Source organism: Polynucleobacter sp. AP-Titi-500A-B4 (assembly GCF_018688095.1).
GTDB lineage: Bacteria > Pseudomonadota > Gammaproteobacteria > Burkholderiales > Burkholderiaceae > Polynucleobacter.
Genome location: NZ_CP061311.1, coordinates 1,067,246 through 1,182,588, shown reverse-complemented (window position 1 = coordinate 1,182,588; position 115,343 = coordinate 1,067,246). Strand labels below are relative to the sequence as shown.

General features: G+C 45.9%; 111 protein-coding genes and 5 tRNA genes (2 of these 116 running past the window's edge). 84 read left to right on the top strand and 32 right to left on the bottom strand.

What is annotated here, in order from left to right; translation table 11 throughout:
* Positions 1–520: the start of a gamma-glutamyltransferase family protein gene (locus tag FD968_RS06100; protein ID WP_215364656.1), read on the bottom strand. Its footprint begins 1,070 nt before the window's first position; the window shows 520 of its 1,590 coding nt (coding positions 1–520); it begins with the start codon at positions 518–520; its stop codon lies beyond the left edge, outside the window.
* A gap of 27 nt (positions 521–547) precedes the next feature.
* A complete protein-coding gene (locus FD968_RS06095; protein WP_215364654.1) occupies positions 548–1,528 on the bottom strand; it encodes a tripartite tricarboxylate transporter substrate binding protein in 981 nt (326 codons plus the stop codon).
* 87 nt (positions 1,529–1,615) lie between these two features.
* On the opposite strand from FD968_RS06095, the gene FD968_RS06090 reads away from it, so the two are divergent.
* The 4 genes from FD968_RS06090 (at position 1,616) to FD968_RS06075 (ending at position 5,271) form a co-directional block, all read left to right on the top strand.
* A complete protein-coding gene (locus FD968_RS06090; RefSeq protein ID WP_215364652.1) occupies positions 1,616–2,968 on the top strand; it encodes an aminotransferase class III-fold pyridoxal phosphate-dependent enzyme in 1,353 nt (450 codons plus the stop codon).
* A 71-nt stretch (positions 2,969–3,039) separates the two neighbouring features.
* Complete coding sequence (locus FD968_RS06085) at positions 3,040–3,915, top strand: oxaloacetate decarboxylase (RefSeq protein ID WP_215364650.1); 876 nt, start codon at positions 3,040–3,042, stop codon at positions 3,913–3,915.
* 19 nt (positions 3,916–3,934) lie between these two features.
* The gene (locus FD968_RS06080; protein ID WP_215364648.1) at positions 3,935–4,912 is read left to right on the top strand and encodes a tripartite tricarboxylate transporter substrate binding protein; all 978 of its coding nucleotides are present in this window, start codon (positions 3,935–3,937) and stop codon (positions 4,910–4,912) included.
* A gap of 44 nt (positions 4,913–4,956) precedes the next feature.
* Positions 4,957–5,271: a HigA family addiction module antitoxin gene (locus FD968_RS06075; RefSeq protein WP_215364647.1), complete on the top strand. Its 315-nt coding sequence runs from the start codon at positions 4,957–4,959 to the stop codon at positions 5,269–5,271.
* A 2-nt stretch (positions 5,272–5,273) separates the two neighbouring features.
* On the opposite strand, the gene FD968_RS06070 is transcribed toward FD968_RS06075, so the two are convergent.
* Positions 5,274–6,002, bottom strand: coding sequence for an LrgB family protein (locus FD968_RS06070; protein WP_215364644.1), 729 nt, complete (start codon positions 6,000–6,002; stop codon positions 5,274–5,276).
* Complete coding sequence (locus FD968_RS06065) at positions 5,995–6,300, bottom strand: CidA/LrgA family protein (protein WP_251367514.1); 306 nt, start codon at positions 6,298–6,300, stop codon at positions 5,995–5,997. The genes FD968_RS06070 and FD968_RS06065 overlap by 8 nt, the downstream gene beginning before the upstream one ends.
* 202 nt (positions 6,301–6,502) lie before the next feature.
* On the opposite strand from FD968_RS06065, the gene FD968_RS06060 reads away from it, so the two are divergent.
* From FD968_RS06060 to soxA, 6 genes are all read left to right on the top strand, one after another.
* A complete protein-coding gene (locus FD968_RS06060) occupies positions 6,503–6,952 on the top strand; it encodes a (2Fe-2S)-binding protein (RefSeq protein WP_215364639.1) in 450 nt (149 codons plus the stop codon).
* 9 nt (positions 6,953–6,961) lie between these two features.
* Positions 6,962–9,178 carry a xanthine dehydrogenase family protein molybdopterin-binding subunit gene (locus FD968_RS06055; protein WP_215364637.1) on the top strand — a complete coding sequence of 739 codons (2,217 nt, stop codon included), beginning with the start codon at positions 6,962–6,964 and terminating at the stop codon, positions 9,176–9,178.
* A 25-nt stretch (positions 9,179–9,203) separates the two neighbouring features.
* Entirely contained in the window at positions 9,204–9,647 is a 444-nt protein-coding gene (gene soxX, locus FD968_RS06050; RefSeq protein WP_215364635.1) for a sulfur oxidation c-type cytochrome SoxX, read from the top strand.
* Entirely contained in the window at positions 9,644–10,129 is a 486-nt protein-coding gene (locus tag FD968_RS06045; RefSeq protein ID WP_215364633.1) for a SoxY-related AACIE arm protein, read from the top strand. Before soxX ends, FD968_RS06045 begins: the two co-directional genes overlap by 4 nt.
* A gap of 9 nt (positions 10,130–10,138) precedes the next feature.
* Positions 10,139–10,468 carry a thiosulfate oxidation carrier complex protein SoxZ gene (locus FD968_RS06040; protein WP_215364632.1) on the top strand — a complete coding sequence of 110 codons (330 nt, stop codon included), beginning with the start codon at positions 10,139–10,141 and terminating at the stop codon, positions 10,466–10,468.
* A gap of 71 nt (positions 10,469–10,539) precedes the next feature.
* A complete protein-coding gene (gene soxA, locus FD968_RS06035) occupies positions 10,540–11,241 on the top strand; it encodes a sulfur oxidation c-type cytochrome SoxA (protein ID WP_251367513.1) in 702 nt (233 codons plus the stop codon).
* A 24-nt stretch (positions 11,242–11,265) separates the two neighbouring features.
* Here the strand turns inward: soxA and purU are convergent, their stop codons facing one another.
* The 4 genes from purU to FD968_RS06015 all read right to left on the bottom strand — a co-directional run bounded on the left by purU (position 11,266) and on the right by FD968_RS06015 (position 15,504).
* Complete coding sequence (gene purU / locus FD968_RS06030; RefSeq protein ID WP_215364627.1) at positions 11,266–12,120, bottom strand: formyltetrahydrofolate deformylase; 855 nt, start codon at positions 12,118–12,120, stop codon at positions 11,266–11,268.
* A 75-nt stretch (positions 12,121–12,195) separates the two neighbouring features.
* The gene (locus FD968_RS06025; protein ID WP_215364625.1) at positions 12,196–12,558 is read right to left on the bottom strand and encodes a hypothetical protein; all 363 of its coding nucleotides are present in this window, start codon (positions 12,556–12,558) and stop codon (positions 12,196–12,198) included.
* A 10-nt stretch (positions 12,559–12,568) separates the two neighbouring features.
* Complete coding sequence (locus tag FD968_RS06020; RefSeq protein WP_215364623.1) at positions 12,569–12,976, bottom strand: surface-adhesin E family protein; 408 nt, start codon at positions 12,974–12,976, stop codon at positions 12,569–12,571.
* Between the two features lie 68 nt (positions 12,977–13,044).
* Positions 13,045–15,504, bottom strand: a complete 2,460-nt coding sequence (locus FD968_RS06015; protein WP_215364622.1) for a penicillin acylase family protein — start codon at positions 15,502–15,504, stop codon at positions 13,045–13,047.
* A 143-nt stretch (positions 15,505–15,647) separates the two neighbouring features.
* Here FD968_RS06015 and FD968_RS06010 point away from each other — a divergent pair.
* The 7 genes from FD968_RS06010 (at position 15,648) to FD968_RS05980 (ending at position 23,648) form a co-directional block, all read left to right on the top strand.
* Positions 15,648–15,736: transfer RNA gene (locus tag FD968_RS06010), tRNA-Leu, on the top strand.
* A 239-nt stretch (positions 15,737–15,975) separates the two neighbouring features.
* Positions 15,976–19,497, top strand: coding sequence for a filamentous hemagglutinin N-terminal domain-containing protein (locus tag FD968_RS06005; protein WP_215364620.1), 3,522 nt, complete (start codon positions 15,976–15,978; stop codon positions 19,495–19,497).
* 22 nt (positions 19,498–19,519) lie between these two features.
* Entirely contained in the window at positions 19,520–20,293 is a 774-nt protein-coding gene (locus FD968_RS06000) for a DUF4239 domain-containing protein (protein ID WP_215364618.1), read from the top strand.
* Between the two features lie 2 nt (positions 20,294–20,295).
* Positions 20,296–21,084, top strand: a complete 789-nt coding sequence (locus FD968_RS05995; protein ID WP_215364616.1) for a phosphate ABC transporter substrate-binding protein — start codon at positions 20,296–20,298, stop codon at positions 21,082–21,084.
* A complete protein-coding gene (locus FD968_RS05990; RefSeq protein ID WP_215364613.1) occupies positions 21,081–21,920 on the top strand; it encodes a phosphate ABC transporter substrate-binding protein in 840 nt (279 codons plus the stop codon). The genes FD968_RS05995 and FD968_RS05990 overlap by 4 nt, the downstream gene beginning before the upstream one ends.
* Positions 21,921–21,930: 10 nt before the next feature.
* Entirely contained in the window at positions 21,931–23,127 is a 1,197-nt protein-coding gene (locus tag FD968_RS05985) for a TAXI family TRAP transporter solute-binding subunit (RefSeq protein WP_215364611.1), read from the top strand.
* A gap of 53 nt (positions 23,128–23,180) precedes the next feature.
* A complete protein-coding gene (locus FD968_RS05980; RefSeq protein ID WP_251367510.1) occupies positions 23,181–23,648 on the top strand; it encodes a hypothetical protein in 468 nt (155 codons plus the stop codon).
* A gap of 33 nt (positions 23,649–23,681) precedes the next feature.
* Here FD968_RS05980 and FD968_RS05975 read toward each other — a convergent pair whose 3' ends face one another.
* From FD968_RS05975 to FD968_RS05955, 5 genes are read right to left on the bottom strand one after another with little or no spacing between them, the layout of a single operon-like run.
* The gene (locus tag FD968_RS05975; RefSeq protein WP_215364609.1) at positions 23,682–24,095 is read right to left on the bottom strand and encodes a biopolymer transporter ExbD; all 414 of its coding nucleotides are present in this window, start codon (positions 24,093–24,095) and stop codon (positions 23,682–23,684) included.
* A gap of 2 nt (positions 24,096–24,097) precedes the next feature.
* The gene (locus FD968_RS05970) at positions 24,098–24,790 is read right to left on the bottom strand and encodes a MotA/TolQ/ExbB proton channel family protein (RefSeq protein WP_215364607.1); all 693 of its coding nucleotides are present in this window, start codon (positions 24,788–24,790) and stop codon (positions 24,098–24,100) included.
* Positions 24,791–24,795: 5 nt separating this feature from the next.
* Positions 24,796–25,482 carry an energy transducer TonB gene (locus tag FD968_RS05965; RefSeq protein WP_215364605.1) on the bottom strand — a complete coding sequence of 229 codons (687 nt, stop codon included), beginning with the start codon at positions 25,480–25,482 and terminating at the stop codon, positions 24,796–24,798.
* The gene (gene murI, locus FD968_RS05960; RefSeq protein WP_215364603.1) at positions 25,479–26,297 is read right to left on the bottom strand and encodes a glutamate racemase; all 819 of its coding nucleotides are present in this window, start codon (positions 26,295–26,297) and stop codon (positions 25,479–25,481) included. The genes FD968_RS05965 and murI overlap by 4 nt, the downstream gene beginning before the upstream one ends.
* Before the next feature lie 38 nt (positions 26,298–26,335).
* Positions 26,336–27,859, bottom strand: coding sequence for a fumarate hydratase (locus FD968_RS05955; RefSeq protein ID WP_215364601.1), 1,524 nt, complete (start codon positions 27,857–27,859; stop codon positions 26,336–26,338).
* A 185-nt stretch (positions 27,860–28,044) separates the two neighbouring features.
* Between FD968_RS05955 and acs the strand changes: the two genes are divergently transcribed.
* From acs to FD968_RS05930, 5 genes are all read left to right on the top strand, one after another.
* On the top strand, positions 28,045–30,018 hold the full coding sequence (gene acs / locus FD968_RS05950; RefSeq protein WP_215364599.1) for an acetate--CoA ligase: 1,974 nt from the start codon (positions 28,045–28,047) through the stop codon (positions 30,016–30,018).
* Between the two features lie 59 nt (positions 30,019–30,077).
* Positions 30,078–30,168: transfer RNA gene (locus FD968_RS05945), tRNA-Ser, on the top strand.
* 103 nt (positions 30,169–30,271) lie between these two features.
* The gene (locus FD968_RS05940) at positions 30,272–30,574 is read left to right on the top strand and encodes a YciI family protein (RefSeq protein ID WP_215364596.1); all 303 of its coding nucleotides are present in this window, start codon (positions 30,272–30,274) and stop codon (positions 30,572–30,574) included.
* A gap of 67 nt (positions 30,575–30,641) precedes the next feature.
* The gene (locus tag FD968_RS05935; protein ID WP_251367508.1) at positions 30,642–30,998 is read left to right on the top strand and encodes a DUF6516 family protein; all 357 of its coding nucleotides are present in this window, start codon (positions 30,642–30,644) and stop codon (positions 30,996–30,998) included.
* On the top strand, positions 30,995–31,342 hold the full coding sequence (locus tag FD968_RS05930) for a winged helix DNA-binding protein (protein WP_215364592.1): 348 nt from the start codon (positions 30,995–30,997) through the stop codon (positions 31,340–31,342). Before FD968_RS05935 ends, FD968_RS05930 begins: the two co-directional genes overlap by 4 nt.
* 3 nt (positions 31,343–31,345) lie before the next feature.
* Here FD968_RS05930 and FD968_RS05925 read toward each other — a convergent pair whose 3' ends face one another.
* Positions 31,346–31,939 carry a DUF1080 domain-containing protein gene (locus FD968_RS05925; protein WP_215364590.1) on the bottom strand — a complete coding sequence of 198 codons (594 nt, stop codon included), beginning with the start codon at positions 31,937–31,939 and terminating at the stop codon, positions 31,346–31,348.
* A gap of 78 nt (positions 31,940–32,017) precedes the next feature.
* On the opposite strand from FD968_RS05925, the gene FD968_RS05920 reads away from it, so the two are divergent.
* The 7 genes from FD968_RS05920 to nadB all read left to right on the top strand — a co-directional run bounded on the left by FD968_RS05920 (position 32,018) and on the right by nadB (position 42,090).
* Positions 32,018–34,447 carry a DUF748 domain-containing protein gene (locus FD968_RS05920; RefSeq protein WP_215364588.1) on the top strand — a complete coding sequence of 810 codons (2,430 nt, stop codon included), beginning with the start codon at positions 32,018–32,020 and terminating at the stop codon, positions 34,445–34,447.
* A gap of 9 nt (positions 34,448–34,456) precedes the next feature.
* Positions 34,457–34,681 carry a hypothetical protein gene (locus FD968_RS05915; RefSeq protein WP_215364586.1) on the top strand — a complete coding sequence of 75 codons (225 nt, stop codon included), beginning with the start codon at positions 34,457–34,459 and terminating at the stop codon, positions 34,679–34,681.
* A 170-nt stretch (positions 34,682–34,851) separates the two neighbouring features.
* A complete protein-coding gene (locus tag FD968_RS05910; protein ID WP_215364584.1) occupies positions 34,852–36,654 on the top strand; it encodes an NAD(P)H-dependent oxidoreductase subunit E in 1,803 nt (600 codons plus the stop codon).
* A gap of 40 nt (positions 36,655–36,694) precedes the next feature.
* On the top strand, positions 36,695–39,589 hold the full coding sequence (fdhF, locus tag FD968_RS05905; RefSeq protein WP_215364582.1) for a formate dehydrogenase subunit alpha: 2,895 nt from the start codon (positions 36,695–36,697) through the stop codon (positions 39,587–39,589).
* 255 nt (positions 39,590–39,844) lie between these two features.
* Complete coding sequence (locus tag FD968_RS05900) at positions 39,845–40,102, top strand: AbrB/MazE/SpoVT family DNA-binding domain-containing protein (RefSeq protein WP_215364580.1); 258 nt, start codon at positions 39,845–39,847, stop codon at positions 40,100–40,102.
* Positions 40,102–40,428 (top strand): type II toxin-antitoxin system PemK/MazF family toxin, encoded by a 327-nt coding sequence (locus FD968_RS05895; protein WP_215364578.1) that lies wholly within the window; start codon positions 40,102–40,104, stop codon positions 40,426–40,428. The genes FD968_RS05900 and FD968_RS05895 overlap by 1 nt, the downstream gene beginning before the upstream one ends.
* Before the next feature lie 6 nt (positions 40,429–40,434).
* A complete protein-coding gene (nadB, locus tag FD968_RS05890) occupies positions 40,435–42,090 on the top strand; it encodes an L-aspartate oxidase (protein ID WP_215364576.1) in 1,656 nt (551 codons plus the stop codon).
* 3 nt (positions 42,091–42,093) lie between these two features.
* Here nadB and nadC read toward each other — a convergent pair whose 3' ends face one another.
* Both nadC and nadA read right to left on the bottom strand, forming a co-directional pair.
* Positions 42,094–42,951 (bottom strand): carboxylating nicotinate-nucleotide diphosphorylase, encoded by an 858-nt coding sequence (nadC, locus tag FD968_RS05885; RefSeq protein ID WP_215364574.1) that lies wholly within the window; start codon positions 42,949–42,951, stop codon positions 42,094–42,096.
* 36 nt (positions 42,952–42,987) lie between these two features.
* A complete protein-coding gene (nadA, locus tag FD968_RS05880) occupies positions 42,988–44,115 on the bottom strand; it encodes a quinolinate synthase NadA (protein ID WP_215364572.1) in 1,128 nt (375 codons plus the stop codon).
* 148 nt (positions 44,116–44,263) lie between these two features.
* On the opposite strand from nadA, the gene FD968_RS05875 reads away from it, so the two are divergent.
* Complete coding sequence (locus tag FD968_RS05875) at positions 44,264–46,027, top strand: ShlB/FhaC/HecB family hemolysin secretion/activation protein (protein ID WP_215364570.1); 1,764 nt, start codon at positions 44,264–44,266, stop codon at positions 46,025–46,027.
* A gap of 14 nt (positions 46,028–46,041) precedes the next feature.
* Here the strand turns inward: FD968_RS05875 and FD968_RS05870 are convergent, their stop codons facing one another.
* Both FD968_RS05870 and pgi read right to left on the bottom strand, forming a co-directional pair.
* Positions 46,042–47,427 (bottom strand): phosphomannomutase/phosphoglucomutase, encoded by a 1,386-nt coding sequence (locus FD968_RS05870; protein ID WP_215364568.1) that lies wholly within the window; start codon positions 47,425–47,427, stop codon positions 46,042–46,044.
* Between the two features lie 42 nt (positions 47,428–47,469).
* Entirely contained in the window at positions 47,470–48,996 is a 1,527-nt protein-coding gene (gene pgi, locus FD968_RS05865; protein ID WP_215364566.1) for a glucose-6-phosphate isomerase, read from the bottom strand.
* 120 nt (positions 48,997–49,116) lie between these two features.
* Here pgi and FD968_RS05860 point away from each other — a divergent pair, with 120 nt between their 5' ends.
* Together FD968_RS05860 and FD968_RS05855 are read left to right on the top strand one after the other, a co-directional pair.
* Complete coding sequence (locus FD968_RS05860) at positions 49,117–50,253, top strand: NAD(P)/FAD-dependent oxidoreductase (protein WP_215364564.1); 1,137 nt, start codon at positions 49,117–49,119, stop codon at positions 50,251–50,253.
* 20 nt (positions 50,254–50,273) lie between these two features.
* Positions 50,274–50,363: transfer RNA gene (locus FD968_RS05855), tRNA-Ser, on the top strand.
* A 32-nt stretch (positions 50,364–50,395) separates the two neighbouring features.
* On the opposite strand, the gene FD968_RS05850 is transcribed toward FD968_RS05855, so the two are convergent.
* Positions 50,396–51,355: a hypothetical protein gene (locus FD968_RS05850; protein WP_251367506.1), complete on the bottom strand. Its 960-nt coding sequence runs from the start codon at positions 51,353–51,355 to the stop codon at positions 50,396–50,398.
* A 41-nt stretch (positions 51,356–51,396) separates the two neighbouring features.
* Between FD968_RS05850 and FD968_RS05845 the strand changes: the two genes are divergently transcribed.
* The 5 genes from FD968_RS05845 (at position 51,397) to FD968_RS05825 (ending at position 57,992) form a co-directional block, all read left to right on the top strand.
* A complete protein-coding gene (locus FD968_RS05845; protein WP_215364562.1) occupies positions 51,397–52,842 on the top strand; it encodes a sensor histidine kinase in 1,446 nt (481 codons plus the stop codon).
* Between the two features lie 105 nt (positions 52,843–52,947).
* Positions 52,948–55,053, top strand: coding sequence for an alkyl/aryl-sulfatase (locus tag FD968_RS05840; RefSeq protein ID WP_215364560.1), 2,106 nt, complete (start codon positions 52,948–52,950; stop codon positions 55,051–55,053).
* Positions 55,054–55,249: 196 nt separating this feature from the next.
* Entirely contained in the window at positions 55,250–56,728 is a 1,479-nt protein-coding gene (locus FD968_RS05835; RefSeq protein WP_215364558.1) for an anthranilate synthase component I family protein, read from the top strand.
* Positions 56,713–57,297 (top strand): aminodeoxychorismate/anthranilate synthase component II, encoded by a 585-nt coding sequence (locus FD968_RS05830; protein ID WP_215364555.1) that lies wholly within the window; start codon positions 56,713–56,715, stop codon positions 57,295–57,297. The genes FD968_RS05835 and FD968_RS05830 overlap by 16 nt, the downstream gene beginning before the upstream one ends.
* A 101-nt stretch (positions 57,298–57,398) precedes the next feature.
* Positions 57,399–57,992: a flavodoxin family protein gene (locus FD968_RS05825; RefSeq protein WP_215364554.1), complete on the top strand. Its 594-nt coding sequence runs from the start codon at positions 57,399–57,401 to the stop codon at positions 57,990–57,992.
* Here the strand turns inward: FD968_RS05825 and FD968_RS10620 are convergent.
* Both FD968_RS10620 and FD968_RS05815 read right to left on the bottom strand, forming a co-directional pair.
* Positions 57,972–58,187: a Trp family transcriptional regulator gene (locus tag FD968_RS10620; RefSeq protein ID WP_371817758.1), complete on the bottom strand. Its 216-nt coding sequence runs from the start codon at positions 58,185–58,187 to the stop codon at positions 57,972–57,974. The genes FD968_RS05825 and FD968_RS10620 overlap by 21 nt on opposite strands.
* A 137-nt stretch (positions 58,188–58,324) precedes the next feature.
* Positions 58,325–59,551, bottom strand: a complete 1,227-nt coding sequence (locus FD968_RS05815) for a CaiB/BaiF CoA-transferase family protein (protein WP_215364550.1) — start codon at positions 59,549–59,551, stop codon at positions 58,325–58,327.
* A 76-nt stretch (positions 59,552–59,627) separates the two neighbouring features.
* On the opposite strand from FD968_RS05815, the gene FD968_RS05810 reads away from it, so the two are divergent.
* Together FD968_RS05810 and FD968_RS05805 are read left to right on the top strand one after the other, a co-directional pair.
* On the top strand, positions 59,628–60,611 hold the full coding sequence (locus FD968_RS05810) for a tripartite tricarboxylate transporter substrate binding protein (protein WP_215364549.1): 984 nt from the start codon (positions 59,628–59,630) through the stop codon (positions 60,609–60,611).
* A 9-nt stretch (positions 60,612–60,620) separates the two neighbouring features.
* On the top strand, positions 60,621–61,418 hold the full coding sequence (locus tag FD968_RS05805) for an enoyl-CoA hydratase/isomerase family protein (RefSeq protein ID WP_215364547.1): 798 nt from the start codon (positions 60,621–60,623) through the stop codon (positions 61,416–61,418).
* 2 nt (positions 61,419–61,420) lie between these two features.
* Here the strand turns inward: FD968_RS05805 and hemW are convergent, their stop codons facing one another.
* The 3 genes from hemW to rph are packed head-to-tail and all read right to left on the bottom strand — an operon-like array spanning position 61,421 to position 63,960.
* Entirely contained in the window at positions 61,421–62,674 is a 1,254-nt protein-coding gene (gene hemW / locus FD968_RS05800; protein ID WP_215364546.1) for a radical SAM family heme chaperone HemW, read from the bottom strand.
* Positions 62,610–63,200, bottom strand: a complete 591-nt coding sequence (rdgB, locus tag FD968_RS05795) for an RdgB/HAM1 family non-canonical purine NTP pyrophosphatase (protein ID WP_215364544.1) — start codon at positions 63,198–63,200, stop codon at positions 62,610–62,612. The genes hemW and rdgB overlap by 65 nt, the downstream gene beginning before the upstream one ends.
* A 19-nt stretch (positions 63,201–63,219) precedes the next feature.
* On the bottom strand, positions 63,220–63,960 hold the full coding sequence (rph, locus tag FD968_RS05790; protein WP_215364542.1) for a ribonuclease PH: 741 nt from the start codon (positions 63,958–63,960) through the stop codon (positions 63,220–63,222).
* A 42-nt stretch (positions 63,961–64,002) separates the two neighbouring features.
* On the opposite strand from rph, the gene FD968_RS05785 reads away from it, so the two are divergent.
* The 4 genes from FD968_RS05785 to FD968_RS05770 are packed head-to-tail and all read left to right on the top strand — an operon-like array spanning position 64,003 to position 68,275.
* On the top strand, positions 64,003–64,932 hold the full coding sequence (locus tag FD968_RS05785) for a YicC/YloC family endoribonuclease (protein ID WP_215364541.1): 930 nt from the start codon (positions 64,003–64,005) through the stop codon (positions 64,930–64,932).
* 44 nt (positions 64,933–64,976) lie between these two features.
* Positions 64,977–65,615 carry a guanylate kinase gene (gene gmk / locus FD968_RS05780; protein WP_215364539.1) on the top strand — a complete coding sequence of 213 codons (639 nt, stop codon included), beginning with the start codon at positions 64,977–64,979 and terminating at the stop codon, positions 65,613–65,615.
* 44 nt (positions 65,616–65,659) lie between these two features.
* The gene (rpoZ, locus tag FD968_RS05775) at positions 65,660–65,863 is read left to right on the top strand and encodes a DNA-directed RNA polymerase subunit omega (protein ID WP_011902918.1); all 204 of its coding nucleotides are present in this window, start codon (positions 65,660–65,662) and stop codon (positions 65,861–65,863) included.
* Positions 65,864–65,878: 15 nt separating this feature from the next.
* Entirely contained in the window at positions 65,879–68,275 is a 2,397-nt protein-coding gene (locus tag FD968_RS05770) for a bifunctional (p)ppGpp synthetase/guanosine-3',5'-bis(diphosphate) 3'-pyrophosphohydrolase (RefSeq protein WP_215364538.1), read from the top strand.
* Positions 68,276–68,292: 17 nt separating this feature from the next.
* On the opposite strand, the gene greB is transcribed toward FD968_RS05770, so the two are convergent.
* Positions 68,293–68,793, bottom strand: a complete 501-nt coding sequence (greB, locus tag FD968_RS05765) for a transcription elongation factor GreB (protein ID WP_215364536.1) — start codon at positions 68,791–68,793, stop codon at positions 68,293–68,295.
* Between the two features lie 18 nt (positions 68,794–68,811).
* On the opposite strand from greB, the gene FD968_RS05760 reads away from it, so the two are divergent.
* From FD968_RS05760 to FD968_RS05725, 8 genes are all read left to right on the top strand, one after another.
* Positions 68,812–68,888, top strand: a tRNA-Arg gene (locus tag FD968_RS05760).
* Positions 68,889–68,977: 89 nt separating this feature from the next.
* A complete protein-coding gene (locus FD968_RS05755) occupies positions 68,978–70,168 on the top strand; it encodes an ABC transporter permease (RefSeq protein WP_215364534.1) in 1,191 nt (396 codons plus the stop codon).
* Positions 70,168–70,953, top strand: a complete 786-nt coding sequence (locus FD968_RS05750) for an ABC transporter ATP-binding protein (protein WP_215364532.1) — start codon at positions 70,168–70,170, stop codon at positions 70,951–70,953. The genes FD968_RS05755 and FD968_RS05750 overlap by 1 nt, the downstream gene beginning before the upstream one ends.
* Positions 70,950–71,882, top strand: a complete 933-nt coding sequence (locus tag FD968_RS05745) for an MlaD family protein (RefSeq protein ID WP_215364530.1) — start codon at positions 70,950–70,952, stop codon at positions 71,880–71,882. The genes FD968_RS05750 and FD968_RS05745 overlap by 4 nt, the downstream gene beginning before the upstream one ends.
* Entirely contained in the window at positions 71,879–72,505 is a 627-nt protein-coding gene (locus FD968_RS05740; RefSeq protein ID WP_215364527.1) for a membrane integrity-associated transporter subunit PqiC, read from the top strand. The genes FD968_RS05745 and FD968_RS05740 overlap by 4 nt, the downstream gene beginning before the upstream one ends.
* Before the next feature lie 4 nt (positions 72,506–72,509).
* Positions 72,510–73,499 (top strand): tripartite tricarboxylate transporter substrate binding protein BugE, encoded by a 990-nt coding sequence (locus tag FD968_RS05735; protein ID WP_251367504.1) that lies wholly within the window; start codon positions 72,510–72,512, stop codon positions 73,497–73,499.
* 39 nt (positions 73,500–73,538) lie between these two features.
* Complete coding sequence (locus FD968_RS05730; protein ID WP_215364525.1) at positions 73,539–74,324, top strand: SDR family oxidoreductase; 786 nt, start codon at positions 73,539–73,541, stop codon at positions 74,322–74,324.
* Between the two features lie 20 nt (positions 74,325–74,344).
* Complete coding sequence (locus tag FD968_RS05725; RefSeq protein ID WP_251367502.1) at positions 74,345–76,804, top strand: ABC transporter permease; 2,460 nt, start codon at positions 74,345–74,347, stop codon at positions 76,802–76,804.
* Positions 76,805–76,813: 9 nt separating this feature from the next.
* On the opposite strand, the gene FD968_RS05720 is transcribed toward FD968_RS05725, so the two are convergent.
* Genes FD968_RS05720 through FD968_RS05705 form a run of 4 tightly spaced genes read right to left on the bottom strand, consistent with a single transcriptional unit; the run spans position 76,814 to position 79,017 of the window.
* Entirely contained in the window at positions 76,814–77,350 is a 537-nt protein-coding gene (locus FD968_RS05720; RefSeq protein ID WP_215364519.1) for an RDD family protein, read from the bottom strand.
* A gap of 14 nt (positions 77,351–77,364) precedes the next feature.
* On the bottom strand, positions 77,365–77,976 hold the full coding sequence (locus FD968_RS05715) for a DUF3106 domain-containing protein (RefSeq protein WP_215364516.1): 612 nt from the start codon (positions 77,974–77,976) through the stop codon (positions 77,365–77,367).
* A 13-nt stretch (positions 77,977–77,989) separates the two neighbouring features.
* Entirely contained in the window at positions 77,990–78,451 is a 462-nt protein-coding gene (locus tag FD968_RS05710) for a DUF3619 family protein (protein ID WP_215364514.1), read from the bottom strand.
* A complete protein-coding gene (locus FD968_RS05705; RefSeq protein WP_215364512.1) occupies positions 78,448–79,017 on the bottom strand; it encodes an RNA polymerase sigma factor in 570 nt (189 codons plus the stop codon). Before FD968_RS05705 ends, FD968_RS05710 begins: the two co-directional genes overlap by 4 nt.
* A 192-nt stretch (positions 79,018–79,209) precedes the next feature.
* Between FD968_RS05705 and FD968_RS05700 the strand changes: the two genes are divergently transcribed.
* The 6 genes from FD968_RS05700 to FD968_RS05675 all read left to right on the top strand — a co-directional run bounded on the left by FD968_RS05700 (position 79,210) and on the right by FD968_RS05675 (position 85,931).
* Positions 79,210–80,997, top strand: coding sequence for an acetolactate synthase 3 catalytic subunit (locus FD968_RS05700; RefSeq protein ID WP_215364510.1), 1,788 nt, complete (start codon positions 79,210–79,212; stop codon positions 80,995–80,997).
* Positions 80,997–81,488 carry an acetolactate synthase small subunit gene (ilvN, locus tag FD968_RS05695; RefSeq protein WP_011902903.1) on the top strand — a complete coding sequence of 164 codons (492 nt, stop codon included), beginning with the start codon at positions 80,997–80,999 and terminating at the stop codon, positions 81,486–81,488. Before FD968_RS05700 ends, ilvN begins: the two co-directional genes overlap by 1 nt.
* A gap of 53 nt (positions 81,489–81,541) precedes the next feature.
* Positions 81,542–82,558 (top strand): ketol-acid reductoisomerase, encoded by a 1,017-nt coding sequence (gene ilvC, locus FD968_RS05690; protein ID WP_215364508.1) that lies wholly within the window; start codon positions 81,542–81,544, stop codon positions 82,556–82,558.
* Positions 82,559–82,600: 42 nt separating this feature from the next.
* Positions 82,601–83,248, top strand: a complete 648-nt coding sequence (locus FD968_RS05685) for a phosphatidylserine decarboxylase (RefSeq protein WP_215364507.1) — start codon at positions 82,601–82,603, stop codon at positions 83,246–83,248.
* A gap of 25 nt (positions 83,249–83,273) precedes the next feature.
* Positions 83,274–84,137 (top strand): CDP-diacylglycerol--serine O-phosphatidyltransferase, encoded by an 864-nt coding sequence (pssA, locus tag FD968_RS05680; protein ID WP_215364503.1) that lies wholly within the window; start codon positions 83,274–83,276, stop codon positions 84,135–84,137.
* A gap of 246 nt (positions 84,138–84,383) precedes the next feature.
* Entirely contained in the window at positions 84,384–85,931 is a 1,548-nt protein-coding gene (locus FD968_RS05675) for a 2-isopropylmalate synthase (RefSeq protein ID WP_215364500.1), read from the top strand.
* Between the two features lie 15 nt (positions 85,932–85,946).
* Here the strand turns inward: FD968_RS05675 and FD968_RS05670 are convergent, their stop codons facing one another.
* Entirely contained in the window at positions 85,947–86,543 is a 597-nt protein-coding gene (locus tag FD968_RS05670) for a YSC84-related protein (RefSeq protein WP_215364497.1), read from the bottom strand.
* 217 nt (positions 86,544–86,760) lie between these two features.
* On the opposite strand from FD968_RS05670, the gene rpsO reads away from it, so the two are divergent.
* The 22 genes from rpsO (at position 86,761) to FD968_RS05560 (ending at position 107,688) form a co-directional block, all read left to right on the top strand.
* Positions 86,761–87,030, top strand: coding sequence for a 30S ribosomal protein S15 (gene rpsO, locus FD968_RS05665; protein WP_068948469.1), 270 nt, complete (start codon positions 86,761–86,763; stop codon positions 87,028–87,030).
* Positions 87,031–87,297: 267 nt separating this feature from the next.
* Positions 87,298–89,454 carry a polyribonucleotide nucleotidyltransferase gene (pnp, locus tag FD968_RS05660; RefSeq protein ID WP_215364494.1) on the top strand — a complete coding sequence of 719 codons (2,157 nt, stop codon included), beginning with the start codon at positions 87,298–87,300 and terminating at the stop codon, positions 89,452–89,454.
* Positions 89,455–89,485: 31 nt separating this feature from the next.
* The gene (locus FD968_RS05655) at positions 89,486–90,484 is read left to right on the top strand and encodes an NAD(P)H-quinone oxidoreductase (RefSeq protein WP_215364492.1); all 999 of its coding nucleotides are present in this window, start codon (positions 89,486–89,488) and stop codon (positions 90,482–90,484) included.
* A gap of 14 nt (positions 90,485–90,498) precedes the next feature.
* The gene (gene tpiA / locus FD968_RS05650; RefSeq protein WP_215364489.1) at positions 90,499–91,257 is read left to right on the top strand and encodes a triose-phosphate isomerase; all 759 of its coding nucleotides are present in this window, start codon (positions 90,499–90,501) and stop codon (positions 91,255–91,257) included.
* Positions 91,258–91,279: 22 nt separating this feature from the next.
* Positions 91,280–91,624: a preprotein translocase subunit SecG gene (gene secG / locus FD968_RS05645; protein WP_215364486.1), complete on the top strand. Its 345-nt coding sequence runs from the start codon at positions 91,280–91,282 to the stop codon at positions 91,622–91,624.
* 86 nt (positions 91,625–91,710) lie between these two features.
* Positions 91,711–91,795 (top strand) — tRNA-Leu (locus FD968_RS05640).
* A 110-nt stretch (positions 91,796–91,905) separates the two neighbouring features.
* Positions 91,906–92,265, top strand: coding sequence for an NADH-quinone oxidoreductase subunit A (locus FD968_RS05635; RefSeq protein ID WP_068948474.1), 360 nt, complete (start codon positions 91,906–91,908; stop codon positions 92,263–92,265).
* A gap of 5 nt (positions 92,266–92,270) precedes the next feature.
* The gene (locus FD968_RS05630; protein ID WP_011902891.1) at positions 92,271–92,753 is read left to right on the top strand and encodes an NADH-quinone oxidoreductase subunit B family protein; all 483 of its coding nucleotides are present in this window, start codon (positions 92,271–92,273) and stop codon (positions 92,751–92,753) included.
* Positions 92,754–92,756: 3 nt separating this feature from the next.
* Complete coding sequence (locus tag FD968_RS05625) at positions 92,757–93,356, top strand: NADH-quinone oxidoreductase subunit C (protein ID WP_215364483.1); 600 nt, start codon at positions 92,757–92,759, stop codon at positions 93,354–93,356.
* Positions 93,357–93,359: 3 nt separating this feature from the next.
* The gene (locus FD968_RS05620; RefSeq protein ID WP_215364480.1) at positions 93,360–94,613 is read left to right on the top strand and encodes an NADH-quinone oxidoreductase subunit D; all 1,254 of its coding nucleotides are present in this window, start codon (positions 93,360–93,362) and stop codon (positions 94,611–94,613) included.
* A gap of 23 nt (positions 94,614–94,636) precedes the next feature.
* A complete protein-coding gene (gene nuoE, locus FD968_RS05615; RefSeq protein ID WP_215364477.1) occupies positions 94,637–95,143 on the top strand; it encodes an NADH-quinone oxidoreductase subunit NuoE in 507 nt (168 codons plus the stop codon).
* Entirely contained in the window at positions 95,140–96,438 is a 1,299-nt protein-coding gene (gene nuoF / locus FD968_RS05610; RefSeq protein WP_215364474.1) for an NADH-quinone oxidoreductase subunit NuoF, read from the top strand. Before nuoE ends, nuoF begins: the two co-directional genes overlap by 4 nt.
* A 31-nt stretch (positions 96,439–96,469) precedes the next feature.
* The gene (gene nuoG, locus FD968_RS05605) at positions 96,470–98,785 is read left to right on the top strand and encodes an NADH-quinone oxidoreductase subunit NuoG (protein ID WP_215364472.1); all 2,316 of its coding nucleotides are present in this window, start codon (positions 96,470–96,472) and stop codon (positions 98,783–98,785) included.
* Positions 98,786–98,793: 8 nt separating this feature from the next.
* The gene (nuoH, locus tag FD968_RS05600; RefSeq protein ID WP_215364469.1) at positions 98,794–99,867 is read left to right on the top strand and encodes an NADH-quinone oxidoreductase subunit NuoH; all 1,074 of its coding nucleotides are present in this window, start codon (positions 98,794–98,796) and stop codon (positions 99,865–99,867) included.
* Between the two features lie 11 nt (positions 99,868–99,878).
* Positions 99,879–100,370 carry an NADH-quinone oxidoreductase subunit NuoI gene (gene nuoI / locus FD968_RS05595; RefSeq protein WP_215364467.1) on the top strand — a complete coding sequence of 164 codons (492 nt, stop codon included), beginning with the start codon at positions 99,879–99,881 and terminating at the stop codon, positions 100,368–100,370.
* Between the two features lie 21 nt (positions 100,371–100,391).
* Positions 100,392–101,039 carry an NADH-quinone oxidoreductase subunit J gene (locus tag FD968_RS05590; RefSeq protein WP_215364465.1) on the top strand — a complete coding sequence of 216 codons (648 nt, stop codon included), beginning with the start codon at positions 100,392–100,394 and terminating at the stop codon, positions 101,037–101,039.
* Positions 101,036–101,344, top strand: a complete 309-nt coding sequence (nuoK, locus tag FD968_RS05585) for an NADH-quinone oxidoreductase subunit NuoK (protein WP_215364463.1) — start codon at positions 101,036–101,038, stop codon at positions 101,342–101,344. Before FD968_RS05590 ends, nuoK begins: the two co-directional genes overlap by 4 nt.
* 2 nt (positions 101,345–101,346) lie before the next feature.
* Entirely contained in the window at positions 101,347–103,401 is a 2,055-nt protein-coding gene (gene nuoL, locus FD968_RS05580; RefSeq protein WP_215364461.1) for an NADH-quinone oxidoreductase subunit L, read from the top strand.
* A gap of 24 nt (positions 103,402–103,425) precedes the next feature.
* Positions 103,426–104,892, top strand: a complete 1,467-nt coding sequence (locus tag FD968_RS05575) for an NADH-quinone oxidoreductase subunit M (protein ID WP_215364458.1) — start codon at positions 103,426–103,428, stop codon at positions 104,890–104,892.
* A gap of 10 nt (positions 104,893–104,902) precedes the next feature.
* Positions 104,903–106,402 (top strand): NADH-quinone oxidoreductase subunit NuoN, encoded by a 1,500-nt coding sequence (gene nuoN, locus FD968_RS05570; protein ID WP_215364456.1) that lies wholly within the window; start codon positions 104,903–104,905, stop codon positions 106,400–106,402.
* A 134-nt stretch (positions 106,403–106,536) separates the two neighbouring features.
* The gene (locus tag FD968_RS05565; RefSeq protein WP_215364454.1) at positions 106,537–107,136 is read left to right on the top strand and encodes an NUDIX domain-containing protein; all 600 of its coding nucleotides are present in this window, start codon (positions 106,537–106,539) and stop codon (positions 107,134–107,136) included.
* 66 nt (positions 107,137–107,202) lie between these two features.
* Positions 107,203–107,688, top strand: a complete 486-nt coding sequence (locus FD968_RS05560; RefSeq protein WP_215364452.1) for a DUF1178 family protein — start codon at positions 107,203–107,205, stop codon at positions 107,686–107,688.
* Between the two features lie 64 nt (positions 107,689–107,752).
* On the opposite strand, the gene FD968_RS05555 is transcribed toward FD968_RS05560, so the two are convergent.
* Positions 107,753–109,273 (bottom strand): CoA-acylating methylmalonate-semialdehyde dehydrogenase, encoded by a 1,521-nt coding sequence (locus tag FD968_RS05555; protein ID WP_215364450.1) that lies wholly within the window; start codon positions 109,271–109,273, stop codon positions 107,753–107,755.
* A 162-nt stretch (positions 109,274–109,435) separates the two neighbouring features.
* Between FD968_RS05555 and FD968_RS05550 the strand changes: the two genes are divergently transcribed.
* A complete protein-coding gene (locus FD968_RS05550; protein ID WP_215364448.1) occupies positions 109,436–110,557 on the top strand; it encodes an NADH:flavin oxidoreductase/NADH oxidase in 1,122 nt (373 codons plus the stop codon).
* 29 nt (positions 110,558–110,586) lie between these two features.
* The gene (locus FD968_RS05545; RefSeq protein ID WP_215364447.1) at positions 110,587–111,564 is read left to right on the top strand and encodes a tripartite tricarboxylate transporter substrate binding protein; all 978 of its coding nucleotides are present in this window, start codon (positions 110,587–110,589) and stop codon (positions 111,562–111,564) included.
* Between the two features lie 3 nt (positions 111,565–111,567).
* On the opposite strand, the gene FD968_RS05540 is transcribed toward FD968_RS05545, so the two are convergent.
* On the bottom strand, positions 111,568–112,884 hold the full coding sequence (locus FD968_RS05540) for an amidase (protein ID WP_215364444.1): 1,317 nt from the start codon (positions 112,882–112,884) through the stop codon (positions 111,568–111,570).
* A gap of 71 nt (positions 112,885–112,955) precedes the next feature.
* On the opposite strand from FD968_RS05540, the gene FD968_RS05535 reads away from it, so the two are divergent.
* The 3 genes from FD968_RS05535 to FD968_RS05525 form a co-directional block, all read left to right on the top strand.
* A complete protein-coding gene (locus FD968_RS05535; protein ID WP_215364441.1) occupies positions 112,956–113,618 on the top strand; it encodes a SprT family zinc-dependent metalloprotease in 663 nt (220 codons plus the stop codon).
* A 78-nt stretch (positions 113,619–113,696) separates the two neighbouring features.
* Complete coding sequence (locus tag FD968_RS05530) at positions 113,697–114,788, top strand: tartrate dehydrogenase (RefSeq protein ID WP_305848940.1); 1,092 nt, start codon at positions 113,697–113,699, stop codon at positions 114,786–114,788.
* 19 nt (positions 114,789–114,807) lie between these two features.
* Positions 114,808–115,343, top strand: partial view of a tetratricopeptide repeat protein gene (locus FD968_RS05525; protein ID WP_215364440.1) — the beginning only. 1,528 nt of this gene lie beyond the right edge of the window; only the first 536 of its 2,064 coding nucleotides appear in the window; its start codon is at positions 114,808–114,810; the stop codon falls past the right edge of the window.

Genomic DNA, 115,343 nt, shown 5'->3' with positions numbered 1-115,343 from the left:
CAATCAAAAATGATTCGCTAAAGCCCGGTTGATTTTTCAGAATCGGAATGGCTTCACGCCATTGGCGTGCAATCACCGGAGAAACCGGAAAACCATTTTCTGCATAGTCAATTGCACGCTTAAAGAGTTGCGCAAAGGGCAACTTGCCAAATTTTCTAGAGAGTTCAATCCAACCAGCGACCATTCCCGGAACGGTGACAGTATTCCAGCCAATGAGATCCATTGCGGACTTGCCTGAAAAATATTCAGGAGTCCAGGCTGCAGGTGCACGACCTGAAGCATTCAGGCCATGAATTTTTTTACCGTCCCACAAAATAGCAAAGCCATCACCACCAAGCCCATTCATGGTTGGCTCAACTACGGTCAGGGTGATCGCTGTTGCGAGTGCAGCATCGACTGCATTTCCTCCTTTTTGCAAGGCCTCAATACCGGCTTGGGTTGCTAAAGGCTGTGAACTGGCAACCGTATTTCTGGCGAGTACTGGAGCGCGACCACCGCCAAATGGGGGAGAAATGAGCATGGATTTACTTATAAGGGTGAAGCATGATTAATCAACTTTGATATTCGCTGACTTTACTACTTTCGTCCATTTGTTTGCTTCTTCGGCAGTAATTTCAGCCAACTTCTCAGAATTGGCAAACTGTGGATGAATACCTTGCGCCGCCATCCGCGCTTTGAAGTCAGGATTGGTCAGAATTTTGCGAATCTCGCGCTCTAGCTTACCCACGACGGCTGGTGAAGTGCCTTTAGGAAGAAAAACAGCATAAAAATTCTCGACATCAAATTGCTTCATGCCATCTTGCCCTAGGGTTGGGACATTGGGCATCAAGGGTGAGCGTTCTGCAGCAGCAATTGCAATCGGGCGAAGCTTACCGCTTTGTATATGTGGTAATGAAGCAGTTACGCTATCAAACATCATCAAGGTATTGCCGGCAATCAGGTCTGGCAAGGCGAAACTACTACCCTTATAAGGGATATGCGTGCCAGTTGCGCCAATACGTTGCATGAATAGGGTGGACTCTAGATGCGAGAGACTGCCATTACCTTGGGATGCATAGTTGAAGTCTCCCTTTTTGGATTTGATAAAAGCAATCAGCTCAGGCAGATTTTTTGCTGGAACTGTAGGGTTCACCACAATTAAGTGGGGAATGGTTCCAATTAAAGCCACCGGCACAAAATCTTTTTGTAAATCAGCAGGGGGATTTTTAAATAATGCCGAAGAAATCGATTGGTTAGTCAGTGCGCTAATGTGAATGGTGTAGCCATCTGGCGCTGCTTTAGCAGCCGCTTGCAAACCTATCATGCCCCCAGCACCAGGTTTATTTTCTACCACGATCGACTGCCCAAGGGCTTCAGCCAAAGGAGCAGTCACGCTACGCGCAAAGATGTCTGTAGAACCGCCCGCTGGAAAGGAAACAATTGCCACCATGGGTTTTTTAGGCCAATCAGTCTCTGGTGCAGCAAATGCGGTGTTCAATAAACCCAAGAGGGTGCAAGTGCTCAAAAAGAGGGATTTAAAGATCGTCATTTCAAGGTCCGTAAGTTCAAAGGGTCAATGGGTAATATAGTATTGGATATTCATAAAACAGATTGATACAGACTACAAGAGACATTCATGACGGCAGCAAATAAAACATTAAACGGTGTAGATATGTCAGCCTATTGGCTGCCATTTACGCCGAACCGCTACTTTCATCAGCATCCGAAGATCATGCAGTCTGCTAAGGGAGCTTACTACTATGACGATCATGGTCGTAAGCTGTTTGATGGCCTTTCTGGGCTGTGGTGCTCACCATTGGGGCATGCTGATCCACGAATTGGTGCAGCCATCTCTAAGCAATATGAAACCATGGATTATTGCCCAGCCTTTCAGATGGCTAGTGAGGCCACATTTAGCTTGGCCACTCGTATTGCTAACATGGCCCCAGCAGGTTTAGACAAAGTCTTTTTTACGAACTCTGGTTCTGAGGCAGTAGATACAGCGCTAAAGATTGCGATCGGTTATCACCGCGTGATGGGTAATGCTTCGCGCATTCGGATGATTGGTCGTGATCGTGCGTATCATGGCGTTGGTATAGGTGGCATCTCTGTTGGCGGAATGGTAGCCAACCGGAAAATGTTTGCCAGCATGATGATGCCCGGAGTAGATCATCTGCCACACACGCTGAACCTATCGCAAATGGCATTTTCAAAAGGACAGCCTACCTGGGGCGCACACCTTGCCGATGAATTAGAAAAGATTGTGGCCTTGCATGATGCCAATACGATTGCCGCTGTCATTCTCGAGCCGGTACAGGGTTCAACGGGTGTGATCGTTCCGCCTGAAGGTTATCTCCAAAAGATCCGAGAGATCTGTACCAAACATGGCATCTTGTTAATTTTTGATGAAGTCATTACTGGCTTTGGTCGTTTGGGGGCAAACTTTGGCGCTGACCGATTTGGTGTCATGCCCGACATGATTACGTTTGCTAAAGCGATCACAAATGGGGTAATTCCATTGGGTGGCGTGATCGTTCGCGGCGACATCTATGACAGCATTATTGGCAATGGCGGGCAAGAGCAGGCGATTGAGTTCTTCCACGGCTATACCTATTCAGGCCATCCTATTCCAACGGCTGCGGGTCATGCAGTATTGGATATTTTTGAATCAGATGACTTAGTCAATCGCGCTAAAGCACTAGAACCCGTCTTAGAAAATGGCCTCCATGCCATGAAGGGTAAGAGCGGCGTGCTAGATATTCGGAACTTTGGTTTATCGGGCGCAGTGGAGCTTGATCCTGTCCCAGGTAAACCTGGTCTACGCGCTCTCAAGGTGCTAGAAGCCTGTATTGAAAGAGGTGCTCTGGTGCGTGTTGCAGGAGATGTCATTGCCGTTGGGCCTCCATTTATCTCAGAGCCCAAAGAAGTGGAATTCTTATGCAGCGTATTGGGTGATGCGGTGGATGCGGCAATGAAAATCAATGCATAGTAGATCATCAGAATAAGCAGAAGAATAAGCAGAAAAATCAGCAGAAAAATAATCGATAAAGCAGGGGGCATATGACTACTCAGAGAGATTTATTTAATCAGCGACTCAGCAAGCCAGGGTTGATCGTGGCGCCTGGGGTTTATGAGATGGTTTCATTGCGCCTGGCTGATCGTATGAATTTTGATGCACTCTATATGACAGGTTATGGCACTGTAGCGTCATTGCTCGGTCTGCCAGACGCTGGATTGGCTACCTATACCGAAATGGTTGGCAGGGTAACTGCTATGGCCACAATGGCTAAGACCCCATTGATTGCGGATGGCGATACGGGTTATGGCGGCTTATTAAATGTCCGTCACACCATTCGCGGTTACGAAGCCGCGGGCGCTGTTGCGATTCAACTGGAGGATCAAGAGTTCCCTAAAAAATGTGGACACACTCCAGGTCGTAGAGTGATTCCGATGGAAGATATGGTGAAAAAAATTGAAGTGGCTGTTGCATCGCGCACGGATCCCAACTTCAAAATCATTGCAAGGACTGATGCGAGAACTACGCTTGGTTTAGATGAAGCACTGCGTCGTGGCGAAGCTTATGCTCGCGCTGGTGCAGATATTTTGTTTATTGAATCACCTGAAACTCAGGAAGAAATGCAGCGCATCGGAAAGACCTTTCCAAATCACCCATTGATTGCCAATATGGTGGAAAAGGGCAGAACACCAGTTCTTTCTAAGGCGGAGTTGGAGCAGTTAGGCTACAAGATCGCTATTTTTCCAGTGACCGCATTGCTAGCTTCTGTTCAAGCAATGACCAAGGTATATGAGCACTTTAAAGACTCAGGATCATCTATTAATAACCCGGTTGATTTATATGACTTTGGAGATCTATCTAAGTTAATGGGCTTTGAGGATGTTTGGGAATTTGAAAAGCGTTTTGTTGAGACGAAGTAAAACTAGATAAAGGTTTGCCATGAAATTGCACCGTTATTTCTCGTCCGCCATTTTTCTGCTTGTAGCCATGATTCCATTGGCTAGTTTTGCGCAGTCCAATTACCCCAATCGACCGATTCGTTTAATCATCCCATTTACACCAGGGGGTGTGACCGATACTTCAGGTCGCTTTATTGCAGAACAACTGTCTTTAAAGCTGGGTCAACAAGTCATTGCGGATAACAAACCAGGCGCCTCTGGGAATATCGGTACACAGATGGTTGCATCGGCTGAGCCAGATGGCTACACCTTGTTATTGGGGTATGCAGGCACATTATCGATTAACCCTTTACTCTCTGACAAAGTGCCATTTGATAGCGTCAAAGACTTTGCACCCATCGGAAAAATAGGCGATGCCATTTTGATCTTGGTGGCAAATAATGATTTTCAGGGTAAGACTTTATCTGACGTGATTACCATCTCTAAAAAAGATTCCAATGGCCTTTCTTATGGCACATCGGGTGCTGGAGGAACGCCACACATTGCTGGTGAGTTATTTAAGCAAAAGACGGGCGCGAACTTGGTTCATGTTCCCTATAAAGGGGGAGGCCAAGCTTTACTGGATTTACTGGGCGGCAATATTCCCCTGGTTTACACGGCAGTTGCCGGCGCAAATCAATACGTAGCAACAGGCAGGATTAAAGCGATTGCTGTATCGAGTGCAAAACGTAGTCCGAGCATGCCCGATGTACCAACTTTTATTGAAAGTGGCGTGAAGGATTTTGTAATTGATGATTGGGTTGGTTTATTGGCCCCAGCAAAAACACCTAAGCCGATTATTGCTAAATTGAATCAAGCCTTAAATGAGATCTTGAATTCTCCTGAAGGTAAGGCGAAGCTTTTATCGATGGGCATCTTCCCATCACCTGGAACCCCTGAAAAATTCGGTGAGCAAATTAAAGGTGACTTAGTACGATTTGCACCGATTGTGAAGGCTGCTCAAATTAAGTCAGAGTAATTAACCTCCACTTTTATGTGTGCTTTTGATGCTTACAATGCGTAATGAGAAAAATGCACAATCCACCTCATCCAGGACTCACATTGCGTGATGATGTCTTACCCGCCCTTGAGCTAACTGTAACAGCGGCTGCTGAACAGCTCGGAGTAACGCGTCCTGCGTTGTCACGTGTTTTAAATGGTAAAGCTGCGATATCGCCTGAGATGGCTCTACGCATTGAGGCATGGCTAGGCGTTGAGAATGGCGGTAGCGCTAGCATTTGGCTGGCTCAACAATCTGCTTACGATTTATGGAAGGCAAGAAAGACCATTAAGCCTAAAGTAAAGCACGCCAGGATTCCAGCATTGCATGCTGCGTAAGCTTATTTATTAAATAAGTGATAAATGATGGGTATGGCAACAGCACTAATCACGCCGTTCATACCCATTGCTAGGCTTGCATAAGTTCCTGCTTCAGGATGAATGCTAAATGCCCGTGAGGTACCAATGCCATGGGCGCCAATGCCAATTGCAAAACCTCTTTGCCACCATTCTTTCATCCCAAGTGCATTGAGGACAAAGGGCGCCAAGATTGCGCCTAATATTCCGGTGCTGACTGCAAAGATCGCAGTCAAGGTGGGCGATACCCCAATACGTTCGGCAATACCCATTGCAATGGGGGCGGTCACTGATTTTGGATACATTGCTCCGGTGATGCTGCTATCTGCACCCAAGAGGGTGGCAATTTCCACGGCACTCACGATAGAAATCAGCCCACCTGTGCAAAGCGAGGCAATCAATGGCAGTGATCGACCTTTGAGGCTGCTAAGGCCGCGATATATAGGGATAGCAAGCGATACGGTAGCAGAGCCCAGTAAGAAGTGAATAAATTGTGCGCCTTCAAAGTAAGTCGAGTAAGGCATTTCAATAAACTGAATGCTAGTCGCCACAATCACAATGGCAATTGCTACTGGGTTAGCCAAGGGATTTTGTTTGGTGTACTTATAAATACTCAGACCAATTTGATAAGCGGCCAGGGTAATAAAGAGTGCAAAGAGTGGGCTACCGGATAGATAGACCCAAATTTCTACAATGGAGTGTTTTTCACTCATTGCTAACCTTCGGTTTCTGACTTAAGAAACGTGCGACTAGGGCGCTAGACGCAATCGTCAGAATCACGCTAGCAACTAGTGCGGATATGATGGCCAGAGCATTAGCCTTGAGTTGGGGCAGAAACAAAACGACGCCAACGGCAGCGGGCACAAAAAGTAGGCCAAGATACTGGCTAAAACCGTCTGCAACCATAGCCAGCTCGGCATTAATTCCTTTTCGAATAACCAGCCAAGCTACTAGTAGAACTAGACCGATGACGGGACCAGGTAGGGTGGGGAGCAAAAACTTGGAAATCATTTCTCCAAGGCTTTGAAAAAGAAGGATCTGAACTAGTCCGGAAATCATGGATGGATCTTACAGGCTCTGATTTATGTTGCATAGCAATAAATTAATTCTTGAGTAAGATAAACACACGAAATAAATAGGGTTTTGATGTAAAACTCTATCAATAAAAAGTAGCAAAAGTAAAACAAGAACAGAGACGAATAGGAGACCACTCATGGCTGAGTTAAATGTCAATGGCAAGAAATACAAAGTAGATGTAGATCCAGATACCCCATTGCTATGGGTCATCCGTGAGCAAGTTGGACTCACTGGTACCAAATATGGTTGTGGCATCGGTGTGTGTGGTGCATGTACTGTGTTATTTGAAGGTCAAGCCATGCGCAGTTGCTCATTGCCAGTTTCTGCCGCTTATGGAAAGAAAATTGAAACCATTGAGAGCTTGGAAAAGAGCGGTCAACTTTCTAAAGTACAAAAAGCATGGGTTGATAACCAAGTGCCACAGTGTGGCTACTGCCAGTCTGGAATGGTGATGGCAACGACTGCTTTGTTGCGCAATAACCCAAAGCCAACAGACGCCCAAATCGATGAGTCGATTACCAATATCTGCCGTTGCGGCACTTTCCAACAAGTACGCGCAGCCATTCATGCTGCTAGCAAGGCTTAAGGAGGAATCATGACTACTACTATTAATACCTCCCGCCGTCATTTCGTTGTCGGCTCTAGTGCAATTGCAACTGGTCTCGCGATTGGCTTTGATTTATCTTTGATTTCCTCAGCAAATGCTGCAATGGGTACTGGTACAACTGCCATGACCCCATTGGCTAATCCAGAAATTGGCGTATGGGTAGTGGTTAAACCCAATGATGATGTGATTGTTCGCATCGTTCGCTCAGAAATGGGTCAGGGCACGATTACTGGTTTGGCGCAAATGGTTGCAGAAGAGCTGGAGTGCGATTGGAAAAAAGTTTCTTATGACTACCCATCTCCAGCAGAGAATTTAAAACGCAATAAAGTATGGGGCAGTTACTCTACTGGTGGCAGCCGCGGTATCCGTACTTCAGAACAGTATGTTCGTAAAGGAGGTGCTGCAGCGCGCATGATGTTAGTACAAGCAGCAGCTACCCAATGGAATGTTCCAGCCTCTGAGTGCGTTGCTGCTAACAGTGTTATTACGCATACGCCTTCTGGTCGCAAGACAACATTTGGTAAGGTCTCTGTTGCTGCTTCTCAACTAGAAGTACCGAAAGAGATTCCACTGAAAGATCCAAAAGCGTGGAAGCTCATTGGTAAGTCAGTCAATCGTATTGATGGCACAGCTGATAAAGTGACTGGCAAGCAAATTTATGCCATTGACTTGAAATTACCTGGCATGTTAGTTGCCAATATCAAAGAGTCTCCTGTATTTGGTGGCAAGGTCAAGAGTTATGACGCTGCCAAAGCACAGAGCATGAAGGGCGTTAAGAAAGTCGTTCAGGTAGGTGACTCAGCAGTAGCAGTAGTTGCTGATACCTTCTGGCAAGCTAAAACTGCGTTAGACCAAGTGAATATTGTTTGGGACAACGGCGCTAATGGCAACGTTTCCAGCGCTTCGATTCGTAAGATGTTGGAAGAGGGTCTGACAGCTGATGATGCATTTGCACACAATACCAATGGTGATGTGAAGGCCGCTTTATCAAGCGCTTCTAAAAAGATTGAAGCGACTTACTTTTATCCATTCTTGAACCACGCAACACTCGAGCCACAAACTGCTACGGCAAAATGGACGGCAGATTCTTGTGAAGCATGGGTGCCAACGCAAGACGGTGAAGCATCCTTAGCGGCAGTTATTGCTGCATCTGGTTTGCCTGCCGAGAAGTGCAATGTCTACAAGGTGAACTTGGGCGGTGGCTTTGGTCGCCGTGGCGCATTCCAGGACTACACCACTCAGGCGGTCAATATTGCCAAGCAAATGCCGGGTACACCGATTAAGTTGATTTGGACTCGTGATGAGGATATGACCCAAGGTCGTTACCATCCCGTGATGATGTGCAAGATGACCGCAGCTATTGATGACAAGAAAAATGTCACCGGTTTGAGTATGCGTCTATCTGGCCAGTCCATTTTGGCTGCTGTGCGTCCTGCGGTAGTGGCAGCCAATAAGGGTAAAGATCCTTTGGCATTCCAAGGTGTTGAGCCACTAGGCGAGCATGGCATCACTTATAGCTTCCCTAATCTCAATATTGACCATGCGATGCGCAACACTCACGTGCCTCCAGGTTTCTGGCGTGGCGTGAACGTTAACCAAAATGCTGTCTTTATTGAAACCTTCATGGATGAGTTGGCAGAAGCAACTGGCATGGATGCAGTTGAGTTCCGTCGCAAGCATATGAAAGAGTTTCCTCGCGCAGTGGCAGTATTGAATGCGGTTGCCGATGGCATTGGTTGGACAAAACCTGCTGCTCCAGGCGTCTATCGTGGGGTTGCGCAAATGCGCTCCTTCGGTAGTTACGTCGCTGCTGCCTGTGAACTCTCTGTAAAAAATGGCAATGAAGTGAAGATTCATCGCATTGTTGCCGCTACCGATCCAGGTTATGTTGTCAACCCAGCGCAAGTGGCACGACAGGTTTCAGGTTCATTTGTTTATGGCCTATCTGCTTTATTCGAAGAAGAAATCACGATCGAAAAAGGTGCGGTTGTCCAGAAGAATTTTGATACCTTCGGCTCCATTCGTTTGGCTCAAATGCCTCCCGTTGAAACCATCATCATCGAAGGTGGTGGCAAGGACTGGGGTGGAGTAGGTGAGCCTACAATTGCGGTAGCAGCGCCAGCAGTGCTTAATGCGTTCTACCGTGCAACTGGTAAGCGTTTGCGCGAAGTGCCATTGAAAAACAGCGGCATTAAGCTGGTATAAGCAATAGCACTGTGATTCGACGTTCATGAGAAAGAGGAGCGTACTAGCAGTACTCTTGTTAGTCGCCCTCAATCTCAACTCCGTTGCTGCGCAAACGATTGTCAATGGTGTCATTGCCGAATCACTGACTGCAACCCCAGGTGATCCGATGCGTGGGCGCGCTATTGTTGCCAGTCGTCAATCGGGACTATGTCTTTTATGTCATAGCGGACCATTTCCGGAGGAGCGCTTTCAGGGTAATTTAGCGCCTGAACTCAGTGCTAGTGTTGCTCGATATACCGCACCCCAACTCAGAGCCAGAATTGTGGATGCCAGTTACTTTAATTCTAAGACCATCATGCCAGCGTATTACCGTATCGATCATTTAAATCGCGTTGCTCCTAAATTTGCGGGGCAAACTATTCTCAATGGACAAGAAATTGAGGATGTTGTGGCGTTTTTACTTACCTTAAATACTAAGGTTCAATGATGTCTCAACATTCCATCGTGCAAAAAAGTCGTCGTGCTTGGTTTAAGCAGATCCAAAAGCTAAGTCTATTCTTGCTTGGTACCTGGTTCAGTCCTTTGACTGTATTCGCCAAAACCGAAGATGCGCAAAAAGCGATTCAAGAGATTACTGGCGGTAAGCCATTAATCAATGGCAAAGTGAATCTCGTGATTCCGCCACTTGTAGAGAACGGAAATTTGGTGGTACTTAAGGTGAGTGTTGAGAGCCCCATGACTGCCAATGATTACGTGAAGGCGATTCATGTGATTGCTGAAGGCAATCCATTGCCCAATATCTTTACTGTGTACCTAACACCTCGCTCAGGTACAGCTAACATCACTACTCGTGTCCGTTTAGCAGACAGTCAAATTGTGAGGGCTATTGCGCAGATGAATAACGGTAGTTTTTATCAAGGACAGGCAGAGACCTTGGTCACGCTTTCCGCATGTACTGAGATGGTGTAATGGAAGATTATGAGTAAAACTTCTCGCACCTCTATCACCATGCCTTCGAGCGCTAAGAAGGGCTCGATTATTGAAATTCGTGCAATTGCCCAGCACGATATGGAATCAGGCTTTCGCTATACAGAAGGGGGTAAGTTAATTCCCCGAGACATTATTCGTGTCTTTACTTGCACCTATAACAATGTTGAAGTATTTAAGGCAGATTTTTATTCCGGCATTGGTGCCAATCCACTCATCATCTTTACTACCATCGCAACCGAAACAGGTACCCTTGAATTTAGATGGACTGGTGATGATGGTTATGAAGCGGTTAATCAAGCCAACATCACTGTTTCATGAATGCGCGGCAGTTTCTAGTAGCATGCTGCATCACTAGTAGCACCCCGTTCGTCTCGGCTGCCCCTGATTCTGTGAAACAGAAGCCGCAGTCTAGTTATGAACTCATGTCTGCTGAGAATAAGGCAATGCAGGATGATTCCAGTCTTAATCCAGCGATTTTTTGGGTAGGAGATGGCGAAGTTCTCTGGAATAAGCCTTCTGATGAAAATAATCAATCCTGTGCGACTTGTCATGGCGATGCGAAGAAGTCTATGCGGGGTGTTGCGACTGTTTTTCCTAAAATCATCAAAGGAAAACTACAGACCATTGAGGGGCAAATCAATCAATGTCGAGTCAGTACACAGAGTCTTCCGGCGCTTGCTTATGAAAGTAAAGAGCTTTTGTCTTTAACAGCCTTCATTGCCTTTCAATCCAAGGGCATGCCAATCGCAGTTAAAGAAAGCCCTGCCAATAAACTAGCTCTGGAAAAAGGGCGCCAATCTTTTAATGAAAGAATGGGGCAACTCAACTTGTCTTGTGCCCAGTGTCATGAAGATAGGGCTGGCCTCAAATTGGGTGGCAGCCCTATTCCACAGGGCCATCCAAACGCTTATCCAATCTATCGTTTGGAATGGCAAACCTTAGGATCTGTGCAACGTCGCTTGCGTAACTGCATGAGCGGAGTCAGGGCGCAGCAATATGAGTACGGCTCGCCCGAGATGGCTCAGCTCGAATTATTTCTGATGTGGAGGGCTCGAGGACTGCCCCTAGAGTCTCCAGGGGTCAGACCTTAATCAAAAGCTTCTTACTGATGAGAATTAGTCAGAGAAGACGACGGATGTTGTGCCATTAATGAGGACGCGGTCATGCAAGTAGTAACGAAGAGCGCGCGAGAGCACGGTACGCTCCAAATCTCGACCTTTGCGCACTAAATCATCCGGTGTATCGCCGTGAGTAACGCGGGTGACGTCTTGCTCAATAATTGGACCTTCATCCAAATCGCTGGTCACAAAATGTGAGGTAGCGCCAATCAACTTAATGCCACGCGCATGGGCTTGGTGATAAGGCTTAGCACCCTTAAAGCTTGGTAGGAATGAGTGGTGAACGTTAATGCAGCGACCAGATAATTTGGTAGATAAATCATCTGACAGAATTTGCATATAGCGCGCCAGAATCACCATATCTACTTTAGAGTCTGCAATGATCTCTAGTAGCTTGGCTTCTTGAGCTGGCTTGGTCTCAGCAGTTACCGGTAGGTGATAAAAAGGGATATCAGCAAAATCAATGCTGTCATACACCTCTCTTGGGTGATTGGAAACAATGCCGCAGATGATCATAGGCAATTCACCAATACGCCAGCGGTACAAAAGATCTACTAGGCAGTGATCCAATTTAGATGCCATGATCAACACGCGCTTGAGATCTTTGACAGCACGCAGATTCCAAGTAAGCTCAAAACGCTTTGCAATCTCAGCAAAGCCTGAGCGCAAGGTATTGCCATCGGTAGGGCAGCTAAAACTCACGCGCATGAAAAAGCGCTTAGAAGCCTTGTCGTCAAACTGCTGGGCTTCTTCAATATCGCCCCCTGCCTGAAAGATATAAGTAGAAACGGCGGCTACGATGCCAGGTTTATTGGGACAGGTGAGAGTAAGGTAATAGTTTTCGATAGTCATTGCTTAAATAGTCAAGATTGCTGTTAATCCATGATTTTAGTCTCTGACCAACTGGTGGTCAGAGAATGCCCAGACCTATTGCCGAGCAGTCTCTTTGGCCTGATCAGTAGGGCCTGGCAAAGGGCTGCTGTTATCAATGACTCTTGGCAGCACAACCTCTTCACAGATAGGCTTAGGCCCGACAATATTGATAAAGCTACATTCTTTTTTAGTAGCGGCAGAGGCCGCATGCTCTAAAGGAGATTTGCCGGTAGTGACAGTGGAGGCAACGCTAGTTGCTGTCACTGGGTTGGCTACGGCAGCAGTTGCTGCGGTAGTGCCAGCAGAGCTAGCAGCAGCTGTGCCAGTACTTCCTAAAGCCGCTAAAGGAGCTGCGCATCCCTGCAGTAAAGCAAGATTCAGAAATAAGAGAAACCAAACCCAGAGTTTTAAGGGCATTCAGAAAAAACTATTTGGCGGTACAAACAGAATTAAATACCCCTGCTGTCCAAGAGCCGCTGACTACAGGCTCATATTTGCTATCAGGCGTATTGTTTTCTGAAACCAATGCGCCTGTACCTTTGTTACCAGAAAATTCTTTAAAGGCGATAGGGCGATAGCTCACAGTAGGGCAGTCGTATTCATTGAGGCCGATGATAGAGCTCACTGCTTTCTTATTGTTTGGGTTAACACCGGGTTTCTTGAAATCCAACATCGAGATGATTTGGGTTTTGTCACCCTGAGTTTGAACAGTGTCGAGATCGACGTACACCACCATCAGTTCGTTTGAACCTAATTCTTTCCATGCGGCATTGGCATTGCTAATAGGAAGTAATAAGGCTGAGGCAGTGAAGCTGGCGAGAAGGATTTTTTTCATTTCATGGCTTTCAAAAAGAGCTGATAGACGCTTTGGGAATATTTTATACGCCCTAGGGTGCCAATGAATCACTTATTGTTCAATTCCAGCGTCCGTTTGCTGGTTGCGGGTTTCATCTGTAAAGGCAGGTACTCATTCTTAGCCCAGAGGGGATTCATATTGCGATAAAGATTGCTTTGAACCCAGCCGGATTGACCTGCCTGGTAAATGAATTGGGATTTTTCTAGATCAGAAAAGTCATAGATGGCTCGCAGGCTTGGCGCCTGTAATGTTTCATACGGGTTGTTTGAGCGGAGTAACTCCAATCTACCTACGTTGATGGAATTACTATCACCAGGAAACGGCGTAGCTAAATTAAACATCTTGCCAAGCACTGGAACTTTACTCAAAGGACGATGCTCTGAGATGGCGATATGCGCTTTACCCCAAGTCCACTGTTTAGGATCATTGCCGTATTTATTGCTAAGGTAAGCGAGTGCTTTATTAAAGGCATCATTAGAGGCCTCTTGGCAAGTTTCGATTGCATCCGTTTTGGGATTGTCACACCATGGGCTATTGGGATTTCGTACTTGAGTAATCAATGCACCTCGATAATTGCGTTCACCATAATTTTCTGTGAACAAATAACCCAATCGTGAAAAGAGATTGCGTGTTAAGTGATCAGCCCAGGCATTAAATATCAATGCAGCCGCGCTATCCACTCGCATGTCGCCATTAAAGTCTTTTGAGGCTTCCATTCCCTGTGCTGCTAATGGATGAGTTGGGCTACTAGATTTGAATAAATCTAGTAGCGGTGTAGCGCCTAAGGAGATGGTGTCTGCCTGCATGGCTTTCATGTATTCGGCATCATGCGAGTTGCGTGATTTAATCAAATCCACAATCCGGTCATAACGCGCCGATAAGTCCCAATCTGCTGTTAGTGGGTTAGGGTCATTGTTAGCAATGATGCGTTGATTGGCAGTGGCTATCCAGCCTTGCTCAGGATTATTGCTAGCCGGTAATTGCTCAAAAGGAACATAGCCGTTCCAGTCATATTGCTTCTCCCAGCCAAGGGCTGGAGCCACACCATAGAGACCATGGTGTAGTGTGCGTTTGGGTGCAACCCCAGCAGCTTGATAGGCAATATTGCCTTCGCTATCTGCCATCACGACATTTTGCATGGGCGCATAATTTTTGCGTAGGGATTGCCTAAAGGAATCCAAATCCTTAGCGCGATTGATTTCTAGCAAGCCGGCAACAGATTGGTTTTCAATATCAAGAGCAGTCCAGCGTAATGACAGAGCAAACCGACTGGTATCAATGGCACGCTTTGCGCGTGCGTAAGAGTCTGAGATCACGGGGCCATGCCGGGTTTCTTTCACAATGAAATTAAGCGATGGAGCGCCTTTGATATCGATGATTTCTTGGCGAACTTTAAATGGCAGAAGGCCATCTGGACCGCGATACATGCCAGGATTTTTTTCATCAATGTGCTCGATGTACAAATCTTGGACATCAGGATTGGTGTTGGTAAAGCTCCAGGCAAATTTATCGGTTCTACCCAGTACTACCGCCGGAATTCCTGGGAGGGTGGCGCCAAGAACGTTGAGGCCAGGAGCATCTAGATGAGCAAAATACCAAATCGCAGGTGCTGACAGGCCTAAGTGGGGATCGTTGGCGAGCAATGGCTTGCCACTAGAGGTGAGTTTGCCACTGAGAGCCCAGTTATTTGAGCCAATACCATCCTTACCCCCAGGAAGATCAACATGACTAAGCTCCGTTGCAGGTAGTTTTTTGGATCGACTGTTGATGGGGCCAGCTTTAGGATTAAAGACATTGAGATCGCGATAGATCTTCGCGAAGTCCATATTAGTTACAGGCTCGCCAACTTCATAAGGTGGCATGACTTCCCAAATTTGCTTGGTTGTCAGAAATTGTGAGAGCTCAAGTCTTTGTAATTCTTTATGCCAGTTACCGCCCAGATCGTAAGCCATCATCAGCATCCAAGCAACGCTATCGGTTGGAGACCAATGGCCTGGTTTGGAGCCAGTTAAAAAATACTCAAGGGGTAGCGCCCAGCCGAGTTGAGTATTGCCGGCATTGACGCCATCGGCATAAGCTTGCAGTAAACGTTTTGCAGCGACTGGATATTTATCAAATTGCTGTTCAGCGGCGCGCTTGACTCCAAGCGTACGAATGAAGCGATCGATATTGACTGTCTCGCTACCCAAGATTTCAGAGAGGCGACCGCTAGCAATGCGGCGATTCATTTCCATTTGCCAGGAGCGTTCAGTCGCGTGCAAATAACCTAATGCAAAGAGAGCATCTGACTGGCTATTTGCTTTAATGTGCGGAATATCCGCCTCATCAAAAGTGACTACTACGCCATCCCCAAGGCTCTTGATGACGCGTTTACCTGATGGGCTAGACTGTGCTGAATAGAGGTAAGTTAAGGTGATGCCTAATGCCACCACTAGGGTGGTGCCAAGAGCCCAGGTGAGAGGGCGCAAGAACTGACGTAAACCTGCTAAATTACCATTGCGTTTCATTGAAGCATTTTAGTGTTTTTGGCTTTCCTTGCCCTGGATAGCCAGTCCCTTGGGCTTTGATCGCTTCCCATGATTCACTAGCCTTACATGCTAAAATTTGCCTTGTCTTGATTTATTTAGCGCGGCAGTGACTGCTAGTGCGAGCCCGAGTGGTGAAATCGGTAGACACAGCAGATTTAAAATCTGCCGACTCAAAAAAGTCGTGCCGGTTCGATTCCGGCCTCGGGCACCATCAATTAACCACTATCCCCTTTGAATCCCCTCTCTCGGATGCCTTTTTGGCAATATGGCGGGCACATTTTTGCTTAAATCCTAGTAAAATCATGGTACTAAACTACCAATTGAAAGTTATTGATTAATCCCTTGAGGATTTCATCCTCTCATTCTCTTGTTGGGCTTGACTCAACTTTTTCCTTAGGGATTAAGAGTGCATTAGCACTTTGTATTTTTCTTGTTGGTCATTCCAATGTAGTGCAAGCAGCTACACCAGCACCTCCGGTAAATGCATTACCAAGTAACGGTCAAGTGGTTGCTGGAAGTGCTGCAATTTCACAAACCCAAACTGCCAGCTCCGCAACCATGAATGTGAACCAAAGTTCGCAGCGTGCAGTGATTAATTGGGATAGTTTTAATGTTGGCAAGAATGCTACCGTTAACTTTAATCAGCCGAACGCTAATTCTGTAACACTCAATCGCGTGACTGGCGCCACTCAATCCTTGATTGATGGCGCGGTAAGAGCTAATGGCCAAATTATTTTTGTAAACCCAAATGGGGTCACGTTTGGTAAAGGCGCTGAAGTAAATGCAGCTGCGGTAGTGGCAACAACCCTGAACATGGCTAATCAAGAATTTATGGATGGCAAATCCAACTTTAAGGATGATGGCACTGGGGTTGGTAACAAAGCAGGCAAGATTATGAATCGTGGCACTATTCAAACGAATCAGATTGATCCGAATAGCGCAGAAGGTGGATTCATTGCTTTACTAGCCCCTGAGGTGCGTAACCAGGGCTACCTATTGGCCCAGAAGGGCGGGGCAGTCGCTCTTGGTTCTGGATCGCAGATTACTCTGAAGATTCAAGGTCAAAGTTTGCTAGCGATCAACGTAGATCAAGGTGTCTATAACGGCTTAATTGTTAATAAGCATGTTGTAGAGGCGCCAGGTGGTTTGGTGGTGATGGCAGCCGGCGTTGCAAATCAATTGATGTCTTCCGTTATTAAAAATACAGGGCGTATTTCAGCGAATGCTGCTATCAGCAATGGCGGTGTCATTGAGCTTGTTGCTAAAAATATTACGCAGGCAGGCCAAGTTACCGCTGATAGCCAAACATCCCAAGGCGGTCAAATCAATCTGGTTGGTAATGAGATCACGGTAGCGACTAACTCCAAGACAACGGCTACTGGTGCAATCGGTGGAGGACAAGTCAACATTGGTCTTGCAAGCACTAAAGTCAGTGGCGGATCTCAAGTGAATATCCCAATGCAGACTGCCATTAAGTTGAATGCTGATCGAGCATCAAGCAATAATCAATTGGCACAAACGGTCAATATCCAAGAGAATGCATTGATCGACACATCGGCAACACAAGCCGGTAATGGTGGTGCCATTGCAATCTGGTCGCAAGTTCAAACGACGGTAGCCGGCATTCTTAAGTCAATGGGTGGAGTCCTATCGGGTAATGGCGGTTTTATTGAGACCTCTTCCAAAGGATCGGTCAGCCTAGCCTCAACAGCAAACATCAATACCAGCGCCAATAACCAAACTGGTAAAGCAGGCACTTGGTTGCTAGATCCTATTAATTTGACGATTGATAGCACGGCAGCTGAAATCATTTCTAGTGTTTTATCGAGTAGCAATGTCACTATTGCAGTGACTAATGCAACCTCATCATGCCCTGGTGTTGGTGCTTGCACCCAAAACACCCTGACTAGTATGTCTAATTTGACAATTGCAGCTGATATTAAGAAAACGGGATCGTTGTATACCAAGTTGACTCTCTCGTCATCAGGAGACTTTAATCTGAATGCCAGTATTACTGGTCAGAATCTAGATGTCATTATTAACTCTTCGATTGCTTACTTAAATGTTGGAACGATTAGCGCAAGCAAGGTAACGATTCAGGCGCAAACAGAAATTCGCAATGCCAGTGTTATAGAAGTATCAAACTATCTGCTCGGCGGGCCTGCAGGCTCTCTTGGAAATGCAGTTGAACTATTGGCGCAAGCCATCTATGTAACTGGACGTATTGTTCTGAGCGGAAGTCTTCCTGCAGATCCGACTAATCGACTGGTAGGGGCAAATATTAATTCCATTGTAGATACGAATCTCGATAAGATTTATTCTGATAGATTAATAGTTATTCCTGCAACGCAGGCTGTAGGTAATGAGATTTACCTTACCGCAAGCCAGTCAATTTCTTTAGGGGCTGTGTCTCAAGTTGTGGCCGATGGAAATAATGGCGGCGCTATCTATCTTGCCGCTCCCACCATCAATAATTCTCTTGGAAGCTTAATTAGAGCTAATGGAGGCACTGGTGCTGGCGGCATCATTGGATTAAAAGGTAATCAAATTACCGCAAATGGAAATATTTATGCAAATGGTTCTACAGTTGGTGGCGCTATCACTTTGATCTCGAATAGCGGTTCACTAGACCTGCAGAATTCTATGATTCAGGCAATTGGTTCAACTAATGGAACCATTAATGCGCAAGTAACAGCAGTCTCTTCACTGCTTGTTACCAGTGGAACCCCTAGTGCTATCACTGGCCCAGCCCTTTATTCAAGTAATGTCCTTTTCTTGAGGGAGAATTTGCTCTCCGCTACAGTTGGCTCCGTAAATCTTGGTTATGAGATTTTGAATAGCGCCTTAACTGTTGTTCCTCTTGGATCTGGCATTTATGCAAATTTAGGAATTGCTGGAACACCAACTTACGTTAATGGTGCCGGGACTATCTCTAGTGCAGTATCTGCTGGCCCATACGCAAATCTGATTGTTCAAGGTTTGTCCTTGACTGGGGCAGATTCAGGAAAATATTTATTGGTTTTGGTTCCTGTCACACTTACAGTAGCCGCTGCGCCATCGCCGATAACAGCAGTACAAACAGCGACCTCAGTGATGGCTCCACCACCGCCTCCACCTCCGCCGGTAGTAGTGTTTGCTCCGCCATTGCCTGCACCAACCCCAGCTAAATTAGAAATTGCATCAGTGCTTGCTCCTATGGTTGCTCCTGCTCCTCCAGTCGCTGCAAACTCCCCGCCACCTGTAGCAGGTGGGGAAGCACCAATACCAATTTCAGCAAGGCCGCAGCCATTAGTCGCATTAGCCGATGGCACTATTCAGCTCACGCCAACTGCTCCATCTGCTAACCCGCCTGGATCACCACCTCCGGTTGCAGCTGCTAATCCACCCGCAAATCAGTCTGCACCTCCTGCTGCAGCTGCACCGCCGCCAGCAAGTCGTGCGTCTGCAAATAGAGAGGCAGCCAATAACAGCAACTCTGATCCAAGAAGGGTTGGAACTACTCGAGATGGTGTTGATAAAGCAGAGGTTAAAGATCGCTCTGTTAGGCCAAACAATGCTCCATCTAAATATGTGAGTAAGTATGCCAACGGCTTCCGCAATGGCGATAAGCCTGCACCGAAAGAGGGCTCAACTAAAACAGCTGCCGCAGATAAGCCAGCTTCCCCTTCAAGACAGGGTAAATACGATAACCGCATCAATGCCATGAACAATAGCTCGGCTGCCTTAATGGCGATGAGGCAGAATCCATTTGCGGGTACTATCTCTGCATTTCCGCCAGGGGTGCCACAGGCTGAGACGGCACCCATTGTTCTCAGGGGTGGGGATAGCCTAGCTCAGTCCTACGATGATGTACCATCGATACGTAATTCTGGGGTTGCAAACGTAGGTAAATCGCGCACCTCAGAAAATTTCCATGAAAGTCTTGAGTCGGTCAATCTGATGTCGACCCTGAATTTATTTATCATCCGTTAAATGGTTTGAGGATTAGCATTAAATGATTAATTACTTGCATACGCTTCCCAATGTCGTCATTGGTCTTGGCATTATGTGCATCGGTTTATTGCTATCTACTGCAATTCCTTTTTACATTCGCTGGAAATACCAACTCAACCCAGATGAGCATCTTGCTAAAGGCGCTGAAGAGGGCTTTAAATTATTTACCTCGATTACCTTATTGCTGATCGCGTTTTCATTAGTGCGTGTTCAAGGTGATCACCGTAACGTTGAAGATCTAGTTTCACGCGAAGCTGCGTTGATGTTTAAGTTGAATCGCTCTCTAGCAGCTTTTGGTGGTGCGCATGCTGTTGAGCTGCAAGGTGACTTAAAAAATTATGCAGGCGCAGTGGTCGAGGATGAGTGGCCACTCATGGCTAAAAACAAACGAAGCGAAAAAGCTTCCAATGATTTAACAGATCTCACCCAAGGAATACGTCTTTTAGATCCTAAAAATCCTGTCCAACAAATGGCTAGGGCAGAAATCGTGACCACCTTAAACCAATTATCTGATGTGCGGGAGGCACGCTTATCTGCAGCTAGGCTAAAGTTACCAACCTATTTATGGGACGCCTTAGCAATTTCTGTTGCTTTGTTGATTATTTTTGGTTGGCTACAAAATCCTTTGCCCAAAATGGTGGCTTATGTAGGAGGAGTGACTATCGGTGTCTCAGTATTGTTCACATTAGTTATTGCGCTAGAGGGATTGTTTGTCGGTGAAAGCCAGGTAACACCAGAAGCCATCGTTCACGTCTTACCATCTCTGGGTCCTTAACGATGTCTAGTAAGTCCATAGATCCAGCCCAATTGCAATTCATACAGCTGCGTGGTTCAACCACGGTGATGAAGTTAATGCAAAAGATTGGCATGCAGTTTATGGATGAGTTTCCTAATATTCATTTACCTTTGTTGGGTGGCGGAACCGCCATGGGCTACAAATCAGCCCTAGATGGCACTTCTGATATTGGAATGGCTTCAGGCCAAATACCACCGAATATAGAACTCTGGGCGCAAAAACACAAACTGAAGATAGAAGAAGTGACTATTGCTACCGATGGGATTGCAGCGATTGTTAATCTAGCTAACCCAATTAGCGGCTTAACCCTAGAACAATTGCATGATGTCTTTACGGGGAATATCACCTCTTGGAGCGCCCTGGGAAAATACTCTGGGCCGATCAATGTTGTGAGTCATGATCCACAATTGGGTACCTACGAGCCCTGGAAAAGACAAGTCGCCATTAAAGATCACATTACCTTAAAGGCAAAAGTAGTCACGACGTTTAATGGCTTAATGCAAGCGATGACATCTGATCCATTCGCAATTGGATATGTGGGAACCACCTTTCTAAATCCACAAAGAGTTAAGCCTTTGGCAGTTGATGGCGTACTACCAAGCTACACAAATATCAAAGACCGTCGCTATCCCATTCGGAATAACTTGCAGCTGCTATATAAATCGTCAGCAAGCAAAGAGGTCAAGGATTTCATTGCGTATTGCCTAGATTCTAAAAAAGGACAGGCCATCGTTAAAGAGTTGGATCTTGTTCCTGTGGCGGGCGAATGATGATCGATCGTCGTCGCTTCATCCGAGGTATTGCTATTGCCGCAGGTGTAGGAGGTGCTACGCTTGCTGGCTTGATTGCTTATCCCTATGTTGTGGCGAGGGCGCAAAAAGAGCTCATGATTTCAGGGTCGGTAGCGGTATCGCGCTTCGTTGCCCTATTAATTGCCCCGTTTATTGAGAAGCACACCCATGTCAAAGTCGCGATTGAAGGCGGGGGCTCTATTGCTGGCCTCGTGGCTTTGGATCATGGAGGTATTGACCTAGCCATGATGTCTAGAGATTTAAATTTTGAAGAGTTTAATCTCGATCTCCACAGTAATTTGATTGGAATTGAGGGTGTAGCTATCGTGGTCCATCCCAGCATGAATATCAATGGTATTTCTTTAGAGCATTTAGATGGAATTTTCGAAGGCTCAATTGTTAACTGGAATCAAATTGGTGGCCCAAATAAGAAGATTAATGTCTACAACAGGAACGAAGGCTCAACTACGAGAGCATTTGTTGAGGATGTTGTGATGAAGGGTGCTAAATTCTCGCGCGATGCAAAAGTCTTTGATAGTGCTGCTGGCATTTCTGATGCAATCGCAGAAGATTCTTATGGCATTGGGTATTTGACGAATAAAAATCTCAGCAATAAAGTCAAGGCAGTTGCCGTGAATGGCGTCGCAATAAGCGATAAGACTCTGCTGCTTAAGTTATATCCTTTGTACCGAGATATGTTTTTGGTAAGTAAGAATTCTGCTAGTTCAGCGGCTAAGGATTTTGTCCGCTATAGCTTAAGCGCCAAAGGTCAAGAGATCTTGGTAAAGCATGGCTTAACTCAAGTCTCTCGATAGGTTATAGGCCATGGCAAATCCAGCAAATGAAGTTGAGCAACTCCTCTTTAAAGGTTTAGATTGGCTTAGAAGACAGCATCATATTCGCAAAGGCCTTGCGCTAATCTTGATTGGGCTGTTACTGGGGCTTGCTGGGAAATTTGCCTACGATTTATATCCTCGCCACTATGAAATCACCATCAGTGGCGGTGGAATGCTCACGAAAAGTCATCACTTGACTAAAGTACTCCAGGAAGAAGCCACTCGTCGCAATGTCACACTAAACATTATGCCGACCGCAGGGTCTTTTCAGGCGCTAAACGAATTAAACGATGGCAACTTAGATCTTGCATTTGTGCAGGGCGGTATTGATCCAGTCGGCTACGAGAATGTAAGACAGGTTGCATCGATTGCACCCCAGTTAATTCAGTTTTTGGTGAAGAGCGACGTTAAGAATATTCATGACATTCGTGGCAAGACAGTCAATCTCGGTGAGAAAAACGGCGGACCTAGCATTGTTTCCAATCAAATCCTGCGTTTTTCAGGTTTGGTTCCTGAGGTTGATTACGTAGAAACCAACTTCAGTGACGAGCAATTGCTCGCCATGAAAGCTGATCGGCTTCCTGATGTCATCGTGCAAGTTTCTTATGCGCCATCAGCCACCGTTGATTTTCTGGTGCAAAAGCGGGGTTACCAGCTTCTAGAGATGTCTTTCCCGCCCTCATTGGCAATGCGCATGGGCTGGGTAGCTGATGCCAAGATTTTGGCTTATATGTATCAAATCTCTCCACCTGTGCCATCTAAAGATATTCAGGTGGTGGGCGTCAATCTCAATCTGCTGGCCAATAAAGATGTTGATCCACATGCGATTGCAGCTTTATTACCCGTTTTATATAGCCCTCAAGTTGCCTCACGCTTTAGCTTTCCAATTTCAGAAGACAAGATGTTGACACCATCTGGCTTTCCTATTTCCGATGGCACCGAAGTGTATATCGCTAGCAAGCAGCCATTCATCACTGCGCAAATGATTGATCAGATCAAGGGCATTTTTGGTCTAGTGATGTCATTGCTATCAGTTGCCTTGGTCGTATTTAAGTGGTTTAAGGCGCCCGAAGAGGTTGTCGCAGTAGCCGCTTTAGATGATGATGTTGATGCAGAGGATGATGATGGCCCTGCCGTTTCAGACCACTTGAATACGATTGCTAGCAATATCACTAAATTAGAATAGAGTCTTTCAATATAGGCTACGCTTGGCCTAGCCCTGTATTCTTTGCATCCATTATGAATTTACAAAAATTGCTGCTTTGCTCCTGCCTCACCTTTTCATCATTAGCTGTTTGGGGTGTTGATGTCATGGAGTTTCACTGCAAGCGCTCAGAAAAAGGGTATACCGAAGAGTATGAGATGAAGCTCACCCTTGCTTCTGGTGCTCAGAAAGCAAAAGTCTTTTTAGATGATCGTGATTTGGATCAGTCTGATGCTTATGGAAAGCAGGTGGTGAAGAGCGTCACTCTAGCGCGACCCAATATTTTGATACAGATCGATGCGAGCTTTGAGCCTGAGAATGTGATGGGTGTCATCTATCCTGCAGGAACAGTATCTACCAATATGACGCTTGACCCAGTAACAGGTAAGTTAAAGAAAGTGGAAAAAATTCAGGGTGGGATTTTGGGTGAAACGATGGGCAACGGAACTTACGTTAGTGAAGAGACCTGTTTGCCATCCAAGATGCCCTACAAAGCAAAATAAGATTGCTGTAGTGCTGCGAGGCCGGAGAAGAGTTTAATCCGGCTCGGTTACAAACCCTAATTTAGTGAGTCCGGCACGGCGAGAGGCTGCTAAGACTTGGGCCACATATTCGTATTTTACGGACTTATCCGCGCGGAGATTGATCTCTGGTTGAGGATCCTTTTGGGCGGCCTTTTCAGCGTAGCCATCAAATGTTTTTAAATCGATTGGCGTGCTATTCCAGAAAATCTGACCCTTGGCATCAATGGATAGCTGAACCGACTCTGGTTTGATCTCATTGCGAACGCTGTTTGCCTTAGGCAATTCCACTTTTACTGCTTGCTGTATAACGGGCAGGGTGATGATAAAAATAATCAGAAGAACCAACATGACATCCACCATTGGCGTCATGTTGATTTCCGCCATAATGGCGTCATCATTCTGATCGTCTTGTATATGGAAAGACATACTTATTCTCCAGACTTCACGCGAGCACCAGTCACAAAGTAGGCAAGCAAGTCATTGCCAAAACGATTGAGTTCAGCAACCAATAATTTATTGGCGCGATTGATTGCGTTAAAGCCGAGTACCGCAGGGATCGCAACCGCAAGACCTAAGGCAGTCATGATCAAAGCTTCGCCAATCGGGCCTGCAACTTGATCAATCTGAGCGCTACCAGAGCTGCTAATTGAAATTAATGCATGGTAGATCCCCCAAACGGTGCCAAATAAGCCGATAAACGGTGCAGTTGCGCCGGTAGAGCCTAAGAAGGTCAGGCCCTTTTGTAGGGTGGCAGCAATACTATCGATACCGTTCTTAATGCTTCTAGCCATCCACTCGGAATAATTCAAGGTTTGCAGAAGCTCGCGATGATTACTGGCTTGACTCTGGTGATGAACTGAAGCACTGCTAGCAGAACGAGCAATCTGGTAGTAAGGATTCATACTGTGATTGCTGAAGGATTCCAGGCCTTGCTCGTATGAAGTAGCGCGCCAGAACTGGTCGAGTTCAGGTCTAAATTTACGCAGGTTACGAAGTTCCCAAAAACGGGTAAGCAAAATAACCCAAGTCACGATAGAGCATAGTAATAAAGCAATCGCTACAAAGCGAGTAATGCCATCACCCTCGAGCCAAAGATTTGCAATTCCAAATGGTGTATTCATAGTTGTTAATTCTTGAGATTAAATTTAATTAAAAGATTGGTAGAAATTCTTTGGGGTGAACCATTCACTAAAAAGGGTTTGAAGCGATAACGTCTGCCAATATCGGTTGCTGCACGATCCAGTCGAGGGAAGGTGCTCGATTGCAATATAGCAACATCTTCCACTTCGCCTGCCTCGGAAATAATCAAACGTACAACCACAGTGCCTTGCTCTCCTGACCGTTTAGAGAACGACGGGTAATAAGCATCGGCATCGGGCTGGTATACGACAACCAGTTTACCAATGTCCGTCTGAATCGGTGAACCACTGGCGCCACCAGTCGTTGCAGGGGCAACGGCCGCATTTTGCATCTGTGATTCGCTCTTGCTTTGCTGTTGAGTCTGCTGGCTTGTATTTTGCTGCTGAGGGGGTGTTGGCTTTTGTGAAGACTTTTCCTCAACCGTTTTTTTCTTGGGCTCTTCTTTAGGCTTAGGAGGCGGAGGAGCAGGAGGTTGCTGGCTCTTATTAGATGCTGTATCAGGGCTGACTAGATTGGCCATGACACGCGCATCATCCATTTTTGGAGGACGTGAAGAAAAATGTAAAAACTCTAGAGCAGGTAAGGCATGTAATACCAATACGATGCCAATAATAATGCGCTCTGTTTTGGTAAACGGGAGCCGTGCATCCATCCTTTGGAAAAACGTACTCATCGAGTAGCTCCCAATAAACTGGAGCTGACCTCATGAGCCTCAAGATCGCTATGCATTAAATCTCGCGCCATTTTGAGTAAGGTAGCATCATCTTTGCTGCTGATAAAGCTGACGGAACCATGCTCTCTTGTGCTCTTGCCTGATGAGCCAGCAGTATCTAGTGATTCTAGTTGTCGCTTTAATTGACGCACAACTGCTTCGCTAGTATCAATCAGCGTAATGGAGTCACCTAATAATTTGCGAATGGCTTTTCTGAGAAAAGGGTAGTGGGTACAGCCTAATACTAGGGTGTCTGAACCCGCATCCTGAATTGGCACTAGATGTTTTGCAAGAAGCTCTAAGGTTTCTTCGCTATCTGCTTTGCCGGCTTCAATCAAAGGTACTAGTCCGGCACCTGCTTGCTTGATAAAAAGGCAATCACTGGGCAGGGTAGCTAATAAGGCATTGAATTTATCGCTTTTCAGGGTGGCTTCAGTTGCAAGGACTCCAACAATCCCGTTTTGGGATTGCATGGCTGCGGGCTTAATGCCTGGCTCTACACCGATGACGGGCACTTTCACCTCACTGCGAATCTGTTTGATTGCTTCAGCAGTGGCAGTATTGCATGCCACCACGATGGCATCGCAGCCTGCGTCTGCTAAATGTTTGCACAAACTTAAGCTGCGCTTGGCAATCCAATCGCTGGATTTTTCTCCATAAGGGGCGTTTGCAGAATCTGCCAGGTAAATATAGTCATGCTGTGGAAGCTGGCGCAAGGCTTCATCCAAAATGGATAAGCCACCAACGCCAGAATCAAAAACGCCTATTAGCGACAAGTGAGTGCCAATGTTAGAGTCAAAAAGACCAAACGCAATTAAGCAACGGTGACTGGAATATTACCAATCTTCGCTTGCCACTCTTTCGGGCCAGTCTCATGCATTGAGATGCCCTCAGAGTTCACGGCAACGGTGACTGGCATATCTTTGACGTCAAACTCGTAGATCGCTTCCATGCCGAGGTCAGCAAAGCCAACCACCTTAGAGTGTTGAATCGCTTTGGATACCAAATATGCGGCGCCACCAACGGCCATGAGGTAGGCAGACTTATGTTTCTTAATAGCTTCAATCGCAACTGGTCCACGCTCAGCTTTACCAATCATCGAAATCAAACCGGTTTTGGCCAACATCATCTCAGTGAACTTATCCATGCGAGTAGAGGTAGTGGGACCTGCTGGACCAACCACCTCATCGCGCACTGGATCCACTGGACCAACATAGTAGATCACGCGGTTTTTAAAGCTCACCGGTAACTCTTCACCTTTAGCGAGCATGTCTTGAATACGTTTATGTGCTGCATCACGACCTGTCAAAATTTTTCCATTGAGCAATAAAGTCTCACCAGGTTTCCAGCTTGCCACTTCTTCAGCAGTCAATGTATCTAAATTGATGCGTTTAGACTTTTGAACATCTGGAGTCCAGGTGACATCCGGCCAATCAGACAAAGAAGGAGCTTCTAGTTTTGCAGGGCCATCGCCATGCAAATGGAAATGGACGTGACGTGTTGCAGCACAGTTCGGAATCATGGCCACAGGCAATGAAGCTGCATGCGTTGGGTAATCCAGGATCTTTATATCAAGCACAGTAGATAAGCCGCCTAGACCTTGGGCACCAATACCGAGTTTGTTCACTTTCTCATAGAGCTCGAGGCGCAATTCTTCTACGCGATTCTTTGGGCCGCGCTCAATGAGTTCCTGGATATCTACGGGGCCCATCAAAGCTTCTTTAGCCATCAACATTGCTTTTTCTGGAGTGCCACCGATTCCAATGCCGAGGATTCCAGGAGGGCACCAGCCAGCACCCATAGTTGGAACCGTTTTGAGAACCCAGTCGACGATCGAGTCAGAAGGGTTAAGCATGACCATCTTGGCTTTATTTTCTGAGCCACCACCTTTAGCAGCGCAAATCACTTCAACATCATCACCCGGAACAATTTCATAGTGAATTACTGCAGGAGTGTTATCACCGGTGTTTTTGCGTTTACCTGCAGGATCAGTTAATACAGAAGCGCGTAATGTATTTTCTGGATTGAGGTAGGCGCGGCGCACACCTTCATTTACCATTTCTGTGACGCTCATCGTGGCATCAGACCACTGGACGTTCATGCCGATTTTGAGGAAAACGACGGCAATGCCGGTATCTTGGCAAAGTGGACGGTGGCCTTCAGCGCACATCCGGCTGTTGGTCAAGATTTGTGCAATCGCATCCTTGGCTGCCTCACCTTTTTCTAGGGAGTAGGCCTTGCCCATGGCATCAATGAAGTCCTTGGGGTGGTAGTAAGAAATGAACTGGAATGCGTCTGCAACGCTTTGAATCAGGTCGTTTTGTTTGATATTTGTCATGGTTTTTTGGCTTATTTCCACATTATTAGTAAGGTTTGCCCTATTTTAAGGGTTTGCCATAGAGCAAATCCCAAGTGTTTTCACTTATCTTCGAAGGTCTTGCGGGTCAAAACCCGTCATTTTGCGTCATTTTGCGCATTTTGAGATGTAAAGATTATTGATTATTAGATAGAGGGCTGTGAAGCATGGAACCATTAAAGCAAGAAAACCGCGTATTTAACCCACCTGCAGATTTTGTAAAGGGTGCGGCAATTCCAGGTATGGAGGCCTATACCAAGCTTTGTGCTGAAGCAGAAAAAGACTATGACGGTTTCTGGGGTCGTCTTGCAAAAGAGAATATCTATTGGAAGAAGCCATTTACTAAGGTTTTAGATGAATCCAAGGCGCCTTTCTATAAATGGTTTGAAGATGGCACTACTAACGCTTCCTATAACTGTTTGGATCGCCAAGTTGAAGCTGGCCTGGGCGATAAAACCGCCATCATTTTTGAGGCCGATGACGGTAGCGTAACTAAAGTCACTTATAAAGAAATGCTCGAGCGTGTTTGCAAAATGGCAAACGCACTGCGCAAATTGGGTGTTAAGTCTGGTGACAGCGTCATCATCTATATGGCGATGACTATCGAAGGTATTGTTGCAATGCAAGCTTGCGCTCGTATTGGCGCCATTCACTCTGTAGTGTTCGGCGGCTTCTCTGCTCAAGCATTGCGTGATCGAATCATGGACGTAGGCGCCGTTGCAGTGATTACTGCCGATGGACAGTTCCGCGGCGGCAAAGCATTGCCATTGAAAGCCATTTGTGACGAAGCACTGTCTACTGGCGAATGTCCTAAGGTGAAGCATGTGATCGTGAGCAAGCGCACTGGTGCTGATATTGCCATGACAGCGGGTCGTGATGTTTGGATGCAGGAAATTGTGGCAAATGAATCCAGTACTTGTGAGCCAGAGTGGGTCAGCGCTGAGCATCCATTATTTATTCTCTACACCTCAGGATCTACCGGTAAGCCAAAGGGTGTTCAGCACTCTACAGGCGGTTACCTCTTGTGGGCGATCCTCACCATGAAGTGGACTTTTGATATTAAGCCAAGCGATGTGTTCTGGTGTACTGCCGATATCGGTTGGGTTACAGGTCACTCTTACATTACTTATGGCCCACTTGCAGTAGGCGCTACTGAGATTGTGTTTGAAGGTGTCCCAACATATCCAAACGCTGGCCGTTTCTGGGACATGATCCAAAAACATAAAGCGAGTATTTTCTACACCGCACCAACGGCTATCCGTTCATTGATCAAAGCATCAAGCAATGACCAAGCAGTACATCCAAAGAGCTATGACTTATCTTCATTGCGCCTCTTGGGTTCTGTCGGCGAACCAATTAATCCTGAAGCATGGATGTGGTACTACGAGAATGTGGGAAATTCAAATTGCCCAATCGCAGATACCTTCTGGCAAACCGAAACAGGTGGCCACATGATTTCTCCATTGCCAGGCGCAACACCAATGATTCCAGGTTCATGCACATTGCCATTGCCCGGCATTCAGGCGGCGATTGTGGATGAAGCCGGTGCAGACGTTCCAAATGGTCAAGGCGGTATCTTGGTTGTGAAACGTCCATGGCCTTCTATGATTCGTACGATTTGGGGTGATCCTGATCGTTTCGTGAAGTCTTATTTCCCAGAGGAATTGGGTGGAACTTTATATCTCGCAGGTGACGGCGCGATCCGCAATAAAGATACTGGCTACTTCACCATCACTGGCCGTATCGATGACGTATTGAACGTTTCCGGTCACCGTATGGGAACCATGGAAATCGAATCTTGCTTGGTAGCCAATCCATTGGTTGCAGAAGCGGCTGTTGTTGGTCGTCCAGATGAACTGACTGGTGAAGCCATTTGCGTATTCGTGGTTCTCAAAGGGGGTCGTCCAACTGGTGATGAAGCTAAAAAGCTTGCGACTGAATTGCGTAACTGGGTTGGTAAAGAGATTGGCCCAATTGCAAAACCAAAAGATGTGCGCTTTGGTGACAACTTGCCAAAAACCCGTTCAGGCAAGATCATGCGTCGCTTGTTGCGCGTGATTGCGAAGGGCGAGGAAGTGACTCAAGATACTTCTACCTTGGAAAATCCACATATCTTGGATCAGCTCAAAGAGTCGCTGTAAGCTGTCTTTAGATGGATTTGGGGCAAAGCCCTTACGGCAATCGTATAATCAACGATTCCGGAAGGGTGGATGAGCGGTTTAAGTCACACGCCTGGAAAGCGTGCGTAGGTTAATAGCCTACCGCGGGTTCGAATCCCGCCCCTTCCGCCAAGTATCAAGAAAACCACCTTCGGGTGGTTTTTGCTTTAAGGTTTACCGTAATATCGGAGCTACCGAGATGAATAACTCATAACGAACAACTATTGGAGGCAATATGATTTATGCAATTCTATTAATGGATCGCCCTGGAACAGCTGAACTGCGCGTGCAAGTTCGCCCAGAACATCGTGCTTATTTAGCGCAACAAGCTGATCGCATGGCCTTTGCTGGTCCGCTCACTTCTGAAGATGGCAATACTGTCATTGGCAGTCTCATAGCATTGGATTTTCCTAATAGAGCAGCAGTGGATGCTTGGTTGAAAGATGAGCCCTACACCAAAGCAGGTGTCTATGAGAAACCCGTGATCAACGTGTTTAATAATATGTGGGCACAGAAGGCTGGTTTTCCGCCTGCGTAAGCAAAAATCCTTAGATTGACGGAGGGTTGTTACTTTTGGTATATCATTAGCTGATATAGTTTTGGAGATGAAAAATGTCGGCATCTCCACATTACTAGACTTACATCAGCAGGTGATCGATCAAGAGGATGGCTACTGGGTGAAAATTGAAGCTTGGCAGGTTGAGACTACAACTGCAATTCCGCATGGTGTTCGTTATTCGCTAACACTGCATAACCCCAAGGGTCTGAGGATCATGGGTTATGACAATGCGCATGCCTTAAAGACAAGATCGGGTTATGTTGGGAGAAAGTTACCTTACGATCATAAGCATCGAAGCTCTCAAGATCATGGCACACAATATTTATTTATAGATGCCTATCAGTTGCTGAGTGATTTCTTTGATGATGTTGACAAAGTTTTAAGGGCGGATAAAGAGAAATGAAAGTAATTAAAATCGGCATCGCATCGCAAGAGGATATTCGTAAGCGTATGTTTGCAATTGCAAAGGGCGATATAAAGGCTAAGGCTAGCGACCCAAAAATATGGTTTACGTCAATGCGCTCTCTGGCCCAAGTACTCAGTGATGAAAACCGTGCTTTACTAGAAGTCATTCGATCGTCAAAACCCGTATCAATCTCTGAATTGGCTGATCTGACTGGGCGCAAGCAAGGAAATCTGTCTAGAACCCTCAAAACAATGTCAAATTATGGGTTGGTCAAAATGAAAAAGCAGGATAGAGCATTGATGCCCATAGCCTGCGGTGATCGTATTGAGATTTTTGTATAAATCTCAAATCGGCTTGATTTGAACCTTCTTAAACTTGATGATGCCACCGGCAGATTGCAGGGCGATAGGACCCTCAGCGAAACGGGCATCTTTAGCATCAGCTACTGTGACCACGCCATTCATCGTAACTTTGAAGTTTGAGCCATTGGCAACGATTTCCATAGTGTTCCATCGGCCGCCTGCTTTATGAATCGGATTGACTTTTGCAACATCTACAATCGCACCGGTTGCATAAGCTTGCTCGGGGCGTGTATCCCAAATATTGATTTCATAAGAAGTGTTTGCAGCAACTTTATTGGGATCTTGGCAACGAATAAAGATGCCGCTATTGGTATTGGACTCCGCCCAAAATTCGGCTCTGATCACAAAGTTCTTATAGGACTTCGTGCTGACTAAAAATCCACTGGGTTTATTGCCTTCCACAATCCCATTACCAATTACCCAGCTAGCATTGCCGATGATGTTCCAGCCACTTAAGCTGACCCCATCGATCAAATCCTCAAAGCCGTCTTGATTTTGAGCCATGGCAAAAGAACCAAATAGCACTGCATGCAAGCTGAAAATGAGTACTGCAATCCTTTTTAGAGCTGATTTCATGAAGTCTCCCTTGGGTTTATATTATTTCTTTTGTAATGGTTTTCATTGTTACTGATATTCACCCCTAAAGACAAGTAGATGCTTTCCCTCAAAAATCCCCAGATTAAGGCATGGAGCCTGCGTATAGCCGTCTCATTGCTTACCCTAACTGCCCTATTTTGGGCTGGATGCCATCTGTTTATTCCAGGTTTGCTGAAAAAAAGCGTGGCTGAATACAGTGAAAAAATTGGATATGAGATCGTCTATCAGGACATGAATCTATCCCCATTGCGTTTGGGTATAGAACTAGATGGTCTGCAGTTATCAAAGTCAGGGTCTGGCCGACTCCTCGAATTTAAAAAATTGGCCATCGCACTGAAGTGGACCAAGTTGGCGGCAGGTGAAATCGGCTTTGACAAAATTGCCTTGGATGAGCCCAAGCTCCTCATCGAAAAAAAACCGATATCGCGAGGATCTCAAGAGGACGTCTGGAATTGGCAAGAGTTTATCCATGCTGTAGAAAAAAATCTTCCGCCTAAAGATCCCCAGCAAGCAAATAAGCCCATCAAAATTTCGGTTGATGAGTTTCTAGTCAATGGCGCCTCGCTCATTTTGGCTGATGAAGCGAATAAATTAAGAGAAGAGCTCAAACCTTTTTCTATCAAATTATTAGAAGTCGCCAATTACGATAAGAACGGAGTAGTTTCTGGGGTACGTGGTCAATATGACTTTAATCTGGGGTCACTTCAACTGCTGATTCCTGGGATCAATAAGACTCTTGCATTTAGGCATGTCAGCTTAAGTGGCGGTCTAGATAATCCAAGCCCCAATATGCTCGGGGCTCAACTAGATCTCAAGCTAGACGAAGGCAAAATAATCTCACATTGGGATTTAAATACTGCGTCGAAGGCTTTGGAGGGCAAGATTAAGATCGAGAATATTGCAGCCACCCCCTTAATTTCATTTCTGCCTGCCAATAAAGAGTTAACCGGAACCAGCGGCATACTCAATGCAGAGCTAACGGTAAAGTTAGACCATGATGCAGATCTCTTTTCTGGAAATGCGCAACTCACAAACTTAACGGTTCAGGAAAAGGGCGAAAATACTCCGCTGATTACTTGGGATAGTGCGCAGATTCGTCAATTTGAATACAAGACGAATAAAAGAAACGGCATTCAGTCTAGCGGCTTGATTATGGATGAAGTCGTGATTGAGCACCCCGTCTTACGTTTTGAAATCAATGCACAAGGCCTTTCCAATTTCCGCCGTTTATTTTCAAAGCAAGCCCTTGAGGCGCCCGCTAGGGATACCTCTTTGCCTGAGGACAAACCAAAGCCGCAAAATCCATTTGACTTGGATATTCGGTCGGTCAGCTTGAAATCTGGGGAAGTGTTCTTTACCGATATGGCGATGAAGCCAAATTTCAAAGTGGATGTCAAAAAATTCAATGCCACCTTTATTGGCGTCAGCAATATGCCTGGTCGATTTGCCTCGATTGCCATGGATGGAGTTGTCGCGAATTCAGGTAGCATGCGTGCAAAAGGACAAGCCTCGTTTGATGATCCGCGTCGTAACCACGACATCTTGATGAGCTTTAGAAATCTACCCCTTACCACTTTTAATCCTGCGGTTATGACCTATGCGGGCTATCAGATCACGGGCGGTAACTTAACTCTGAATCTGAATTACCGCGCTAAAGATGGGCAACTCGATGGCAGCAATCAAATCATGATTAAGAAGGTGCAGTTAGGCGATGAAGTTCCTGACTTTCAAGGGAAAAAATTACCATTAGGCTTGGCGATAGCGCTCTTAGAGGATTCAGATGACACCATTGATGTCACTATTCGGATAGCTGGAAATGTAGACTCCCCAGAATTTAGCGCAAGTGGCTTGGTTTGGCAGGCCATCACCAATGTACTCACCAATGTTGCTACTGCGCCATTCAGAGCCTTAGCCTCTATTTTGGGTATGGGTGGGTCAGAGGGTGTCAATGCGGTTCCGGGGGAAGCAGTTTTTTTACCCATTGATCAAGAGCGCTTAGAAAAGTTTGGCGAGTACCTGGTCAAGCGTCCGAACTCCAGTCTAGAAATTATCGGTACTTATGATCCTGTTCAGGATAGGCAAGCTTTAGCCAGAGCAAAAGCTGACATGGCCATCTTGAAGGATGCTGGATTTAAATTGCAAGAAGGTGAGCCTGTGCCGGTTCCAAGCCTCTCTGATCCGCGAGTACAAGCTGGATTGAAAGCGGCTTATGCGCAATATATTGGCCGTATTACATTGGGACAACGTTTATTGATGTTGCCAGATGGTGAGGCTCGTAATGAACAATTTCATACTGAGTTGATCGCTGGCATTGAGGTGAGTGATTCTGACCTGAAAGCCCTGGCCAAAAATAGAGCGCAAATCGCTTATGGCTTCATGATCAAAGAAAACCCAGCATTGAAACAGCGTATTGCGATGGGGCAGATAAAGACGGTGGAGTCAGGCAAAGAGGGGATTCCACTCGATGTTGAGCTCAGAATCAAGTAGACTTAGGTTATGAATTCAACAAAAATGCGCATCCTTCTCATTTCTACCGCTCTTACCGCTTTAAGCCTGACTGCCTGTGGCTCTATTGAGTCTGCCGCTCAAGATGACTGCACCTCTATTGGATGGCAAATTGGTAGCAAGGGCTATCAGGACTGCTACAAGGCGCGCCTCTATGAGCGCAAGCTGGACTACTCTCTACCGCCTGGTGACAAGCCTTCACCATCTCTTCTCTAATTTAGGGTTTACCCTTAATTTAGCTCTAAGTTAGTCCCTTTGAAGTCCCTTGAGCGAAGTCAAGGACTTGGGGTGTGAAATAACCCAAAATCAAGCGTTATTTTGCGTTTTAGCTCGTTTTGAGAAACGCAAATGAATGCTATAAAAATCAATATTAGAGACTAGAGACTATGAATCACCCAAAGCCTACCAAGGAAGTCAAAGCAGTCGCAGTGGCTACTGCTGATGATTTAAGGGAGACCATTCGTCGCAAAAGTAAATTAAAAGGTCGACAAGCAGATGATGCTTCAGTTGCAGAAGTGCGTCAGTTGATTGGTGAGGCTCCACATCGTCGTGATTTATTGATTGAAAATCTCCATAAGCTCAATGATGAATATCGCGCATTACATGACCGTCATTTAGTCGCTTTGGCAAAAGAAATGAATTTACCAATGGCGGAGGTGTATGAAGTCGCGACTTTCTATCACCACTTTGAAGTCGTACGCGGAAATGATCCGGTTGCTGATATCACTGTGCGTGTTTGTGACGGCATCGCATGTGAATTATCTGGCGCACAAAATCTTCTTTCAAAGTTGGCAGCCATCTTGGGCAACCCCAAGGTTAAAGTGATTGCTGCCCCATGTGTAGGTCGTTGCGAACAGGCCCCTGTAGCCGTGGTGCACCAGTATCCAGTCCTATTTGCGACAACCGATAAGGTCAAGGCAGCAGTCGGTAATCAGTTGACTACTCAGCCCATGGCGAAGGATGATGCGAACTTTGATCCTGCTGCATTGGCAGAGCAAGGCATATCTCCACAAGGTCAGAACCAAGCGGTCTCGCCTGACTATGTGGGGTACGAGTCCTATCGTGCTCAAGGTGGTTACAGCCTTGCCAAAGAAATTCATGAGGGCAAGAAAGACGCTGAGACTGTGATCAAAGCAATGGAGAGTTCTGGTCTCCGCGGTTTGGGTGGGGCAGGATTCCCAGCAGGTCGTAAGTGGCGGATTGTGAAAGATCAAGCCGCGCCGAAGCTCATGGCGGTGAACATAGACGAAGGTGAGCCAGGTACATTTAAAGACCGTACTTATCTCGAGCGTGATCCACATCGTTTCTTAGAAGGTTTATTGATTGCAGCTAATGTTGTCGGTATTGATGCTTGCTATATCTACTTGCGTGATGAGTATCACGGTTGCCGTGAACTACTTGAAAAAGAATTGGCTAAGCTCAAAGCCAATCCGCCATTTCCAATTCCGAATATTGAATTGCGTCGTGGCGCAGGCGCCTATATTTGCGGTGAAGAATCCGCCATGATTGAGAGTATTGAAGGTAAGCGTGGCGAGCCCCGTATGCGTCCTCCCTACATCGCCCAAGTTGGCTTATTCGGTCGACCAACCTTAGAGCACAACTTTGAAACCCTCTACTGGGTGCGAGACATTATTCAACGTGGTCCAGAATGGTTTAGTTCATTCGGTCGTCATGATCGTAAAGGCTTACGCAGCTTCAGCGTGAGCGGACGTGTGAAGATGCCTGGTGTCAAATTGGCACCTGCTGGCATCACGATTCAAGAGTTGATTGATGAGTACTGTGGCGGCATGCAAGATGGCCACAATTTCTATGGTTACTTACCAGGCGGCGCATCTGGCGGTATCTTGCCAGCAACGATGAATGACATTCCACTCGACTTTGATACCTTGCAGCCTTATGGTTGCTTTATTGGTTCTGCAGCGGTGATGGTATTCAGTGACAAAGATAAGGCACGCGATATGGCGCTCAATGTCATGCACTTCTTTGAGCATGAGAGTTGTGGTCAGTGCACGCCATGCCGTGTGGGTACTGGTAAGGCAGCTAAGTTGATGCAAGCCAAGTCTTGGGATCAAGATACTCTTGAAGATTTAGCTACCGTGATGGTTGATGCTTCGATCTGCGGTCTAGGTCAAGCGGCACCAAACCCAATTCGCTGTATTCATAAATATTTCCCAGAAGAGATTCAATAAGGAAGTACCTTAATAAAAGAATAGGGAAGAACGAGACTATATGAACGCACCAACCAATCCAAAAGAACTCGAGCTACAAACTGTTGAGTTCAAATTAGACGGTAAGACGATTGTTTCTTATGAAGGTGAAACTATCCTCAAAGCTGCAAAACGTCATGGCATTGATATTCCGCATCTGTGCTTTAAAGATGGTTATCGCCCTGATGGAAACTGCCGTGCATGCGTAGTTGAAATCAATGGTGAACGTACTTTAGCCCCTAGCTGCTGTAGAAGCGCTACACCAGGCATGGAAGTCAAAGCCAATAGTGAGCGCGCCATCAAGAGTCAAAAATTGGTCCTGGAGATGTTGCTCTCTGATATGCCTGATGAAGGCTTCAAGTGGGTAGGTGACACCAAGGCTGAAGAACAAAAGCAACAACATGGTGAGCTCAGTACGTGGGCTACGCGTATGGATGTGACCGTTCGCCCAGAGCTCAAAGCGTTGCGCCGTGAAAAAGTGTCTAGTGACATCTCTCATCCAGCAATGGCAGTTAACCTAGATGCCTGTATTCAATGTAACCGTTGTGTGCGTGCCTGTCGTGAAGAGCAGGTGAATGATGTGATTGGCTATGCAATGCGTGGTGCACACAGCGAGATCGTCTTTGATCTTAATGATCCTATGGGCGACAGTACGTGCGTTGCCTGTGGCGAGTGTGTGCAAGCTTGTCCTACTGGTGCATTGATGCCCAAGGGATTGATTGGTTCGCAGACCGTCGATCGAAAAGTCGATTCTGTCTGCCCATTCTGTGGTGTTGGATGTCAAATCACTTATAACGTTAAAGATGAAAAGATTGTGAGCGTTGAGGGTCGCGATGGCCCAGCGAATCACAATCGCCTTTGCGTCAAAGGTCGCTTCGGTATGGATTACATCCACAATCCACAGCGTTTAACAAAACCTTTGATTCGTAAACCTGGCGTGCCTAAGGATGAATCTATCCTCGAAGGAAAACAAGACTGGTCTGATATATTCCGCGAAGCTACGTGGGAAGAGGCCTTGGATTTTGCAGGTGGCGGTCTTAAGAAACTTAAAGACAAACATGGCCTGAAAGTGCTGGCTGGCTTTGGTTCAGCTAAAGGGAGTAACGAAGAAGCGTACTTATTCCAAAAACTGGTTCGTACTGGCTTTGGTAGCAATAACGTAGATCATTGCACTCGTCTTTGCCATGCATCATCAGTAGCGGCATTGCTAGAAGGTGTGGGCTCTGGCGCTGTCAGTAATCAGGTGAATGATGTTGAGCACTCGAGTTTGATTTTCTTAATTGGATCAAATCCAACAGCGAACCATCCGGTAGCCGCAACTTGGTTTAAGAATGCTGCTAAACGTGGAGCCAAGATTGTGCTCTGCGATCCACGCATGACGGAGATCAGTAAACACGCCTGGCGCAATATGCAGTTCAAGCCAGATACCGATGTAGCTATGCTCAATGCCATGATCTACACGATTATTGAAGAGGGTTTGGCAGATCAAGACTTTATTGCGAACCGCGCAAATAACTTTGAAGCCTTAAAAGAAAATATCAAAGGCTACAGCCCTGAAGCGATGGCACCCATTTGCGGTATTCCTGCAGAAACCTTACGTGAAGTTGCTCGAGAATTCGCGACGACAAAGTCAGCCATGATTTTGTGGGGCATGGGTGTGAGCCAACACGTTCATGGCACCGATAACGCACGTTGCTTAATTGCCTTGGTCAGTATTACCGGTCAAATTGGTAAACCTGGTTCTGGTTTACATCCATTACGCGGTCAGAATAATGTGCAGGGTGCAAGTGATGCTGGTTTGATCCCAATGATGTTCCCGAACTATCAGCGCGTTGATAACCCTGAGGCACATGCTTGGTTTGAAAAATTTTGGGGCACCCCGCTTGATAAGAAACCTGGTTACACCGTGGTTGAGATCATGCACAAGATCACGGCACCAGATAGCGACCCGGACAAAATTCGTGGCATGTACGTCGAAGGTGAAAACCCAGCAATGAGTGATCCTGATTTAAATCACGCACGTCACGCATTAGCCTCCTTAGAGCATTTGGTGGTTCAAGATATTTTCATGACAGAAACAGCGCTGCTAGCTGACGTTGTGTTGCCAGCCAGCGCTTGGCCAGAGAAGGTGGGTACAGCAAGCAACACCGACCGTATGGTGCAGATGGGTAAGAAGGCAATCAACCCACCGGGTGACGCTAAGGCAGACTTGTGGATCATTCAAGAAATCGCCAAGCGTATGGGTCTGAATTGGAATTACCAAGGACCAGATGCTGGTGTAGCAGCTGTCTATGACGAGATGCGGCAAGCAATGCATGGTGCAATTAATGGCATTACTTGGGAGCGCTTAGAAAAAGAATCTAGCGTGACTTATCCATGTCTATCGCTAGAAGATCCGGGCCGCCCAATCGTATTTGATGACAGCTTTGCAACGCCAGACGGTAAAGTTAAACTTGTACCTGCCGACATTATTCCAGCTAACGAACGTCCAGATACAGAATATCCATTTGTATTGATTACAGGCCGACAGTTAGAGCACTGGCACACAGGTAGTATGACGCGCCGTGCAACGGTGCTTGATGCAATTGAGCCTATGGCTACAGTGTCGATGCATGGTGAAGACATGACTCAATTAGGGGTAACTGCTGGCGATGTCATTACTGTTCAGTCTCGTCGCGGTGAGGTAGGTATACACGTGCGCAGAGATGATGGCACTCCAAGAGGCGTAATCTTCATTCCGTTTGCTTACTATGAAGCTGCGGCAAACTTGATTACCAATCCTGCCTTAGATCCATTTGGGAAGATTCCAGAATTTAAGTACTGCGCTGTCAAACTTGCCAAGGGTGGAGATGTGGCCAAGATTATGGGATACGGTACCAATGCTCCAGGTGGATCTAAGGTGACGTCTAATATTTAGTGTTCTTATTGCTGCAGTAAATGCTTTAATGTCAATAAACCCCATCACTGAGATGGGGTTTATTGCTTCAATCTCCCTGATAATAGGGTCTACCCAGTTACTCAAGCGTGTATTCACTGAATGCTTGTAGGTAATCTTTTTGGGATAAGTAAGGTTTAGATGGCTGATTTAATTCGGTTTTAATCCTGTTTTAATGTTATACTTTTATATAATAAATATATTTTCATCAACATCATAGCTTGTAGAAGGCAGCCCATGTCAATAACAAATTTGCGTAAAGTCGGTGGCTCTATCATGTTGGCAGTACCCCCATCTATATTGAGCTTGCTAAATCTTGAGCCGGGATCATCTGTGGATGTTGCGGTTGAGAAAGGGCGTTTGGTTATTGAGCCAATCAAGAAGCCTAAATACACGCTTGAAGAATTATTGGCGCAATGTAAGCCTCAGCAGAAGAGAACTCCAGAAGAGCGCGAGTGGCTTGATATTGCTCCCATTGGCAAAGAGTTGCTTTAATGGATCGTGGGGATATTTATCTGGTATCACTTGACCCAAGTTCTGGTCATGAGCAAAAAGGAATCAGGCCAGTTTTAGTAGTCACAAGGGAGCCGTTTAATAAATTAACCAAGGCCCCAGTAGTTTTGCCAATTACAACCGGTGGAAATTTTGCACGTGTCGCAGGATTTACGGTCGAGTTAGCCAACACTAAAACTTTGGGAGTGGTGCGTTGTGATCAGCCTAGAGTGCTGGATTTGAGTGCGAGGAAGGCCAGAAAACTCGAAAAAGCACCATTGCAAGTGATGGATGAAGTTATGGCGAAGTTGTCGGCAATCATTTCATAAAAGTTTATGGCTAGTTCCACACCAACACCTTCCCAAGCTCAAGCTGAATTACCGGTTCTCATTATTGGGGCTGGTTTAGCTGGCTTAACGGTTGCCTTGCACATGGCTGAAACCCAGCCAGTGATTCTGATGGCGAAACGCGGTTTAGGTGAGGCAGCTACCGCATGGGCCCAAGGCGGCATAGTTGGGGTGGTGGATAAAGAGCATGACAGTATTGATTCGCATGTGGCTGACACACTTGATGCTGGCGCTGGTTTAGTGGTTGAATCAACCGCTCGTTACATTGCTGAAGAAAGTGCGCAAGCCCTCAAATGGTTGGTAGAGCAGGGTGTTCCTTTTACTGAAGATAAGTCTGGTCCGATGGGTTTGCACTTAACCCGCGAAGGTGGTCACAGTCATCGCCGTATTGCGCACGCTGCTGATGCTACTGGTAAGGCTATTCATGAAGTGCTGCTGGACAAGGCTAAGTCCCATAAAAATATTCGAATTCTTGAGCATTGGATTGCTTTAGATCTCATCACTAATCGCCAGCTCGATGCCAAGACGCAGCGCACTAAACCCAATCGTTGCTATGGCGTTTATGCCTTAGATATTAAAAACAATCGGGTAGAAACAATTGAGGCAAAGTCTGTAGTGCTAGCTACTGGCGGTGTTGGTAAGGTGTATCGCTACACCAGTAATCCTGATACCGCTACTGGTGATGGTATTGCCATGGCCTGGCGTGCAGGTTGTCGCGTAGGCAATATGGAATTCATTCAGTTTCACCCAACCTGTTTGTATCACCCAAGCGATCGGACCTTCTTGATTACTGAAGCAATGCGCGGCGAGGGTGGCATATTAAAACTTCCGGATGGCACTCGCTTTATGCCGGAACATGATGAGCGCAATGAGTTAGCCCCACGAGATATAGTGGCACGTGCTATTGACTTTGAAATGAAGAAGCACGGTTTGGATTATGTTCATCTTGATGCTACTCATTTAGGCGAAGTATTTATTAAAGAACATTTTCCGATGATTTATGCGCGCTGCTTAAGTCTTGGATTAGATATCACCAAAGAACCTATTCCGGTAGTGCCTGCAGCCCATTACACCTGCGGTGGTGTGGTGACTGATCTCAAAGGAAGAACAGATTTACCAGGTCTATATGCAGTAGGTGAGGCTACTTATACCGGTCTGCATGGCGCCAATCGCTTGGCAAGTAACTCACTTCTCGAGTGCGTGGTCATTGGTAAAGCGGCTGCTGAAGATATTTCGGGGCTGAAGACACCAGTGATGCCAAATCTTCCCCTGTGGGATGAAAGTCAAGTAGAAGATGCGGATGAGCAGGTGGTGATTGCCCATAACTGGGATGAATTGCGTTCACTCATGTGGAACTATGTCGGCATCGTAAGGACTAATCGACGCCTAGAGCGCGCCTTACATAGAATTAAGCTACTTCGATATGAAGTACAAGAGTATTACGCGAACTTTAAGGTGACGCGTGACCTGATTGAGTTGCGTAACTTGTTAGAGTGCGCTGAGCTCATCGTCAGATCAGCACTCATGCGCCGAGAAAGCAGGGGATTACATTACAGTCGTGATTACCCTGGTACTTGGGCGGTCTCATACCCAACCATATTGACCCCTCAGGCAGAGGGTGTGGAAAACACAAAAGAAACCTAATTATTAACCCAGAATTCTCATTGAGAAATCAATGGAATTCACATCCTTGGTTAGCTTGCCCAGTGAGATACGATCCACACCTGTAGCGGCAATCGCACGCATCTGATCTAAATTAATGCCACCAGAGGCTTCTAGTAATGCACGGCCAGCAGTAATGGCTACAGCTTGTTTCATTTGATCGGTATTAAAGTTATCAATCAAGATGCTCTTGGCGCCAGCAGCTAACGCTTCTTCCAATTCAGCGAAGTTCTCAACTTCAATCTGAATATCCACTCCTGCATTCAGTGCTTGTGCATTCTGAAGTGCAGCAGTAACGCTGCCTGCCGCTGCAATGTGATTTTCTTTAATCAGGATGCCGTGCCATAGAGCAAGACGCTGGTTCTGACCATTGCCAACTCGCACTGCATATTTTTGTGCCTGGCGTAAACCTGGAATTGTTTTGCGAGTATCTAATACTGCGCAACCTTTAGGATTGGGGCTTGCCCCGGCAATGGCATCAACGTGTTGGCGTGTAATGCTGGCAGTCCAAGATAAGGTTTGTAAGAAGTTAATACAGGTGCGCTCTGCAGAGAGGAGGGCTTGTGAGTCTGCTTGAATGTCGCATACCTTGGTATCTGGCTTCATCAAGTTACCTTCGATGTAACTCCAGGTGACTTTAGCATGAGGATCTAATTTCTTCAGAGTACCTTCAAACCAATCAACACCACAGAGCACAGCTTCCTGACGCACAATAAGTTGAGCATGCACAGATTTTCTAGGAACTAACTTGGCAGTCCAGTCACCCTTGCCAATATCTTCCATGAGGGCATCATGAATATTGCGTTGGCGTGCTTGCTCTAAGGTTTCGTTGTAATCAAACATGAAAAACAATATCTATCTAAAAAGAAAAAAACTAAACTAAGCGGCGCCAATATTCTTCACAAAGCCATGCTGTGCTTTAGCAAGAAGATCGGGATGATTTTTGGTGAAGTCGAGCATGCGTTCAATACAACCTAATGCTTGAACCCGAATCGGTTCATCGATGAAGATTTCACCAGAGGCGTTTTCTAGGCAATCCAAGATTCCTTGCAGACCATTCATGGCCATCCAAGGGCAATGGGCACAGCTCTTGCAGGTAGCACTGTTACCAGCAGTTGGGGCCTCAATCAATTTCTTGTTGGGAGCTAGCTGACGCATGCGATGCAAGATGCCCTTATCGGTTGCGACGATGTATTCAGTAGCGGCGCCATCCACTACAGCCTTAATCATGGCTGACGTAGAGCCAACGACATCTGCTAGATCTACTACAGCTTGAGGTGATTCAGGGTGTACCAGAATCATGGCCTTAGGATGAGCAGCCTTCAGAATCTCGAGTTCAGCAGCCTTAAATTCATCATGAACGATGCAGGCACCATTCCATAACAACATATCAGCGCCCGTTTGTTCTTGAATATATCTACCAAGATGACGATCAGGTGCCCATAAGATTTTTTTACCTTCAACTTTGAGTTGATGCACGATGGCTAGAGCGCATGAGCTAGTCACCATCCAATCAGCTTGAGCTTTTACGGCCGCACTTGTATTGGCATACACCACCACAACTCGATCGGGATGTGCCACACGAAACTTCGCAAAGTCAGCAGCATCGCAACCCAAATCTAAAGAACAGGTTGCATCTAAGTCAGGCATGAAGATACGTTTTTCAGGACTGAGAATCTTGGCAGTTTCACCCATGAAACGAACACCAGCAACAACTAAATTTTTGGCAGGATGATTTTTACCAAAGCGCGCCATCTCTAAAGAGTCAGCTACATAGCCACCAGTCTCCATGGCTAAGTCTTGAATATCGCCATCCACGTAATAGTGAGCGATAAGCGCAGCATCTTTTTCTACTAAAAGCTGCTTAATGCGGGCAATGACAGCATCCTTCTGGGGTCCAGCGAGGTGCGGTGGGACTTTGGCCCAGGCTTGGGCGGTGCAGGTAACCCCAGCAGAGTCTTGCTGCGGGTAGTCAAAGGCAATTGGGGCGCTAACAGTGGAATTCATAAGAAATCTTAAACGAGAGAGGCTATTTTCACCTGAATTGAGGTAAATGATTGTTGGCGACTATTAATCATGGCATTTATCGGACAAATCCCTATAAACGATATAATTTAAACATTAATTATCAAGCACTTAGCTTGTTTTGATTTACATGACCCACCCCACCAAATTCCAAAAATCATTATTAGCTTTAACGACAATTGCCACGCTGGCTACAGGACAGGCTTTTGCCCAAGTGGATGCCGGCGCTTTACAACAAGGTTTAGAGCAGCAATTACCGTTACCGTCGCCACTTGCGCTTCCAGAACCTGGGAGAGCTGCTCCAGCTCAACCAAGCAAACCGAAAGAAGGCGAGTTGCGTTTTACGGTGAAGTCATTTGTCTTGGAGGGCGTCAATATTCTTCCTGAGGCAGAAGTGCAATTGGCTATCCGTTCTTGGGTTGGTGTGCCTGTAAGCTTTGATGATTTGCAAAGAGCCTGTGATGCGATTCAGAACTTCTATCGCAGCAAGGGCTTCACAGTGCAAGCGATTCTGCCGCCACAAAAGATTGCTGATGGTGTGGTGAAGATTTTAATTACCGAGGCAAAGCTTGGCAAAGTTGAAGTTGAGAATCCTCAAGGACCCACTCGTTTTAGTAAAGAGCGAGCAGCTGCTTATATTATTTATGCAAATCCAGTAGGTAATCCACTCAATTTGGATGCTGTAGAGCGTGCCATCATCATCTTGAATGAAACTCCAGGTGTCATGGTTTCGAGTCAATTGGAGCCAGGCGATAAACAGGGTGACACTAATCTGCGCCTGCAGCTTACGCAGCCTAGCTTGGTTCAGGGTAGGGTTGAGGCAAATAACTACGGAAGCCGAACCACTGGAGCAAATCAAGGCGTTGTTGCTTTGAGCTTAAACGGCCCATTAGGCATTGGCGACTCCGCCTCTTTGAATGGTATTACTTCTGCAGGCTCACAGTACCTACAAGGTGCAGTTTCGTTGCCGGGGTCTAATGATGGTCTGAGACTTGGTCTTGCGGGAACCTATTTGCAATACAAGAACGTGAGTAACTATGTCTCAACTGGTGGTGCAGGCGATGCCTGGACTACTGGCTTAAGTGCTGCATATCCTTTGATTCGTTCACAGGGCGGCAATCTTAATGCCAATCTGAACTATGACGTGAAGAGCTACAACAACCGCAACACATTAAGCAATACGATTGTTAGTGCTTACAACATTAATAATCTATCAGCAGGGATGTCGGGAAATTTTGTAGATAGCATTGGTTATGGCGCTGTATCTAGTGGATCAGTAACGATGGTCTTAGGCCATCTTTATATGATGGACACTAGCCCATCGACTTACAGCATGTACTCAGTACCAGGATCTAGCCCAACGGTTTACCAGCCAATCACACCCGCTAACTTTAGTAAACTCACTTTTTCAGCAAACCGTAATCAACTATTGGTTGCTGATGGTGCAACTACCCTGTACACAGCGCTCTCAGGTCAATTTGCATCAACTAATCTCAATTCTGCTGAGCAGTTTTATTTGGGCGGACCTTATGGTGTGCGTGCCTATCCAGTTGCTCAATCTGGCGGATCGCAGGCCGGGCTCTTCACTATGGAAGCGCGTCATCAGTTAGAGCCAAAACTAACCGCCTCCGCTTTCTTTGATGGCGGCATCGTACAGCAGTACAAATTTACTTACCCAGACTGGCAAGGTTTAACCAACGCAAATAATACTTACTCTTTAATGGGTGCCGGCTTAGGTTTGAAATGGGATTATGAAGGCTGGAATATCGGCGCATCAGTTGCATGGATGTTGGGTAAGAATCCCTTATACAGCCAATATGGTCAGCCTGTTAATACCGATGGCAGCACTACACAACCAAGAGGCTGGGTGACTGCCAGTTACAACTTCCATTAGTACTTGTAGTTGGTTTAAAACGGTAATTTCGCACCAGGCTTAGCAGCCAACAACACCGCCTTAAACTCCGCCTGAATACGTCTAATAGCTTCTTCGCTGTCAGCTTCAAAGCGCATCACCACCACAGGGGTGGTATTGGATGGTCTGGCCAAGCCAAATCCATCTTTGTATTCCACACGAACACCATCGATCGTGTTAATGGATTCTGAAGTCGGGAACTTGGCGTTAGCTTTTATCGTTTCTAGCAAAGCAAATGGCTCACCTTCAGCACATGCCAGTTGTAATTCAGGGGTGCAAATAGCATTTGGTAAGTCATTTAATGTCTTATTGGGATCTTTCTCTTTGGAAAGAATCTCTAATAAACGCGCACCGGTATATAGGCCATCATCAAAGCCAAACCAACGATCCTTAAAAAAGATGTGACCCGACATTTCACCGGCAAGAGGAGCGCCATTTTCTTTAAGCTTTGCTTTGACTAAAGAGTGACCCGTTTTCCACATCAAAGGCTCACCACCATGTTGTTTAACCCAAGTAGCCAAGTTACGAGTGCACTTCACGTCATAAATAATCTGGCCTCCAGGATTGCGGGAGAGAACATCTTTGGCAAACAACATCATTTGACGATCAGGGAAAATGACCTGACCATCCTTAGTCACCACGCCCAAACGGTCAGCGTCACCATCAAAGGCAAGGCCGAGTTCATTATCAGTGGTCTGTAGGTTCTTGATGAGATCTTGTAAGTTCTCAATATGAGCAGGATCTGGATGGTGATTCGGAAAATGACCATCAACCTCGCAAAAGAGTTCTTGCACTTCGCAGCCAAGCTCTCTGAATAACTGACCAGCAAAAGCGCCACCAACACCATTTCCGCAATCAACTGCAATCTTCATTGGGCGAGCAAGTTTCACATCCCCAACAATATGCTTGAGATACATCGGGAAGATATCAAAGGTTGAGCGACTTCCTTGACCAATAGCAAATTGCTTGGCTTCAATACGCTGACGCAGTGCCTGAATCTGCTCACCGTAAATGGCAGCACCCCCCAGAACCATCTTGAAACCGTTGTAATTGGGGGGGTTGTGGCTACCTGTAATCATGATGCCGGACTTTGGCTTCTTGCCATCTAGCACTTGATTTGCTCCAAAATAAACCATGGGTGTAGCAACCATACCTAGGTCAATGACGTTAATACCAGTAGAGAGCAATCCATCAGTCAAATCCTCAATCAAGCTTGGGCCTGAGAGGCGGCCATCACGACCAATGACGATTTCAGTTTCTCCCAGTTCACGCATCTCGGTGCCAAAAGCTTGGCCAATCAACTGAGCAATCGATGGATCTAAAGTCTCATCAATAATGCCGCGAATGTCATAAGCCTTAAAAATAGATGGAGAGAGTTGCATGAAACACCTTTAAATTAAAGGAAGCGCAGGGCGCTCAAGAAATTAAGAATTCAGAAAATTAATACGTGCCGCAGTAATTGAATCAACGCTGTCATCCGCAACAACGTGATCGGAGCCACTAGCGAGGGCTTTCTCAATCGGTTTAGCGAGCACCTTGCCGTACTCAACGCCAGGCTGATCAAAGCTATTGATATTCCACAAAGCACCAAGTGCAGCCGCACGGTTTTCATAAAGTGCGAGCAATGCACCCAAATAGAAAGCATTGAGTTCGGGCAGGAGTAATAGGCTACTTGGGCGTTTGCCTGGATAGACATTGTTTGGGTTGCTATCTGCTTTACCGTGAGCCAATGCCTGGGCTTGAGCTAGGCAATTCGATAGCAAAATGCGGTGATGTGCCACCGCCTCGGGGCGTTCACTCATCGGCTTTCTGACTGCGATGAAATCAATTGGAATGATTTCTGGGCCTTGATGGAATAGCTGGAAATAGGAATGCTGAGCATTGCTACCTGCGCTACCAAAAACAACAGGAGAGGAATGCTTAACTGGCTTACCATTTTTACCAATACTCTTGCCATTACTTTCCATATCGAGTTGTTGTAACCATTTTGGAAACCAATCTAGTGCATCCGCATACGGAATAGCTGCATAAGCTTTGATGCCATGTTTTTCTTGTTGATGGAGCAAAGCTAGTGCCATGATGACGGGCAGATTGTTCTCAAGGGGCGCATTCTTAAAATGCAAATCCATGGCATGAGCGCCAGCTAAAAATTCCTCAAAGGTCTTAAAGCCGTATTGCAGGGCAATTGGCAAGCCTACCGCAGACCAAACCGAGTAACGACCGCCTACCCAATCCCAGAATGGGAAGATATGATCCTCTTCAACGCCAAACTCAAGCGCTGCTGGCACATTAGCTGTTACAGCAAATAAGGCTTTTGCAATTTGTCCCTTAGTGCAATCATTCGCTTTAAGCCAAGCGACGACTGCCTTGGCATTCATGGTGGTTTCTAAGGTGGTAAAAGATTTAGAAACAATTACCACTCTCGTGCTATTAGGTTGCGCGCGATCCAGAATGCGGGCTAATTCAGCGGTATCGATGTTAGCCAAAAAATGCATGCGCATGCCGCGACTCTCAATGTCGGGAACATGAGCTAGGGCTTCAATGGCTAAGCGTGGGCCAAAGTCTGACCCGCCAATGCCAATATGGATGACATCGGTCACACCAATCCATTTATTACAAAGCGCTTCAATACGGCGCCATACATCGGTCACTGCAGGCATCACATCTTGACCATCTAAAATGACAGGTGACTTAGAAAGATTGCGCAGTGCTGAATGGAGGGCAGGACGATCTTCACTCTGATTAATATGTTTACCAGCAAACATATCGGAGATAAATTCTGGTAGCTTTGACTTGCGTGCCGTATTAAATAACTTAGTCCAGTCAGTCTGATTCATGCCTTGATAGGCGGTATCTAAAACTACATCGACTGCAGAGTGAGCTCCATTAGGCATGTCACCATGGAGGTTTTGGGTGCTTTGCAGGTTGTTCGAATCTGGCTTTAAAGACATTTCTTGATTTTATCAAGAAGGGACCCAAAATCACCTAAAACACTGAAAATGTTAGGATTTCGGTATATTGAGTGTCATCAATTGGCCATAAATAGACTAATTAAATACAGGCGGAGATAGATGGAGCAGGTGGATTGTGTTGTGGTGGGTGCCGGAGTAGTCGGTCTAGCAGTCGCTCGCGAGATGGCGCTCCAGGGTCGCGAGACGATTTTGCTCGAGCGTGAAAGTGCATTTGGCACCATCAGCAGCGCTCGCAATAGCGAAGTGATTCATGCCGGCATTTACTACCCTAAGGATTCTCTTAAGGCCAAGCTTTGCGTCGAAGGTAATCGATTGCTCTACGAATATTGCCGTAGCCATCAAGTTGCCACTCAGCCCTATGGCAAGCTCATCGTGGCTAGCGATGAAACCCAAATCGATGATCTCCAGGCGATTCTCTATAAAGCACAAAACAATGGCGTACCAGAGATCAAGATGATTTCTGGTGATGAGGCCAAAACCTTAGAGCCAAACCTGAAGTGTGTGGCCGCGATTCTCTCGTCGACTACTGGCATTATCGATAGTCATGGTTATATGCTCTCGCTGCTCGGAGGCTTTGAGGATGCGGGCGGCATGGTAGCTTATCAATCACCATTAATCAGTGCGAAACCAATTGGCAATAACGCGGAAGGTGGATATCAATTAGTAATTGGCGGTGTCGATGGTATGCAAATCCAAACAAAACTTCTAATCAATTGCGCTGGCATGAGTGCGCCAGCAATTGCGCAAAAAATTGAGGGACTAAAAAAAGATCAAATACCCAAAGCGTATTTTGCAAAAGGTAATTACTTTTCTCTGTCAGGTAAATCGCCATTTACACATTTGATTTATCCCATTCCGGAGCCGGGTGGTTTAGGTGTACATCTCACTTTAGATATGGGTGGTCAGGCTAAATTTGGTCCTGATGTGGAGTGGTTGGATATTGAGGCAGAAGAGCAAATTGATTACACCGTCAATCCAAAGCGTGGAGAGGGTTTTTATGAGGCCGTGAGGCGCTACTGGCCTGGCCTCAAAGACAACGCTCTTCAGCCTGACTATTCAGGGGTGAGAGCGAAAATCGTCCCACCCAATGCACCGGCAGGCGACTTTTGCTTCAATGGTCCTAGAGAGCATGGCCTACATGGGCTCTACAACCTATATGGCTTTGAGTCCCCTGGGCTCACCTCTAGCCTTGCGATTGCTAAGCATTTAGAAGGGCAAATCAAAAATTCCTTATAATCTAGGGCTGAAATCGCAAAGGAAGAGTGGCAGAGCGGTTGAATGCACCAGTCTTGAAAACTGGCGAGGATGAAAGTCCTCCGTGAGTTCGAATCTCACCTCTTCCGCCAAATTTTACTAACCACCTACGGGTGGTTTTTTATTAGAAGCTTGCCGCTAAACCGATAGAGGTGCCATGTACGTTTTGACCAAATTGGTAGCGGAACACTACGCGAATTCTGTTAAATATCGGATCAGATGCACTTCGATCCAACTCAATGCCAGTGCCGACAGATGAGAGTGAATTAAAGCCTAGTGCACCACGAAGATCCCCCAGAAATTCTGTGTGAGCTAATTCAAACACCGTTCTTAATGGCCTATCCAAAAGAGTGATTGGCGTTGGAACGCGACTGCGAGCCCAGATTGCAGCACTTTGAGAATCTGCGGATCCTTTAACTGCTGTAGATGTATCAAATGTTTGCACTGGAATATTGGTATAGCGCAATTCAATATCAATTTCTTGATCAGGCTTGTAGTTTTCATAATCCAGCATGACCGAACCACCAAGGCCGTATGAGTTCATGCGACCACCATTCAAAAATTGCATATCAACGCCGGTGCGATTTTGCAGCACTCGTGAGGCAATCGATATATCACTCTCTAAGTGACCTAGCATCACGTTGGCAATAGGCCTAAAACGCAATTCACTTGTAATTGGGAAGTCCCAGCCAATACCACCCGTACCGGTGACACTATTCCAGTGGACGGGTACGGTAACCGAGCTATTTCCAATGCCGTCAGTAAAGTTTGGGTTGTATCGATTGATTGCCATGGTTCCCTCAAGGTAAAGGGGGAAATTGGCGCTTATGCGGTCGCCACCACCTAAGGAGATCATTTGCAAATCAGAGTTATCTCCGCCGTTATTGCGGATGGAGAGAGATCCAGTGGTGACATCGGGCGTTAAGGAATAGCCCGTAATGGTCATAAAGGCATCCGCTCTTTTCTTGAGGTAATTATTTGCAGCGTTGTAGAGGGCGGATTGGGCATAAGCCTCTCCCAGGGCAATGCTCATCAGCACTGCGCAAGAAAAGAGAAGTCGGGCTAAATAAAAAAACATTGGCATGAATTTTAGCCAATCATCTGCCTCGATGTACGATAGTGGGAATGAAGCTCTTGATTGCCCTGTACTTTTTTATTCTAGCCATCATTCAGACGGGCTTATTTCTGGGCGTTTATCACTATTATCGATCCCAGAGTTCAGTTAGGCCAAGCCCATATTGGATGGTGTCTTTATTGGCCAGCATTTTTGCTCTCATTATCTTTGGGGCGGGCGTTCTCACTATCTCTGATGTTGCAAAACCAGAATTTACTTTCACCATTGCAAATTTCTTCTTTTATATTGCAACTCTTTTACAGGGACTGTTCTGCAGGTCTTTAAATCAAGAGATTTCTAAAAAGATAAAAATAATCTTTTTATGTTCCGCGGCAATTTTCTTGATTGTTTTTGAACTCATGCGAATACATGGTAATTTTGAAATTCGTACCGTATTCTTTTGCATTCTCACCAGCATTCTTTATTCCTGGCAAATCATTGAATTAAAAGCAAAACGCAAAGAATCGCCGTCGCGCCAACTGCTGTACCTGCAATATGCCAGTTCGGCAGAAATGTTTTTTGCAATTGGTCGAATAGCCATTCTGATTATTTCCTCGCTGACCATACGTGAAGTAGAACAAATTCCCCAGGTATTGATTCTCTTTACGATTACGCAATTGGTCATGAATACCTTATCCTACATTGCCATTGGCGGTTATTGGGCAGAGCGTATAGCAGTTAGCAATGCCCAATCCAAAACGGAGAACCAAGAGATTAGAGCGCTACTCCAAGAGCGTGAAAATCTCATTAATTCATTGTTAAAAGCCAACAAGACGGCGGCCACCGGGGCTTTGTCAGCCTCTATTGCCCATGAATTAAATCAGCCGCTAGGGGCAAGTAGCTTAAATATTCAGTTTTTGCAAAAGAAATTATCTGATGGTCAGATGGACCCCAAGCTCCAGCAAGAAGTTTTAAATACCTTACTTTTAGATAATGAGCGAGCTGCTAATATTATTCGCACCCTAAGATCAGTTTTTGCAGACGAGCGCATTGAAAGCGCCGACGTGGGCTTAAGTCAATTAAGTAATGATGTGCTCAGTATTGCAAGGCCAGAGATTGTTTCAAAGCAAATCAAAGTGAGACAATCGCTTCCATCAAACCTCATTGTGCAAACAAATCGTAGCGAGATTCAGCAAGTGTTGTTGAATTTACTCAATAATGCTATTCAGGCATTAGCAAGCTCTAAACAGGCCGATAAAGAAATTGTGATTGAAGGGCGCTTCACCGGGTCTGGCGTGGAATTGTCGATTGCTGACAATGGTGACGGCGTTCCCCTGCAGGCTCAAGCCAATTTATTTGAATTATTGGTTGATAGTCAGAAGAAGGGTATGGGTTTAGGGCTTTGGTTATGCAAGCACATCGTGATGCGCCATGGCGGAACCATTCGTTACGAGCCTAATTTGCTAAGTGGTGCAAGATTCATCATTGAGCTTCCCATTCAATCTAAAGCAATCTAGTTTTAATCTGGAGCTGCTACCATTTATTAGCTCTTAAGCTAATTGCCATAGAAGCATCCAAACCTATCATCCAAAGTATTAGGTACTTTTTTTAGGAATATGTAGATGAATATCAAGCTTACTCAAATTGCGCTGGCGGCTTCATTGCTTTCTTCTGGACTTCTAATGGCTGCTGGTGGGGGCGGTGTTATTGCTGATCCAGGCGCAATGCAGGGCAAACACTTTGATATCAAGGGTAAGGCGCCATCTAGTTTTACGGTGGAGCTCCAGAATGGTTTACGCAAGACATTGCCATTTGAAGATAAGCGCGATTTTGAGGAGTCTAAAAAAGGCTTTATTGCTGCACCTTCATATAAAACCATCATGGCCGATGCGGGCAATGTGGCGTGGGACATGGGTAGTTATGAATTCCTCTTGCAAGGCAAGGACTTTGATAGTGTCCATCCTTCGTTGCAGCGCCAAGCCATCCTCAATATGGGTTATGGACTCTATGAAGTGGTGCCAGGAAAGATCTATCAAGTTCGTGGCTTTGACTTGGCCAATATTAGCTTTATCAAAACAAATTCTGGATGGATTGTGTTTGATCCATTAACTGCAAAAGAAACAGCTCGCGCAGCGCTTGAGCTCGTAAATGAAAAGCTCGGCAAGCGCCCGGTAGTGGCAGTGGTGTATTCACATTCGCATGGAGACCATTTTGGCGGTGTGCGTGGCGTAGTTGATGAGGCGGACGTTAAGAGCGGCAAGGTCAAGATCATTGCCCCGGCAGGCTTTATGGATCATGCAATTGCCGAGAATGTGTATGCCGGTAACGCGATGACGCGCAGAATGTACTTCCAATATGGCGTTCTATTACCCCGTAGCCCATTTGGTCACGTGGATCAATCGATTGGTAAAAATACAGCTGCGGGTAACTTAGGAATGATAGAGCCAAACGTCTATATCAACCAGCCCTATGAAAAAATGACAGTTGATGGCGTAGAGATGGAGTTCCAAAATACCCCCGGAACTGAAGCTCCTGCTGAGATGAACACTTACTTCCCGCAATTTAAAGCATTCTGGGCGGCGGAAAATATTACTGGTACGATTCACAATATCTACACACTACGTGGCGCCTTAGTACGCGATTCACTGGCATGGTCCAAGAATATTAACAATGCTTTATATCGTTACGGCAATGAAAGTGAGGTGATGTTTGCTTCACATAGCTGGCCACGTTGGGGTAATGAGCGTATACAGGAAGTAATGCGTACTCAGCGCGATAGCTATGCTCATCTTCATAATGAAGTTCTGCATTTAGCGAACAACGGTGTAACTATTAATGAGATTCAAAACGTTTATAAGCAGCCTGAGAGCCTCAAGAAGCAGTGGGCAGCGCATAGCTACCATGGCTCTGAAGAGCACAACAGCCGCGCCGTCATTAACCGCTATCTCGGCTATTGGGATGCGAACCCTGCAACCTTGGCGCCGCTATCGCCAAGAGACTCAGCACCTCTTTATGTCGAGATGATGGGCGGCTCTGCCAAGATTATGGCCAAGGGTAAAGAGCTCTATAAGCAGGGCAAATATCGTGAAGCAATGGAGATTGTGAATAAATTAGTCTATGCGCAGCCAAGCAATGCAACTGCAAAAGATTTATTGGCGGACATCTTTGAGCAAATCGGTTATCAAAAAGAGAGCCCAAGTATGCGCAATAGCTTCTTGGGCGCTGCTTATGAACTTCGTCATGGCATGCCAAGTGGTGCTTCTCCAAAGTCCAACGGCCCAGACATGATTAAAGGCATGACGACTGAACTTTGGCTCAATGCATTAGCTATCAGCATGGATAGTAAGAAAGCGGCGGGTATGAATTTTGTGGTCAATCTTTCTACACCAGACAATGGTGAGAAGTTTGTCATCGAGATGAGTAACTCTGCCTTGACGAACATCAAAGGCCAGCAGGCAAAAAACCCAAATCTGACAATTACGTTAAATCGTAGCGATCTTGAGCAGGTAATGGGTGGTCAAACTACATTTGACAAACTCTTGGCTGAAGGCAAGGTGAAGTTTGATGGTGATCGCAAGCCATTTGATCAGCTCAGAAGTACATTGACTGTCTTTGTGCCTGACTTTGAACTCATGCCTGGAACAAAAGGAAAGGCTGTGCTTAAGCCAGCGACTCCTGCAAAAGATCCATTCGCGGCACAAGAGGTGGCCATTACTGCTGGTGAGTAGATCGTCTAAAAAGTTAATGTAGGTTTGCAAAACCAGAATTAATCCCCTGCTTTTTATAAGGGAACTTAGCACTTCCTGCTAAGTTCCATCTTTCTTTTCTTTCAGCGTATTCCTTTGATTGTTTCCACTCTTGCTGCTTGATTAATTTTTAAAACAAATGTATTGTTGTAATGGTACATCAATACAATTAAAAAGCATGATCATATACAAACATATAAAGGAGCTCGATTTCAGTGAGTTTGAGCTTGGCGTAGATGGATTCCGTTCATTGGCATTTCAAATCTACCGAAATTTACTCAATGAGTTCGATAGCAAGGAATTAATGTTGCTAGAGTCTCTTGGCCCTAGCGCTATCGATTCGAGGAGATCTCTAATTGGGATCAATCGCGTATTGGAGATTAATGTCACCGATCAAATCATCATCATCAGGGGGAATCCTCAGATCCTAGCAAAGATAAGGCGTATTTATAGAGATTCATATTTACTCGAGTCAGAAGAAAATGCATTGCAATATAGACTTACTGATCGTAGGTCTGTGTGGGATTTTTTGAGATTGCTTGATTTTCAATTCAAGGAGATAGATGGAGGGGTGTATGCGTTTTCTATCTTTTCTTACAACACTATTTATTTTATTGAAACGATTTCTGGTTACAAGAAGGGGGATGCTCCAGATATACAAATAATCTGCTATGCAAATTATTTAGAGTTTTCGGAAGATAAGGTTCAATTTTATGAATACGGTTTTACAGGTGTTGAAGCGATTCCTTATTCTAGGATTGCATGCCATTTGAAATCTAATGAATTGCCTTTGAAAATAAATCACCAGCCTGGATTTTCAATAGAAAAAGAAACACAAAAAGACGAGTATCTAAAGAAGGCTAAGCGGGCATTGGGACATATTGGTATTGGTGATGTGTATCAAATTCAAATTGGTCAAAAGGTTTCGATTCAATCCGATATTTCAGCGATTGACGTCTATGCAAGAATGCGATTGTTAAACCCTTCACCTTATATGTACCTATTTGACTATGGGTGTTTTAAGATTATTGGCGCAAGCCCTGAATCATTTGTCTACATGAAGAACGGGGAGGTCCTTATTAGGCCTATCGCCGGAACACTTGCCAAATCATCGATTCGCACAAAAGAGGCCGCTATAGAGGAGTTTGATAAAAATCCTAAGGAGATCGCAGAGCACATGATGTTAGTAGATTTGTGCCGAAATGATCTTTGTAAGGTGGGAATGCCTGACAGCTTACAGGTTCCTCATTTAATGTCTGTTGAGGAATATTCTCATGTGTATCACCTGGTGTCTACTACCAAATCTTCGATTAGCGTAACTGCCGATAAATATGATGTGATCCAAGCTGCATTTCCCGCTGGCACGATGACTGGTACCCCAAAAATTCGTGCCATTGAGTTAATTAGCGAAATCGAGGATAGCTCTAGAGGACTTTATGCTGGCGCGCTAGGTATGATTGGTTTGGGGGTCAATTTCATCAATACTGCACTCTGTATTAGAACGGCTTTTGAATGCGATGGCACATATACATTGCGGGCATCTGCAGGAATGGTTGCAGACTCGCTTGTCGAAAATGAATATGCTGAAACCCTCCACAAGATGGGCTCTGTATTTAAAGCGATTACCGATGAGGAAATTTCATGTCACGTCATGTAATTGTTGTAGACGCGTACGATAGCTTTGTCCATATATTAGTTGCTTATTTGCAGAAATTAGGTTGCTCGATAAGCTTATATCGTAAGGACGATACCCAGTTAGTAGACGCGGTTCAGAATTCTTCCGGGGATTATCTATTGCTTGGTCCTGGCCCTGGTCATCCAGCAGATTCTGGTTATGGCCGCTTACTGCATCTGAATGCGGGACGCATACCGGTTCTGGGGGTTTGCTTGGGGCATCAGGCGATTGGGCTACATTATGGCTGCAAGATTGAGTATGCAAAGCACCTGATGCATGGAAAAAGAAGTTGGATTTCCCATGATGAACAAGGATGCTTCAAATCCTTACCTAGCCAGAAGATTCTCGCTATGCGTTATCACTCTATTGTTGTTTCAGAAGAAAATCTTCCCAAGGATATTCTCATCTCGGCAAGATCTGATGATGACTCCTATGTAATGGGTATTCGACATGCCTTCTTAGATATAGAAGGTATTCAGTTTCACCCTGAAAGTATCGGGACAGACTTTGGCCTACAGATTCTTCAAAATTTTATTGATACTTATGCATAGCGGCTTCTAGTAAGGCAATCAGCATTACAAGGCAGGCTTATCTCGACAGGCCAAACTTAGTTTGTTCAACGAAATTCAATTTCCTTGCTGGGGTAGTTTCAATGAAAGTATGTGTATTGGTTGGATCTTCACGAAAGAATGGTTTAAGTAGTCAGATCTGCTGCATATTGAAGCATCGATTTAGGCTTAAAGGTTTATTTGGAAATTTCATTCACCTTGCCGATCGTCATATTGAATATTGCGATGCCGATAATCATTGCCAATTATCGCCCTGTGGTGTGCCTGATGATTTGCCAAGTATCTTGTCAGATATGCAGGCTGCTGATGGAATTATTTATATGCCGGTGATGCATGCGTTTGGGACGAATAGTAAATTTCAGGCCTTTTTAGAAAGGGCTGGGTATGGTTACCTGCGCCCCTTGGATCGACCACTTAAAGATAAGGTTGCTAGCATTGTTGTTGTCGGCAGAAGGTATGGTCATACAGCCGTATATTCACAAATCATGCTGAATATCATGCTAAACAAAATGATTATGGCTGGATCGGGTTTTCCACCACTTTTTTTAGGCGCTCTTGGTGGCGTACAAGATGATTTCGAGGCCCTAGAGGCTTTGGAGCAAACTATTGATAGGATGCATGATGTACATCAAAGATTTAGAGGGGCTAACAAGTCCTTAAGTAGCACCGAACTTTGATTTCCAATATTTTTTTGCCTTAGGGTTGCGAAGATTTGCTGCGCCTCTTGTCACTTTCGAGATGCTCACGTTGAGCAATTTAGCGCATTCCCTTTGGGGGTTTTCAGTACAGGTTAGATTTTGATAAATCCTGACCCTATCCAAGAGATCGTTTATTTCGGCGGAGGTTAAAATTTGCTCAAGCAAAAATTGCATATCGTTTAGGTTATCAGTACTACACAAAAGCTCTAAAAGGGCGTGCTTGGCTGTAGATCTGTTCATCAAATCCCCCATATACTCAGTGTCTTTACTTGAAATTGCATTCTAACCTCCTATTTTTTTAAATAGATTACTTAGGGGCTAAACGCGCCACCAGCTTCAAGCACTTTGAGTTCATCGCCCTTAATGCCCAGCTCGGCTAATAACTCACTTGTGTGCTCACCCAATAAAGGTGGATGTTTGCGAACTTGTTGAGGGGTGCCCATCATCTTCACGGCAAAGCCAATGTTTGGTACTTTGCCTTCAATTGGATGGTCAATCTCCATACGCATATTTCGATGACGACCATGCTCGCTATCAAAAGCTTCTGGATAGGTATTGATTGGGCCGGCTGGAATACCTGCGGCTAATAAAGCGGTTACCCATTCTTCACTAGTTTTAGTAATAAAGGTTTTCTCTAGCTCGGTTGCCAGTTCAAGGCGATTAGCAAGACGCAGTGGATTGGTTTTAAAGCGCGCATCTTCAGTAAGTTCTGGACGGCCAATCTTTTCGCAAAGCAATTTCCAAAGTTTTTGATTAGTGGCGCCCATCACAAAGTAGCCATCGGAGGCTTTCATGGCTTGATAAGGAGCGCTCATATGATTAGCGGTACCTAGCTTATAGGGCTCAACACCCGTACCCCAGTATTGCGCGGTATCCCAAATTGAAAATGCGAGAGCAGAATCAAACAAGGAGGCATCAATAAATTGACCTTCACCCGTTTTAGTTTTACCAATGTAGGCAGACAAAATTCCATAGATAGCAAAGAGGGCGCAACCAATATCAGCAACCGGAACGCCCGCTTTAACTGGAGGTCCGTCAGGATAGCCAGTCACACTCATGACGCCGGACATCGCTTGTGCCATCAGATCAAAACCAGGGCGATCTGCCCAAGGACCTGTTTGCCCAAACCCAGAGATGCTGGCATAGACCAAGCCTGGGTTTATTTTTTGCAGTGAAGGGTAATCAATACCTAGTTTTTTCATGACACCGGGACGATAGTTTTCCACCAAGATGTCTGCAGTTTTAACCAGTTCAAAAAAGACTTTTTTACCGGCATCTGTTTTCAGATTGAGAGTAAGACTGCGCTTGTTGCGATTCATATTCAGAAAGCCCATGCTGTCTGAACCCTTCATCTTGAATCCCATGGCACCTCGAGTCTGATCCCCAGTGCCCGGTGGCTCAATCTTGATGACATCGGCGCCAAGATCAGCCAAGAGCATGCAGCAGTAAGGCCCAGCCATGACTTGGCTTACGTCCAATACCCTCACTCCTAAAAGGGGAAGGGGTCTAGAAACCTCATTCATAGGTGTTTTCGTCATTGTCTCGATGGTTTTTATATGTTTAGAATGAAGTTCTAATAGTATCAAACACAACTAAAACAATATTGGAGACATTATGTTGCTGAAATCCTGGGCGCTTCGAAGTTTGCTGGCATTTATCCTGGGTGCCTCCTCATGGCTTGCTGTGGCTCAACCAGCTTTTCCTGCAAAACCAATTCGATTAATTGTTGGCTTTGCGCCTGGTGGCGGTACTGATATTGTCGCCCGCGCTATCGCTCCAAAAATGAGTGAGATTCTTGGGCAAAGCGTGATAGTGGAAAACAAGTCGGGTGCAGCTGGAACCATTGCTGCAGATCAGATTGCAAAATCTAATCCTGACGGCTATACCTTGCTCGTTGGGCACTCCAATTCCAATGCGATTGCACCATTTGTATTGACTAATGTGCCATACAACCCTGCAACAGATTTCACGCCGATTACTTATCTTGGTTATGTGCCAAACGTCCTCGTAGTTAAAGCTTCATTGCCAGTGAACTCAGTTGCACAATTGATCTCATTAGCAAAAGCCAATCCAGGACAAATGACTTACGGCTCATCTGGTATTGGCAGTACCCAACATTTGGCAGGCGCATTGTTTGGCAAGATTGCGGGTATTCAAATTAACCATGTTCCATACAAAGGTAGTGGTCAAGCCATCATCGATTTGCTTGGTGGTCAAATCACTATGAACTTTGATACTTTGCCGCCAAACCTTCAGCAGATTAAAGAAGGTGGCTTGAAAGCTTTGGCTATTTCAACGCCCAAGCGTTTGTCGATTCTGCCGAACGTTCCTACCTTTAACGAAGTTGGCATTGTCGGTTTTGATGTAACCAATTGGTACTCAATCATGGGTCCTAAGGGTATGGATCCTGCAGTAGTGAATAAGATCGATCAAGCTGTTAAAGCTGCCATGGCTGATCCACAAATTAAGAAAACACTAGACTCACAAGGTCTACAACCTGAAGGCCCTGCAACCCCAGCTGCATTTAGCCTCTTCTTAACTGCTGAGTTGGCAAAGTACCAGCGTTTGGTCAAGAGTCTCAATATCAAAGCTGAATAATTGGTACTCATGACAGAACAAGAGACGCAAGATAAAGTTGCGCAAGTCACATTTGAATTGCAAGGCAATATTGCCTATGTAACCTTTGATCATGTTGCGGCTCGCAATGCGATGACGGTTGGCATGTATGAAAGTCTTAAGTCAATTTGCTTAGATATTGCCAAGAACCCAGCGATCCGCGTTGCAATCTTTCGAGGGGCAGGCGGCAAATCTTTTGTCTCAGGTAGTGACATCGCCCAATTCACTAGTTTTAAGGATGGTGAAGATGGTGTGCGCTATGAAGAGGCGATACATGATTATTTAAACCCCTTAGCATCACTTCCAATGCCTACCATTGCAGTCATCGATGGCATGGCAGTTGGCGGTGGCCTAGCGATTGCGACTTGCTGTGATTTTAGGATCGCTACGCCGGACGCAAAGTTCGGTGTGCCGATTGCCAGAACCCTTGGTAATTGCCTTTACCCTGGCAATATCGCCTGGTTGGCTGCTCATATGGGTATGAATATTGTTCGGCGTATGCTTCTCTTGGCGGAAATGATTTCGGCAAAAGAGTTGCATGCTCAGGGTTACTTACTGGCAACCCATGATGCAGATCAGCTTGGTAAAGAAGCGGATGCCTTGGCTGAACGCTTATCCAAACTGGCGCCGATTACCCAAAAAGCAAGCAAGCTGGCGATGGCCAGGATCATTGCAAATCAACTCCCAGATTGCCAAGACCTCATCCGTGAAACCTACGGAAGTGAGGATTTTAAAAACGGTGTGGCTTCATTCTTAAAAGGCGAGCCACCAGTTTGGACAGGCAAATAAACTCAATCCAAAAACATCTCTTGCAGATTATTTAGATAGCGTAGGCCTAATTCAGTAGGTTTGAGCTTGCTGGGGTTTTCGTCTAACAAGCCTTTCTTGGAGGCTTCACCCAATCCCTTGCTAATCACGCTTAGAGGTAAGCCAGTACGCTCGCTAAAGGTATTGGTATCTACGCCATCACTTAGTCGCAGGGCATTGAGCATGAATTCAAACGGAAGATCTTTGGTATCGATCTCTCTTGACTCGATTAAGGCATTACCTTTGCTTTCCATAGACGACATATAGGTTTCTGGATGACGTTCACGAACTTGACGAGTAATCTTTCCCGGGAAAGAGACTTTGCCATGCGCTCCTGCGCCAATACCAATGTAGTCGCCAAAGCGCCAGTAGTTCAGATTGTGTTTGCATTCCTGATCCTTCTTAGCATACGCAGATACTTCATAGCGTTGATAGCCAGCTTTAGTCAAGAGATCAAGATTCTGTTCAAAGATAGCATCGATTTCATCTTCACTTGGAAGCTTAGGCGGAAAGCTAGCAAAGTAAGTATTGGGCTCCAGTGTGAGATTGTAAAAAGACAGGTGGGGCGTCTTAAATGACAGGGCAGTTTCTACATCCTGCTTTGCCGCTTCAAGACTTTGGTTTGGTAGTCCGTACATCAGATCTAAATTCACTGATTTGAAGTGATCTAATGCAATCTGAATGGCCCGCTTCGCTTCCTGACCATTGTGAACACGTCCCAAAGCCTTAAGTTGCTCATCCTGAAAGCTCTGAACACCAATAGACACTCGGTTAATGCCGCACTGGGCAAAGGCGGCAAACTTATCGGCCTCAATAGAGCCTGGATTGGCTTCCATCGTGATCTCAGCGTCCGGCTCAAGATTAACTCGAGCGCGTACCGCTGAAAGCAACTCATCCATGCCTTCGGGTGACAGCAGGCTTGGAGTTCCTCCCCCAATAAAAATGCTGTGTACTTGTCTGCCCCAAATGTTGGGTAGCTCGGTTTCTAAATCAGTAATTAAGGCTTTGATATAACGTTTTTCATCAAAGCCAGATTTACCATCAGCGCCGGAACCATCTTTAATCTGATGTGAATTGAAATCACAGTAAGGACATTTCTTTTCACACCAAGGGAAGTGAATGTAGAGCGCTAGAGGGGGTAGAGCTGTTAATACAACAGCATTTGCTTGTAGCTTAGGCACGCGACTGCAATTGTGTAATGAGCTCACGTAAGGCTTGTCCGCGATGGCTGATGGCATTCTTCTTTTCGGGGGCTAACTCTGCAGCGGTAAGGCCTAATTCTGGCAAAAAGAAGTGGGGGTCATAACCAAAGCCGTGAGAACCCTTTGCATCATCAATAAAAGTACCATACCAACGGGTTTGCACGATGACGGGCTCTGGGTCATTAGCACTATTTACAAAGACTAATGCACAAACATAATGTGCGCCGCGATTATTTTTCCCTTTGAGTGCTGTAATCAGCTTTTGATTATTGGCAACATCATTGGCAGGCTCACCAGCATAACGTGCAGATAAAACACCAGGCTGACCATTTAATGCGTGTGCACAAATGCCAGAGTCATCTGCTAAAGCTGGTAGTCCGCAAGCAGCACTGGCGTGGCGTGCTTTAGCAAGTGCATTCTCTATAAAAGTGTGGTGAGGTTCATCTGCGGAAGGAATGCCTAACTCACCTTGAGGAATCACTTGAAAGTTTAAGGGCGCTAAGAGCGCCTGAAACTCTCGAACCTTGCCAGCATTATTAGAAGCGAGAACCAGCTTTTGCATAATTAAAAATCAGTATTGCTTATTTCAATGCATCTATCTGCAACTGGGTAAGCTCTTGAATGCCTTGTTCGGCCAGATCTAAGAGTGCAGTTAACTCGCTTCTCGAGAATGCAGCGCCTTCAGCGGTTCCTTGCACTTCGATCATGCCACTCTTACCAGTCATGACCACATTCATATCAGTATCGCAAGAAGAGTCCTCTGGGTAATCTAAATCGAGAACTGGAACACCTTGATAGATACCAACCGAAATAGCGGCAACACTATCGATGATTGGATCTTGAGTTAGTGCACCACTTTTTAGCAGTTGATTAACTGCATCACGGGCCGCAACATAAGCACCAGTAATTGAAGCAGTGCGTGTGCCACCATCAGCTTGCAGGACATCGCAATCTAAATGAATTGTGCGCTCACCCAAAATTTCTAAATTAAAGACGCTGCGCATGGCGCGTCCAATGAGGCGTTGAATTTCTTGAGTACGACCTGATTGTTTGCCGCGTGCTGCTTCACGATCGCTACGGGTATGAGTGGAGCGGGGCAACATGCCGTATTCCGCAGTAACCCAACCTTCACCAGAGCCGCGCTTATGAGGTGGCACTTTATCGAGGATGCTGGCAGTGCAGAGCACCTTGGTATCGCCAAAGGCAATCAATACAGAACCTTCTGCATGCTTGGTAAAGCTTCGGGAGATCGTGACAGGGCGCAAGTCTTTTGGCTTACGACCGCTGGGGCGAGAAATATTCGCTAAATTTGGGCTGCTCATGGGTTTGTCCTGAAGTGGCTATAAAGAATCTACAATGTCCATATGATATCGAGCATGACTGGTTATGGCAGCGCTTCTCGCCAAGTCTCCCTAGGGGCTGGCGTTGTAGCTGATCTGCAGGTGGAATGTCGGGCTGTAAATAGCCGCTTTCTGGATTTGGGCTTTCGCCTGCCGGACGAATGTCGTGGGGCCGAGCCTGCCTTGCGAGAAATGACCACTCAAAGTCTATCTCGAGGCAAAGTAGAGTTTCGGGCAGCATGGAGGGTTAATAGCGGCGCTGCAGGGGCTGCTAAGAGCAACCCCCACGCTCTGGGTGCAATTAATAAAGATCGGTTAGATGCGCTTTATACCCTCCAAGAAAAAGCCCAAGAGGCCTTTCCGAAAGCGCAAGAGCTCAGTATTGCTGAAGTTCTTCGTTGGCCAGGAATCGTTTCTGAACCCAGAGGTGAAGAAGAAGGATGGATTACAGCAACGGTAGAGGCAGGGCGAGCAGCCTTGGCCGCTCTCATGGACAGTCGTCATGCTGAAGGTAGCGCCTTAGTTGATGTCCTTACCAGCATTACTAGCAAGATGCGTGACATTGTTAAAGTGATCGAGCCTAAGGTCCCAGAGTATGTAGCACAGTATCAAGCAAAACTAACCGAACGACTTTCAGAAGCTTTGGCTGCACAAGAACAAGCAAAATCTGGAACAGAGTTAATGGAGCGTATCCGCCAAGAAGTCGTTCTTTATGCAGTGCGTATTGATGTGGCCGAAGAGTTTGCTCGCTTAAAGACCCACCTCCAGGCAGTAGACGCCGCCTTAGCTGGTAAAGGACCAGTAGGCAAGCGTTTAGACTTCCTGATGCAAGAGCTTAATCGTGAGGCTAATACCTTAAGCTCTAAGTCTGTTTCAGAGGAGTGCACTCAGGCAGCTTTAGAGCTTAAATTGCTGATTGAGCAAATGCGTGAACAGGTACAAAATCTAGAGTGATAATAGATTGCTCATTTGCCATTTAGAATCCGTACAATTAAGCGATGACTAGCCCAAGCGCACCCCCTTCTTATCAAGGCAGCATGCTGATGATTGTTGCTCCATCCGGAGCGGGCAAATCATCTTTAGTCAATGCGCTTTTAAAAGATGATGCAGGTCTCACATTATCTTTATCAACTACCACCCGTTCACCAAGACCAGGTGAAGTGGATGGCAAGGATTACCGCTTTGTTTCTAAAGATGCATTTATCGCCGAGAGAGACCAAGGTCACTTTTTAGAGTGGGCAGAAGTGCATGGACATTTTTATGGGACTTCAAAACCCTGGATTGAATCTCAGATGCGAGCTGGCAGTGATGTGATGTTGGAGATCGATTGGCAGGGTGCTCAGCAAATTCGAAAACTGATTCCGTCGGTACAGTGGATCTTTATTTTTCCGCCTTCAATTGAAGCGTTAGAAGAGCGCTTGCGTAAAAGAGGGCAGGATGATGAGGCAACGATTCAGAGGCGTTTAGCCGCAGCGCATGTGGAGCTGATGCATGCCCACGAGGCGGATTACATTGTGGTTAATGACTCCTTCGACCAGGCCCTAGTCGACCTAAAGCATATTTTGGCCTCCAGCCGTCTGCGTTCTGGGCCCAGCATGGCCCGAAATCCAGCCCTTTTAAGGCGCCTCGGGGTCTAATCAGTTATCCTATAGGTATTGAAGCTAAATTAAGTGAGTTCAGCATGGCCCGAATTACTGTAGAAGATTGCCTTAAAACCATCCCTAATCGTTTTGAACTAGTGTTGGCTGCAACTTATCGTGCACGTCAATTGGTTCAAGGTCACTCCCCACGTGTTGAGTCCAGAGATAAAGCTACTGTTGTTGCTTTGCGTGAAGTAGCAGCTGGTGTGACTGACCGTGACATGTTGACCAAAGTACCTTTGTAATTTAGGAGTTCCGGTGTGGAGCTCCCTTTAGGAACGACCAAAGCATCGGAATTAGTAGGAGGGGTCTCGCCCAATCAGGCCTCTTTAGGCGAAGTACAAGCCAATCTTTTAGATTCCTCATCAGATACACCCTTTTTTGCGCAGAGCGGTAAGAAGTCTGTCATTGACAGTTTATTGGCGCAATCCAGTCGTCATTTATTCGGGCCTACCTCAGCGCCCAGTCTGCCTCTAAAGCACCAAGTTGTTTCTATTGATGGCCTGCTGTCTAAGTTGACTTATCTCAAGTCCGATGAAATTACCCAAGTTAAAAAAGCATTTCAGTTTTCAGATGCGGCGCATCTAGGTCAATACCGCCATAGCGGTGAGCCTTATATTACTCATCCGGTTGCAGTTGCAGAGTTGTGTGCAACCTGGCGCCTCGATGCACCTTCTATCATGGCGGCGCTCTTGCATGATGTGATTGAGGATACCGGTTGTACAAAGGCAGATTTGGTCGAAAAGTTTGGTACCAAAGTTGCAGAGCTGGTTGAAGGATTAACCAAGCTCGATAAGTTGGAGTTTCAGAGTCATGCAGAAGCGCAAGCAGAAAGCTTTCGCAAAATGTTCATGGCGATGGCACGCGATGTCCGTGTGATATTGGTGAAGTTGGCAGATCGTACACACAACATGCGTACGCTCGATGCTGTGCCAATGGAAAAGCGCCGCAGGGTGGCTGCCGAGACTATTGAGATCTACGCACCAATTGCCCACCGCCTAGGTCTCAACATTATCTATCGTGATTTGCAGGATCTCAGCTTCCGTTACTCCATGCCGATGCGCTTTCGGGTCATTGAGGGCGCCGTCAAGCGTGCTCGTGGCAACCGTAAGGAGATGGTTGAAAAGATTTTGCAGGCCTCACGCATGGCTTTTGCAAAAGCCAATCTCGATGTTGATCTACGGGGGCGTGAAAAGACGCTCTATAGCATTTATAACAAGATGCGTATGAAGCATGTCAGCTTCTCTCAAGTCTTAGATGTATATGCCTTCCGCGTGACAGTTAGCAGCATTGATGAGTGCTATCGCGCGCTCGGAATATTACATTCGCTTTATAAACCTATGCCCGGCAAATTTAAGGATTACATCGCCATTCCAAAATTGAATGGCTATCAGTCTTTGCATACAACCTTATTAGGTCCATCAGGTGTACCAGTCGAGTTCCAGATCCGTACTACTGATATGCATGCTGTAGCAGAAGCAGGTGTAGCCGCTCACTGGGCGTACAAAGATGGTTCGCCAGATATGAGTGAAGTGCAAAACCGCGCTCATCAATGGCTACAGTCATTGATTGATATTCAGGATAGTAGCGGCGATTCTCAAGAATTCTTAGAGCACGTCAAGATTGATTTGTTCCCAGATGCGGTTTATGTCTTTACCCCTAAGGGGCAGATTCGGGCTTTGCCTAGGGGTGCAACTGCGTTGGATTTTGCATACTCCATTCATAGTGATGTTGGTAACACCTGTGTGGCAGTCAAGATTAATGGTCTGCAATTGCCATTGCGTAGCGAGCTCAAGAATGGTGACATCGTCGAAGTAGTGACTTCAGCCAATTCACAACCAAATCCAGGTTGGTTGGCTTTTGTTCGCACCGGTAAAGCGCGTGCTTCGATTCGCCATTCTTTAAAGACCAAACATTATTCAGAATCACTTCAGTTGGGCGAGCGATTGTTGGCCAATGGTTTGCGCCAACAAGGTGTCGATGCTGCATTGCTCACTCCTGAGATCTGGGAAAAGCTGATGCACTGGACGGGCGATAAAAATCGCGAAGAAGCCTGTGTCAATATCGCTTTAGGCCGTCGTTCACCACAAGAATTGGCAATTCGTCTGAAGATCTTGATCGATGATGAAGGCGGGGGAGAGCAGATGCGTCTTGGAGTTGCCGATTGGGTTGCTCCAAACCAAGACGCGCATCACCATCAGCGTCAAGCCATTCTGGTAGATGGTCGTGAAGGTAACTCGATTGGCTTTCAATCTTGTTGTCATCCCATTCCAGGTGACAACATCATTGGCTATCTGGGTAAGGGTGAAGGTCTGCAGGTGCATACCAACGACTGCACTGTTGCAATGCGGATGTTGTCAAAAGACAGTGATAAGTGGGTAGAAGTTGAGTGGGGTAAAGAGCTGAATCGAGAGTTTGAGGTCGATCTAGCGATTGATACACGTCAGGGTAAAGGTGTGTTGGCGCGCGTTGCCAGTAGCGTGACTTCCGCAGACTCCAATATCATGAATGTATCGATGGAGGATCGCTTTAAGGAAGACTCTGTCACGATCCGCTTTACGATTCAAGTCTATGATCGTCTGCATTTATCTAAAGTCATGCGCAGTTTGCGAACTAATCCTGATGTGATGCGCGTCACCCGTACGCGCGCTGTGTAATCTATCGTCTTTCTACTTCAAAGATATTGCACGTCTAGGATTTCAATTTCGCTTGGTCCTGTGGGTGTTTGAATCGATACACAATCACCCAATTTGGCCTTTATCAAAGCCTTAGCAATAGGTGAGACCCAGCTCACATGATTTTTTTCTAAATCAACCTCGTCTACCCCCACGATCGTGATCGTGATTTCTTTACCTATATCTTTACCCTCTAGCGGGGAGTAGGTGACAGTCGCCCCAAAGAAGATCTGTTCGGCATTAGCATCGCCTGATTTTCGGGCAGAATTGTCGACCACCACGGCAAATTCGAGCCGTTTATTGAGGAATCGAATGCGTCGATCTATTTCCCGTAAGCGTTTTTTTCCATAGATATAGTCACCATTTTCGGAGCGGTCGCCATTACTTGCTGCCCAGTGAACTACCTTCACAACCTCGGGTCTATCAAGGTTTAGGAGCTGTAAAAGCTCAGCTTTGATCCGCTCGTGACCAGCCGGGGTGATGTAGTTCTTCTCTTCCATGGCATAATTATGGCTGTTGCGGCTGTAGCTCAGCTGGATAGAGTACTTGGCTACGAACCAAGGGGTCGTGGGTTCAATTCCTGCCAGCCGCACCACCTTATATGGGGCCTAGTTGAAAAACTGGGCCCTTTTCATTTTTTAGGCATTTCACGAGAGTTTCTTCCGAATACCTTATAGTCTGCTTATGAGCGTTTCTGACACTATTTCCGCTGTTTCTCCTGCATCCAGTGCCCCAGTGGCCGTTTGGTCACAAATTGACGCTTCCCATGCCAAAGTTAATCTCAGTGGCGTGATTAATGCCTATACCTTAGGTGGTGTTTGGACCCAGATTCGGGATACCCAAAATACTTGGTTAACAAAGATTCCCGCAAGTAATCTTGCAAATGCCTCCTTAGTTTTTGATGCATCCAAGGTCACTTCATTAGATGGTGCCGGCATTGCATTCTTAATTGGCATTGAAGAGGCACAGCAAAAAGCAGGCGCTCAATTTGAAGTGCAAGGGCTTGATAGTCGCTATCAACCATTGCTCCGTGAATTTGATCCGATTAGTAATTTATTTCCAGCCCCGGCAGTTAAACCAAAAGAAAGTTTCGTTGTCAGCACTGGAATGGCTGCTCAAGATTTTCTAGACGATGCTAAGGGACTGATTTCCTTTGCTGGACATTTGGCTGCAGACTTAGCTTGGTCTATTCGTCATATAAAGCAAGTACGCTGGGGCGACTTTGTGAATGCAGCAGTAGAGGCCGGTATTGCAGCCTTACCCATCATTGGATTAGTTTCCTTTTTGATCGGCGTGATCCTTTCCTTCCAGGCTGCTATTGGCATGAAGCAGTTCGGCGCCACTACTTTTGTGGGCCCATTGGCTGCGCTTGGCATCGTGCGCGAGATGGGACCATTGATCACAGCGATTCTATTAGCGGGTCGATCATCCGCAGCCTTTGCTGCAGAGATCGGTACCATGACCGTGAATAGCGAAGTCGATGCCTTGGTATCGGGTGGACTTAGCCCAATTCGATTCTTGGTAGTGCCTAGAGTGCTAGCCGGTATTTTGGTTGCACCGATCTTGACGCTCTTTGCCGACATCGTCAGTATTATTGCCTCGATGCTGACAATGTTACTTTATGGCATCCCATTTATTAATTTCTATAACGGCATGATCAGTGCGGTAGATGTAGAAGACGTGCTTTCAGGTCTAGTTAAAGCGACAATGTTTGGAGTGGTGGTTTCTGCAATGGGATGTCTCCGAGGCATGCAGACTGGCACGGGTGCTGCTGCTGTAGGTATCTCTGCAACGCGCGCTGTCGTGAGCAGCATCGTGATGATTGTGATTGTCGATGGTATCTTTGCTGTGATCTCTTATAAGACAGGTTTCTGATGAATACACCAGTGACCACGCCAGCTAGCCCATACGCCATTGATGTTCAGAATCTGACCGTTGGTTATGGCAATAATGTATTAATGAAGGATCTCAACTTCAAAGTTAATAACGGCGAGATCTTTGTAATTTTGGGTGGCTCTGGCTGTGGTAAATCCAGTCTCCTGAAGAATCTCTTTGGCTTGTATCAGCCTTTGTCAGGTGATGTATTGATCGAAGGTCAAAATATCACCGCTGCACAAGGGGCTGATCGTCAAAAAATCATGACCAGCTTTGGGGTGATGTATCAACAGGGCGCCTTATTTGGTTCAATGAACCTTCTAGATAACGTCACCTTGTTTATGCAAGAGTACACCCAGTTAACGCAAGACCAAATGAATCTTCTAGCGCGTTGCAAATTGGATCTAGTGGGTCTTTTGCCCTATGAGACCTATATGCCTAGCGAGATTAGCGGCGGTATGCAAAAACGTGCGGCCATTGCTAGGGCAATGGCGCTTGATCCCAAGATTCTTTTCTTAGATGAGCCATCAGCCGGTTTAGATCCGATTACCTCAGCCGATCTAGATCAGACAATTGTGGATTTATCGAAGAACCTCGGCATTACCTTTGTGATTGTGTCGCATGAGCTCGCTAGCATCTATGCCATTGCAGACAAAGTGATCATGCTCGATAAAACTACCAAGGGCATCATTGCCGAAGGTGATCCAAAAGTATTACGTGATACCAGCACCGATCCTCGCGTGCATCAATTCTTTAATCGCATTACGACTAAGGACGCAGCATGAGTAATAACTCCAATCCAAATTATTTCCGCTTAGGCGTTTTTGTACTGGGCGCCATCGGTGTTCTCATTGCTGTGATATTGATTTTTGGCTCTGGCCAATTATTTAAAAAATCATTCATGATTGAGACCTATATCAAGCAATCGGTAACGGGCTTAGATACGGGAGCCTCTGTTAGATTTAGGGGGGTGAAGATTGGCCAAGTTACCTTTATTGGCTTATCTGGAGATATCTATGAAGACAATATCCCTTTTCATGATCGTAAGCAGTATGTTGTAGTGCGTATGCAGATCCTCGGTGAAACCGTTAACGAGGAGCTCATTCAAGAGTTTGTTAAAAATAACCTACGCGCTCAGGTCAAGTCACAGGGTATTACCGGCGTGAACTACATTGAATTTAATTTCACGCCAGTTGCGCAAGCCTATCCACCTTTGCCCTATGAGTGGAGGCCGAAATATCCTGTTATTCCTTCTTTGCCAAACCAGGCAGATCAAATTATTGAAGGCATTCAAAAGCTAATCGATGGCATGAACCAAATTAACATTGATGGTACTCAGAAGAAATTTGATACGCTGCTCGGAAACCTCAACTCTTTGATGGCGGGAGATGGCAAGGGCAACCAAGGACTCATTAATTCTGTAAAGGATATGAACGTCATTCTTGAGCGTATCGCAAAGGTCACAGATAAAGAAGAGCTCAGTATTCTGATGCGTGAATTGGTGGGCTCTATGGTTGCTTTGCGTCAAACAATTACCAGTATTCAAGGGGATACTCAGCTAACAATTGAGAATCTCAAACAAACCAGCGAGCAACTGAACGAATTTAGTCGCATTGCAAGTCAATCACCATCCAGTTTAATTTGGGGTGAACCGCCTCCAAAAATTACGCCACCGATGAATGGCTCTCAAGCGCCATCAGGAGCTACTAAATGATTAAATATTTACTTTCATTCGCGATTGCTAGCGCCTTGATGGCGTGTTCTTTGCCAAGCCGTGCGCCAGTAACGCCAGCTAGCTGGATGGTTGCACCAGAGCGAACCGGAGCGCCCCTTAAAGTGCGCTCCGACTTTTGGTTAAAAGTGGGCACTGTTAGTGTTGCACCACCTTTTGATGGCAAATCTTTGGTTTATCGCCTCTCAGACCAGCGTTACGAAAAAGATTTTTATAACGTCTATTCAGCAATCCCATCAGAGATGATTGCTAACTCAGAACGTGAATGGCTGAATAAAGCTGGAATCTTTTCTGCAACAGTGGGTCTGAACTCCAGCTTCTTTGCTTATTACACTCTGCAAGCAACTGTGAGCGACTTTTATGGCGACTATCGTGTCAAACCAGAAGCAGTTGTCAGTGTTGAGTTCTTCCTCACTGTCACCAATGCTGGCAAAGGTAATCCTTTGATTGGTGCAAATCGCTACACCAAGCGAGTTGCGCTTAAAGACAATACGCCTGAGGCGCTTGTCTCAGGTCAGCAACAAGCTCTTGCTGAAATCTTTAAGCAATACGAAGAGCAGCTTTATAAATATGCTGGTAATTTACCGAAGCCTATGGGGCAGTAATCTGATGAAATTGTTTTTTTCTAGAACCATAATTAGTGGCGTATTTACGGGACTTTTACTGAGCGTGGGTTTAGTCTCGGTCGTGCAAGCACAAAATTTTCCAACTAAGCCCATTCGCTTAATCGTACCTTTTGCTCCTGGCGGCAGTACAGACATCATTGCGCGTGCCGTAGGTGATGCGCTAGGCCGTCAATTGGGGCAGCCTGTTATTGTCGAGAACAAAGCGGGGGGCGGTGGTTCTGTAGGTGCCCTTGAAGTGATGCGTGCTCCTAAAGATGGTTATACGATTGGTATGGCAACGGTATCGACTACCGCAGCTAATCCTGCAATCAATCCAAAGATTGGTTATGATCCGATCACAGATTTCACGCCCATTAGTAATATCGCTGCAACACCAAACATCATTGCCGTAAATCCAGCATTTCCAGCAAAAGACTTTAAGACCTTTATGGAAGTCTTAAAAGCTAATCCAGGTAAGTATTCTTATTCCAGCTCTGGTACAGGTGGTATAGGCCACCTTCAAACAGAATTATTTAAAAGTTTGACGGGCGTATTTATTGTCCACATTCCGTATCGTGGAGCAGGGCCAGCATTGGCTGATACTGTTGGCGGTCAAGTTTCAATGATTTTTGATAACTTGCCTTCTTCATTGCCATTCATTAAAGACGGTAAGCTTGTTCCGATTGTGGTTGCAGCGCCAAAGCGTCTAGCGCAATTGCCAAATGTTCCAACTTTTTCTGAAGTTGGCCTAGCTCCAGTCAATCGCATGGCGTACTACGGATTTTTAGGACCCGTAGGCATGCCTAAGGATGTGGTCGATAAGTATTACGCCGCACTAAAAGTCGTTACCAATGATCCTGCTGTAAAAAAACGCATTGAAGATACCGGTTCTATCATTAACGTCAATGGACCAGAAGCTTTCGCGAAAGAGATTAAAGCTGAGTACATGGTTTACAAAGAAGTGGTTGCCAAGCAAAAATTGGTTCTGGATTAACAAGATCAATCATAAAAAAATATCAGAGGTGGAGGCAGTATGGATTTAGGTATCAAAGGTAAAGTTGCTTTAGTAATGGCTTCCAGTCGTGGCTTAGGTCAAGCCATGGCGGTATCTCTTGCTCGTGAAGGCGTAAAGGTTGCAGTTACAGGACGCAGTCCTGAGGGATTGCAAAAGTCTGTTGAGTTGATTGAGGCTGCCGGCGGCGTTGCTATGGCACTAAATTGGGACTTGTCTGATTCTTCCGTAATCGATACCTTGGTTTCTAAAGTAGAAAAAGAGCTTGGCCCCATCGATATCTTGATTAATAACACTGGTGGACCTCCTCCAACGCCTGCTGCTGGTCAAGACCCAGCGCTTTGGCAAAAGAGTTTTAACGACATGGTGTTGTCATTGATTGCTATTACTGATCGTGTTCTACCAGGAATGCGTCAGCGTAAGTGGGGTCGCATTATCACGAGCACAACCTCAGGGGCAATTGCTCCCATTAAGAACCTCGCGATTTCTAATACATTGCGTGCCGCCTTATTGGCTTGGTCTAAAACCTTGGCCGCAGAAGTGGCTAGCGAGGGTATTACTGTTAACGTGATCATGCCTGGTCGTGTTGCTACTGATCGTTTGCGCCAGTTGGATGAGGCTAGGGCAAAACGTGAAGCGACTTCCTATGAAGAGGTGGTTAAAGCGAGCTTGCGACAAATTCCGATGGGGCGCTATGGTGATCCACAAGAGTATGGGGATGCAGCTGCATTTTTAGCTAGCCAGAACGCTTCTTTTATTACTGGTACTGTCATGCGGATTGATGGCGGCCAGATTCAGGCAATTTGATTCCTTTCTTCAATAGCTTCTTGAGAAGCTTGCAGCAAGATCTTCGCTCAAAAGAGCTGAAGTGGTTACTGGTAGCGCTCATCGTTTCGGTGAGTGCACTGACTAGTGTCAGCTTTTTGGCAGACCGGATGCATCGAGCATTTGAATTTGATGCTCGGCAGCTACTCGCTTCAGACTTATTGATTGCTGCCGATCACCCTTTACCAGAGCAATTGATTGAGCAGGCTCAAAGCCAACAGCTGCAGACTGCACAAACAGTTGTATTTCCCAGCATGGCTACTGTCGGTACTTACAGTAAGTTGGCCTCTCTCAAAGCGGTAAGTGCTGAATATCCTTTGCGGGGATCCTTGCAAGTAGAGCAAGATAATTCACAATATCAATCAACAACACCTGCTAGCGGCTCTGTTTATGTAGAGCCGGCTTTATTAAATAATTTACATGCCAAGCTTGGCGATTCTTTGCGCTTAGGCGATCGCCAGTTTGTCATAGCAGGAGTCTTAAAACGCGAGCTAGATCGAGGCGCAGGCTTTATGAATTTTGCACCTCGCGTCATGATGAGCTTGGATGACCTCAAATCGACGGGCTTAATCGGTCTTGGTAGTCGAGTGACCTATCGATTGTTGTTAGCGGGTCCCGATGATCGTATCGCCGCATATCAACAGTGGGCTAATCGCTATATCGAAGCACAAAATTTGCGCGGACTACGAATTGAGTCCTTAGACAATGCGCAACCGGCGATGCGGAAAACTTTAGAAAGGGCAGAGCAGTTTTTATCCCTGATTGCTTTACTCACTGCCATGATTGCCGCTGTAGCGATCGCATTATCAGCAAGACGCTATATGGTTGGACAGGCTGATGCCTGTGCGGCATTAAAGTGTTTTGGTGCTACTAGAGGGGTAATACTCAAAAAACAAGTTAAGACATTATTAATGCTTGGCGTTATTGCAGCCATCGCGGGGTCATGCTTAGGCTATCTTGTTCAAGAGTTGCTCACAGGCCTATTGGGCAATCTCTTGGTAGGAAATTTACCTACGATCTCTATTGCTCCTGTTCTATGGAGTATTTTGTTTACTTGGTTTTTGCTCTTTGGATTCGCTGGGCCACCGCTGCTCAGTTTGGCAAAGGTTTCACCGATGCGCTTAATTCGAAAAGAATTTGAGATGGCTACATTAGCTACTGCATGGGTGACTTTATTGGCGGTTATCTGTTGCGGGATTCTCATTTGGGTTGCTGCGCGGGATTGGAAGCTGGCGCTTTGGGTTGGACTAAGTTTTGCTGGTGCAATTATCTTGTTCTCCACATTTGCGCGCTTATTCTTAGCGCTTCTTTCGCAATTGAGCACAAAAAACTTTGCATTACATTTCACCATCAATGCCATGAGTCGTAGGTCTGGATTTGCAGTGATGCAGATTGCTGCTCTCGGAATTGCCATCATGGCCATTCTCATGATTCTCTTATTGCGCCAGGATTTATTAAGCGCCTGGCAAGGCAATATTCCACCTGATGCCCCAAACCGCTTCATGATCAATATACAGGGAGACCAAAAGGCGGACATTACTAAAGCACTGGAATCTGGCGGCGTCTCAAAACCTGAGTTCTATCCCATGATCAGGGGGCGCTTAGTTGAGCTTAATGGTCGAGATATCTCATCGGCAAATTATTCCGAGGAAAATGCCAAGCGCCTAATTGATCGCGAATTTAATCTCTCCTATACAGAGCAATTGCCTTTAGGTAATCGAATTGTTTCTGGGCAATGGTTTGCAGGAGATAGTCCACAAGTCTCCATGGAGACTGGTATAGCCAAGACCCTCAAGCTGAAGTTGGGTGATCAAATTACTTTTGAGGTGGCCGGGGAGAAGGTTAGCGCCCCCATTACCTCATTGCGTAAGTTAGATTGGGGATCGATGCGCGTGAACTTCTTTGTGATCATGCCACCATCGCAATTAAGTAAGATGCCGCAGTCTTGGATTACTTCTTACTATCAAAATCCAAATAAGGAGGCTTTAGATTTTGAGTTAAGCCAAGCTTATCCAAATCTGACTCTGGTGGATGTATCGGCCTCATTGCAGCAAATTCAGGAAGTGCTTAATAAGTTATCGGCAGCCCTAGGTTTGCTATTTGCCTTTACTATCATTGCTGCCATTTTGGTGTTGATTGCTGCGATTGCGGCAACCCAAGATGAACGCTTTAGAAATGCTGCTTTGTTAAAGGCCATGGGTGCATCTCGCAGTGTATTGACGCAAATCGCCAGAATTGAATTACTGGTCATTGGTCTTACTGCGGGCTTATTAGCTGGAATTGCTTCTGGTGTTGCAGCATGGGCCCTAGGTCGTTATGTCATGGAAATTGAATTTAATGCCTTTACTCAATCAATATTGATGGGGCTTGCCTTTGGTGTAACGGCATCCTTAGTTGCAGGATATCGCTTTCAGAATCGCATTCAAGGTGCTACTGCCGTGGAGTGCCTGCGAGAGGCCTAAAGCGATGGTTTAGGAGAGCTTTACTAAGTTCTTAGGCAGTTCTACCAGCCTTGATCCAGCAAAACGATCAGGCAGGCTTTGGCGAGTGATGGGTTCGCGACGATCAAGATATATGCTCAGTGGCCAAATGAATAGCGCCACAGCAAATAGCATTTCAATAATTTGCCATTTCTCTAAATGAAATATCCATTGCAATAGTACGCATGGAATAATCCAGAGAGATCCATAGATGTAGCGCCATATTGCTTGACGCTTTGTTAAATGCAATCCACCGTGACTGATCATGCGGATTCGCCAAGTTTGCATTGCCAGAGTTTGTCCAGACTTGGTCCAATACCAAACAAAATAAACGCCGAGAACAGCATAGAGGTAAATGAATGTGAGCCAGCTTGGGAGTGCAACACCGAACAAAATACCTAAGCCTAAATTTGGCAATAAAAAGGTAAAGGCAATTACACCCAATAAAACCAGTTGCTCATAAAGACAACAAAAAACGCGTCGCCAAAAATTGGGCGAAGGTAAAACGTTTAACTCAGCAGGTGTCATGCAGCAGCAATCCCTTATTGAGACTCTGTGCTGGCGGGAGCAGGCGTTGCTTCAGGAATGATTGCCCTAGGCTTTGCAACTGGTGGCGGTGGAGTCGTATCCTGCTTGATGGTGTGTTGCTGTAAGGTGGGGGCATTGATAGCGTTAGGTTTCTTCTTTGTCTCCATATCCGCTAATTTTTTCTTTTGCTCATCGGTCAGCTTTTGATAAGCGCTCCAGGCTTCTGCTTTTTTCTCGGCAGGAAACTTCAGGCTGGCTAAATAATTTTCACGTGCAAGGCGACGATCTTTTTGAGAGAGATTAGACCAGCTAGCCATACGTGATTGGAGGCGCTCTTGATCTAGTGGGCTCATCTTGGGGTAGATGTTAGAAACATAAATCCATTTCTTACGGCTATCAGGAGCCATATAGTCCCAATCGCTTTCTAGTGGTGCCAGAATTTTTTGCTGCGTAGGGTTCAATCCATCCCAAGTTCCATCGGGTGTCTTGGCGGGTATCGCCGCTGTTTTTCCATGGGGTGCGCCGCTTGATGTTTGGGCAAGAGTGAGAGGTGCGCTGGATAGCAACATCAGCGCTGTTGTCACCAACAACGCTTGATGAATAAGTGACTTCAATGATCGAAGCATTGAGCGTTACGAATTATTTGCTTGGAGATAAATCAGAGGCGCTGTCTTCAGAGTCAGAGAGTGGACCATTTTTCAGGAAAGCCAAAAAGCCACTATCAGCGTAAGCATCTGGTGGAACATCATCTGTCAGAAGCGCCGCATCAACTTCGGCGATATCGGTAATACGGGAATCGTTTTGCCATTGCGCAATCCCAATCAGGCCAAAGACGAGCACGAGCAAAGGGGCTGCCCAACTCACTGCATCCCACATACCATTGGAGCTCGATGCGAAATGACCTGCAGGACCAGCAAATACGGGTTTTTGAACGAATACCTTCTCAGCCTTGCGAACAGATAAGGCTTTCATGCGAGCTGCATGAAGACGATTTTTGATGCCAGCAGGCAGGCTCTGTGCGCCTTGGGTTAACAGGGCGGCACTCGCACGGCCAAATTGGTCGGCTTGGGTCTGGTTTAGGTCTTCGTCAAGGTGTTTCACAGGGTAATTCCTTTTAATTTCAATGCTTTAGCTAAGGTTTGTGTTGCTCTGGAACAATGCGTTTTGACACTACCTTCGCTACAACTCATCGCTTTGGCAGTCTCAGTAATACTTAGCTCATCCCAATAACGCATCAGGAAGGCTTCTCGTTGACGTACAGGTAATTTAGCTATTTCTGACTCTAAAGCCTGTAAAAGCTGACTTTGTTCTAGCTTTTGAGCCCCATCTTGGTGAATTTCACTGTCATCGGGGGCGGAAAGGGACTCTAGAGGGTCAAAATCATCGTTTTCATCGGTTTTCTTACCCATGTTAGAAAACAGGGTGACCCAGGCATTGCGAACTTTTTGGCGTCGAAACCAGTCATGAATTCGGTTTTGGAGGATTCTGGTGAAAACCAGTGGTAGTTCTGCAACAGGTCTATCGCCATATTTCTCAGCTAATTTGATCATGGCATCTTGAACAATATCTAAGGCAGCATCGTCGTCACGCACGGCGTAGACAGCTTGCTTGAAGGCGCGCTGTTCGATGCTACTCAGAAAGTCAGATAGTTCTTGGGCTGATGCCATGCAATCGATTACACCTGAATCGGTAAGAATTCAGCCATTTTAGGGGATTGCTATAGAATATAGGGCTTACTACCTAGATTCTCATTCAAGAAGTGGTTTTTCCGGTAGCAGCGCCGTTCGAACTCAGGCCATAAGCAGGAGATAGAACAGACCAAACAATTTTTTGCCGAAAATTGCAAAGGACGAAAGAAAATGAATACAAGCAGCGCCGAATTTTTAGCTACTAAAGCTAACAAAGACTCAGCAAATACAAATCTCGTAGTAGCGCCTCCAGAAATGATTGGTGCTGAAATGCTCGTGCATGCACTGCACAAAGAGGGCGTTGAATACGTCTGGGGTTACCCAGGTGGTTCTGTTCTCTTTATCTACGACGAAATTTTTAAACAAGATAAGTTCGAACATATATTGGTTCGCCATGAACAAGCAGCAGTTCATGCGGCTGATGGTTATGCGCGTGCAACCGGTAAGGTTGGTGTTGCATTGGTGACCTCAGGTCCTGGTGTAACCAATGCTGTTACTGGTATCGCAACTGCCTACACTGATTCGATCCCGATGGTGATCATCAGCGGTAACGTACCAACGTACGCTATTGGCGAAGATGCATTCCAAGAGGCGGATACCGTTGGTATCACGCGTCCAGTGGTAAAGCACAACTTCCTTGTGAAGGATGTGAAGGATTTACCAATGGTTTTGAAGAAGGCTTTCCACATTGCACAGACTGGTCGTCCAGGCCCAGTGCTGATCGACATCCCTAAGGATGTATCAGCAGCAAAAGGCCCGTTCGTTTATCCAGAGACTCTGGAGATGCGTTCCTACAACCCTGTTGTGAAGGGTCATAGCGGTCAAATTCGTAAAGCGGTAGCCTTATTACAAGAGGCAGAGCGTCCATACATCTATACCGGTGGTGGCGTGATTCTCTCTGACGCTGCTCCTGAACTCAAAGAGTTCGCTGATCTCTTGGGCTATCCAGTGACCAATACCTTGATGGGTCTTGGTGGATTCCCAGGAACCAGCCCACAGTTTGTAGGCATGCTTGGTATGCATGGAACATATGAAGCCAATATGGCGATGCAACACAGCGATGTGTTGATTGCAATTGGCGCACGCTTTGATGACCGCGTGATCGGTAACACGACCCACTTTGCAAGTCATCCCCGCAAAATCATTCATATAGATATCGATCCTTCCGTGATTTCTAAGCGCGTGAAGGTAGATGTTCCGATCGTTGGCAATCTCAAAGAGGTATTAGTTGAGATGACTGCGCAATTAAAAGCTGCTGGCCCACGTAAGAACGGCGACAAAATTGCCGCCTGGTGGGATCAGATCAACGAATGGCGTAAAAAAGATTGCTTGAAGTACGACGAGGAATCGCAAATTGTGAAGCCACAATATGTGGTTCAAAAGTTGTGGGAGTTGACTGGTGGTGATGCATTTATTACCTCTGACGTCGGGCAGCATCAAATGTGGGCTGCACAGTTCTACAAGTTTGATAAACCTCGTCGTTGGATTAACTCTGGTGGTCTTGGCACCATGGGCGTAGGCTTGCCCTATGCCATGGGTATTAAGAAAGCATTCCCAGATCAGGACGTATTTGCCATTACTGGTGAGGGTTCAATCCAGATGTGTATTCAGGAGCTCTCCACCTGTAAGCAGTACAACACCCCCGTAAAGATTGTGTCTTTGAATAACCGTTACTTAGGTATGGTTCGTCAATGGCAAGAGCTTACCTATAACAAGCGTTACTCCAGTTCGTACATGGATTCTTTGCCTGACTTTGTGAAGTTGGCAGAGGCCTTTGGTCACGTTGGCATGCGCATTGAGAAAAAATCCGATGTTGAGGGCGCGCTCAAAGAAGCAATTCGCTTAAAAGATCGTACGGTATTTATGGATTTCCAGACTGACCCAGAAGAAAACGTTTGGCCGATGGTTCAAGCAGGCAAGGGTATTACTGAAATGCTTTTGGGTAGTGAGGATCTTTAATGCGACACATTATTTCTGTATTAATTGAGAACGAACCAGGAGCATTGTCACGAGTAGTAGGTTTATTTTCTGCGCGTGGTTACAACATTGATACCTTAAGTGTTGCACCAACGGAAGATCCCTCACTTTCTCGAATGACTATCGTGACTTTTGGTAGCGATGATGTCATTGAGCAAATTACGAAACACTTAAATCGATTGGTTGAGGTAGTGAAAGTGTTTGATCTGAGCGAAGGCCCTCATATTGAGCGTGAGCTCATGATGATCAAGGTTCGCGCTGTTGGTAAAGAGCGTGAAGAGCTTAAGCGCACTACCGATATCTTCCGTGGCCGCATCATCGATGTGACTGATAAGAGCTACACCATTGAACTGACTGGTGATGGCGCTAAATTAGACGCATTCATTGATTCGATTGATCGTGCCTCGATTCTCGAGACCGTTCGCTCAGGTGGATCTGGTATTGGACGCGGTGAGCGCATCCTCAAAGTTTAATTTTTTACTGATTTATAACTCTAATAACGATATTTTCAACACAAGGAAAGAGCATGAAAGTTTTTTACGATAAAGACGCAGATTTGTCCCTCATTAAGGGCAAGAAAGTCACCATCATTGGTTACGGTTCACAGGGCCATGCACACGCATTGAATCTCAAGGACTCTGGAGTGAACGTGACTGTGGGTTTGCGTAAAGACGGTGCTTCCTGGAGCAAAGCTGCAAACGCAGGTTTGAATGTAAAAGAAGTTGCCGAAGCGGTGAAAGATGCTGATGTAGTCATGATGTTGTTGCCAGACGAGCAAATCGCCGATGTGTACAACAAAGAAGTGCATGGCAATATCAAGCAAGGCGCAGCTCTTGCATTTGCTCACGGATTTAACGTTCACTACGGTCAAGTTCAACCACGTGCTGACTTAGACGTGATCATGATTGCCCCTAAAGCCCCAGGCCATACTGTGCGTGGCACATACTCACAAGGCGGTGGCGTTCCTCATTTGATCGCTGTTTACCAAGATAAATCTGGTTCTGCTCGTGATGTTGCATTGTCTTATGCAACTGCTAACGGCGGTGGCCGTGCTGGCATCATTGAAACCAACTTCCGTGAAGAGACTGAAACCGACTTGTTCGGCGAACAGGCTGTTCTCTGCGGTGGTGCGGTTGAGTTGATTAAAGCTGGTTTCGAAACATTGGTTGAAGCTGGCTACGCCCCTGAGATGGCTTACTTCGAGTGCTTGCATGAGCTCAAGTTGATCGTTGACTTGATCTACGAAGGTGGTATCGCCAATATGAACTACTCCATCTCTAACAATGCTGAGTATGGCGAGTACGTTACTGGCCCACGCGTTGTGACTGAAGATACCAAGAATGCAATGCGTCAGTGCTTGAAAGATATTCAGACTGGTGAATATGCAAAGAGCTTCATCCTTGAGAACAAGGCTGGCGCGCCAACCTTGATCTCCCGTCGTCGTTTGAATGCAGAGCATGACATCGAAGTAGTTGGTGCAAAATTGCGCGCCATGATGCCTTGGATTGCAAAGAACAAATTGGTTGACCAGTCAAAGAACTAACCAATCAATTTAATAGCAGTTTTAAAAAGGCTCAGAACAAAGATGATGTATCCACACCCCATTATTGCGAAAGAAGGTTGGCCCTATTTGGCGCTAGTGGGGATAGTGACTCTGCTAGTTCACCACTTTGGTGGCATTGCATGGTCCTGGCCTTTATGGATCATTTTTGTCTTTGTTTTGCAGTTCTTTCGTGATCCACAGCGTATTCCTGCTTTAGGTCGTGACCTGGTTTTATCTCCAGCAGATGGCCGCATTGTGGTGGTTGAAACCGCTAACGATCCTTATGCTGGTCGTGAGGCTCTCAAGATTAGCGTCTTCATGAATGTATTTAATGTGCACTCTAATCGCAGCGCAGTGAATGGCTTAGTAAAAGAAATCCAATATTTCCCAGGCAAGTTCGTGAATGCGGATTTGGATAAAGCCTCTACTGAAAATGAGCGTAATGCGGTTGTGATTGATGCCAACGGTCAAATTGTGACCTTAGTGCAAGTAGCCGGCTTGATTGCGCGTCGCATTCTTTGCTATATCCATGTAGGCGATCGTTTGAAAGCCGGCGAGCGCTACGGGTTTATTCGCTTTGGATCCCGCGTAGATTTATATTTGCCCTTAACAGCAGAACCTTTAGTCTCTGTTGGTGATAAGGTATTTGCAACCAATACTGCTTTGGCACGCGTGCCGGGCTTAGATTGATTCAAATCTTTTACCAGGATACGCTTTGACAACATTTCGCCGTCGTGGTCGTATTGATCGTAGTCGTCTAGCCCATAGACCCTCAGAATCTACTCAAGATGAGTGGGTTGATGCTTTAGGTGATGGTGTTGATTACGAAGTAGAGGAGTTGCATCCTCCCAAACCCCGTCTTCGTAGCAAAGGTATTTACCTGTTGCCTAATGCTTTTACTACGGCAGCATTGTTCAGTGGCTTCTTTGCCATTGTGAATGCAATGAATCATCAATTCGAAATAGCAGCAATTGCTATTTTTGCCTCATTAGTCTTAGATGGCATGGATGGTCGTGTTGCGCGGATGACCAATACCCAAAGTGCCTTTGGTGAGCAGTATGACTCTCTCGCAGACATGGTGTCCTTTGGTGTTGCTCCTGCTTTAGTAGCTTATGAATGGGCTCTCAAAGATTTGGGTAAGTGGGGTTGGTTAGCAGCCTTTACTTACTGTGCAGGCGCCGCTTTGCGCTTAGCCCGTTTCAACGTCAATACTGGGGTGGTCGATAAAAAATTCTTCCAAGGCTTACCAAGCCCTGCGGCCGGCTCTTTGATCGCTGGCTTTATCTGGTTAGCTGACGACAATAAGATCCCAGTGCGCGATACCGCGATTCCATGGATTACGTTTTTGATTGCTGTGTATGCGGGCCTAACCATGGTTTCCAACGCCCGTTTTTATAGCGGCAAAGCTTTGGACGTCCGATACCGAGTGCCTTTTGGCGTCATGGTGCTCTTGATCCTAGGTTTCGTTTTGATCTCGTCTAACCCACCCTTAACCTTATTTGGCTTGTTTGTGGTGTATTCCATCTCAGGTTATGTCATTTGGGCCTGGGAGCACCTCAGCGGTAAACGTTTTAGCTAATTCCCCATTTTTGGGTTATATTATTTCCATGTTAATGAATTTCTCACCTTTAACCAGCCTTCTTCTGCTAGCACTAAGCCTTAAGCTTGGGGCGGGTAAGGCCTGAGTTGATGAGATAGAGAAAATCCATTAACCACCAATACCAGCCCCAGCAAATTGCTGGGGTTTTTGTTTTTAAGACAGCAATATCAGCATTCAAGTATTTAGTTAACGAAGTACATTAGTAATCCAAACCGGAGAGTAGTGATGAGCGACAAAGTAATCATTTTTGACACCACCTTGCGTGATGGCGAACAATCCCCTGGAGCATCGATGACCAAGGACGAGAAGGTTCGTATTGCTCGTCAACTGGAGCGCTTGAAGGTTGATGTGATTGAGGCGGGATTTGCCGCCAGCTCCGAGGGCGACTTCCAGGCAATCTCAGCTGTTGCTGCTGCAGTCAAAGACTCGATTGTGTGTTCATTGGCAAGAGCGAACGATAAAGATATCACGCGTGCATCAGATGCATTGAAGGCAGCTAATGCCAAACGTATTCATGCCTTTTTGGCAACGAGCCCATTACATATGGCCGTGAAATTGCGTATGTCTCCAGAGGAGGTGTTGGAGCAGGCCAAACGTTCTATTCGTTTTGCTCGAAACTTGGCTGCTGATATTGAGTTTTCAGCGGAAGACGGTTATCGCTCAGAAATGGATTTCTTGTGCAGAGTGGTTGAGGCCGTGATTAATGAAGGTGCATCCACGATCAACATTCCAGATACCGTGGGTTATGCAACCCCAGAGTTGTATGGCGAGTTCATTAAGACCTTGCGCACACGGGTGCCTAATTCCGATAAAGCTGTTTGGTCAGTGCATTGCCATAACGATTTAGGCATGGCGGTTGCGAACTCTTTGGCAGGCGTGAAGATTGGTGGCGCCCGTCAAATTGAGTGCACCATTAATGGCTTGGGTGAGCGCGCTGGTAATACCGCATTAGAAGAAATCGTAATGTCATTGCGTACTCGCAAAGACTATTTCGATATGGTATGTGGAATCGACGCAAGCCAAATCGTGCCGGCATCAAAGTTAGTCTCTCAAATTACCGGCTTTGTGGTCCAGCCTAACAAAGCAGTTGTGGGTGCGAATGCCTTTGCTCATGCCTCTGGTATTCACCAAGATGGTATTTTGAAAAACCGTGAGACCTATGAAATCATGCGCGCAGAAGATGTGGGCTGGTCTACTAATAAAATTGTCTTGGGTAAATTGTCAGGTCGCAATGCCTTTAAACAGCGCTTGCAAGAATTGGGTATCACCGTTGAAGCAGAGGCGGATTTGAATGAGGCATTTGCACGCTTCAAAGCATTGGCTGACCAAAAAGCAGAAATCTTTGATGAAGACATCATTGCCATCATGTCTGATTCAGCGGCAGCCGAAGAGGGTGAGCATTACCATTTCATTTCCTTGAGTCAACATTCTGAGACAGGTGAGCGTCCTAAATCCCGTGTGACATTCCGCATGGGTGATAAAGAAGTGAGCTCTGAGGCCGAAGGGAATGGCCCTGTAGATGCCAGCTTAAATGCGATTGAGGGTATAGCGAAGAGTGGCGCAGAACAATTGTTGTATTCAGTAAATGCCATTACTTCTGGCACACAATCACAAGGTGAGGTTACGGTTCGTCTGTCTAAGGGTGGCCGTATTGTGAATGGTGTTGGAACTGATCCAGATATCATCGCTGCCTCAGCGAAAGCTTACTTATCTGCCTTGAATAAATTGCATGATCCGAGCCAGGCAAAACTGAATGCTCAGATGACGCCCTAGGCGTCATTAAGTAGCTTACTTGTTTAGATCAGAGTCTTTGTAATATTTGGTCCCCTTGCCGGTGATTTCTGCGGCAAGGCCTGAGTCTGTTAATTGGTACATCAGCACTCCAGGCGCAACAACTGAGGCATCCTGGTATGAGGCACCATCCTTGTCGTATTTGGCTGCTGCAGTGACCTGCCCACCAAAAGTCCAACCTGAATTTACAAAGTCATTAAGTGCAGCTTCGGTTTGGAAAATGAAAATATTTTGAAAAGATTTAATTCCGAGGCCTAGTCCCGCCTGTACCTCAGCCATATCCATATAGATTGGTTTCTTAGTTGACTTATTGATCACCACACCTGAGCCGGTACCGCCCCCTGCAATCAATATTTTCATGCCGAAGTTACTGAAGGTGGCATAACCAATGGATTTATCGATTAGGTCTTTAGCTCTAGGCTGTACTCGGTACAAATGTTTCAAGATCTCATCATTCTTTTTGAGAATATCGTCTTTCTGCTGGGCAATGGTTTTGCTTGGTCCGAAGGGGTTGGAAAACTGAGCAAAAGCTGGGGTATTGAGGCAAATTCCCAGAATCAGAAGGGTGCTGAGGGTGCGATAAATGGGGTGCATTTTTCTTAAGTTATTGATTTATAGAGGTTTTATTAAATAAGATTGCGCTTTTGACCCTCAAGGATACCAATATCTGTAGGTCAATTCCCTCTTTTGAGGCATCCTCTGCTACAATTCGATGGCTTTGATTTGTAAAGCTTTTTTGTTTTATTTTGTTAATAACGCACGACACAAATTGGGTGAAAGCTCAAGTGTTCGCAAGTAAGGAGTATTAAAAATGGCAGTTGCTGATATCAAAACGGCGGAAATCGTCAAAGAAAACGCGCGCAGCGCAAACGATACGGGTAGTCCTGAAGTTCAAGTTTCATTGCTTACAGCCCGCATCAATGAATTAACCCCCCATTTCAAGGCTAACGCCAAAGACCATCACAGCCGTCGCGGTTTGTTGAAGATGGTTTCACGTCGCCGTCGCCTCCTGGATTACCTCAAAGGCAAAGATTTGGATCGCTATCGCGCATTAATCGACAAATTAGGTCTCCGTAAGTAATTCTTATCGGTATTGCAATGCCATCTCACTTAGGGTTGTTTCTATCCAGAATCAGTCTTAAGAAGGTGGCATGTTTTTTGAGCGCTTTTAGATTATTTGTGTAGGGGATCGTGTCATTCCAATGAGTTTCTGAATTTGATCAGAGTCTCCCTGGAATGGCATCCCTTGTGATCCTAAATCGCTCCAGTGTTGTCGTGACACTGCTTTATCCCACGACAAGCGTAATGCTCATGTGAGCTTTGCGTGAACAATTTGGAGAAGATCAGAATGACAATGTTTAAAAAAGCAGTAAAAAGTTTTCAATGGGGTAACCATCAAGTAACCATGGAAACTGGCGAAATTGCTCGCCAATCTGGTGGTGCCGTAATCGTCAACGTAGATGACACTGTAGTAATGGGCACAGTGGTTGCCTCTAAGTCTGCAAAGCCAGGCCAATCCTTTTTCCCATTAACAGTTGATTATTTGGAAAAGACATACGCAGCAGGCAAGATCCCTGGTGGTTTCTTCCGTCGCGAAGGTCGCCCATCAGAAGGCGAGACCTTGATCTCTCGCTTGATCGACCGTCCGTTGCGTCCTTTATTCCCAGAAGGCTTCTTGAACGAAGTTCAGGTTGTAGTGCATGTTTTGTCGATCAACCCAGATGTTCCTGCTGATATTCCTGCTTTGATCGCTGCTTCTGCAGCATTGGCAGTTTCTGGCATACCTTTTGCTGGCCCAGTTGGCGCAGCACGTGTTGGTTACGCTAACGGTCAATACCTCTTGAACCCAACTCGTACCGAGCAAGCAACTAGCGAACTCGATTTAATTGTTGCTGGTACTCAGGCTGCTGTATTGATGGTTGAGTCTGAAGCAAACCAATTGTCTGAAGATGTGATGTTGGGTGCGGTTGTATACGGCCATGACCAAATGCAAACTGCTATTAACGCAATCAATGATTTGGTGCGTGAAGCTGGTAAGCCAGAATGGGATTGGACTGCTGCTCCTAAAGATGAGCCATTCATCGCTAAGGTAACTGCTCTGGCTGAAGCGCCATTGCGTGAGGCATATCAGATTCGTCAAAAAGGCGCTCGTTCAGACAAGCTCAAAGAAATTTCTAAAGAAGTATTGGCGAAGTTATCTGAAGAAGGTGACGTTGATGCTGTTGCTGTCAGCGATATCATGTTTGAAATCGAAGCGAAGATTGTTCGTAGTCAGATTTTGAATGGCGAGCCACGTATTGATGGTCGCGATACTCGCACTGTTCGTCCAATTGAAATTCGCAATGGTGTATTGCCACGCACACACGGTTCTGCATTGTTCACACGTGGTGAAACACAAGCTCTCGTAGTGGCTACACTGGGTACTGCCCGTGACGAGCAAATTATTGATGCTCTCGAAGGTGAATACCGCGATCGTTTCATGTTCCACTACAACATGCCTCCATTTGCTACTGGCGAAACTGGACGTGTAGGTAGCCCTAAGCGTCGTGAAATTGGTCACGGTCGTTTGGCTAAGCGCGCATTGATTCCGGTATTGCCAAGTCCTGAAGATTTTGCATACAGCATTCGTGTGGTTTCAGAAATCACTGAGTCCAATGGCTCTTCATCCATGGCTTCTGTTTGCGGTGGCTGTCTGGCAATGATGGATGCTGGTGTTCCAGTTAAAGCGCACGTTGCGGGTGTAGCAATGGGCTTGATTCTCGATGGCAATCGTTTTGCCGTGTTGACTGACATCTTGGGTGACGAAGATCACTTAGGTGATATGGACTTTAAGGTAGCTGGTACTGCAAACGGCATTACTGCACTCCAAATGGACATTAAGGTTCAAGGTATCACTAAAGAAATTATGCAAGTTGCTTTGGCGCAAGCTAAAGAAGGTCGTTTGCATATCTTGAGCAAAATGCAAGAAGCAATGGGTTCAGTTCGCACAGAATTGTCTGCTCATGCTCCTCGTATGGTGTCCTTCAAGATTCACCCAGACAAGATTCGTGAAGTGATTGGTAAGGGCGGTGCAACAATCCAAGCCTTGACTAAGGAAACCGGTTGCAGCATCGACATTAAAGATGACGGCACTGTGACCATTGCTTCTACTAGCGCTGAAGGTATGGCTGAAGCAAAGGCGCGTATCGAAGGCATTACTGCCGAAGCTGAAGTAGGTAAGATCTACGAAGGCCCAGTAGTGAAGTTGCTTGAATTCGGTGCTTTAGTCAATATTCTTCCTGGTAAAGATGGTCTCTTGCATATTTCAGAGATTTCAAATGAGCGCGTAAAAGAAGTTAAAGATTATTTGGCAGAAGGCCAAGTGGTACGCGTGAAGTTGTTGGCTGCTGATGAGCGTGGTCGTTTACGCTTATCGCTCAAAGCTGCAATGGCTGATGAGGGCGGCACGATTGCTCCTTTAGCTGGTGCTGCTGAAGCTGCTCCCGCAGCTGACGAAACAGCTTAAGTAATTTCATCAAGAACATTCGGAGCTTTCAATGCGTGTAATTGAGATCAAAGAATTTGGTACACCAGAAATGTTGGTGCCTACCACTCGTCCGGATCCAGCGCTACCTACTGCTGGAACTGGCGAGGTTTTGATAAAGGTTATAGCCGCTGGCATTAATCGTCCCGATGTTTTACAGCGCAAGGGCCATTACCCTGTACCCGCGGGTGCGTCAGATATCCCTGGGCTAGAAGTAGCTGGCGAAATTATTGGCGGTGACCTAGCGCATGCTGATAACGCACTAGGTTTGAAATTAGGCGATAAGGTTTGCGCCTTAGTCCAAGGCGGTGGTTATGCAGATCTTTGTACCGCTCCGATTGCCCAATGCTTACCATATCCAACCGGCTTTACAGATCAAGAAGCTGCTGCTCTACCAGAAACCTTTTACACCGTATGGAGCAATGTCTTCATGCGAGGTCAATTGTCTGAAGGCGAAACACTATTAGTTCAAGGTGGCTCTAGTGGTATTGGTGTTACGGCAATTTTGCTGGCTAAGGCTATGGGTCATAAAGTATTCGTAACCGCCGGCACTGATGAAAAGTGTGCTGCTTGTTTAAAATTAGGCGCTGACTTAGCCATTAACTATAAGACACAAGATTTTGTTGAAGAAGTAAAGAAAGCAACCGATGGTAAGGGAGTTAACGTCATCCTCGACATGGTTACTGGCGCTTACGTTCAACGTGAAATTGATTGCTTGGCAGATGATGGCCGTATTGTGATCATTGCCATACAAGGCGGATCAAAAGCGGAAGTGAGTACCAATCAAATTTTGCGCCGCCGCTTAACTATTACTGGGTCGACATTGCGTCCACGGCCAGTGTCATTTAAGAAGCAAATTACCAAACAGCTCTATGAGTATGTTTGGCCATTATTAAATGCTGGCAAATTGAAACCTGCGATTTATCAAACCTTTACGCTAGATCAAGCCGCAGATGCCCATCGATTGATGGAATCGTCTGAGCACGTCGGCAAAATTGTTCTGACGGTTTAGTACTCATTAAGCTTATGCGTCCACTCATCGTCATCGGCAACTGGAAAATGAATGGCAGTCTTGTGAACAATCAAGACTGGATCAAGACTGTTGCTCGTGGCATGGAAAGCGGTATGCCTGCAGGTCGTAAGTTTGCTGTATGTCCCCCATTTCCATATTTGGCGCAATGCGCCGATCTGATCAAAGAACATTCATTGGCCTTCTTGGGTTTAGGTGCGCAAGATGTCTCTGCTCAAGTTGAAGGTGCTTATACAGGTGAGGTAAGTGCTGCCACGCTAAAAGAGTTCGGTTGCCAGTACGTTATTGTTGGCCACTCTGAACGCCGTCAAATGCATCATGAGGCGGATGAGCTTGTGGCTGCTAAGGCTTTACAGGTTTTGGATAACGGCATGACCCCAGTGATCTGCGTTGGCGAGACTGCAGACGAGCGTAATTCTGGTAGGGCTGAAGAGGTTGTGTGTGGCCAGATTGCCAAACAAGTAACTGTGCTTCAGGATCGTTTGGCAGATTGTCTGATTGCCTATGAGCCTGTTTGGGCTATTGGGACTGGCAAGGTTGCAAGCGCGCAAGTTGCGCAAGATATGCATCGTCATATTCGTCTGCAGTTGGCAGAGTTTGATGAAGATGTTGCATCACATGTAGGAATTTTGTATGGCGGCAGTGTCAAATCTGACAATGCTGTTGAATTGTTTGCCATGCCTGATATTGATGGTGGATTAGTCGGGGGAGCTTCACTAAACCCTCAAGAGTTTCTGGCTATCTGTCAGGCGTAGATTTTTTATTTGGAGAGAAGCTGTGGAATGGTTTAAGACTTTATTAATCGTATTGCAGGTAATTTCAGCTTTGGCTGTGATTTTGCTAGTGCTATTACAGCAAGGTAAGGGCGCCGATATGGGCGCTGCCTTCGGTTCGGGTGCGTCTGGAAGTGTGTTCGGTGCCAGCGGTTCTGCCAACTTCTTGTCACATGCGACGGCTGTTTTTGCAGCGGTCTTTTTCATCAGCACCCTAGGCATTACTTGGTTGAGCAATAAGAAGGAAGTGAGTCCTGGGGTTCTTTCCGGAACCGTTGCTCCTGCAGCTGCTCCGGTAGCTCCTGTGGCTCCTGTCCAGGATCCAAGCAAACCAGCAGTTCCTAAGTAAAAAAGTAGGTTTTTACGGATTTATCTACCCTCATTTTTGGGCGGATCAGTGTTGCAATGCGGTAGAATTGATGGGTTTTGCAAGATGCCGACGTGGTGAAATTGGTAGACACGCTATCTTGAGGGGGTAGTGGCTTAGGCTGTGCGAGTTCGAGTCTCGCCGTCGGCACCAAAGAATGAAGTTTAGCTAGAGTTTTTGCTCTAAATCAATAGAGTTTGTAGTGGATTAATTAATAATTTGTTGTTTTAAAAGATGTATCAGACGAACGACTCAGGACCATTTTGAATCTCGCTAATTACTTTCCTGTTCTGCTTTTCATCCTTGTAGGTATTGGGGTGGGATTAGTCCCCATGTTCCTCGGTAAAATTTTGGCTCCTTCGAAGCCTGACGCTGAAAAACTTTCACCATATGAGTGCGGTTTTGAAGCTTTCGAAGATGCGCGTATGAAGTTCGATGTGCGCTATTACCTCATTGCCATCCTCTTTATTTTGTTTGACCTTGAAACCGCATTCCTCTTTCCTTGGGGTGTTGCACTGCGTGATCTCGGTTGGTTCGGCTACGCCTCTATGGTGATCTTCCTCTTGGAATTCATTGTAGGATTTGTATATATCTGGAAAAAGGGCGCTCTCGACTGGGAGTGATCGATATGGCACTAGAAGGCGTTCTCAAAGAAGGATTTGTTACCACGACTGCAGACCAGTTAATTAACTGGACTCGCAATGGCTCTTTATGGCCTATGACCTTTGGTTTGGCCTGTTGTGCAGTAGAAATGATGCATGCGGGTGCTTCCCGTTATGACTTAGACCGTTTTGGTGTGGTATTTCGCCCATCTCCGCGTCAGTCCGACTTAATGATTGTTGCTGGAACGCTATGCAACAAAATGGCTCCAGCACTTCGTAAGGTGTATGACCAAATGCCAGAACCCCGTTGGGTTATCTCGATGGGCTCTTGCGCCAATGGTGGTGGCTACTACCATAACTCCTATTCAGTTGTTCGCGGTTGCGACCGCATCGTGCCAGTCGATATTTATGTTCCTGGCTGCCCTCCAACTGCGGAAGCGTTGATCTATGGAATTATTCAGCTGCAATCCAAGATCGCTCGTACCAGTACGATTGCACGGAAGGCTTAAGTAATGTCAGATCGCTTATCTCAACTAGCCGCTAATCTTGAAAGAGTTCTTGGTAAGCGCATTCAGACTGTAGAGCTTGCTTTAGGAGAAGTCACTATTGTTGTGAGCGCCGACACCTATTTTGAATCTGCCATGTTGCTCCGCGACGATCCTTCATTGGCATTCGAACAATTAATTGATTTGTGTGGCGTTGACTATCAAGATTTCCGCGAGAGCGCTTGGGCTGGTCAGCGTTTTGGTGTTGTGAGTCATTTACTCTCTATCGAGCACAACTGGCGTTTACGTCTGCGCGTGTTTGCACCGGATGACAGCTACCCATTAGTAGCCTCTATTACGCCAGTCTGGAATTCAGCAAACTGGTTTGAGCGTGAAGCATTTGATCTCTACGGCATCATTTTTGATGGTCACGAAGACTTGCGTCGTATCTTGACTGACTATGGATTTATTGGTCACCCATTCAGAAAAGATTTTCCAATTAGTGGCAATGTAGAAATGCGCTATGACCCAGAGTTAAAACGGGTTGTCTACCAGCCTGTCACGATTGAAGCGCGTGAAATTACACCACGTATCGTTCGCGAAGAGCAGTACGGAGGCCCAGTTTAAGTCATGGCACAAATTAAGAACTACACCCTCAATTTCGGTCCTCAGCACCCTGCGGCTCACGGCGTATTGCGTCTCGTATTGGAGTTAGATGGTGAGGTGATTCAGCGCGCTGATCCTCACATCGGTTTATTGCATCGTGCAACTGAGAAATTGGCTGAAACCCGTACTTGGATTCAGAACGTGCCTTATATGGATCGCTTGGACTATGTCTCCATGATGTCCAACGAGCATGCTTATGTCATGGCGATCGAGAAGTTATTGCAAGTCGACGTGCCATTACGTGCGCAATACATCCGCGTGATGTATGACGAGCTCACACGCTTATTGAATCATTTGCTTTGGATCGGCTGTCACGGCCTTGACGTTGGTGCAATGGCCGTATTCTTGTATGCCTTCCGTGATCGTGAAGATATTTTTGATATGTACGAAGCGGTTTCTGGTGCACGTATGCATGCTGCTTACTATCGTCCAGGCGGCGTCTATCGTGATTTGCCTGAGCAAATGGCGCAATACGATGAGTCTAAGATTCGTAGCGCATCTGCTGTGAAGCGTTTGAATGAAAACCGTAGTGGCACTTTGTTAGATTTCATTGAGCAATTTACGAATGGCTTTGATGCAAACGTCGATGAATATTGCAATTTGTTGACCGACAACCGTATTTGGAAGCAACGCCTAGTCAATATCGGTATCGTCACTCCTGAGCGCGCATTGCAGCTCGGCTTTACTGGTCCTATGTTGCGTGGTTCGGGTATTGAGTGGGATTTGCGGAAGAAGCAACCCTATGAAGTGTATGACCGCCTCGAGTTTGATATTCCAGTAGGCGTTAATGGCGACTCATATGATCGCTATTTGGTTCGCATGGAAGAGATGCGCCAATCTAATCGCATCATTAAGCAGTGCGTTGCTTGGTTAAAAGCAAATCCAGGTCCTGTCATGTCTGACAACCATAAGGTTGCACCTCCAAAGCGTGTGGACATGAAAACCAATATGGAAGAATTGATTCACCACTTCAAACTCTTTACTGAAGGTATTCATGTTCCTGATGGTGAGGCTTACTCTGCGGTTGAGCATCCAAAAGGTGAGTTTGGTATTTACTTGATTTCTGATGGCGCCAATAAGCCATACCGCATGAAGATTCGTGCTCCCGGATTTGTGCATTTATCCGCAATGGATGAGATGTCACGTGGCCACATGTTGGCAGATGCTGTAACCATTATTGGTACGCAGGATATTGTGTTCGGGGAGATTGACCGCTAATTGAGCGCGCCAAGGATTATTTAATGACAACAACGCTTCAACTATCCGATAAAACACTGGCCGATATTGCCCGTAATGTCGCCAAATATCCTCCAGAGCAAAAGCAGTCTGCTGTGATGGCTTCATTGATCGCCGCTCAAACTGAAGTGGGGTGGGTTTCGCCAGAAGTAATTGCTACTGTTGCACAGATCTTGGAAATGCCAACTATTGCTGTAGAAGAAGTAGCAACTTTCTACAATATGTATAACACCAAGCCGATTGGTAAATATAAGCTCGTGATCTGTACTAACTTGCCATGTCAATTAACGCATGGTGAGACTGCTGCAACTTACCTAAAAGAAACATTGGGTATCGGCTACAACGAAACAACGGCTTGTGGCACTTTCACCTTAAAAGAGGGTGAGTGCATGGGTGCATGTGGTGATTCCCCAGTGATGCTTGTGAATGACAAGCGCATGTGCAGCTTTATGAGTAAAGACAAGATTGACGCTCTATTAAATGAGCTCCGTGCAGAAGGGAAAGCAGCATGACCAGCTTGCACGATCGTCATATTAAGCCTTTAATTCTTGCTGGATTAAGCGGTGATAACTGGCGTCTAAAAGATTATGAGAGTCGTGGCGGTTATCAGCAGTTACGTCGTCTAATCAACGACAAGGTTGCGCCTGATGCCATCATTGCAGAATTAAAAGCATCATCCTTACGGGGTCGTGGTGGTGCTGGCTTCCCAACCGGATTGAAGTGGAGTTTTATGCCCCGTCAATTCCCTGGCCAAAAATATTTAGTTTGTAATAGTGACGAAGGTGAGCCAGGCACGTTTAAAGACCGTGACATCATGCGTTATAACCCACATGCCTTGATTGAGGGCATGATCATTGGTGCTTACACCATGGGTATTTCTGTTGGTTATAACTACATTCACGGCGAAATCTGGGAAGTGTATTCACGCTTTGAAGAAGCTTTAGAAGAAGCGCGCGCAGCAGGGTACTTGGGTGACAAAATTTTAGGAAGTGATTTCTCATTCCAGTTGCATGCCTCGCCAGGTTGGGGCGCTTATATTTGTGGTGAAGAAACAGCCTTGCTTGAATCTTTAGAGGGTAAAAAAGGCCAACCACGCTTTAAACCACCATTCCCAGCCAGTTTTGGTTTGTATGGCAAGCCAACCACAATTAACAACACTGAAACATTTGCAGCCGTGCCATTCATTTTGGCCATCGGCGGTCAAGCTTATTTAGATCTGGGTAAACCAAACAACGGCGGCACGAAGATTTTCTCTGTATCTGGTGACGTAGTGCATCCAGGTAACTATGAGATTCCATTGGGAACTCCATTTGCTGAGCTTTTGAAGCTTGCTGGTGGCATGAAAGATGGTAAAGCCCTAAAGTCCGTAATTCCTGGAGGATCTTCGGCGCCAGTAATTCCTGGTGCGCAGATGATGGATCTGACTATGGACTACGACAGCATTGCGAAAGCGGGATCCATGTTGGGTTCTGGCGCCGTGATCGTCATGAATGAAACACGCTGCATGGTTCGTGCATTAGAGCGCCTTTCGTATTTCTATCACGAAGAATCTTGTGGACAGTGCACCCCATGTCGTGAAGGTACCGGCTGGTTATGGCGCATTGTGCATCGTATTGAACATGGCCAGGGCCGTCCTGAGGATTTGGATTTGCTCAATGACGTTGCGGCGAATATTCAGGGCCGCACAATTTGCGCCTTGGGTGACGCGGCAGCAATGCCAGTGCGCGGCATGTTGAAGCATTACATGGATGAATTTGCGTATCACGTAGAACATAAGCGCTGCTTAGATTCTGCTAAACCTTTATAAGTTATTGAGCACGGGACATCCTAAAGTGAGCATGGTAGAAATCGAATTAGATGGCAAGACGGTAGAAGTTCCGCAAGGTTCGATGGTGATGCACGCCGCGAATAAATTGGGCACTTACGTTCCGCATTTCTGCTATCACAAGAAACTATCGATCGCTGCTAACTGCCGTATGTGCTTGGTAGAGGTTGAAAAAGCACCAAAACCATTGCCAGCTTGTGCAACACCCGTGACCCAAGGTATGAAGGTGTTCACGCATTCTGCGAAAGCAGTTGAAGCGCAACGCTCAGTAATGGAGTTCTTGCTGATTAACCACCCATTAGATTGTCCTATTTGCGATCAAGGTGGTGAGTGTCAATTACAGGACTTAGCAGTTGGCTACGGTAAGTCGAATTCACGTTACGACGAAGAAAAGCGGGTTGTATTCCATAAGAATGTAGGACCATTGATCTCGATGCAAGAAATGAGCCGTTGCATTCACTGCACTCGTTGTGTTCGTTTCGGTCAAGAAGTTGCTGGCGTCATGGAATTAGGCATGATTAATCGTGGTGAGCATTCTGAGATCACCACTTTCGTTGGTCAAACAGTAGATTCAGAGTTGTCTGGAAATATGATTGATTTGTGCCCAGTAGGTGCATTGACAAGCAAGCCATTCCGTTACGAAGCGCGTACATGGGAATTAGGTCGTAAGCGTTCAGTTAGTCCCCACGATAGCTTAGGTGCAAATACGACGGTGCAAACTAAAGCAAACAAAGTGATGCGTGTGGTCGCTTTAGATAATGAAGATATTAATGAGTGCTGGATTAGCGATCGTGATCGCTTTGCCTATGAAGGTTTAAATAACAAAGACCGTATTACAACACCAATGGTGAAGCAGGGCGGTCAGTGGCTAGAGACAGATTGGCAATCTGCCTTGGATTATGTTGCCCACTCCTTGAAAACCATTTCCTCTGAGAACGGTGCACAATCAATTGGCGCATTAGCCCATCCAATCTCTAGTAGCGAAGAATTACACCTCTTACAAAAGATGGTGCGTGGTCTAGGATCAAGTCAAATTGAAACTCGCTTGCGCCAGACTGATATCAATGGCGCAGCATCTGCTCCTTGGTTGGGTATGCCCATTGCCAAGTTGAGCGAGTTAGATCGCGCCTTGGTCATCGGCAGTTTCTTGCGCAAGGACCAACCCGTGCTTGCTGTACGTTTACGCACAGCGTCTAAACGTGGTTTACAAGTTTCTCGTATTGATGCTGGTGGTGATGATTGGCTCATCACTACTACCGGTATTGCTGCTGCCCCTAGTGCATGGTTAAGTACATTAAGTGAAGTAGCCTTGGCAGTTGCTAAAGCAAAATCAGTTTCTGCGCCAGCTGGCACACCAAATATTCCAGTTTCAATGCAAGCGCAAAAGATTGCTGACAGCCTACTTTCTGGCACAAGCGCAGCGGTATTGATTGGTTCAGCTGCAATTTCTCACCCACAAGCTTCTGATTTACATGTTTTGTCGCAATTTATTGCCCAGCAAACAGGAGCAACCCTCGGTTTCTTACCGGTTGGTGGTAATGCGGTTGGTGCTTCATTAGTGAATGCCAATGGTGCTGGCGTTGAATCAGTCTTGTCAGGCGATTGTCGCGCAGTAATGCTAATGAACATCGAACCGGATTCAGATTTACCTAACCCGCAACAAGCTAGAGCAGCATTAGCGAAAGCGAATACTGTCATCGCATTGAGCGCATATCAATCAGCTGATTTATTGGAAATAGCAGATGTGATATTGCCAATTGCACCATTTACTGAAACAGTTTCTACCTTTGTAAATGCTGAGGGCAGAGCGCAAACTATACAACCTGCTGTAAAGCCTTTGGGTGACTCACGTCCAGCATGGAAGGTTTTGCGTGTTCTTGGCGGCCTACTGAATTTAGATGGCTTCCTCTATAACCTTCCAGAAGAAGTGCTTGGTGAAGCATTGGGTGATAACTATTGCACCCGTTTAAGCAATCAAACAAATGCTAATTCGCTCAGCAATACAAATTTGGCCACTTCAAATGGCCTTGAGCGTTTATCGGATGTCAATATCTATGCTGGTGATCAAATCGTACGTCGCTCATCTGCATTGCAACTCACTCGTGATGCAAAACGTGGTAATCAAGTTGGTTTGAGTCAAAAACTCTTTACCGAATTAGGCTTGAAAGAGGGTGATGTTGTACAAGTAAGCCAAGGAAATCATTCCATTGTTATTCCAGCAAGCTTAGAAGCGAATTTGGCTCCAAGTGCCGTGAGGGTTTCAGCAGGAACCGTGGCTAGTACGAAATTGGGATCTATGTTTGGTCCTATTACCGTTAGCAAGGCGTAAGGGACGAGATGGATAATTTCTTGAACCTCATTACCACTCAAGGTGAAGCTATCTTTGGATCACTGTGGCCACTTGTTTGGGCATTGATCCGTATCGTGATCATTGTTCTGCCAATGTTTGCTTGCGTTGCTTACTTAACGCTCTGGGAGCGTAAGTTAATTGGTTGGATGCACATACGTCTTGGGCCAAACCGTGTTGGTCCATTGGGTTTGTTGCAGCCAATCGCTGATGCATTAAAACTGTTGATGAAGGAGATTATTTCTCCTGCACAGGCTAGCAAGGTGCTGTATTTTATTGCGCCAATTATGGTGATCATGCCGGCGTTTGCTGCATGGGCGGTGATTCCATTCCAGGCGAAGATGGTGTTAGCTGATGTTAATGCTGGTCTGCTGTACATCATGGCGATTTCATCAATTGGTGTGTATGGTGTGATTCTGGCTGGCTGGTCTTCAAACTCTAAATATCCATTCCTTGGCGCGATGCGCGCATCTGCTCAAATGATTTCTTATGAAATCGCGATGGGCTTCGCTTTAGTAACGGTATTGTTGACCTCAGGCTCTCTGAACTTAAGCACGATTGTGGCTTCACAACAGCAAGGTTATTTTGCGAGCATGGGATTGAACTTCCTGTCTTGGAATTGGTTGCCATTGCTACCCATGTTCTTGATCTATTTCATCTCTGGCGTTGCAGAAACCAATCGTCACCCATTTGACGTAGTTGAAGGGGAGTCTGAGATCGTTGCTGGCCACATGGTTGAATACTCAGGCATGTCATTTGCGATGTTCTTCTTGGCTGAATACGCCAACATGATTCTGATTGCAGCAGTTGCTTCGATCATGTTCTTGGGCGGCTGGTTACCAATTGTTGACCTGCCTATCTTGCGTGATATCCCAGGATTCTTCTGGTTGTTCGGCAAAACATTCTTCTTGCTGTCTTGTGTGATTTGGTTACGTGCGACTTTGCCACGCTATCGCTATGACCAGATCATGCGTTTAGGCTGGAAGATCTTTATTCCCATCTCGGTATTCTGGGTGGTTGTTATCGGCGCCTGGGTGGTTTCCCCATGGAATATTTGGAAATAAGTTGATCAATCATGTTTAAGAAAATTTCCCAATTCCTCGATAGCTTGATGCTGAAAGACATTCTGACTGGTATGTCGATTACTGGTCGCTACCTTTTCAAGCCCAAGATTACGATTCAGTATCCAGAAGAGAAGACGCCTTTATCAAGCCGTTTCCGTGGTTTGCATGCATTACGCCGCTATGAAAATGGTGAAGAGCGTTGCATTGGTTGCAAGCTCTGTGAAGCGGTATGCCCCGCATATGCAATTACTATTGAGACCGCAGAACGCGATGACGGTACACGTCGCACCTCCCGTTATGACATTGATTTAACGAAGTGCATTTTTTGTGGCTTCTGTGAAGAGGCTTGTCCGGTTGACGCTATTGTCGAAACCAATATTTTTGAATATTTTGGCGATAAACGTGGTGATCTGTATTTCACAAAAGAGATGCTTTTGGCTGTAGGCGATAAGTATGAAAAAGATATTGCCGCTAACCGTGCTGCTGACGCACCTTATCGTTAATCGAATAGAGCCCACATCAATATGACATTCGATCCATCTACTTTATTTGCCGTGTTCTTCTACGGTTTTGCAGGCTTGCTAGTCATCTCTGCATTGCGCGTGATCACGGCACGCAACCCAGTGCATGCTGCACTATTTTTAGTTTTGGCATTTTTCTGCGCCTCTGGCCTTTGGATGTTGCTCAAAGCGGAGTTTTTAAGTCTCGCATTAATCCTGGTTTACGTTGGCGCTGTGATGGTCTTGTTCCTCTTCGTGGTAATGATGCTCGATTTGGATCTTGAGCATCTGCGTCGTGATTTTAAGAAATACCTGCCAGTTGCGTTCTTAATGGGTGCAGTGATTGTTCTTGAGTTATCCATTGTGATCATTCGTAGCTTTATTGGTACAAATGCACCAGTGCAGCCAATGCCTGAAGAAATTGCGGCGAACAATACTCAGGCCTTAGGTATGCTGATTTTTGGTGATTATGTCTATGCCTTTGAAGTAGCCGGCGTAATTTTGCTGGTAGCGATCATTGCCGCAGTTGCATTAACGCTGCGGAATCGCAAAGACTCTAAATCGCAGAATATTCATGACCAGGTCAATGTAGTTGCTGCTGATCGTATGCGCATCGTCAAAATGGGATCTGATATGGCGGCAAAACAGGACACTAGAGGGGAGCAGAAATGAATATCACTCTAGCTCACTACTTGGTGCTCGGCGCAATCTTGTTTGCAACCAGTGTCATTGGTATCTTCTTAAATCGTAAGAACATCATCGTGCTGTTAATGGCTATTGAATTGATGCTTCTCTCGGTGAACATGAACTTTGTTGCCTTCTCACACTACTTAGGAGATATGGCAGGTCAAGTATTCGTATTCTTTATTTTGACTGTGGCAGCTGCTGAGGCGGCTATCGGCTTAGCAATCTTGGTTGTGCTCTTCCGTAAGGTTGACACCATTAATGCTGAAGATCTTGACCACCTAAAAGGCTAGTCATGCAATTGACCTTAAATATTCCTGTTCTCTGCGCGATCCCATTAGCCCCTTTGGTGGGTTCAATCATTGCGGGTTTCTTTGGCACTAAATTAGGTGGTAATCGTATTGGTCATGGTGCAAGTCAATTCGTCACTATTTTGGGCGTAACGATTGCCTTTGTCTTATCTTGCAATGTCTTGCTGCAGGTGATGGATGGCTTCTATTTCAATGGTACTGTTTATCGCTGGATGCAATTGGGAGAGTTGAACTTAGATATTGGCTTTTTAATCGATCCATTAACCGCTACCATGATGTGTGTGGTGACCTTTGTTTCGCTTATGGTTCATATCTACACCATTGGTTATATGCAGGGTGAAGAGGGCTACAACCGTTTCTTCTCCTATATTTCCTTATTTACTTTTGCCATGTTGATGTTGGTAATGAGTAATAACCTCCTGCAACTCTTCTTCGGATGGGAAGCAGTGGGTGTTGTGTCCTATTTATTGATTGGCTTTTACTTTGAGCGTCAGTCAGCTGTTTTCGCCAATATGAAAGCCTTTTTGGTTAACCGTGTAGGTGACTTTGGCTTCATTTTAGGTATCGGTCTATTGCTCGCAAGCACAGGCTCTATGCAATATGACGTGATCTTTGCACAGAACGCCACCTTGGCTGCGCAGACTTTACCTGGTACTAGCTGGAATTTGGTGACCGTTGCTTGTATTTGCTTATTTATAGGTGCCATGGGTAAATCTGCGCAATTCCCATTGCACGTTTGGCTTCCAGACTCCATGGAAGGCCCAACCCCAATTTCTGCATTGATTCATGCGGCAACCATGGTTACAGCAGGTATCTTCATGTTGTCACGTATGTCTCCATTATTTGAGCTCTCAGATGTTGCCTTGAGCTTTATCTTGGTGATCGGCTCGATTACAGCCTTGTTTATGGGTTTCTTGGGCATTGTGCAAAACGATATCAAGCGCGTTGTGGCCTATTCAACTTTGTCACAGCTCGGCTATATGACTGTTGCTCTAGGAGTATCTGCATACCCAGTGGCAATCTTTCATCTAATGACCCATGCTTTCTTTAAGGCCTTGTTGTTCCTTGCCGCTGGTAGCGTCATCTTAGGAATGCACCATGAGCAAGATATGCGCAAGATGGGCGGCCTCTGGAAATATATGCCCATTACATGCTTAATGATGTTGCTTGGTAACCTGGCTTTGATTGGAACACCGTTCTTTTCAGGCTTCTACTCAAAAGACTCCATCATTGAAGCAGTAGCGGCTAGCCACATTCCCGGCTCTGGTTTTGCGTACTTCGCAGTGATGGCCAGCGTGTTTGTTACCGCCTTGTATTCTTTCCGTCTATATTTCTGGGTATTCCACGGTAAAGCACGCTGGGGTCATGCTGATTCACATGATCACCACCATGACCATGCAGAGCAGGGGGATGACCACGCTCATCATGGCTTAGCACCAGGCGAGAAGCCACATGAGTCTCCATTGGTTGTGACCCTTCCATTGATTCTTTTGGCTATCCCATCAGTCATTATTGGTTTCTACACGATTAGCCCCTTACTATTTGGCACTTATTTTGGTGACTCTATCTTCATCGATTTGGCTCGTCACCCAGTCATGAAAGAACTTGCAGAAGAATTCCATGGTCCAGTAGCGATGGCAATACACGCATTTACTTCACCGGTGCTTGGACTCGTCGTGCTTGGAGTTCTGACGGCAGCGATTGGCTACCTATGGGTACCAAAATTACCGGCTAAGTTTGCAGAAACATTTGCGCCAATCAAGAAATTGTTTGATAACAAATACTATTTGGATGATTTAAACCAGGCTGTTTTTGCTAAGGGCCTCATTTGGATTGGGAGCATCTTATGGCATCGTGGTGATCAAAAGGTCATTGATGGCTTCTTTGTTAACGGCAGTGCGCATACAGTAGGGCGCTTTGCTGGAGTGATTCGTCATTTGCAATCCGGTTATGTGTATCACTATGCGTTTGCAATGATTGCAGGCCTGGCGGTATTGCTAGCTTGGGTTTTGTACGCTTACCTGCCTTTTGTTCGATAGGCCTTTGTTACTTAAGTAGCCACTATGATTCTTTCTTACGCCATTTGGACCCCGATTGTTTTTGGACTCATTATTTTGTTTTATGGGTCTGAAAAGCCGTCTGCTGGAGTGCGCTGGTTAGCGCTCATCGGTTCGATCATCGGCTTTATTGCAACCCTACCACTGGTGATTAATTTTGATATTGCCAATCCAGGTATGCAGTTTGTTGAAAAAATTAGCTGGATACCACGCTATGACATTAATTATTTCTTAGGTATTGATGGTATTTCTGTCTGGTTCATCGTACTTACCGCTTTCATCAACATTTTTGTGGTGATTGCTGCTTGGGAAGTGATTGATACCAAAGTTTCTCAATACATGGCTTCATTCATGATCCTGTCTGGATTGATGATTGGTGTTTTCTGCGCGCTTGATGCCTTGTTGTTCTATGTCTTCTTCGAAGCAACCTTGATTCCGATGTACATCATCATTGGCGTATGGGGTGGACAAAACCGCATCTACGCTGCATTCAAGTTCTTCTTGTATACCTTGCTTGGCTCATTATTGACATTGGTTGCCATGCTCTATCTGTACAACGTAACCAATAGCTTTGATATCTTGGTTTGGCAAAATGCCCGCCTTGATATCGTTGAACAAATACTGTTGTTCTTCGCATTCTTTATGGCTTTTGCTGTAAAGGTGCCAATGTGGCCTTTACATACATGGCTCCCAGACGTACACGTCGAGGCGCCAACTGGAGGCTCAGTGGTGTTGGCAGCCATTATGTTGAAACTCGGAGCTTATGGCTTCCTTCGTTTCTCGTTGCCGATTGCACCAGATGCAAGCCAATATCTGGGCCCTTTTGTCATCTTCTTATCTTTAGTTGCTGTGATTTATGTGGGTGCAGTGGCCTTGGTTCAAAAGGATATGAAAAAGCTGGTTGCGTATTCATCTGTGGCGCATATGGGCTTCGTGACTCTTGGCTTCTTTCTCTTTAGCCCTTTAGGCATTGAGGGCGGGATTGTGCAGATGATTTCACACGGCTTTGTTGCTGGTGCAATGTTTTTGTCCATCGGTGTTTTGTATGACCGTATGCATACGCGTCAAATTGCGGATTACGGTGGCGTAGTGCATCGTATGCCTGCATTTACAGCTTTTGCAGTATTAATGGCGATGGCGAACTGTGGATTACCTGCCACCTCTGGTTTCGTTGGCGAGTTTATGGTGATTTTGGCTGCCGTCGATTATGACTTTGTCATTGGCATCCTTGCTGCGACTGCATTGATCCTTGGTGCTGCCTATTCATTATGGATGGTCAAACGTGTATTTTTCGGAACCATTACTAATGCCCATGTTGAGGAACTTAAAGATCTCAACACCCGTGAATATTTCATGATGACTGTGTTATCGATTTGTGTAATTGGTATGGGCGTGTATCCAAAACCATTTACCGACATTATTCATCCAGCCGTAATCAATCTGCTACAGCATGTTGCTGTTAGCAAACTCTGAGTAAAAGTAAATGCAAGCATTCGACCTATACGCCATCCTGCCGGAACTCGTTTTACTTCTTGCAACTTGTTTATTGCTAGTAGCTAGTGTTTACGTTCCTGAAAGAGTTACCGCTACGCCTGGTGTTGAGCAAGATATTTTCCATACACCACGCGGCGTTGGTTTTGTGTACTTCTTTTCCTTAATTCTCTTGGCCTATTTGATTTTTGCTTATGTCGGTCGGATGGGAGATGTTTCTTTAGTGGCTATGAACGGTCTGCTTCAGTCCGATCCCATTTCTAACTTATTAAAAGCATGTTCATGTGCTGCTGTACTAGTGAGCTTGGTCTATTCCAAACAATACCTTTCTGATCGCGCATTATTCCGTCCAGACTTTATTGTGATGCTGTTGTTAGCTCTATTGGGTCAAATGGTATTGATCTCAGGTGCAAACCTATTGACTCTCTATCTGGGGCTTGAGCTCATGGCCTTACCGATGTATGCCTTGGTAGCAATGCGCCATACTAGCGAGAAGAGTGTTGAGGCTGGTATTAAGTATTTCATCTTAGGTGCGCTAGCCTCCGGTTTCCTCCTCTATGGCATGTCTATGCTGTATGGCGTAACTGGTTCATTGGACTTGATAGAAATTTTCAAGACCGTTGCTGACCCACGCGTAAACCATTTGGTTATGGCTTTTGGTTTGGTATTTATTGTTGCTGGCTTAGCATTTAAGTTGGGTGTAGTACCTTTCCATATGTGGGTGCCAGATGTCTATCAAGGCGCGCCTACTGCGGTGACCTTAATGATTGCTGGTGCACCAAAACTGGCTGCATTTGCCTTGTTATTCCGCTTGCTCGTTAATACGCTGTTGCCATTGATGGGTGATTGGCAACCAATGTTGGTATTGCTTGCTGTCCTATCTCTCGTAGTGGGTAACGTTACTGCGATTGCTCAGACTAACCTTAAGCGTATGCTTGCATATTCAGCCATTGCACAGATGGGCTTTGTATTGTTAGGCATGCTTTCGGTATTTGATGATCATGCCTTTAGCGCATCCATGTTTTATGCAATCACCTACGTCTTGACTACATTGGGCACCTTCGGTCTCTTGATGGTTTTATCTCGTAAGGGCTATGACTGTGAGACCTTAGAAGGCCTCAAAGGCTTGAACAAGAAGCATCCTTGGTTTGCCTTCATTGGTCTTGTAATGATGTTCTCATTGGCCGGCATTCCACCAACTGTCGGTTTTGCAGCTAAATTGGGCGTTTTAGAAGCTTTAGTGGATGCAGAACATACCTTCTTGGCGGTCATCGCGGTGATGGCTTCTTTAATCGGCGCCTTCTACTACTTGAGAGTCGTGAAGGTCATGTACTTTGACGAGCCCGCTCATGAAGTCACCATCACTGGATCTGGTTTTGCGAAGGGTTTGTTGAGCTTGAATACTATTTTGGTATTAGCTATCGGCATTCTTCCGGCTGGATTGATGAGTGTTTGTTTGGATGCAATGCGCCGCACATTATTGGGTTCTTAAATTTATCGCTAATCTCATTCCAAGGCTCCTATGGGAGCCTTTGTTGTTTTAGTAAATTAATAAGATCACAATGACACTGCAATGACATAAGATTTATGTATATTAATTGGTGACTCCAAGATGAAAGACTGCTTATGACCGAAAAATCGTTTAAGGATCTGCCTACGGGTGATCAACACTTACGAGAAGATAGAGTGTCAGGCGAGGATATCTACGGCGGCATCTTTTTAAACATGAAGCGTGATCAAGTTCGCTTACCCGATGGCCAAATGGCAGCACGTGAGTACCTAACGCATCCTGGTGCTGTTGCCATTGTTGCGCTATTGGATGATGACAGAGTTCTACTAGAGCGTCAGTATCGTTACCCAATAGCAAAAGCCTGTATCGAAATTCCAGCTGGAAAATTGGAGATTGGCGAAGATCATCTTTTATGCGCTAAACGTGAATTAGAAGAAGAGACTGGATATACAGCAAGAAAATGGAGCTATATTCGCCGTATTCATCCGGTAATTTCGTATTCAACAGAGTTCATTGATATCTATCTTGCAGAAGATCTGGTTCCCGGCAAGAGTAAGCTAGATGATGAAGAGTTTTTAGATGTCTTTGCAGCGCCTTTAGGGCAGTTAATGGCTTGGGTCGAAGAAGGTGAGATCACAGACGTTAAAACCACGATTTCCGCTTATTGGCTGGATCGCTATCGTCGAGGATTGGTCAGCCCTAAGCCCATCAAATAGGGCATTCTCAAATCCTATTAAAATAGGACCTATTGAATTTGGTATTTTTGCCCATATATAGGTCTTATGAAAGTCTACAACCTCGCTTGCCCTTTAGATCATCGCTTTGAAGGATGGTTTGCCTCAGAAGAGGATTGTCTTGCTCAGCAGGACAAGGGTATGCTTGCCTGTCCAGTATGCGATAGCACTCAAATTACCCGCATGCCATCTGCTCCACACATTGCTAAATCAAGCTCAACTGCATTAACCAGTCCGAATGAGAATATTGCCAGCGCTAGCGGTGAAGTTGTTGCCTTAACGGGTAATGATCACTCTCATTTAGAAGCGCAAGTTCAGGCAGCCTTTTTAAAAGGTATGCGTGAGTTGATGGGGAAGTCCGAGGATGTGGGCACTTCATTTGCTGAAGAAGCTAGAAAGATTCACTACAAGGAAGCTCCCGAGAGAAGTATTCGCGGGCAAACTACCTTAGATGAAGCTGAGTCATTAAGGGATGAGGGTATTGAAGTTTTGGCGGTACCACTCATGCCTGCATTTAAAAATACGCTGCAGTAAATTTTCATCAGAAGATAAAAAAATAGCGATCCGAAGATCGCTATTTTCATTTGAAGTCAGTCTATTACTTGGAAGTAGGCATTACAAACTCTGCGCCTTTAGCAATACTTTCTGGCCAGCGCTGCATCACGCTCTTCTGTTTAGTGTAGAAGCGTACGCCTTCTTTGCCGTAGGCGTGCATGTCGCCAAAAATCGATTTCTTCCAACCGCCAAAGCCATGCCAAGCCATCGGCACAGGAATCGGAACATTGATACCAACCATGCCTACTTGTACGCGGCGAGCAAATTCACGGGCGATATTGCCATCGCTTGTAAAGCAAGCAACACCATTACCAAATTCGCATGAATTCACGAGATTTAAGGCTTCGGTAAAGTTTGCGACACGCAAGCATGAGAGAACAGGTCCGAAGATTTCTTCGAGGTAGATCTTCATATCAGGGGTGACGTTATCAAACAGCGTGCCGCCGATAAAGAAGCCATTTTCATTGCCGGCTACTTTCAGTCCACGACCATCCACCAGCAACTTAGCGCCCGAAGCAACACCGCTATCAATATAGCCAGTAATGCGCTCTAAAGCCGCTTTAGTCACAATAGGGCCCATCTCTGCATCGAGCTCCATGCCATTTTTTACTTTGAGCGTTTTAGTGCGCTCAATTAGTTTAGGCATGATCTTTTCAGCAACATCACCAACTAACACGGCAACAGAAATTGCCATACAACGTTCACCAGCAGAGCCGTAGGCAGCACCAATCAGCGCATCAATCGCCTTGTCGATATCGGCATCAGGCATGATGACCATATGGTTCTTAGCGCCACCCAAGGCTTGTGAGCGTTTGCCAAAGTGTGCGCAGCGCTCATAGATGTAATTGGCAATCGGGGTTGAGCCAACAAAGCTAACCGCCTTTACATCTGGATTTTCAATCAACGCATCAACCGCTTCTTTATCGCCTTGGACTACGTTAAATACGCCATCAGGAAGTCCTGCTTCTTTAAGCAGTTTTGCCATAAACAAGGAAGCAGAGGGATCCGTTGGGCTTGGCTTGAGAATGAAGCTATTGCCGCAAGCGATGGCTACTGGGAACATCCACATGGGAACCATGACTGGGAAGTTAAACGGCGTAATGCCAGCCACTACGCCCAAGGGCTGACGCATTACCCAGTTGTCGATATCAGTAGATACTTGTTCGGTGTAATCACCCTTGAGGAGCTCTGGGATGCCAGTTGCAAATTCCAGAATTTCAATGCCACGAGTTACTTCGCCTTGGGCATCTGTAAATACTTTACCGTGTTCTGCAGTAATCATTGCCGCCAACTCATCGCGATTAGCATTGAGCAGTTCTAGGTACTTAAACATAATGCGTGCGCGGCGAAGAGGGCTGGTTTGGCTCCAAGATTCAAACGCTTTCTGAGCAACAGCAACAACGGAGTCGACATCTTTGCGGCTTGCTAAGGCAACCCTACGAGCAACAGAGCCCTTTGCAGGGTTAAAGACATCAGCAAAGCGTCCATCTTTTGGGGTTACAACAGAGCCACCAACATAGTGGCCGACATCTTCTTTTGATTCAAAGGCTTTTGGAGCGTTCATAGTCTTCAGTAATAAGTATGGATCGATTTTTGGGTAAATAAAGCGGAAAGGCTGATTTGCCTGCACGACTTCGCTGTCTCGTTTATTCTGCTTTTTAGTATTCTATCGCTTTAAGGCAATTTTAGTATTTTGACCCATTTTTTCGACCTTTAAGACACCCCTATGAGCCTGCTGTTTTCAAGTTTTACCCTCAATTCCCCACGTGGACCCCTGGAACTTGCTAATCGCATCGTGGTTGCCCCGATGTGCCAATATTCGGCTTCCAATGGCGAGGCCACAGACTGGCATTTAATGCACTGGGGGAACCTGCTAAATAGCGGGGCAGCCTTATTCATTATCGAAGCCACTGGCGTGACCCCAGAAGCTCGTATTACCCCTTCATGCCTGGGCTTATGGGATGACCGAACTGAGGCGGCTTTAAAGGACAAATTGAGCCGAGCTCGTAAATTAGCTCCAGCTACCCCTGTATTTATTCAGTTGGCTCATGCCGGTCGAAAAGCATCGAGCGCCACACCTTGGGACGGGGGTCAGTTATTGGCGGTAGACCAGGGTGGCTGGGAGATGTTGGCGCCATCAGCCATTCCTCAGCTTGAAGGCGAACGTTTACCCCACGAGCTCTCTAAGACAGAATTAAAAGAACTGATTGACGCCTTTGTAGTTGCTGCTAAACGCGCAGATCGTATTGGGCTTGATGGGATTGAATTACACGGTGCACATGGATATTTACTGCATCAATTCTTATCTCCAATAGCCAATCAACGCGCTGATGAATATGGCGGCTCATTTGAGAATCGCATTCGTTTTCCATTGGAGTTATTTGCAGCGGTTAGAGCAGCTTATTCGGGTGTATTGGGTATTCGTATTTCAGCAAGCGATTGGATTGAGGGCGGCTGGACTCCAGAAGAGACTGCAAACTTTGCTAAGCAACTTAAGCCTTTAGGTTGCGATTTCGTGCATATTTCCTCAGGCGGCATTTCTCCTAAGCAGAAAATTGCACTAGGACCAAACTATCAAGTACCCTTTGCCAAGATTGTTAAAGACCAATCGGGTTTGCCTACCATGACGGTTGGTTTAATTACCGACCCACACCAGGCTGAGGCCATATTGCAATCAGGAGATGCTGATCTGATTGCTCTAGCGCGTGCCTTTTTATACAAACCGCGCTGGGGTTGGGAGGCTGCCGCTGCACTAGAAGGCACCGTTAATGCCAATGAGCGCTATTGGCGCTGTTTGCCTAGAGAAGCCCAGGCGGTATTTGGAAACGTTAAAGTAGGTCAGAGATAATTTCACAAAATAATGATTAGGAGATGGTTATGAAGGTATTCGTTCTCACTAAAAAAGTATTGGCATCCTTAGGGCTTGTAACGCTTACCAGTATTGCTAGCGCCCAATCCTTTCCCGATAGACCTATTACTCTGGTTGTTCCAAATCCTCCGGGTGGATTGGTGGATACCTCTGCACGCTTATTGAGTGAGCCACTGACAAGAGTCATTGGTCAAACTGTTGTGGTAGACAATAAACCAGGTGCCAGCGGAAACATTGCCTATCAATATGTTGCCAATGCTAAGCCAGATGGATACACCTTATTAATTTCCTATTCTGGTTATCACGTTGGTAATCCAGCATTAATGGATAAGTTGCCATGGGATCCAATTAAAGATTTCTCGCCAATAGCTTTGCTGACTGTATCTACTAATGTGATCGCTGTGCATCCATCGGTGCCTGTCAATAACTTAAAAGAGTTCATTGCATACGCAAAAGCCAATCCAGGTAAATTGAATTACGCTTCACAAGGCAATGGCTCTGTATCTCATATTGGAACCGAGATGTTTAAGCAAACTACTGGTATTGAAATGGTTCACGTACCTTACAAGGGATCTGGTCCAGCTATTCAGGATGTATTGGCAGGTCAAGTTCAGGTGTTTATCTCTACACCGCCATCACTGATGCAGCATGTACAGAGTGGCAAGCTCAAGGGTCTTGCTGTTACTGGTAAGAACCGTCACCCTGGTATGCCTAATGTTCCAACAACAGCAGAAGCTGGATTACCTTCGTTTCAATTGGAATCTTGGGTAGGTTTATTTGCTCCAGCCGCCACTCCTAAGGCGGTTGTTACCAAGCTTACGGATTCCGTGAAGAAAAGTTTGGCATTGCCTGAGGTAAAAGAGCGCGCGGATGCAGCAGGTGTCGAATTGCGTTATCTCACCCCAGATCAAACTGAGGCATTGGTAAAGAGAGAGTTGCCTTACTGGAATAAAGCAATCAAATCAGCCAATATCACACTCGACTAATTTCTATCCTGATGCCTGATCTCGTAAAACGGGATCAGGCAAAGCGAGTGCAAAGGCCTTAGCGGCACTTAATAAAAAGCGATCTCTACCTAGCCCCGCGATGAGTTGAACGCCCACTGGCAAACCATTCGGTCCGGTAGCAACATTGAGATTAATGCAGGGAAGACCAAGCATGGTCCATGCCCTGCAAAATACGGGGTCACCGGTACCGTTCTTCAGAAAAGGCGCTTCACCTATCGCACTCGATGCAATGATTAAATCCAATTGATTAGAAAATAGTTCTGCAATATAGCCTTGCGCAGATTTGGAGTGCAATAAATCATCTGCATACTGCGAGTAGTTAATCTGAGTACCCTCAGCAATTTGTTCGCTAATTTGCCCACTCATCTTTTTAGTAAAATGTTCATGTTCAAAGGCAAGACTTCGTGACATTTCACTGAGCATGATGCGCGTTTGCGTTTCCTGAAGATTTGCAAAGGTTTCCGGAAAAACAATTTCATTGACTTTACCTTTAGCAATCGATTCAGCGGCAAATCTTGCTAGTGCCAGTGCTCCAGCAGTTTCTTTGCTAGCTAGACTCCAATCATTTGTTTTGCAAATCGCAATACGTGGCTTGTTATGCAAATCATCCACCAGTGCTAGAGCATGATCTCCGCTCATAGCCGCAATGCCAAGCGCTACGTCTTCAACTGTTCTACCAAAGCAACCTAGGGTGTCTAGCGAAGGCGCCAAGCTTTTGACTCCTGCCACACTCACTTTGCCGAAGCTAGGTTTGAAACCAACGATTCCACAAAATGAAGCAGGGCGAATGATGGAGCCAGCTGTTTGACTACCAGTCGCTAGCGGAATCATAAAGTCAGCAACTGCAGCAGCAGAGCCGCTCGAAGATCCTCCCGGCGTACGGCGCTCATCATGTGGGTTGCTGGTAGGGCCGCTCTTGAATGAGGCAAATTCGGTAGTGACTGTTTTACCTAAAATAATCCCTCCAGCTTGGCGCATGAGGGCTACAGAAACTGCATCGGTACTTGGGTAATGTTGGGCATAGATTGGTGATCCATAGGCAGTTGGCAGATCATAGGTATCAAATAGGTCTTTGACTCCTATTGGGAGGCCATGGAGAAGGCCCTTTATGGCGCCTTTATCGAGGGATTTGGCCTTCGCTAGGGCGTTCTCTTTACCCAAGCTCACCCAGGCCTTAACAACGCTCTCGCGCTGCCCAATTCGATCCAAGCAAGAGAGTAGTAAATCCAGGGCCTTGAGCTCTCTTTTCGCTATGGCTTTGGCTGCTTGGGATGCGCTGAGGCTTTCCAGGTCTTTCATGCATCCATTCTACTTTTGGTGGCGTATGATCGCAATTTACTGTTTTTAACCTTTCTGAAACCTGCATAAAAATGAAGCAACATTCTGTACGTGAAGCGTGGCTAGAAGATGCCGTAAGACATCTTGAGCCTGTATTTTCAAAAGCTGGCTACGCCATTCCGCCTGTAAGAGTTTCTTGTGGCTTTCCTGCTTCTAGCAGCCCAAGAACCACTTTAGGTCAGTGCTGGCCTCGAGAGCGATCAGGCGGTGGAGTAAATGAGATTTTTATTTCCCCAAAAATCGATGATCCAGTGCAATTACTGGACACCTTAGTCCATGAGCTCTGCCATGCAGTTGATGATTGCTTCAGTGGTCATGGTGAAGATTTCAAAGGCATTGCACAGACTGTTGGGCTAGAGGGTCCAGCAAGAATGGCGCATGCAACCGAAGAGCTCACTGTCAAGTTGATGATGATTAGTCAAGAGTTAGGTCCTTATCCACACCAGGCCATTGTGTTTCCACCACCGCGACCAAGTAATGCGAGTAGAAGTAAAGCAAAGTGCGGTCAATGCGGTTATGAGGTCACATTGTTAAAAAAATGGGCTAGCTATGGCGCCCCTATTTGCCCGAAAGACAATATTCGGATGTTGGAGGATGTTCCCGAAACAATCGAAAATACAACGAATTACGATAGCGAGTCCGTTGGCAAGGGTGGCAAAGCTCCCCCTGATGAGATCCGTCGGGCCATTAGCTAGCATAGGATAAGTTGGTAAAATTGACCTTTTATGCCAATTCCTCGGCCAACAATAATCATTACTTGAGACTAAGAACATATGAACGCAAAAAAAATATTTAAGAACCCGAAAATTGCAGTGATTCCAGGTGATGGAATCGGCAAAGAGGTCATTCCTGAAGGGGTACGTGCGTTAGAAGCAGCGAATCGTAAATTTGGCATTGGTATGCAATTTGATCACTTTGATTTTGCAAGCTGCGATTACTACCTAAAGCACGGCAAGATGATGCCGGATGATTGGTTTGATACTTTAATGAAGTATGACGCCATTTTCTTCGGCGCAGTCGGTATGCCTGATATTTTGCCAGACCATGTTTCGCTGTGGGGAAGTTTGATTCAGTTCCGTCGCGGTTTCGATCAATACGTCAACTTACGTCCAGTGCGTTTATTGCCTGGGGTGCCTTGCCCGCTAGCAAATCGCAAGCCTGGTGATATTGATTTCTTTGTGGTTCGAGAGAATACAGAGGGTGAATACTCTAGCGTTGGTGGAAAAATGTTCCCAGATACTGATCGTGAATTCGTCATTCAGGAATCAGTCTTTACAAGACAGGGCGTCGACCGCATTTTGCAATATGCTTATGACTTAGCCCAGAGTCGTTCTAAGAAGCACTTAACATCAGCCACCAAATCCAACGGTATTGCAATTACCATGCCTTACTGGGATGAGCGTGTTGAAGCGATGTCTAAGAAATTTTCTGATGTGAGAACAGACAAATACCATATCGATATTTTGGCTGCTCACTTTGTCATGAACCCAGATCGTTTTGATGTGGTTGTAGCAAGTAATTTGTTTGGTGATATCTTGTCTGACTTGGGCCCAGCTTGTACGGGTACTATCGCAGTTGCTCCATCTGGAAGTATTAATCCAGAAGGTAAGTTCCCATCCTTATTTGAGCCAGTGCATGGCTCAGCACCAGATATTTATGGAAAGATGATTGCCAATCCAATTGGACAAATTTGGAGCGGTGCAATGATGTTGGATCATTTAGGTTATCCAGAGGCAGGCAAAGCAATCTTCAATGCTATTGAAACAGTGTTGGCAGCAGGCCCTGGCCATGCCCCATTAACACCAGATCTTGGTGGAACTGCAAAAACGGATGATCTCGGTAAAGCGATTGCAGCAGCAATTTAACTACTCTATCTTTTAAGGTATGGCTCAGCCCTACGCACCATTACTCCAGCAGATGATGCTGGAGTTTCAGGGTCAACGCCTTGAATCAGCAGAACGATTAGCGCGCTCGATATTGCGCGTTAATTCAAAGGACTTAGTAGCACTGCAGGTTCTAGGTCTTTGCTTGGCCATGCAAGGGCGCATAACAGAATCTGTAGAGCCATTTACTAAAGCTGCGACCTTAGACCCCAAGAACCCTGAACTGCTTGGCAATTTAGCAAAAGCCCAGCATGGGGCGGATTTGTTTGCTGCAGCCGTAAAGACTTACGAAACACTCAATCGCCTTATTCCAAATAATGCCCAAATCTTGACGGATATGGGAACCTCATATGCGAAGCTAAGAGATTACGATAAGGCTTTTTTACTCTATGACAAAGCCATTGAGTTACACCCTCAATATTTCTTGGTATGGTCAAATCGCGGCAATCTCCTTGCGGATCTCAGCTTTAGCTCAGAAGCGATTGATTGCTACCAAAAGTCATTAGAGTTAAATCCTAACTATCCAGAAGCTTGGAC

Excerpts from the sequence above, each read along its gene's own strand:
- purU (WP_215364627.1), bottom strand. The coding sequence starts at position 12,120 with ATGACTATCGAAAACTATTACCTTACTCTCACCTGTCCCAATAAACCT.
- nuoH (WP_215364469.1), top strand. The coding sequence starts at position 98,794 with ATGGATAATTTCTTGAACCTCATTACCACTCAAGGTGAAGCTATCTTT.
- FD968_RS05975 (WP_215364609.1), bottom strand. The coding sequence starts at position 24,095 with ATGTCTTTCCATATACAAGACGATCAGAATGATGACGCCATTATGGCG.
- nadB (WP_215364576.1), top strand. The coding sequence starts at position 40,435 with ATGGCTAGTTCCACACCAACACCTTCCCAAGCTCAAGCTGAATTACCG.
- FD968_RS05980 (WP_251367510.1), top strand. The coding sequence starts at position 23,181 with ATGAATTTACAAAAATTGCTGCTTTGCTCCTGCCTCACCTTTTCATCA.
- FD968_RS05685 (WP_215364507.1), top strand. The coding sequence starts at position 82,601 with ATGATGTATCCACACCCCATTATTGCGAAAGAAGGTTGGCCCTATTTG.
- FD968_RS05910 (WP_215364584.1), top strand. The coding sequence starts at position 34,852 with ATGAATCACCCAAAGCCTACCAAGGAAGTCAAAGCAGTCGCAGTGGCT.
- pgi (WP_215364566.1), bottom strand. The coding sequence starts at position 48,996 with ATGTCTTTAAAGCCAGATTCGAACAACCTGCAAAGCACCCAAAACCTC.
- greB (WP_215364536.1), bottom strand. The coding sequence starts at position 68,793 with ATGGAAGAGAAGAACTACATCACCCCGGCTGGTCACGAGCGGATCAAA.
- FD968_RS05560 (WP_215364452.1), top strand. The coding sequence starts at position 107,203 with ATGAAAGTCTACAACCTCGCTTGCCCTTTAGATCATCGCTTTGAAGGA.
- FD968_RS06020 (WP_215364623.1), bottom strand. The coding sequence starts at position 12,976 with ATGAAAAAAATCCTTCTCGCCAGCTTCACTGCCTCAGCCTTATTACTT.
- FD968_RS05655 (WP_215364492.1), top strand. The coding sequence starts at position 89,486 with ATGCGTGTAATTGAGATCAAAGAATTTGGTACACCAGAAATGTTGGTG.
- FD968_RS05915 (WP_215364586.1), top strand. The coding sequence starts at position 34,457 with ATGAATTCAACAAAAATGCGCATCCTTCTCATTTCTACCGCTCTTACC.
- FD968_RS05535 (WP_215364441.1), top strand. The coding sequence starts at position 112,956 with ATGAAGCAACATTCTGTACGTGAAGCGTGGCTAGAAGATGCCGTAAGA.
- FD968_RS05670 (WP_215364497.1), bottom strand. The coding sequence starts at position 86,543 with ATGCACCCCATTTATCGCACCCTCAGCACCCTTCTGATTCTGGGAATT.
- FD968_RS05985 (WP_215364611.1), top strand. The coding sequence starts at position 21,931 with ATGGCAAATCCAGCAAATGAAGTTGAGCAACTCCTCTTTAAAGGTTTA.
- FD968_RS06040 (WP_215364632.1), top strand. The coding sequence starts at position 10,139 with ATGAGTAAAACTTCTCGCACCTCTATCACCATGCCTTCGAGCGCTAAG.
- ilvN (WP_011902903.1), top strand. The coding sequence starts at position 80,997 with ATGCGACACATTATTTCTGTATTAATTGAGAACGAACCAGGAGCATTG.
- FD968_RS05990 (WP_215364613.1), top strand. The coding sequence starts at position 21,081 with ATGATGATCGATCGTCGTCGCTTCATCCGAGGTATTGCTATTGCCGCA.
- nuoE (WP_215364477.1), top strand. The coding sequence starts at position 94,637 with ATGACAACAACGCTTCAACTATCCGATAAAACACTGGCCGATATTGCC.
- FD968_RS05750 (WP_215364532.1), top strand. The coding sequence starts at position 70,168 with ATGAATACACCAGTGACCACGCCAGCTAGCCCATACGCCATTGATGTT.
- FD968_RS05970 (WP_215364607.1), bottom strand. The coding sequence starts at position 24,790 with ATGAATACACCATTTGGAATTGCAAATCTTTGGCTCGAGGGTGATGGC.
- FD968_RS05745 (WP_215364530.1), top strand. The coding sequence starts at position 70,950 with ATGAGTAATAACTCCAATCCAAATTATTTCCGCTTAGGCGTTTTTGTA.
- FD968_RS05700 (WP_215364510.1), top strand. The coding sequence starts at position 79,210 with ATGAATACAAGCAGCGCCGAATTTTTAGCTACTAAAGCTAACAAAGAC.
- FD968_RS05715 (WP_215364516.1), bottom strand. The coding sequence starts at position 77,976 with ATGCTTCGATCATTGAAGTCACTTATTCATCAAGCGTTGTTGGTGACA.
- FD968_RS05920 (WP_215364588.1), top strand. The coding sequence starts at position 32,018 with ATGCTTTCCCTCAAAAATCCCCAGATTAAGGCATGGAGCCTGCGTATA.
- rph (WP_215364542.1), bottom strand. The coding sequence starts at position 63,960 with ATGAGCAGCCCAAATTTAGCGAATATTTCTCGCCCCAGCGGTCGTAAG.
- FD968_RS05720 (WP_215364519.1), bottom strand. The coding sequence starts at position 77,350 with ATGACACCTGCTGAGTTAAACGTTTTACCTTCGCCCAATTTTTGGCGA.
- hemW (WP_215364546.1), bottom strand. The coding sequence starts at position 62,674 with ATGCCATCAGCCATCGCGGACAAGCCTTACGTGAGCTCATTACACAAT.
- tpiA (WP_215364489.1), top strand. The coding sequence starts at position 90,499 with ATGCGTCCACTCATCGTCATCGGCAACTGGAAAATGAATGGCAGTCTT.
- FD968_RS06000 (WP_215364618.1), top strand. The coding sequence starts at position 19,520 with ATGATTAATTACTTGCATACGCTTCCCAATGTCGTCATTGGTCTTGGC.
- FD968_RS05815 (WP_215364550.1), bottom strand. The coding sequence starts at position 59,551 with ATGACGAAAACACCTATGAATGAGGTTTCTAGACCCCTTCCCCTTTTA.
- FD968_RS05730 (WP_215364525.1), top strand. The coding sequence starts at position 73,539 with ATGGATTTAGGTATCAAAGGTAAAGTTGCTTTAGTAATGGCTTCCAGT.
- nuoI (WP_215364467.1), top strand. The coding sequence starts at position 99,879 with ATGTTTAAGAAAATTTCCCAATTCCTCGATAGCTTGATGCTGAAAGAC.
- FD968_RS05965 (WP_215364605.1), bottom strand. The coding sequence starts at position 25,482 with ATGAGTACGTTTTTCCAAAGGATGGATGCACGGCTCCCGTTTACCAAA.
- FD968_RS05895 (WP_215364578.1), top strand. The coding sequence starts at position 40,102 with ATGGATCGTGGGGATATTTATCTGGTATCACTTGACCCAAGTTCTGGT.
- FD968_RS05805 (WP_215364547.1), top strand. The coding sequence starts at position 60,621 with ATGACAGAACAAGAGACGCAAGATAAAGTTGCGCAAGTCACATTTGAA.
- FD968_RS05850 (WP_251367506.1), bottom strand. The coding sequence starts at position 51,355 with ATGCCAATGTTTTTTTATTTAGCCCGACTTCTCTTTTCTTGCGCAGTG.
- FD968_RS05940 (WP_215364596.1), top strand. The coding sequence starts at position 30,272 with ATGATTTATGCAATTCTATTAATGGATCGCCCTGGAACAGCTGAACTG.
- FD968_RS05620 (WP_215364480.1), top strand. The coding sequence starts at position 93,360 with ATGGCACAAATTAAGAACTACACCCTCAATTTCGGTCCTCAGCACCCT.
- FD968_RS05935 (WP_251367508.1), top strand. The coding sequence starts at position 30,642 with ATGAAAAATGTCGGCATCTCCACATTACTAGACTTACATCAGCAGGTG.
- FD968_RS05925 (WP_215364590.1), bottom strand. The coding sequence starts at position 31,939 with ATGAAATCAGCTCTAAAAAGGATTGCAGTACTCATTTTCAGCTTGCAT.
- FD968_RS05995 (WP_215364616.1), top strand. The coding sequence starts at position 20,296 with ATGTCTAGTAAGTCCATAGATCCAGCCCAATTGCAATTCATACAGCTG.
- FD968_RS05555 (WP_215364450.1), bottom strand. The coding sequence starts at position 109,273 with ATGAACGCTCCAAAAGCCTTTGAATCAAAAGAAGATGTCGGCCACTAT.
- FD968_RS05755 (WP_215364534.1), top strand. The coding sequence starts at position 68,978 with ATGAGCGTTTCTGACACTATTTCCGCTGTTTCTCCTGCATCCAGTGCC.
- FD968_RS05830 (WP_215364555.1), top strand. The coding sequence starts at position 56,713 with ATGTCACGTCATGTAATTGTTGTAGACGCGTACGATAGCTTTGTCCAT.
- FD968_RS05740 (WP_215364527.1), top strand. The coding sequence starts at position 71,879 with ATGATTAAATATTTACTTTCATTCGCGATTGCTAGCGCCTTGATGGCG.
- FD968_RS05540 (WP_215364444.1), bottom strand. The coding sequence starts at position 112,884 with ATGAAAGACCTGGAAAGCCTCAGCGCATCCCAAGCAGCCAAAGCCATA.
- nuoG (WP_215364472.1), top strand. The coding sequence starts at position 96,470 with ATGGTAGAAATCGAATTAGATGGCAAGACGGTAGAAGTTCCGCAAGGT.
- FD968_RS05875 (WP_215364570.1), top strand. The coding sequence starts at position 44,264 with ATGACCCACCCCACCAAATTCCAAAAATCATTATTAGCTTTAACGACA.
- FD968_RS05630 (WP_011902891.1), top strand. The coding sequence starts at position 92,271 with ATGGCACTAGAAGGCGTTCTCAAAGAAGGATTTGTTACCACGACTGCA.
- pnp (WP_215364494.1), top strand. The coding sequence starts at position 87,298 with ATGACAATGTTTAAAAAAGCAGTAAAAAGTTTTCAATGGGGTAACCAT.
- FD968_RS05545 (WP_215364447.1), top strand. The coding sequence starts at position 110,587 with ATGAAGGTATTCGTTCTCACTAAAAAAGTATTGGCATCCTTAGGGCTT.
- FD968_RS05810 (WP_215364549.1), top strand. The coding sequence starts at position 59,628 with ATGTTGCTGAAATCCTGGGCGCTTCGAAGTTTGCTGGCATTTATCCTG.
- rdgB (WP_215364544.1), bottom strand. The coding sequence starts at position 63,200 with ATGCAAAAGCTGGTTCTCGCTTCTAATAATGCTGGCAAGGTTCGAGAG.
- rpoZ (WP_011902918.1), top strand. The coding sequence starts at position 65,660 with ATGGCCCGAATTACTGTAGAAGATTGCCTTAAAACCATCCCTAATCGT.
- FD968_RS06075 (WP_215364647.1), top strand. The coding sequence starts at position 4,957 with ATGAGAAAAATGCACAATCCACCTCATCCAGGACTCACATTGCGTGAT.
- FD968_RS06095 (WP_215364654.1), bottom strand. The coding sequence starts at position 1,528 with ATGACGATCTTTAAATCCCTCTTTTTGAGCACTTGCACCCTCTTGGGT.
- FD968_RS06025 (WP_215364625.1), bottom strand. The coding sequence starts at position 12,558 with ATGCCCTTAAAACTCTGGGTTTGGTTTCTCTTATTTCTGAATCTTGCT.
- FD968_RS05785 (WP_215364541.1), top strand. The coding sequence starts at position 64,003 with ATGATATCGAGCATGACTGGTTATGGCAGCGCTTCTCGCCAAGTCTCC.
- nuoL (WP_215364461.1), top strand. The coding sequence starts at position 101,347 with ATGCAATTGACCTTAAATATTCCTGTTCTCTGCGCGATCCCATTAGCC.
- FD968_RS06080 (WP_215364648.1), top strand. The coding sequence starts at position 3,935 with ATGAAATTGCACCGTTATTTCTCGTCCGCCATTTTTCTGCTTGTAGCC.
- fdhF (WP_215364582.1), top strand. The coding sequence starts at position 36,695 with ATGAACGCACCAACCAATCCAAAAGAACTCGAGCTACAAACTGTTGAG.
- FD968_RS05860 (WP_215364564.1), top strand. The coding sequence starts at position 49,117 with ATGGAGCAGGTGGATTGTGTTGTGGTGGGTGCCGGAGTAGTCGGTCTA.
- gmk (WP_215364539.1), top strand. The coding sequence starts at position 64,977 with ATGACTAGCCCAAGCGCACCCCCTTCTTATCAAGGCAGCATGCTGATG.
- acs (WP_215364599.1), top strand. The coding sequence starts at position 28,045 with ATGGAACCATTAAAGCAAGAAAACCGCGTATTTAACCCACCTGCAGAT.
- ilvC (WP_215364508.1), top strand. The coding sequence starts at position 81,542 with ATGAAAGTTTTTTACGATAAAGACGCAGATTTGTCCCTCATTAAGGGC.
- FD968_RS05835 (WP_215364558.1), top strand. The coding sequence starts at position 55,250 with ATGATCATATACAAACATATAAAGGAGCTCGATTTCAGTGAGTTTGAG.
- rpsO (WP_068948469.1), top strand. The coding sequence starts at position 86,761 with ATGGCAGTTGCTGATATCAAAACGGCGGAAATCGTCAAAGAAAACGCG.
- FD968_RS05930 (WP_215364592.1), top strand. The coding sequence starts at position 30,995 with ATGAAAGTAATTAAAATCGGCATCGCATCGCAAGAGGATATTCGTAAG.
- FD968_RS05825 (WP_215364554.1), top strand. The coding sequence starts at position 57,399 with ATGAAAGTATGTGTATTGGTTGGATCTTCACGAAAGAATGGTTTAAGT.
- FD968_RS06090 (WP_215364652.1), top strand. The coding sequence starts at position 1,616 with ATGACGGCAGCAAATAAAACATTAAACGGTGTAGATATGTCAGCCTAT.
- FD968_RS05625 (WP_215364483.1), top strand. The coding sequence starts at position 92,757 with ATGTCAGATCGCTTATCTCAACTAGCCGCTAATCTTGAAAGAGTTCTT.
- FD968_RS05840 (WP_215364560.1), top strand. The coding sequence starts at position 52,948 with ATGAATATCAAGCTTACTCAAATTGCGCTGGCGGCTTCATTGCTTTCT.
- FD968_RS06060 (WP_215364639.1), top strand. The coding sequence starts at position 6,503 with ATGGCTGAGTTAAATGTCAATGGCAAGAAATACAAAGTAGATGTAGAT.
- FD968_RS05590 (WP_215364465.1), top strand. The coding sequence starts at position 100,392 with ATGACATTCGATCCATCTACTTTATTTGCCGTGTTCTTCTACGGTTTT.
- FD968_RS05735 (WP_251367504.1), top strand. The coding sequence starts at position 72,510 with ATGAAATTGTTTTTTTCTAGAACCATAATTAGTGGCGTATTTACGGGA.
- FD968_RS05550 (WP_215364448.1), top strand. The coding sequence starts at position 109,436 with ATGAGCCTGCTGTTTTCAAGTTTTACCCTCAATTCCCCACGTGGACCC.
- FD968_RS06055 (WP_215364637.1), top strand. The coding sequence starts at position 6,962 with ATGACTACTACTATTAATACCTCCCGCCGTCATTTCGTTGTCGGCTCT.
- nadC (WP_215364574.1), bottom strand. The coding sequence starts at position 42,951 with ATGTTTGATTACAACGAAACCTTAGAGCAAGCACGCCAACGCAATATT.
- FD968_RS05565 (WP_215364454.1), top strand. The coding sequence starts at position 106,537 with ATGACCGAAAAATCGTTTAAGGATCTGCCTACGGGTGATCAACACTTA.
- FD968_RS05705 (WP_215364512.1), bottom strand. The coding sequence starts at position 79,017 with ATGGCATCAGCCCAAGAACTATCTGACTTTCTGAGTAGCATCGAACAG.
- FD968_RS05530 (WP_305848940.1), top strand. The coding sequence starts at position 113,697 with ATGAACGCAAAAAAAATATTTAAGAACCCGAAAATTGCAGTGATTCCA.
- nadA (WP_215364572.1), bottom strand. The coding sequence starts at position 44,115 with ATGAATTCCACTGTTAGCGCCCCAATTGCCTTTGACTACCCGCAGCAA.
- FD968_RS06085 (WP_215364650.1), top strand. The coding sequence starts at position 3,040 with ATGACTACTCAGAGAGATTTATTTAATCAGCGACTCAGCAAGCCAGGG.
- nuoN (WP_215364456.1), top strand. The coding sequence starts at position 104,903 with ATGCAAGCATTCGACCTATACGCCATCCTGCCGGAACTCGTTTTACTT.
- FD968_RS06045 (WP_215364633.1), top strand. The coding sequence starts at position 9,644 with ATGATGTCTCAACATTCCATCGTGCAAAAAAGTCGTCGTGCTTGGTTT.
- nuoF (WP_215364474.1), top strand. The coding sequence starts at position 95,140 with ATGACCAGCTTGCACGATCGTCATATTAAGCCTTTAATTCTTGCTGGA.
- soxX (WP_215364635.1), top strand. The coding sequence starts at position 9,204 with ATGAGAAAGAGGAGCGTACTAGCAGTACTCTTGTTAGTCGCCCTCAAT.
- FD968_RS05955 (WP_215364601.1), bottom strand. The coding sequence starts at position 27,859 with ATGACAAATATCAAACAAAACGACCTGATTCAAAGCGTTGCAGACGCA.
- FD968_RS06070 (WP_215364644.1), bottom strand. The coding sequence starts at position 6,002 with ATGAGTGAAAAACACTCCATTGTAGAAATTTGGGTCTATCTATCCGGT.
- FD968_RS06015 (WP_215364622.1), bottom strand. The coding sequence starts at position 15,504 with ATGAAACGCAATGGTAATTTAGCAGGTTTACGTCAGTTCTTGCGCCCT.
- FD968_RS06065 (WP_251367514.1), bottom strand. The coding sequence starts at position 6,300 with ATGATTTCCAAGTTTTTGCTCCCCACCCTACCTGGTCCCGTCATCGGT.
- FD968_RS05675 (WP_215364500.1), top strand. The coding sequence starts at position 84,384 with ATGAGCGACAAAGTAATCATTTTTGACACCACCTTGCGTGATGGCGAA.
- FD968_RS05900 (WP_215364580.1), top strand. The coding sequence starts at position 39,845 with ATGTCAATAACAAATTTGCGTAAAGTCGGTGGCTCTATCATGTTGGCA.
- FD968_RS05870 (WP_215364568.1), bottom strand. The coding sequence starts at position 47,427 with ATGCAACTCTCTCCATCTATTTTTAAGGCTTATGACATTCGCGGCATT.
- FD968_RS05845 (WP_215364562.1), top strand. The coding sequence starts at position 51,397 with ATGAAGCTCTTGATTGCCCTGTACTTTTTTATTCTAGCCATCATTCAG.
- nuoK (WP_215364463.1), top strand. The coding sequence starts at position 101,036 with ATGAATATCACTCTAGCTCACTACTTGGTGCTCGGCGCAATCTTGTTT.
- FD968_RS05575 (WP_215364458.1), top strand. The coding sequence starts at position 103,426 with ATGATTCTTTCTTACGCCATTTGGACCCCGATTGTTTTTGGACTCATT.
- FD968_RS10620 (WP_371817758.1), bottom strand. The coding sequence starts at position 58,187 with ATGCAATTTTTGCTTGAGCAAATTTTAACCTCCGCCGAAATAAACGAT.